Genomic DNA, 115,343 nt, shown 5'->3' with positions numbered 1-115,343 from the left:
CTACCACGAGACCCGCGCCGACGACCTGGTGATCAAGTCCATCCGCGAGCTGCTGCGGCGCAACCCCGGCCTCGACCCGGCGAAGGTCGACGAGGTCGCCGTCGCGGCCACCACCCAGATCGGCGACCAGGGGCTGACCCTCGGCCGTACCGCCGGCATCCTCGCCGGACTACCCACCACCGTGCCCGGCTTCTCGATCGACCGCATGTGCGCGGGTGCGATGACCGCGGTGACCACCACCGCCGGCGGCATCGCCTTCGGCGCGTACGACGTGGTGCTGGCCGGCGGCGTGGAGCACATGGGCCGGCACCCGATGGGCGAGGGCGTGGACCCCAACCCGCGGTTCGTCTCCGAGAAGCTGGTCGACGAGTCCGCGATGTTCATGGGCATGACCGCGGAGAACCTGCACGACCGGTTCCCGCGGCTGACCAAGGAGCGCGCCGACGAGTTCGCCGTCCGCAGCCAGGAGAAGGCCGCGAAGGCGTACGCGAACGGGAAGATCCAGCAGGACCTGGTGCCGATCGCGATCCGCCGCACCGACCCGGAGGTCGGGGAGACCGGCTGGGGTCTGGCCACCGCCGACGAGCCGATGCGGCCGGGCACCACCCGGGAGCAGCTCGCCGGGCTGAAGACGCCGTTCCGGCCGCACGGCCGGGTCACCGCGGGCAACGCCGCCGGGCTCAACGACGGCGCCACCGCTTCCCTGCTCGCCGCCGAGGACGTCGCCCGCGAGCTGGACCTGCCGGTGAAGATGCGCCTGGTGTCGTACGCCTTCGCAGGCGTGGAGCCGGAGGTGATGGGCATCGGCCCGATCCCGGCCACCGAGAAGGCGCTCGCCAAGGCGGGCCTGGGCATCGACGACATCGGCCTGTTCGAGGTGAACGAGGCTTTCGCGGTGCAGGTGCTGTCCCTGCTGGACCACTACGGCATCGCCGACGACGACCCGCGGGTCAACCAGTACGGCGGCGCCATCGCCTACGGCCACCCGCTGGCCGCCTCCGGGGTGCGGCTGATGACCCAGCTCGCCCGGCAGTTCGAGGACCAGCCTCAGGTGCGCTACGGCATCACCACCATGTGTGTCGGCTTCGGCATGGGCGGCACGGTCATCTGGGAGAACCCGAACTTCGACGGGAGCGGCAAGTGAGTTCCACCGCAGATCTGCTGAAGGGCGCGGCCGAGCTGTTCCCCGGCGAGGTCGTCACCGACGCCCAGGTGCGCCACATCGACCTGCCGGGGGCGGGCCGGTTCGCGCTGATCACCCTCGACAACGGCTTCGACCACACCAAGCCGACCACGCTCGGCCCGCAGTCGCTGGCGAACCTCGACGCCGCCCTCGACCAGGTCGAGAAGGAGGCCGCGGACGGCGAGATCGTCGGCGTCGGCGTCACCGGCAAGCCGTTCATCTTCGCGGTCGGCGCCGACCTCAAGGGCGTGGAGCTGCTGCGGCGGCACGAGGACGCGCTGGCCATCGGCCGCGGCGGCCACGACGTCTTCAAGCGGTTCCAGTCGCTGGCGGTGCCGACCTTCGCGTACTACAACGGCGCCGCGATGGGCGGCGGCGTCGAGATCGGCCTGCACTGCTCCTACCGCACGGTCTCCGCGTCGGTGCCCGCGTTCTCGCTGCCCGAGGTCTTCCTCGGCCTGGTACCCGGCTGGGGCGGCTGCACCCTGCTGCCGAACCTGATCGGCGCGGACCGCGCGGTGACCGTCATCATCGAGAACTCGCTCAACCAGAACCGCCAGCTCAAGGGCGCCCAGGTGCACCAACTCGGCATCGCCGACGCGCTGTTCGAGGCCGCGGACTTCCTGGAGCAGTCGCTGGCCTGGACCGCGGCGGTGCTCAAGGGCGAGCTGGAGGTGGTCCGCACCGAGGTCGACCGCGGCGAGGCGTGGGACCAGGCGGTGGCCCGCGGCCGGTTCATCGCGGACGGCAAGGTGCACGGCGCCGCCCCGGCCGCGTACCGGGCGCTGGACATCATCGCCGCGGCGAAACACGGCGATCTGCGCAAGGGCTTCGAGGCCGAGGACACCGCGCTCGCCGACCTGATCATGGGCGGCGAACTGCGGGCCGGCATCTACGCCTTCAACCTGGTGCAGAAGCGCGGCAAGCGCCCGGTCGGCGCCCCCGACAAGTCGCTGGCCCGCCCGGTGACCAAGGTCGGCGTGGTCGGCGCGGGCCTGATGGCCTCCCAGCTCGCCCTGCTCTTCGTCCGCCGTCTCGAGGTGCCGGTCGTGCTGACCGACATCGACCAGGCGCGGATCGACAAGGGCGTGGGGTACGTCCACGGCGAGGTCGACAAGCTGCTCGGCAAGGGCCGCATCGGCCAGGACCAGGCGAACCGGCTGAAGGCCCTGGTCACCGGCCACCTCGACAAGGCGACCGCGTTCGGCGACGCGGACTTCGTGATCGAGGCCGTCTTCGAGGAGATGGGCGTCAAGCAGCAGGTCTTCGCCGAACTGGAGGCCGTGGTCCGGCCGGACACGATCCTGGCGACCAACACCTCCTCGCTGTCGGTCTCGGAGATGGCCGCGAAACTGGAGCACCCGGAGCGGGTGGTCGGCTTCCACTTCTTCAACCCGGTCGCGGTGCTGCCGCTGCTGGAGATCGTCCGGGGCGAGGGCACCGACGACGCGTCGCTGGCCACCGCCTTCGCGGTGGCGAAGAAGCTGAAGAAGACCGCGGTGCTGGTCAAGGACGCACCCGCGTTCGTGGTCAACCGCATCCTGACCCGCTTCATGGGCGAGATCCAGAACATCATCGACGAGGGCACCCCGGTGGCGGTCGCGGAGAAGGCGATCGAGCCGCTCGGGTTGCCGATGTCGCCGCTGGTGCTGCTGGAGCTGGTCGGCCCGGCGATCGGCCTGCACGTCTCCGAGACGCTGCACGGCGCCTTCCCGGACCGCTTCACGGTCTCGGAGAACCTCGCGGCCGTGGTCAAGGCCGGCAAGCGCGGCTTCTACGTCTACGACTCGGGCGCGCCCGAGCTGGACCCGGAGGTCGCGGCGCTGCTGAAGCAGGGCGACTCCGTGCTCAGCGAGGAGCAGGTGCGCGCGCGGGTGCTGGACGCGGTCGCGCAGGAGATCGGGCTGATGCTGGCGGACGGTGTCGTGGCCGAGGCGCAGGATGTCGACCTCTGCCTGATCACGGGCGCCGGCTGGCCCTTCCACCTCGGCGGGATCACCCCCTACCTCGACCGCGAGGGCGTCTCCGAGCGGGTGAACGGCAAGCCGTTCCTCGCCCCGGGCGTCGCGAGCGTCCCCGCGTAGCAGACCCCCATGACGAACGTGCCCGGCCCCTCGACGGGGGACCGGGCACGTTCGTTGCCACGGCGAGGGTCGAGGCCGTCGGGCAAGCCGGGTGGTCGCCGCACCCTGACCAGCCGCACACCCCGACCAGCCGCGGACGCGGGCGCGTCCCGCACGCGCACCTCACCGCGCGCGGCCGGACGCGCTCAGGACGTGAGCAGTGCCACCGTCAAGTCGCGGATCAGCGCCTTGCGTTCGTACTCGTCGAGCTGGCCGAGACCGCGCTCGGAGATCCCGCGCAGCGTCTCCCCCACCGCGCCCAGCACGTCGTCGAGCGCTGCCTTGCGGCGCTTCGCGTCGACCGCCGCGACCCGGGCACGGCGCATCGCGGCGGCCAGTTCGGGCGCGTAGTCGATCCGGACCGGGGTGGCCGAGAAGACCTTGACGCCCACCGCGCGGACCTCGGCCGCGATCAGCCGGGTCAGGTCGTCGGCGACGCGCTCGCACTCCCGCAGCGTGGGGCGCTCGCCGCGGAAGTCGTCCACCGGGTACCGGGCGGCGACACGGGCGACGGCGGCCTCGACCGCCTCGCGCAGGAACCGGCCGTGGTCGCGGACCGCGTAGACGGCTCTGGCGGTGTCCCGCACCCGCCACACCAGCAGCAGTTCGACCCGCAGCGGGGTGCCGTGGGCGTCCACGGCGTCGATCGGGCGGCTGCGCCAGTGCCGCAGCGTCACATCGACAGGGCGGCGGTGCAGCAGCGGGCTGATCCACAGCAGCCCGGTGCCGCGTACGGTCCCCCGGTACGACCCGCAGCGGCTGAGCACGCGGACGGTGCCGGGGCGGCCGCGGGCCAGCCCGGACAGCGCCAGCAGCACGATGGCGGCGAGCGGGACCAGGCCCGCCCACAGCGGCCCGCCGGCCCCCGTGCGGGGCGAGCGTGGCAGCAACGGCCCGTCGAGCCAGGAGGGCAGGGCGCCGGCCCGCCACAGCAGCGCCGCCGCGGCGCAGGCGGCGGCCAGCGCGGTGAGGACCGCGACCCAGCCGGGCAGGCACGGCCCGGGCCGCTCCACGAAGGTGTCCGGGAGCGCGCGGCGGGCGTGCTCGCAGCCGCCCGGCGCCTCTCGGTCCGGCGCCTCTCGGTCCGGCGCGTCCTCGCGGGCCTGCCAGGGCACGGCGTTGGCGGGCAGCGCCATCGTCGGGGCGGTGTCCGAGGTCCGGGCGGTGCCCGCGGTCGGGGTACGGGGCCGGGCCCGCGCGGGCGGCGGCGGGTCGCTCGGGCCGGGGGCGGGGAAAGCGCTCGGCGCGGTCACGTGAACAGTCGCCTCCAGGTCTCGGGGCCGGGTCGGCCGTCCGCGTCACGCCTCGACCAGCCCAGGGCGCGCTGGAACGCCTCCACATTGCGCCGGTCGGCCTCGGACCAGGTACGGCTGGGGCCGACCCGGTAGTGCGTGCCGAAGCCCTTGGCGACCAGGCGGGTGCCCAGGGCCAGCACGTCGGCGCTGCTGCGGCCGGGGCGGAAGGCGCCCTGGCCCGGGTAGGGCGGCGGCGAGGCCGGGCCCGGGTCGGGCGCACCGCCGCCGACGGCATGCGCGGCGGTCGTACCGGCCGTGGTGGCGCCGGTCGTGGTCGCGGTGGTCGCGGGCCCGGTCGTCCCGGTCGTGGCGGTCACAACGGGCGCCGTCGTCGTGGTCGTGGCCGTCACGGTCGTCCCGGTCGCGCTCGTCGTGGCCGCGGCCTGCGTGCCGCTCGGCGCCTTCTTCGCGGGCGGGCCGCCGATGTCCTTGCCGCGGTGGTCGGTGAGGTACTTCCACGTGGTGGGTCCTGGCAGGCCGTCCGCGTCCGCGCCGGTCCAGCCCTGGGCGCGCTGGAAGGCCGCGGTGGCCCGGGCGTCGGCCTGTCCCCACTTCGGCCCGGGGCCCACCCGGTAGTAGCCGCGCCCGCCGCGGCCGACGAGCATCCTGCCCAGCCGGGTGACGGACGCGTTGTTCGCCCCCGGGCCGAACGCCCCGCGCCCCGGGAAGGCGGCGCCGGACCCCGGGGGCCCGCTCGTGGCGGCCAGGTACTTGTCCCGGTAGGGCACGTACTTCGCGGAGTTCGACCAGTACGCGTACGGGATGCTCCGCACCCGGGTGCCGGGCTTCGTCTGTTCGTACCCGGTGTACTCGGTGCGGGCGTGGTCGACCCAGCCGCCGAAGAGCACGACATGCGAACCCTTGACCGGGTCGGCCGCGTTGTCGAAGAGCAGGACGTCGCCGGGCCGGAGCCGGGCCTTGGTGATCCGCACCGCGTAGCGGGCGAGATCGCCGGTCCAGGCGTTGGTGTTCAGCCCCCAGGCCATCGACACGAAGCCCGAGCAGTCCTGCCGGTAGCCGTCCTTCCAGTACGACGTCATGCTGTACGGCACCTTCGCGGACACCCAGGTCTCGGCCCGCTCCAGGATCTGCGCGCGGGTGAGCGCCATGGGCGCAGCGGCGGCGGTGCTTGTCGTGGTGACGGTACTTGTCGTGGTGACGGTACTTGTCGTGGTGGCCGCTGCGGGGGCCGCGTATACGGTGGCGCCGCCCAGCGCGGTGCCGACGGCGGCGGCCGCGACGACCGCCCGCGCCGCGCTCCCGACGGGGGCGGCGCTGTCACGGGCCGCCGAAGCGGCCAGTCTGCGGCGCGCGCAGTCCTCGCAGCCGCAGCTCGGCAGGGGCTCGACGTCCTCGAAGACCGGTATGGACACGCGCACCACTCCTCCGCGATCAGGCGTCACATGCCTACATGCCTTCATTACCCGATTTCGCCTGAAAGTTGGCAAAGCGGGAAAGCTGTTTGACCGAAGGTGTGAATCGTCGTGATCGCGGGGAGCTCCCCACCGGAGCCGAACTCACCGGAAAGCGCGGGGAGAACACCGGGCGACGCGGGGAAACGACACGAGCCGCCGGGCGTTGGACGCCGGGCGGCTCGTGTCGGGCGGTGCGCGGGTGCGGGTCGCGCCGGACGGCGCGGTGCCCGACGGAGTGTCAGCTCAGGGTCGGTGAGGCACTCGGGGTGGCCTGCACGGCGATCACGCGCTTGGTCTCCTTGTTCACCATGGAGCGCAGCTTGTCCGGGGTGAGCGAGGTGCGGACGTTCTTGACCTGCTTGCCGTTGATCTCCAGCGCGGGCAGCTGGCCGAGACCGGAGCGGGCGAAGTCGGCCTGCGACTTGATCACCCAGCCCTTGTGGTCGCCCTGCTCGATGCACGGCTCGAAGTTGGCCATCTTGATCTTCTTGGCCTTGTGGGCGAGCGTCTTGATCAGCTTCTCGTTGCCGAGGTCGTGGCTGTGCGGGTCCGGCTGGTGGTCCCAGATCTCCTGCACGAACTGCGTGAAGCGGCCCTGGTCCTGCGCGCAGGCGGCCGCGTTGGCGGCGTACTGCGAGCTCTTGCCGCCGTACGTCGCGTCCGAGGAGGTGACGAGCTGGTAGTGGATCTGGACCTGGCCGGTGGTGAGCATCTGGCGCAGGACCGCTTCGTACTCCTCGGCGAACGCCTTGGAGTCGGGGCTGCGCAGGTCCTCGTAGATGGTGACGGTGACCGGGATGGCCGGGCGCACCGCCACCTGGAGGTTGGGGCCGCTGCTGGCGCTGGGGCTCGGGCTCGCGGTGCTGCTCAGGCTCACCGGGCCGGTCGGCACCACCGCGGGCCCGACCGCGCCGGTCGGGGCCGACACCTTGTCGTCCTTGGAGGCGCGCACGTGCGCGCCGATCAGCGCGGAGCCGCCGAAGACCACGACCACCGCCATGATGCCGACCGCATAGGGCCGCACCTTGGCGAGCGGGCCCTTCCGCTTCTTCTTCGCCGGCGCCGCCGCACCGCCGCTTTTGCCGGGTCCCTTGGACTCCGTCATGACTACGCCACCTCGATCGTCCCGCACTGCTCTCGCGCATTTCTACCACCGGTCCGGCCCACCCCGGAAAACGGGTGGCCCGGCGGTCGGTTGCCCCGGCGGCCGGGGCTCCGGCGGTCGGCGGCGCGGACTCGGGTCGGTCGGCACGGCGGGGCCCGGGCGGGGCCCGGGGCGGTCAGTCGCGCCGGGCGAGCCTGCTGTGGCTGCGGCCGTACCCGAAGTAGATCGCGAAGCCGACCAGCATCCAGCCGGCGAACCTCAGCCAGGTCTCCACGCTGAGGTTGATCATCAGCCACAGCGACGCGCACACCGACAGCACCGGCAGCACCGGCACCCAGGGGGCCCGGAAGGCGCGCGGCAGCTCAGGACGGGTGCGCCGCAGCACGATCACGCCGATGGCGACGACGATGAACGCGAAGAGCGTGCCGATGTTCACCATCTCCTCCAGTTCCCCGACGGTGAAGAGCCCGGCGATCAGCGCGACGATCACGCCGAGCAGCACCGTGGTGCGGTACGGGGTGCCGAAGCGCGGGTGGACCCGGGAGAAGGCGCGCGGCAGCAGGCCGTCCCGGCTCATCGCGAAGAACACCCGGGTCTGGCCCAGCAGCAGGATCATCACCACCGAGGTCAGGCCGACCGCGGCGCCGAAGCTGATCAGGCCGGACCAGAAGGGCGCGCCGACCGCCTTGAACGCGCTGGCCAGCGGGGCGCTGGTGTCCAGCTCCGAGTACTTCTGCATGCCGGTGACCACCAGCGACACCGCGACGTAGAGCACGGTGCACACCACCAGCGAGCCGAAGATGCCGCGCGGCATGTCCCGCTGCGGGTGGCGGGTCTCCTCGGCGGCGGTGGCCACGATGTCGAAGCCGATGAAGGCGAAGAAGACCACCGCGGCGCCGGAGAAGATCCCCATCACGCCGAAGGACGACGGGGTGAAGCCGAACATGACCTGCACCAGCGGCGCGTGCAGGTCCGAGCCGCCGCTGGTGTTCGCCTTGGACGGCGGCAGGAACGGCGAGTAGTTGCTGCCGGTGATGAAGAACAGCCCGGCGAAGATCACCAGCAGCACCACGGTCACCTTGACCGCGACCACCAGGCCGGTGATCCGCGCCGACAGCTTCATGCCGGCCATCACGATGGCGGTGAGCACCAGCACCAGGCCAGCCGCGAGGATGTCGAAGCCGTAGTGGCCGCTGGAGTGGCTGAGCTGCTGCGGCACGGTGATGCCCACGTTCGACAGCAGGTTCCGCACGTATCCCGACCAGCCGCCGGCCACCACGCCCGCGCCGAGCGCCAGTTCCAGCACCAGGTCCCAGCCGATGATCCAGGCCGGCAGCTCCCCGATCGAGGCGTAGCTGAAGGTGTACGCGGACCCGGCCACCGGCACGGTGGAGGCGAACTCGGCGTAGCAGAGGGCGGCGAGGCCGCAGACCACGGCGGAGGCGATGAAGGCGAGGGCGATGGCCGGGCCGGCGTACTGCTTGGCGACCGAGCCGGTCACCACGAAGATGCCGGTGCCGACGATGACGCCGACCCCGTAGACGATCAGGTCGAGCGCCGACAGCTCCTTCCGCAGTCCGTGCTCGGGGTCCTCGGTGTCCGCGATGGACTCCTCGATCGTCTTGGCACGGAACACCCCTTGCCGCCGCGTCGTCGCCTCACGCGTGCCGGAGTCCACGAGCGCACCTCCATCGGATCGTCGCACCGCCCCGGTCGGTCCCGAGGCGGTGCTCGTTACTCCACTCCGGTGGATCGCCTCACCCGTAAAGGCGCGCCTAAGCGTCCCTCCACGGTGCAGGGGGTCCACCCCTGCGGGTGAACCCCCTGCATGTGTCGCGGCGCGCCCGCGCGGCGGCTCGCGTCCCGGCCCGGCCGGTGTACGGCGGCCCTGGGCCGGCGTACGGGCCCGGGCCGGGGTACGGCCGCGGGCGGTCAGTCCTGGCTGACCTCGTCGGCCGCGTCGGCCGTGGCGACCGCGCCCGGGCTGTCCGCCTCGTCGGCGAACCGTCCGTCGATGGTGGCGACCACCCCGGTCACCTGGCGGGCGATGTCCGGCGCGGTGAGCCCGATGGCGGCCAGCACGTCCTTGCGGGAGCCGTGCGCCAGGAACCGCGGCGGAATGCCGAAGTCCCGCAGCGGCACGTCCACTTCGGCGTCGCGCAGCGCCTGGGCGACGGCCGAGCCGACGCCGCCGACCCGGCCGTTGTCCTCGACGGTGACGACCACCCGGTGCCGGGCGGCCAGCGCCGGCAGCTCGGGGTCGACCGGCTTCACCCAGCGCGGGTCGACCACGGTCGTCGTGATGCCCTGCGCGTCCAGCAGCGAGGCGATCTCCAGGCACATCGGGGCGAGCGCGCCGACCGAGACCAGCAGCACGTCCGGGCGCTTGGTCCCCTCGGCGGGGGCGCGCAGCAGGTCCATGCCCCCGATCCGGCCGACCGCGGCGACCGCGGGGCCGACCGCGCCCTTGGAGTAGCGCACCACGGTCGGCGCGTCGTCCACCTCGACCGCCTCGCGCAACTGCGCGCGGACCTGGTCGGCGTCGCGCGGCGCGGCGATCCGCAGGCCGGGCACGACCTGGAGGATGGACATGTCCCACATACCGTTGTGCGAGGCGCCGTCGCTGCCGGTGACGCCGGCCCGGTCCAGCACGAAGGTGACGCCGCACTTGTGCAGCGCGACGTCCATCAGCACCTGGTCGAAGGCGCGGTTGAGGAAGGTGGCGTAGACCGCGAAGACCGGGTGCAGGCCGCCGGTGGCCAGGCCGGCCGCGGAGGTCGCGGCGTGCTGCTCGGCGATGCCGACGTCGTAGACCCGCTCGGGGAACGCCTTGGCGAACTTCGTCAGGCCCACCGGGTGCAGCATCGCCGCGGTGATCGCGACGATGTCCTCGCGCTCCTTGCCGAGTTCGAGCATCTCGTCGCCGAAGACCGAGGTCCAGTCGGCGCCGCCGGCCGCGACCGGCAGCCCGGTGTCGGGGTGGATCGGGCCGATGCCGTGGAAGCGGTCGGTCTCGTCGCGCTCGGCCGGGGTGTAGCCGCGGCCCTTCTCGGTGATGCAGTGCACGATGACCGGGCCGCGGAAGCGCTTGGCGCGCTGGAGCGCGGACTCCACCGCGTCGATGTCGTGGCCGTCGATCGGGCCGAGGTACTTCAGGCCCAGGTCCTCGAACATGCCCTGCGGGGTGACGAAGTCCTTCAGGCCCTTCTTCGCGCCGTGCAGCGTCTCGTAGAGCGGCTTGCCGATCAGCGGGGTGCGCTCCAGCACCTCCTTGGTGCGGGCGAGGAACTGTTCGTACCCGTCGGTGGTGCGCAGGGTGGCGAGGTGGTTGGCCAGGCCGCCGATGGTCGGCGAGTACGACCACTCGTTGTCGTTGACCACGATGACCAGCGGGCGGTGCTTGGCGGCGGCGATGTTGTTCAGCGCCTCCCAGGCCATGCCGCCGGTGAGCGCGCCGTCACCGATCACGGCGACCACCCGGTCGTCGCGGTCGAGCAGCTCGTTCGCCTTCGCGAGGCCGTCGGCCCAGCCGAGCACGGTGGAGGCGTGGCTGTTCTCGATCACGTCGTGCTCGGACTCGGCGCGCGAGGGGTACCCGGACAGGCCGCCGGTGCTCTTGAGCTTCGCGAAGTCCTGACGGCCGGTGAGCAGCTTGTGCACGTACGCCTGGTGGCCGGTGTCGAAGAGGACGCGGTCGGCGGGCGAGTGGAAGACCCGGTGCAGCGCGATGGTCAGCTCGACCACGCCGAGGTTCGGGCCGAGGTGGCCGCCGGTCTTGGAGACCGCGTCGACGAGGAAGTCCCTGATCTCCTCGGCGAGTTCCACCAGTTGCTGCGGGCTGAGCCGGTCGAGGTCGCGGGGTCCGTTGATACGGGTCAGCAGTGCCACCCGTGCCTCCTCTTCCTAGCGCGCACTTGTCCGTCGCGGCGGGCCGATCTGGCCATTCAGCGAGTCTAATGTTCCGGATACCGGAGCGTCCGCCGACCCGTGCGAGATATGTCACCGGCTGTGTTCCGGCCGGTACCCGCGCAGGCGCGCCCGCACGGCCGTACGACCGCCGTACGGCCGTACGGCGAAGCGCCGGGTGCGCCCGGACTGTGGGTCCGGGCGCACCCGGCGCGGGTGCCTCGTGGTGGTGCGGCCGGTGGCTAGGCGCGGCCGGACGTCCGCTGTGTCCTGCGGGACACCGAGTCGATGATCACCGCGGCGAGCAGCACCGCGGCCGTGATCATGTACTGGATCGAGGTGTCCATGTTCAGCAGGTTGAGGCCCGTCTGGATGGACTCGATGACCAGGCCACCGATCAGGGCCGACCACACGCTGCCCCGGCCGCCGAAGAGGCTGGTGCCGCCGATGACCGCGGCCGCGATCGCCAGCATCAGGACGTTGCCCGTACCGGCCTGGGTGTTCGCGGTCTCGATCTGGCCGGCGAGGAACAGGCCGCCCAGCGCGGCGAAGCCGCCGGCGATGGCGAACACCGCGATCTGGATCGCGGGCACGTTGATGCCGGCCCGGCGGGACGCCTCGAGGCTGCCGCCGAGCGCGAAGACCTTGCGGCCGAAGGTGGTGCGCCGGACCACGAAGTCGGATATCACCAGGACGACCAGGAACAGCACCAGGGCGTTCGGCACACCGCGGGAGTTGTTCAGCACGATCGCGACACCGTAGGCGACGATCGCCAGCAGCACCGTGCGCATCACGACCTCGCTGGTGGCCCGGTAGGGCACGCCGGCCTTGCGGCGGCGGCCCTGGTCGACCAGTGCGGTGCCGAGGAACAGCGCGACACCGACGGTGGCCAGGATGTAGGCGCCGGCGATGCTGGAGTTCATGAAGAACGAGGTCTGGTCCATGTAGTGGATCGGACCCTTGTCGGCGATCGAGATGCTGCCGGTCTTGCGCAGCAGCCACAGCATGAAGCCGTTCCAGCCGAGGAAGCCGGCCAGGGTGACCACGAACGCCGGCACACCGATCTTGGCCAGGAAGAACCCGTGGAAGGCGCCGATGAGGACGCCGATCACGACCACCAGCAGCGCCGCCAACCACAGGTTCATGCCGTGGGTGGTGGTGAACGTGGCGAAGATCGCCGCGGACAGCCCGCTGACCGAGGCGACCGACAGGTCGATCTCACCGAGCAGCAGCACGAACACCAGGCCGATGGAGAGCAGTCCGGCCCCGGCCAGGTAGTAGCCGATGTTGGTGAGGTTGTCCGCGCTCAGGAACCGGCTGTTCGCGAGCTGGAAGACGACGAAGATGATGATCAGCGCCGCGATGACGGGCATCGAGCCCAGCTCGCCGCCCTTGACCCGGCGCTTGAACTCGGTGATGTAGCCGGCGAAGCCCTGCTCACGGACGAGCAGCCGGGGGTCGACCGCCACCACGGCGGGCGGCGGTACCTCGTCGATGGGCGCGCCGCCCTTCGAGGTGTCAACGGTGGTCTTGTCGCTGCTCACTTGGCCGCCTCCGCGTTGCGCGTCTGCCGACGGGTCACGGCGTTGTCCGTGGCACCGGTGATCGCGGCGATGATCTGTTCGTTCGTCGTGCCCTTGACCGGGAACGAGCCGTTGTTCCGGCCGAGCCGGAGCACGTGCACGGTGTCGGCCACGGCGGTCACGTCGGCCATGTTGTGGCTGATCAGAATGACGCCGAGGCCGCGCTCGCGCAGCCGCTCGACCAGGTCGAGCACCTGGGCGGTCTGTTCGACACCGAGGGCGGCGGTCGGTTCGTCGAGGATGACGACCTTCGGCTCGCCGATCAGCGCGCGGGCGATCGCGACGACCTGTCGCTGACCGCCGGAGAGGCTGGCGATCGGGATGCGCACGCTGGGGATGCGGATCGAGAGGGTGTTGAGCAGCTCGCGGGAGCGCTGCTCCATGGTGACCTCGTCGAGGCTGCCGAAACGCAGCAGCTCGCGACCGAGGAAGAGGTTGCCGACAACGTCGAGGTTGTCGCACAGCGCGAGGTCCTGGTAGACGGTGGCCACACCGAGTTGCTGGGCATCGTGCGGGCGGTTGATGGTGACGCCCTTGCCCTCCCACTCGATGACGCCGTCGTCGATGGGGTGGACCCCGGCGATCGTCTTGACCAAAGTGGATTTACCGGCACCGTTGTCGCCCACCAGGGCGACCACTTCTCCGGCATGGACCTCCAACTCGACATCGGTGAGGGCCTGAACCGCACCGAATCGCTTGGAGACTCCGCGCAACGCCAACACGGGCGTAGCGGACACGTGAACCATCTCCTTCGCCGCCTGACCGGCGGGGATGCCGCGTACTGGAACGTCAGCCGCGGTGTGTGTGCCGCGAAGCACACGATGACAACGTTAACGGGGAAGAGGTGGAACCCCGCCCCCGCGGAAGAACCCCGCGAGCGTTTCCGTCCGGCGCCCCGCCCCGGCAGCGGGGTGGTTGATGTGGGGCGGGGCGCCGGACAGGCTCACGGGAGGCGGTGCCGTCAGCCCACGGCGATGCCGGCCGACTTGCAGGCCGTGACGAACTCCGCAGAGCACAGGTCGGAGATCTTGTACAGACCGTCCTTCACCACCGTGCTGTTGATGTTGGCCTTGGTCACCGAGGTGGCCGTGATCAGGTGCGACGGAATGGTCTGGCCCGACCCGCTCTTGGCGGTGGTGTCGGTGATCGACTTCCAGTCCTTGCCGTTGATCATGTCGACCGCGATCTCGGCGGTGGCGTCGGCCTCAGGCTTGTAGGGCTTGTAGATGGTGGAGGTCTGAGTACCCACCAGAATCCGCTGCAGGCCCGTCAGTTCGGCGTCCTGGCCGGTCAGCGGCGGGTTGATGTGGTTGGCCTTGAGCGCGGTGACGATACCGCCGGCCATCGTGTCGTTGGCCGAGTAGACGCCCGCGATGTTCTTCGCGCCGATCGAGGTGATCGCCGCGGTCATCTTCTTGTTGGCCTCGGTGTCCTTCCACAGACCGGTCTGCTCGTAGGCGATGTTGACCTTGCCGTCGAGCGCCCTGTGCGCGCCGGCCTTGAACATCGCGGCGTTCGGGTCGGACGGGTCGCCGTTGATCATGACGATCTTGGAGGTCGGCTTGGCGTTGGCGCCCATGGCGGTCAGCAGCGCCTGGCCCTGCAGCTCGCCGATCTTCTCGTTGTCGTACGAGACGTACGCGGAGATCGGGCCCTGGGCGAGGCGGTCGTACGCGATGACCTTGATGCCCTTCTTGACCGCCTGCTCGACCGAGGACTGGATCGCCACCGAGTCCTGCGGGTCGAGGATGAGCACCTTGACACCCTTGGTGATCATCGTGTTGACCTGCTGCGCCTGCGTCGACGGGTCACCGGCGGCGTTGTCGTAGCTGACCTTGCAATCGGAGCACAGCTCCTTGATCTTCTTCTCCATCAACGGCTTGTCGAAGGAGCCGTACCGCGCGGTGACGGTGTCCGGAAGGAGGATGCCGATCGACTTGGCGTCGCCGCCCTTGCCGCTGCTGCCGCCCGCCTTGCCGCACGCGGCCATGGTGAGCGCCATCGACACAGCCGCCGTGCCGATGACGATCCGACGCGTCATTGCGTTCATCTGAGGTTGCCTCCCTGACAGGGCCGCAACACTGCGGCCGAGGTGGTCGTGAGTCAACTCCGGCTGACACGTGTCGTCAAGAAGTAAACACTTAACGAGATGGCAACGGCGCGTTTCGTTAGCTGTGTGAACGCTCCGTTATGCCGAAAAGGCGGGTGTATCAACGGGTGTGTTCCCGTCGAGAAGCGTGGAATCGCCCATCTCGCTCAGAACCAGGGCAAGCGCGCCCAGAACCTCGGCCCGCGCGCCGAGCGCGCCGGGCATCACCGACAGCCGCTGGGCCGCGCTCGGAATGGCGTATCGCGACACCGACTCGCGGATCGGGCCGAGCACCAACTCCCCCGCCTCCGCCAGGTCCCCGCCCAGCACGACCCTGCTGGGGTTGAGGAGGTTGCACAGACTCGCCACGCCCATGCCGATGTGCCGCCCGACGTCGCCGATCACCCGGCGGCATCCCGGGTCCCCCTCCCGTCCCAATTGCACCATTTTGGGAATGGTGAGGTTCTCCCCGTGACTGCCTCGCAGCAGTTCCAGCACGTAGCGCGCCGCGGTGAAGGTCTCCAGGCAGCCGCGGTTGCCGCAGCGGCACACCGGACCTGACTCGTCGAGGGTGATGTGGCCGATCTCCCCGGCGGTGCCGCCCGGGCCGCGGTAGATCCGCCCGTCCACCACCAGGCCGGCGCCGACACCGCTGGCCACCTTGATGTACGCCAGGTCCTTGACCCCGCGGCCGCCGCCCCACACCAACTCGCCCAGGGCGCCGAGGTTGGCGTCGTTGTCCACCTGGACCGGGACGCCGAGCCGGTCGGTCAGCTCCTGCCGCGGGTTGATGCCGCTCCAGCCGGGCAGGATCGCGGTGGACCCGAGCGTGCCGGTCTCCATGTCGATCGGCCCGGGCACGCCGAGGCCCACCCCGAGCACCTTGTCCCGGTCGATCCCGGTGGACTCCACCAGCCGCGCCACCAACTGCTCGGCCCGGTCGAAGCCCTGGGACGCCGAGGCGTCCACGTCGATCGGCTCGGACTGCTCGGCGAGCACCTGGTGGGCGAGGTTGCCGACCGCGACCCGCAGGTGCGAGTGGCCGAAGTCGACGCCGACCACGATGCCCGCGTCCCCGGACAGCGCCACGCTGCGCGCCCGCCGACCGCCCGAGGAGGTCGGCGTGACCTGCACCGTCCCGTTGTCCCGCAACTCGCGCACGATGTTGGACACCGTCGCCGCCGACAGACCGGTCGTGCGCGCGATCTCCGCCTGGGTGAGCGAGCCGGCCAGCCGGACGGCTCGCACCACGCGCTCCAGGTTGGCCCGGTGCAGCGATGACTGCGATCCCGGTGTCTCCACGACATCCACTCCTGCCCGGCAGCCGGAGCGGTTCCGGCTGCCCGCACGGGACGAGGCCCGGGTACCGGCGTCAGAGCTGCCACACCAGTGAGACCCCGTCGTCTACAACATGTGAACTCTAAGTTGAGTGTTAGGGGTGATGTCCCGTCAAGGGGGAGAACCACACCGTTACGCGAACCGCCCCGTACGCCGACCAGCGGCTCCGCATGCTCGCGGAGCCGCTGGGGACAGCGTAAGGGGTGTACCGAGCCGGGCGGAGGGCCTATTTCACGGCACCCGCGGTCAGGCCCGCCTGCACCTGGCGCTGGAAGATGATGTAGATCGCCAGCACCGGCAGCATCGCGATCGACAGGCCGGCGAACAGGCCCGACCAGTCGCCCTGGTAGCCCTGCTGCACGGACAGGTCGGCCAGACCCTGCGTGAGCACCCATTTGTCGGTGTTGCCCTGGTTGAGCACCAGGGGCAGCAGATACTGGTTCCACTGCCCGAGCACGTTGAAGATCCCGATGCTGATGATGCCCGGCTTGGCCATCGGCACCATGATCTGGAAGAACGTGCGGGTGTGGCTCGCCCCGTCGACCAGTGCCGCCTCCGCCACCGAGGTCGGCAGCGTTCTGAAGAACGACGTCATGAAGAAGACGGTGAACGGCAGCGAGTAGGCGATGTAGACCAGGATCAGGCCGGGCAGCGTGTTCAGGATGCCCAGGTTCTTCGTCACGAAGAACAGCGGCACCAGCACCATCACGACCGGGAAGGCCATGCCCCCGACGAACAGGAAGTAGATGAAGCGGTTGCCGAAGAACTCGAATCGGGCCAGTACATAAGCGGCCATCGAACCGAACAGCATGGTGCCGACGGTCGAGAAGCCCACCACGATCACCGTGTTGATGAAGTAGCGGCTCATGTGCGCCTTGGTCCAGGCGCGCGACCAGCTGTCCACGTGCGGGTGCAGCGGCAGCGACCAGGGGTGCGAAAGGATGTCGCCCGAGGTCTTGAACGAGCTCCACAGCGCCCACAGCAGCGGTACCGCCACCATCAGCGCCCACACGGCCAGGAAGCCGTGGCTGAAGACGTTCAGCACCACTCCCTCACCGCGCCAGCGGTGTTTGGCCGCCGCGTCGGGCGCGGGCTTCTGGATCACCTGGTTCGGGTTCTTGTCCGCCGGACCGGGCGCGTCTTCGAAAATCTCTGTGGTCATCGCGGCACCCCTAGAACTCGATGCGCTCGCGGCGGTTCAGCCGCAGCGTCAGGACGGCGAACAGCAGCGTCACGATCAGCATCGCGACACCCATCGCGGCCGCCATGCCGTACTGGCTGTTGTCGCGGAATGCCGTCTTGTACAGCAGCAGCGGCACCACGTCGGTGGTCTCGCTCGGCCCGCCGTTGTTGACCGACATCAGCTGGACGAAGGCGAAGCCGTCCATGGCGATGATGCCCATGTAGACCCAGCCGGTGGCCACCGTGTCGCGCAGCAGCGGCAGCGTGACCCGGAAGAAGGTGACATAGCGGTTGGCGCCGTCCAGCAGCGCCGCCTCGTAGATCTCACCGGGGATCGAAGCCATGCCGGCGGAGAAGAGCACCACGTAGAAGCCGACGTTCGCCCAGACCATCACCGCCATGATGCAGGCGAGCGCGATGTTCGGGTCGCCCAGCCAGGACTGCTGGAGCGAGGTGAGGCCCACGTCGCCCAGCAGCGAGTTGAGCAGGCCGTTGTCCGGGTCGGGGTTGTAGATCTGCTCCCACAGCACCGCGATCACCGTGACCGACAGCACCTGCGGGAAGAAGTAGACGATCTTGTAGAAACCCGCGCCCCGAACGCCGACGACCGACGCGCTGCCTTTACGCCGCCGGCCGCCGACATTGAGCATGAAGGCGAAGAAGAGTCCCAGCGCGAGCGTCACGATCGGCACGATCAGCAGCATCAGGACGTTGTGCCACAGTGCCTTCCAGAAGAGGTTGTTGTGGATGATCTTCTGGTAGTTGTCCAGCCCGATGTAGTGCTTCTCGGGGGTCAACCCGCTCCAGTCCGTCAACGAGATCTGGAAGTCCTGGACGAAGGGCGAGATCACAAGGACCGCGTACAACGCCACAGGAATTGCCAGAAACCCGATGATGAACCGGTACTTGCCGTGTCGCATAGTGCCGGTCGCTCTCGTCTCAGCCGTCAGGGAATGTTCGGGTCACACGTGCTTGAACTTGGGCACGGACGAGTCGGCCTTGGTGGCGTCCGCGGCCTTCTGCGCGCCTTCGATCCACTTCTTGGCGTCGATCTTGCCGGTCAGCAGCTGGAGCGTCAGGTTGCCCAGGGTCTCCTGGTTGAGCTTGACGTACCAGTCCTGGAGCCGCGAGTTGAGCACGTTCGGCCCGGCGGCCGTCAGCGCCTTGGACGCGGAGGCCAGGCCCGGGGTCAGGGTCAGGCCCTCCGAGGCGCCGGTGATGCAGGTCAGCGACTTCGTGGTGTTGGTGAAGTTGTCGGTCTGCTTCTTGCTGATCATGATCCGCAGCAGTTCCATGCCGCCGACCGGGTTCTTGCCGTTGGCGGCGACGATGTACGGCTCGCCGGCCGCGGCGTAGACGGTGCCGAACGGCAGCTTGTCGGACGTGCCGGAGCCGACCAGCGCGCCGACGGCCAGGTCGAAGTCCTTCGGCATGGTCGGAGCGGCCTCGTTCTCCACCCACGAGCCGTCCGCCACTATGGCGGCCTTGCCCTTGGTCCAGGCGGTCTGCATCTGGATGTGGGTCATGCCCTCGGAGCCGGGCATGAAGTACTTCTTCGCCGCGACCTCCTCGTAGTACCCGATGACCTGCTTGACGGCGTCCACCTGCCAGGCGCCGTCCTCGAGGTCGTCGATGGCGTTGAGGACGTCCTTGCCGCCGATCTTGCCGATCTGGGCGAGCAGGTCGAAGTGGACGTAGTACGGGTACTTGCCCGGGTAGGTGAAGAGGGAGATGTTCTCCTTCTTCGCCTTGGCGCCCAGGGCCAGCGCCTGGTCGAAGGTCTGCGGGTACTCCCAGCCCTTGTCCTGGAAGAGCTTGTTGGAGTACCAGCCGCCGTAGACGGTGAACGCGTAGTTGAACGCGTACATCGCCTGGGTGCCGAACTGGCCCTGCTCGACGGTGCCGGCGATCAGGACGTCGCGGACCTTCTTGCTCGGGTCGTCGATGGTGGGGGCGTCCAGCAGCGGGGTGAGGTCCTGGAGCTTGCTCTCCTTGGCCAGGGCCGCGGTGTCGAGGTTGTCGGCGCCGGAGTTGTCCATGATGTCCGGCGGGGTGTTGCTGGCGAAGCGCGGCTGGAGCTTCGGGCCCAGGCCCTGCGTGCCGGTGTGCTTGACCTTGATGCCGTACTCGGAGTTGTAGACCGTCTCCGCGGCCTTGACGTACGAGTCGCCGAAGCCGCCCTTGAAGATGAACGCCTCCAGCGGCGTTCCCTTCTTCACGCCGAGCGGGTTGTTCGCCGTCTTCGCACCGGTGGGGTCCGCCTTCGGCTTGTCGCTGCCGCCTCCGCTGGAGGCGCAGGCCGACAGCAGCGAGGCGGACGGGACGGCCACCACGCCGATGGCGACGGCCCGCTTGATGGCATCGCGGCGGTTGATCTCGGAGCCCATGCTCAAGTCCTCAGCCTTCTTCCAGGACTCATGCGGTGCAGCGGAATCCGCCGACGACCGCGAACAGTTGAAGCGTGAGTGATGCAGTGCATCCAGTGAGGCGAGGAACGATAGCCGACGGCCGTGTTGGCCACCCTGTCAGCACCCCCCGCGCGCCCCCGCGCTCAGCGGGTTCCCGGACGCCGACAGGTATAGTCCACTTGACTCGGGCAGGGCAAGATCGAATGAGAGTTTGGCCACCAAGCTTTCCCGAGTTGAGACCTGTCCGAAACGTGGGATGTTCGCCCAGCCGAAAGCTCGGACCCGTGTTGTATTCAGTTCCCAACGGCTCTCCCGGTTCGGTGCGTTCAAGTAGTGAACCGGGTGGAAGCGCCCAGCGGCGGGCGACCTGCCGGGAAACGCGGACGGGCCGCACCCCCGGGTGACAGGGGTGCGGCCCGTCCGGCCGACAGTGGTGCTTCGGACGTGTTACGCCCGGGTCATCGGCTCACTTGCGCAGCAGCGAGCGCAGGACGTACTGCATGATGCCGCCGTTGCGGTAGTAGTCGGCCTCTCCGGGGGTGTCGATCCGCACCACCGCGTCGAACTCGACGCCGGTGTCGGTGCTGACCTTGACCGTACGCGGGGTGGTGCCGTCGTTGAGCGCGGTCACCCCGGCGAAGGAGAAGGTCTCCTCGCCGGTCAGGCCCAGGGTCTGCGCGGACTCGCCCTCGGGGTACTGCAGCGGCAGCACACCCATGCCGATCAGGTTGGAGCGGTGGATGCGCTCGTAGGACTCGGCAATGACGGCCTTCACGCCCAGCAGCGCGGTGCCCTTGGCGGCCCAGTCACGGGACGAGCCGGAGCCGTACTCCTTGCCGGCCAGCACGACCAGCGGGGTGCCCTGCTCGATGTAGTGGCGCGAGGCGTCGTAGATGAACGCGACCGGCCCGCCGTCCTGGGTGAAGTCGCGGGTGAAACCGCCCTCCGTGCCCGGGGCGATCTGGTTGCGCAGCCGGATGTTGGCGAAGGTGCCACGAATCATGACCTCGTGGTTGCCGCGACGCGAGCCGTAGCTGTTGAAGTCGCGGCGCTGCACGCCGTGCTCGGTGAGGTACTGGCCGGCCGGGGTGTCGGCCTTGATGGCGCCGGCCGGCGAGATGTGGTCGGTGGTGACGGAGTCGCCGAGTTTGGCCAGCACCCGCGCGCCGGAGATGTCGGTGACCGGCTCCGGCTCGGTGCCCATGCCCTCGAAGTACGGGGGCTTGCGCACGTAGGTGGACTGCGGGTCCCACTCGAAGGTGTTGCCGGTGGGGATCGGCAGCGCCTGCCACTGCGCGTCGCCGGCGAAGACGTCCTGGTAGGACTCGGTGAACATGTCCTGGCCGATCGCGGAGGCGACCACGTCGTTCACCTCGGCCTCGCTCGGCCAGATGTCCGCCAGGTACACCGGCTTGCCCTCGGTGTCGGTGCCCAGCACGTCCCTGGTGATGTCCACCTTCATCGAGCCGGCGATGGCGTACGCGACGACCAGCGGCGGGGAGGCGAGGTAGTTCATCTTGACGTCCGGGTTGATCCGGCCCTCGAAGTTGCGGTTGCCGGAGAGCACCGCGGCCACCGCGAGGTCGGCCTCGTTGACCGCCTTGGAGACCTCCTCGGGCAGCGGTCCCGAGTTGCCGATGCAGGTGGTGCAGCCGTACCCGACCAGGTTGAAGCCGAGCTTGTCCAGGTACGGGGTGAGGTGCGCCTTGTCGAAGTAGTCGGTGACGACCTTCGAACCCGGGGCGAGGGTGGTCTTCACCCACGGCTTGCGGGTCAGGCCCTTCTCGACGGCCTTCTTGGCCACCAGGGCGGCGGCCACCATCACGTACGGGTTCGAGGTGTTGGTGCACGAGGTGATCGCGGCGACGGTGACGGCGCCGTGGTCGATCTCGTAGGTGTCGCCCTCGGGGGTGGTCACCAGGGTCGGCTTGGTGGGCACGCCGTTGTGGGTGGCCGGGGAGTCGGAGGCCGGGAAGGACTCCTTGCCCGCCTCCTCGTCGTCGGTGACGTAGTTGCGCACGTCGCGGGCGAACTGCTGCGCGGAGTTGGCCAGCACGATGCGGTCCTGCGGGCGCTTGGGCCCGGCGATGGACGGCACCACCGTGGACAGGTCCAGCTCCAGCTTCTCGGAGTAGTCCGGCTCGGCGGCCGGGTCCAGCCACAGGCCCTGCTCCTTGGCGTACGCCTCGACCAGCGCGACCTGCTGGGCCGAGCGGCCGGTGAGCTTGAGGTAGCTCAGTGTCTCGGCGTCGATCGGGAAGATCGCCGCGGTGGAGCCGAACTCCGGCGACATGTTGCCGATGGTGGCGCGGTTGGCCAGCGACGTGGCGGCGACGCCCTCGCCGTAGAACTCGACGAACTTGCCGACCACGCCGTGCTTGCGCAGCATCTCGGTGATGGTGAGCACCAGGTCGGTGGCGGTGGTGCCGGCCGGCAGCTCGCCGGTGAGCTTGAAACCGACCACCCGCGGGATCAGCATGGACACCGGCTGGCCGAGCATCGCGGCCTCGGCCTCGATGCCGCCGACGCCCCAGCCGAGCACGCCCAGGCCGTTGACCATGGTGGTGTGGGAGTCGGTGCCGACCAGGGTGTCGGGGTACGCCTGGCCGCCGCGGACCATGACGGTGCGGGCCAGGTGCTCGATGTTCACCTGGTGGACGATGCCGGTGCCGGGCGGGACCACCTTGAACTCGTCGAACGCGGTCTGGCCCCAGCGCAGGAACTGGTACCGCTCCTTGTTCCGGCCGTACTCCAACTCGACGTTCTGCGCGAAGGACTCCGGGGTGCCGAAGCGGTCGGCGATCACCGAGTGGTCGATGACCAGCTCGGCCGGGGCGAGCGGGTTGATCTTCGCCGGGTCGCCGCCCAGCTCCTTGACCGCCTCGCGCATGGTCGCGAGGTCCACCACGCACGGCACGCCGGTGAAGTCCTGCATGATCACGCGGGCCGGCGTGAACTGGATCTCCTGGCTCGGCTGGGCCTGCGAGTCCCATCCGCCGACCGCCCGGATGTGGTCGGCGGTGATGTTCGCGCCGTCCTCGGTGCGCAGCAGGTTCTCCAGCAGCACCTTCAGGCTGTACGGCAGCCGGGCCGAGCCCTCCACCTTGTCCAGCCGGAAGATCTCATACGATTCGTCGCCCACCTGCAAGCTGCTGCGGGCGTCGAAGCTGTTCGCCGACACGACAGTCTCCTTCATGCATGTTCTCGCGCGTACCACCGCATTGCTGGCGTCCCGACGGCACGCCTCGGCAGATATCTCGATGTCGAGATAACTCTAGTACACCACCTCGATTCGGGTACCCCCGGCCCGCCGCGTGATGCGCTGCCCCCATCGAAGCCCGCCTCGACTCCCCCGGCGACCGGGAGGTGGAACCGAATCCGGATGGGCGCCGTCTGTGCGGGTGAGGGGTACCCGCACGGCCGCGCCCCGGATGGCAGGCACCGGCGCCGGCGTTACGGTGAGGACGGGCCGCGACACCGGCCGAGTCGGCCGCGTACCAGTGCCGCAACGGATGTCCCCGACTCGCCACGAATGGCCTAACCCGCGTTGCTCTATCTCATATGTGAGATAGCCTGGTCGACATGACCGACGATTACCTCGCACGCATCGGCAGGCTCATCCGAGACGCCCGTCAACATCGAGGCTGGACACAGGCGCAACTCGCGGAAGCGCTCGGCACCAGCCAGAGCGCCGTCAACCGGATCGAGCGCGGCAACCAGAACATCAGCCTTGAGATGATCGCCAGAATCGGCGAGGCGCTGGACAGCGAGATCGTGTCCCTCGGTTACGCCGGCCCGATGCACCTCAGAGTGGTCGGGGGGCGCCGGCTGTCCGGCGCCATAGACGTCAAGACGAGTAAGAACGCGTGCGTCGCGCTGCTCTGCGCCACGCTGCTGAACGCCGGCCGGACCACGCTGCGCCGGGTGGCGCGGATCGAGGAGGTCTACCGCATCCTCGAGGTGCTGGGCAGCATCGGCGTGCGCACCCGCTGGATCAACGACGGCAACGACCTGGAGATCGTGCCGCCGGCCGAGCTGGACCTGGCCGCGATGGACACCGACGCCGCCCGCCGCACCCGCAGCGTCATCATGTTCCTCGGCCCGTTGCTGCACCGCACCGACCGCTTCCGCATCCCGTACGCGGGCGGCTGCGACCTGGGCACCCGCACCGTGCAGCCGCACATGAACGCGCTGCGCCACTTCGGCCTGGACATCACCGCGACCGACGGCACGTACCACGCCGAGGTGGACCGCGGCATCACCCCGAAGCGGGCGATCGTGCTGACCGAGCGCGGCGACACCGTGACCGAGAACGCGCTGCTGGCCGCGGCCCGTTACGAGGGCGTGACCGTCATCCGCAACGCCAGCTCCAACTACATGGTCCAGGACCTGTGCTTCTTCCTGGAGGAGCTGGGCGTGCAGGTGGAGGGCATCGGCACCACCACGCTCACCGTGCACGGCGTCGCCGAGATCGACCGCGACGTGGACTACGCGCCCTCCGAGGACCCGGTCGAGGCGATGAGCCTGCTGGCCGCGGCGGTCGTCACCGAGTCCGAACTGACCATCCGCCGGGTGCCGATCGAGTTCATGGAGATCGAACTCGCGGTGCTGGAGGAGATGGGGCTGGACCACGAACTCACCCCCGAGTACCGCGCGGACAACGGCCGCACCCGGCTGGTGGACCTCACCGTCCGCCCCTCCAAGCTGAGTTCGCCGATCGACAAGATCCACCCGATGCCGTTCCCCGGGCTCAACATCGACAACGTGCCGTTCTTCGCGGCCATCGCCGCCACCGCCCAGGGCTCCACGCTGATCCACGACTGGGTCTACGACAACCGGGCCATCTACCTCACCGAACTGACCCGGCTGGGCGCCCAGGTCAAACTCCTCGACCCGCACCGGGTGCTGGTCGAGGGCCCGACCCGCTGGCGCGCCGCCGAGATGATGTGCCCGCCCGCGCTGCGCCCCGCGGTGGTGGTGCTGCTGGCGATGATGGCCGCCGAGGGCACCTCGGTGCTGCGCAACGTCTATGTCATCAACCGCGGTTACGAGGACCTCGCCGAGCGGCTGAACACGATCGGCGCGCAGATCGAGATCTTCCGCGACATCTGACCCACGCATGCCGCCGGACCCCTCTGACCCGGTGTTTAGCGGGTCAGAGGGGGCCCGGCGGCATCTGAGGGACTTCTCTGGGACTTTGGGCCGGCGGGTGGGCTACGAGCCATGCTCCACAGGCACAGGCTCTGCCGACCGGCGGCAGCTACGCGAGGGTCTGTGCGGTGAGTGGTGTAACTCCCGAGCTGGAAGCGACAGTTGATGACTGACGTGACGAGTGGCACCGGGGGGAGCACCCCGACGTCGCCCGGGCCAGGGCGCACTAAACCGGACGGACGCGGGGCGGTTGAGCGGTGGGAGAACGGCGGGGAGCCGCCTACTGCAGCGCCAGCTCCTCGCTGACCTGCCAGTACGTGACCTCGGAGCTGTTGTCGAGGCCGAGACCGGAGCCGGAGGCGGGCGCGGTGACCGTGACGTGGCCGTCCGTGCCGCCGCCGCTGCGGTCGGCCAGGGTGACGTTGAGGGTCTTGGTGCGGTGGGTGGGCTTCTCGGAGAGGTAGATCGCCGCGTACGCGGTGTGGCCGGGAGCCAGCTCCACCACGGCCTGCGGGACGGTGTCCTTGTTGACCGGCAGGTTCTTGCCCGCGACCGGGTCGGAGACGAAGGGCGCGTTGTAGGCCGCGCACTCCTTGCTTCCGGTGTTGGTGAGCGTGAGCAGGATGGAGGGGATGGTGCCGCCGGTCTCCTCGAGCTTGATGCTCGACGAGTCGAGGGTGCAGTCGTCGTCTCCGGAGGCCGAGGAACCGGACGAGCCCGAGGACCCCGAGGAGCCGGACGAGCCCGAGCCGCCGGACGTCGAGGTGCCCGAAGCGTCCTTGGTGGCGGCGGGGGTGGCGGTCACCCCAGCCGAGCCGTCGGAGGACGTGGCCGCCGGGGCGGAGGAGGTGGACGGGCTGGACGTCGCACCCCCCGCGGCGGAGCTGGCGGGCGATGACGCCGAGCCGTCACCGCCGCCACCGCACGCGGTGAGGGCGAGTGCCAGGGCGGCCGTTCCGAGGGCGGCGGAAGCGGAGGTGGCGAATCGGACAGAGCGCATGGCTGGTGATCCCGTCGTGTGTGGACATCTGGAGCGCGGCGGCGGCGCCGGTCGCGCTGGAAAACAGGACGTCCCGAGCAGACGGTTCGCCCCCCACCAAAGGGGCGGCCGGGGCCGCCTCTTCGCGGTGACCAACAGTAGGCGGAATTAGGAAACCGCAGGTGACGCGGCCGTCCGGCCTCCGTAGCGATCTTGTAACGGGCGAGCCGGGAACGCGCAGGAGGAACCACCGGACATGGCACGGCGCCGTGCTGACGCGCGCGGGCGGACACCGGGCTCTGTTCCGTAGTCGGTGGTGACGGTCGGTGGCAGTCATTGAGCTTCTTCGGTGTGGCCACCGATCGGGTGATGGTTCGTGAGCCGCAACGGGCGAGGCCCCCGGGCTGTTGATCGAGATGTCTGACGTCTCCATCACGCTGCTCGGGGGCCTCGTTGGTCGGTCTATCCTGCCGCACTCGACCTGCCTCATGCGCTCGTGGAGTGGGTGACCATGCTGATCGTCACCCGCGAGGGTGACCGGCGCTGCAAGCTCCGCCCGTCGCATCGCGCGATGGTGGCGCTGATCTATCTGCGCGAGCGCATCACTCTGGCGAAGATCGCTGCTGGGTTCGGGATCAGCGAATCCACCGCCCACGCCTACACCAGCACGGTCATCGCTCTGCTCGCGAAACGGCCGCCGGGCCTGCTGAAGGTCCTGCGCGAGACCGATCCCGAGCTCGTCCTGCTCGACGGCACCCTCGCCGAATGCGACCGGGTCGGCGACGGACGGGCCGACTACTCGGCCAAGCACCGCCGACACAGGGTGAACGTCCAGGTCGCCACCGACCCGGAAGGCCGGCTGCGGTGGCTCTCACCCGCACTGCCGGGCCGAGCCCACGACCTGACCGCCGCCCGCACCCACCGCATCATCCGCAGTTGCGAACACCAAGGCGTCCCCATCCTGGCCGACCTCGCCTACCAGGGCGCCGGCCCCCGGCTGACCACCGGCATCAAACGCAGGCCCCTGCAGGAACCCACCCCCACCGAGAAGACCCTCAACCGCGCCCCGGCCGCAGCACGGGCACCCGTCGAACGCGGCATCGCCCGCCTGAAGTCCTGGCGGATCTTCCGCCGATCCCGGTGCAGCCCCAACCGCATGACGCCAATCGCCAAGGCCGTCCTCACCCTGGAGCGGCAACACTGAAGAAGCTCACTGGTCAGAGGGCCGTTCACGGTCGACCATCAGCCCAGACCGCTGTCGGAACCGCACGTCGGACCGCATGCGTTCGCCAACTGGCGTTCTCACCATGCCCCTTGTGACCTGCGGTGATCTGGAAAACGCACACGGCGTCGAGGTCATCCTGGCTTCCCCCGGTCAGGATGGACATCGGCCCCGTCCTCCACCCCGACGACGCCATCACCAGCGAAGGCTCCGCCCCTCGCACGGAGCCGAAAGAGCGGCCAAGCCCCTTGGCGTCTCCCTGGGACGCCTCTGGGACTTCCGGCCGCGTCAAGGGGCATGACCGTGGAACAACTGAAGGTCCTTCCATGCAGGTCAGTGCCCCACAGCCAACCATCGGGGCAGGTCGAAGAACCGCCTGGTCTCTTCCGCGACATCTGACCCGCGCATGCCGCCGCGCCCCGTCCTCGACCCGCATGTGAGCGGGCCGGGGGCGGGGTGCCGTACGGACGTGTTGCGCGGAGGCGGGGAGAGGGCTCGGCTCGTCGGGCCAGGGGTCGCGCTCTAGGGACGCGGGAAGAGGGGGACGCCGGTCAGGGTGGTGACGATCAGGTGGGCGACCGGGGCCGCGTGGGCGGTGAGGTAGAAGTGGCCGCCCGGGAAGGTGACCAGGTCGAAGGCGGACGTGGTGTGCTCCTGCCAGGCGGCGGCCTCCTCGGCGGTCACCTTCGGGTCGTCGGCGCCGGTCAGCACGGTGATCGGGCAGTCCAGGAGCGGCTCGGGGGCGGAGCGGTGACTCTCCACGATGCGGTAGTCGGCGCGGATCGCCGGCAGCACCATCCGTACGAGTTCCTCGTCGGCGAAGACCCGGGAGTCCGTGCCGCTCAGCGCGCGGACCTCGCGCAACAGGCCGTCGTCGTCGAGGAGGTGGGCGCGTTCGGGCCGCTGCCGGGAGGGTGCGCGGCGGCCCGAGACGAACAGCGCGGCCGGCGCCCGCCCCGCGGCCCGCAGCCCGCGGGCCACCTCGAAGCCGAGGACCGCGCCGAGGCTGTGCCCGAAGACGGCCAGCGGCCGGTCCGTCCACGGCAGCAGCGCGGCCACCACGTCGCGGGCCAGCGCGTCCATGCTCGGCGCGAACGGTTCGCCGCGGCGGTCCTGGCGGCCCGGGTACTGGACCGCGAGCACCTCCACCTCGTCGCCCAGCAGGTCGGGCAGCTCCGCGAAGAAACTGGCCGAACCGCCGGCGTGCGGAAGGCAGACCAGGCGTACCGGGGCGTCCGGGCGGGGCCGGAAGCAGCGCACCCACAGGCTGCCGCGCGGGTCGCCGCTCATGCCGCCCTCGGGCGGTCGTAGCGGTGGAAGCCGTGGCCCGTCTTGCGGCCCAACCGGCCCTCCTCGATCAGCCGGTCCAGCAGCGGCGGCACCGCGTGCCGGGGGTCCCCGGTGCCGTTCTCCATGCTGCGCGCCACGGCGGCGATGACGTCGAGGCCGATCAGGTCGAGGACGGTGAGCGGGCCCATGGGGTGCCCGCAGCCGAGGGTCATGCCGCGGTCGATGTCCTCGGCCGTGGCGACGCCGGACTCGTACATGCGCACGGCGGCCATGAGGTACGGGATCAGCAGCGCGTTGACGACGAAGCCGCTGCGGTCCTCGGCGCGCACGATCTGCTTGCCGAGCACGCCGGTGACCAGCGCCTCGGCGCGCTCGGCGGTGCGGTCGGTGGTGTACGGGGAGCGGATGACCTCCACCAGCGGCATGGTCGGCACCGGGTTGAAGAAGTGCAGGCCGATCACGTCGCCGGGGCGGCCGCTGGCCTCGCCGAGGTCGGTGATGGACAGGGAGGAGGTGGTGGAGGCGAGGACCGCCGCGGAGTCCTCGACGGTCTTCGCCAGCAGGGCGAACAGCCGCAGCTTGGTCTCCCGCTCCTCCGGCACCGCCTCGACGACGAACTCCCGGTCGGCGAACGCGTCCGGATCGCCGCCGAACACCGCGCGGCGCTCGGCGTCCGCGCGTCCCGCGTCGTCGATACGGCCCTTGGCGTGCGCCCGGTCGAGCAGGCCGAGGACGCGGCCGCGGGCGCGGTCGGCGGAGGCCGCGCCGGAACCCAGGACCCGCACGTCGAGGCCGGCCCGCAGGCACTCGGCGGCGATGCCGGCGCCCATGGTGCCGCCGCCGACCACGCCTATCCGACGGGCGCTCATGCCGCGCTCCGCAGCGCGGGCGCCGACCAGCGCAGCAGGCCGGCGGCCACCGCCATGCCGGCGCCGAACCCGGCGAGCAGCACCAGGTCGCCGGGGCGCAGCGCGCCGGAGCGGTTGGCCTCGTCCAGGGCGATGGCGACGGAGGCGCTGCCGGTGTTGCCGGAGTGGTCCAGCGGCAGGTGGGTGGCCGCGCCGGACAGCCCGCAGGCGTCGACGAGTTCGGCGACCATCATGCCGTTGGCCTGGTGGGGCACGAAGTGGTCGATGTCGGCCGCCTTGTGGTCGCAGCGCTCCAGCATTCGGCATCTCGGTGTTCGTGGTCAAGCGTGGCGGCACGGTCGTCACCTGCGGCTCCAGCACCGGCTACGCGCACCAGTTCGACAACCGCTACCTGTGGATGCGGCTCAAGCGCGTCATCGGCAGCCATGTCGCCAACCTGCAGGAACAGGTCGAGTGCGCCCGCCTGTTCACGCTCGGCGGGGTCGTGCCGGCGCTGTCCTCCGTGTTCCCGCTCGACGAGATCGGCGAGGCGACCCGGCTGGTGCAGCTGAACCGGCACATCGGCAAGGTCGGCGTGCTCTGCCTCGCCCCCTCGCCCGGCCTCGGCGTCACCGCGCCCGAACTGCGGGCCCGGATCGGCGCGGAGGCGCTGAACCCGCTGCGGGAGTTCGCCGCCCACCCGTCGACTGCGATTGACTGACTGGCCGTCACCATCGCGCTACCGAGAGGAAGTTTCCATGACCGACTCCGTATCGACCGTCCCCGTCCCCGAGGCCGTCGGCAAGCTGTACGACCGGCTCACGCTCACCGCGCTCGACGACGGCACGTTCAACCCCAACATCCACATCGGCTTCTGGGACACCCCGGACTCCGAGGCCACCTTGGAGGAGGCGGTCGACCGGCTCACCGACGTGCTGACCGAGCGGCTGGCGGTCGACGAGTCCTCCAGCGTCCTCGACGTGGGCTGCGGTGTCGGCGGCCCGGGACTGCGGGTGGCGCGGCGGACGGGGGCCCGGGTCACCGGGATCAGCATCAGCCAGGAGCAGGTGAAGACGGCCAACCGGCTGGCCGAGGAGGCCGGGCTCGCCGACCGGGCCGCGTTCACGCACGGCGACGCCATGAAACTCCCCTTCGCGGACGGGTCGTTCGACGCCGTGATGGCCCTGGAGTCGATCATCCACATGCCCGACCGGCAGCAGGTGCTCACCGAGGCGGCCCGGGTGCTGCGGCCGGGCGGGCGGCTGGTGCTGACCGACATCTTCGAGCGGGCGCCGCGCAAGGAGGTGCCGCACCCGTCGATCCAGAAGTTCTGCCGCAACTTCATGGTGACCCTTGCCGACGCCGACGACTACGTCGGCCTGCTGCACCGTTCGGGCCTGCGGCTGCGCGGGCTGCTGGACATCACCGAGCACACCCAGCAGCGCACCTTCCAGGAACTGTCCCGGCCGGCCGCCGGCGGGGAGCGCCCCGAGGCGCTCGGCCAGACCAACCTGCCGGATCTGTTCCAGCCGTCCGACATGCTGGGCGTGGACGAGTTCGGCTGCCTGCTGGTGGCGGCGGTGCGCCCCTGAGGCGACCGCCCCGCGGCCGGCCGCCGCGCCCTCCCGGCGCCCCCGCCCCGCGGGGTACGGCGGAAACGCCCCTCGCCCGGCCTCCGAGCGGGGACCGGGCGAGAGGCGCGGGCGGATTGGGGGTGCTACGGGTAGGTGCGGCCCGCGAAGCGCCGGGCGAAGCCGTCGCCGACGTCGGCCGTCACGGTGTAGTCGTACTGGCCGTCGGAGGCCGGTGCGAGGGTGACCGTCTTGGAGCCGCCGGCCGGGACGGAGGCGGACGTGGCGCCGCTTCCGGAGTAGCCGTTGGCGCCGACGGTGAACTGCACGGCGACGGTGCCACCGTTGGTCAAGGTCAGCACCAGGGAGCGCGGCGCGGACGGGGCTATCGACAGCGCCGCCTCCGGGTGGCCCTTGGTGGTGTCGCTCCAGGTCCGCACGTCGCCCTGGAAGCCGCGCAGGTAGCCGTCGGGGCCGTGCAGGTCGAAGTCGTACGGCCCGCCGCCGTAGGTCTGGGCGCTGAAGTAGTCCGAGATGTTCCCGCCCGCGGGCAGCGTGTACTGCCAACTGCCGTAGGTGCGGTGGTTGACGGCGTAGGCGGAGAACGCACCACCTAGGGCGCCCGTGCCGACCGTCTTGAACCAGATCCACCCGGTCGAGGTGTCGGTCCACGACGTGGTGTCGAAGAAGTAGTCGATCCGGCGGGCCAGCCGGGTGCCCTGTTCCTGGACGGGTGCCACCGGCGTGGCCGGCGGCGCGGCGTCGGGCAGCGAGTTCTCCGCGTCGCAGGCGGCGACGAGCGCCTTGGTGTCCGGGAGCGACGGGAAGGAGGTGTTGGCTGTGGTGAAGTCGAAGGCCGACATCAGGTCGCCGCAGACCAGACGGCGCCACGCGGAGATGTTCGTCTCCTTCACGCCCGTCCAGTTCTCCAGGAAGCGCAGCGGCGAGGTGTGGTCGGCGACCTGGGAGTTGACGTAACCGCCGCGGCTCCAGGGCGAGATGATGATCATCGGCACCCGCGGGCCGAGGCCGATCGGCGCCCCGCCGACGAACTCGTCGGCCGTCCCCGACGGCGGCACCGGCGGCGCCACGTGGTCGAAGAAGCCGTCGTTCTCGTCGAAGTTGAGGAAGACCACCGTCTTCGCCCACACCGCCGGATTCGCGGCGAGCGCCTGGAGGACGTACTGCGAGGTGTAGTCGGCGCCGTAGGCCGGCGGGTAGTCGGGGTGCTCCGACTGGCTGGCCGGGGCGACGATCCAGCTCACCGAGGGCAGCGTGCCGGCGGCCACGTCCGAGGCGAAAGCGCCGGCGGTACGGCGCTGCATGCCGTTGACGTACAGCGGGGAGGTGGTGGCCGCCTGCTGGAAGCTCTTGAACCACGCGAGCGGGTTGTCGTCGTAGTTGTCCTGCTGCTGGTAGACCCGCCAGGAGATGCCGGCCGCCTGGAGCCGCTCGGCGTAGGTCGTCCAGCTATAGCCCTTCTCGGAGTTGTCGGTGACCGGGCCGCCCTTGGTGCCCGCCGGGTCGATGGTGCCGGACCACTGGTAGAGCCGGTTGGGGTTGGTCGGGCCCTGCACCGAGCAGAAGTACTGGTCGCAGACGGTGAACGCCTCCGCGAGGGCGTACTGGAACGGGATGTCGGCGCGCTGGTAGTACCCCATGGAGTACGCGCTCTTGGCCGGGACCCAGTTGTTGTACAGGCCGTTGTTCCACGCGTTGTGGGTGCCGGACCAGCCGTGGTCGAGGTCGACCACCCGCTGCGCGTCGGTCGTCGAGGTGTCCAGGTGCCAGGGCAGCACCAGGTTGCCGCCGGAGGGGCCCGAACTGGTCTGGTGGAGGACGTCGGAGTTGTTCGGGAAGCGCAGGCGCGAGCGGTCGGCGTATCCGCGTACGCCCTTGAGCGAGCCGAAGTAGTGGTCGAAGGACCGGTTCTCCTGCATGAAGATCACCACGTGCTCGACGTCGTCGAGTGTGCCGGCGGTCGGCGACGCGGCCATCGCCTGCTGCATACCGGCAGGCAGCGCGGCGGCGAGGGATGTGCCGGCAGCTGCGCCGAGGAACGTACGGCGGGTCAGAGGCGTCACAGCTTCTCCTCAGTCGTGTGGGGGCCGTAGGAGCGTGTCGAGGCCCGGTGACGGCGCCTCGAAGGGATACCTGCCCGGGAGTGAACAAGTCGTCAAGTTTGGACCAGACCCGTTATCCCTTTGTGACTTTCCGCCGGACGATGCCGGCGCCAACCGCGGCGAACCCCGCCGCATCGGGTCAACCCGACGCGGCGGGGCGGGAGTTCGCGGGGCCAGGGCTCAGCTGCTGTGGGAGACGGTGAGCCCGTAGAAGGCGACGCGCGCGCCGTTGGTGGTGCTGTCGGAGGAGGACTGGTTGTAGGAACCGGCCTTGAAGTACTGCTTGTAGGCGTCGAAGGACGACGCGATGGCGTAGTGCGTGGTGCTGCCGTTGACCGTCAGGTCGATGGTGTCGCCGCCGGAGACGGCGATCGTGTAGCTCCAGGTCTTGCCGATCGACACGTGGCCGACGGTGTGCGTGGTCTGGCCGCCGGACGGCGAGTTCTCCACGCCGGCCACGATGTCGCCGTTCGCGTGGTAGTAGAGCTCGATCAGCGGCTTGGTGGACGAGCCGCCGCTGCCGAGGTGGATCTGGCCGACGCAGACGTTCGACGTCACGGAGACCACGCGCAGCGTCGCGTTGAGCTGGTGGCTGCCGCCGAGCGACCAGTCCGCGGCGCTGCCGTTGGAGTTCATCTCGCGCAACTCGGAGCGGGCGTAGTTGGAGTTGGGCGTGGTGACGCCCTTCTCCGGGGCCCAGAAGGTCATCGCGCCGTCGCGGGTGTCGGTGTAGAAGTACGAGTCCTGGAAGCCGTCATCGCCCTGGAGCTGGGAGGAGGGGATGGTGGTCGGCGAGCCCGGGGAGCCTACGGGCTCCTGCAACTCCCAGACCGACAGGTTGAAGTTGCCGCCGGGCGCCTTGGTGGGGGACGCGGCGCTCGCACTGGTGGTGCCGAGGAGCCCGAGAGTCGCGGCGACGCCCATGGCGGTCGCCGCGACGAGGAGCTTGGAGCGGATTCTCATGTGGGGGGAACCTTCCGTGCTCGTTGTTCAGTTACGTGAACTAGGTCTAGTCCTTTGGACGTTCACTTGGATAGCACGGGCAGAGCGGGCCGTCAATGACCCTGTATGGGACTGGAGTTCATGTCGCTGAACGTCAACTCCATTGCGTGCGGCGGGATCGGGACGAGCGGCACGGGTACGGGCGGATCGGCACGGGCGGGCGCGAACGAGCGGCACGGGTACGGGCGGATCGGCACGGAGGGGGTGCCGGCGGTGCGGCGGCGGGCCGGCCGCTACAGACCCGTCACCGAACTCGACGCCGTGAGCTCGTAGACGAGGGTGATCTCGCGCCGTTCGCCCGGGCCGAGGGCCAGCGCATAGCGGACGATGCCCTCGTCGTCGGGCTCGTCGGGCGCGGGTGACGAGGACTCGGCCCGCACCCGTACCTCGACCGCCGAGACCTCCGACACCGGGACGCGCTCGCGGATCACCAGCTCCTGCGCGCCGCCGCCGTACGGTGCGTCGAGCCGGGACACGAACAGCCGGACCTGACGGGTGATCACCGTCCGCTGGTTGATGGCGGCCAGCCCCGCGGTGTCGCGGGTCTCCTCGACCTGGCGGACCACCCGGAAGGTGTCCTCGCTGCCGAACGCCAGCCGGACCTGGGCGCGGACGCCGGTGAACGCCAGTTCGCCGCGGCCGACGAAGCCGCTGCCCCGTACCAGGTCCACCGGTCCGGCGAGCAGCACATGGCCGGCCGCGTTGGTGAAGTGCGCGGTCGTCACCAGCAGCGGTGACAGCTCGGGGGCGCAGGTGCGCTCCGCGCGGCAGGGCGCGGTGAAGGAGGACAGGTGCACGCGGTGCGGCCGCCCGTCGGAGGGGACGTCGACCGGGTGCGGGGCGGCCAGCGTACGTACCGCGCCGCCGTCGTCGAGCCCCGGCAGCCGTGCGGCCCCGGCTCCGCTCCCGCCCGCGGCACCGGTCCCGGGTGCGCCCGCGTCGCCGGCCGAGTCGTCGCCGACCGTACGGATCTCCTCCTCCCGGAGGTTCACCTCCACGGTGCGCCGCTCCTCCGCCGAGCGCTCCCGCAGCGTGAGCACGTCCTCGGTGAGGGCCGGCGGGTTCGCGGCGAGGGTGGGCCGCGCGGTGGACAGCGACAGCGCGACGTCGTGCCAGTCCTCGCCGGTGGCCTGCCACACGAACGCGTCGGTCTCCAGCCGCACGGAGTCCCGGTCCGCGCCGAGCGTCGCCCGGTAGGCGGGCCGCCACAGCGCGCACGGGACGAGGTGCGTGACACGTACCTCCGCCGGGCCGGCGCCCTCCGCCTCCACGACGAGTTCGACGTGCGCGGTCAGCACCTGCGGTTCGCTTTCGGTGGCCGCCAACGCCGCCCGGGCCTCGCCCAGTTCCTCGCCGATGTCGTGCAACCGGCGGCGCAGCCGGTGCAGTTCGCCAATGCGGGTCTCGGCCTCCTGGTCCACCCGGTCCAGCCGGTCGGCCCAGCGCTCCGGGTCGGCGGAGCCCGCGCCCGCACCCTGCACGATGTCACGGTGCAGATCGGTCCTGGCCTGGTCGATCACGGCGAGCGCGTTCTCCTGACGCTGCTTCAGCTGCCGCGCGTCGTACAGCTCCCGTTCCAGTTCGTGGACGTCGCGGCGCAACTGCGAGGCGTCGCGGCCGGGTTCGCCGGGCGGAGCGGGCGTGTACGCGCGGACCACGCGGGCGTCCACGACGCGGGCGGCGGGGGCGAGTGCGACGGGGGCGGGCTCACCGTCCTCCTGTTCGCCGTCCGCGGGTTCGCCGTCCGCCGGGCGGGCGGAGAGGTCCGCGCGCAGCGAGCGGTCGACGGCGAGCGGCGTGACCGGGCCGACCCGCAGCCGCTGCACACCGGCGACGAGCGGCACGGTGCCGGTGCGTTCGACCTGGGCGCGGTCCTCCAGGCAGGTCACCGCGGTGATGGGCAGGTGGAGCAGGTCCCGCTGAGCGGCGGCGTCCGAACCGGCGTCGGCAGGAGCTGAGTCCGGGGCGGCCGGGGACTCCCGGGCGAACGAGGAGTTCCGGGTGGACGGGAAGTCCGTCGCGGGGGAAGGGTCCTGGGCGGCAGACATGGTTCAGTTCCTCCGGTTTCCGCCGACGACCGACTTCCCCACCGGCAGCCGGATCTCGAACCCTCCGGTGAGGGTCGCGGTCCGCCCCGGCTCCAGCGTGACCCGCCACACCCGGGCCCCGGCGACGTAGGTCCCCTCCTGGCCGTCCAGTGGCGCGCCGGGGTCGGTCCAGCGCGGCTCGGCCCGACGCTCCTCGATGCGTACGTCCTTGTCGGCCGAGGTCGGTATGCGCTCGCGCACCTCCACGAGCGCCGGGTACGGCAGCCGGTTGGCGACCTCCACCTCCACGGTGTGGTCGAGCACGGTGGTGCCGCCGCGCAGCCCGGCGGTCGACTCGCGCATGTGGGCCCGCCGCGCCACCTGGACGCTTTCGGCCACCCCGAGGCCGACCGCCTGCCGCTGCCCCGGGGCGAGGGTCGGCAGGGCCGCGGTGCGCACGAAGTCGCCGTCGACCATGACGTCGGCGGGGCCGGCGAGCAGCGGGTGCGCGGAGGTGTTCGTGACCAGGACCGTGCCGAACACGGCGGTGTCCTGGGCCGGGACGCAGACGTACTCGAACTCGGTACGGACCGGGATCTCGCTCACTGGCACCGTGTGCCACTGGCCGTCCGCCTCGACGTCGGCCGGTGCCGCGGTGTCGAAGCGGTAGTCGAACGAGCCGGCCGACAGCCGGACGTCGACCGCGTGCGCGGGGCGGGCCAGTCGCGCCACGGCCGCGGCCCGGCGGCGGTACTCCGTGACGACCGCGTCCGTGCCCTCACCGGCGGTGCGCAACGTGCCGCGGCCCTCGGGCGCCTGCGGGCCGGCCATCACCAGGCTTGCGTAGTCGAGGAGTTCGGCGGCGGGGGCGAGGTGGGCACGCGGCGCGGGCTGCGGCGGTAGGGCCGGCAGCGGTGCGGTCGGCAGCGGCGTGGCCCCGGGGGCGGGTCCCAGTTCCGCGGAGACCTTGGGCCGGCGGGCGGCGCCGCGGTGCCGGGGCTGCGCGGACGGGGGCGCCGGCGCGGGCGGCGCGGACCCGGAGAACGAGCGGGTGACCTCGGCCGCGCCTCCGTAGCCGAAGTCGGCCTCCTCCTGCGCCGCGCCGTGGCCCTCGCCCAGCGGCCCGAAGGACGGGGACCGGGTCAGGGCGCTTCCTGGCGCGGGCGGCGCGATGGGGGCGGAGGCCAATGCGTAACCCGCCGCCGGAAGTTGCGGGTGGCGCGCGTCCTCGGCCGCCTTCGCGGTGTCGTAGCCGGTGAACAACTCGTCGAGGCCGGGCGGGGGTTCGCGCCAGCCAGGGCCGGCGGGCTCCTGCTGGCTGCGGCCGATCCGCAGGCTGCGCAGCTCCGGCAGGTCGGCGCGGCGCAGCAGGTCGGCGGTGGACAGGCCGAGCCGTACGCCGGTCCAGTCCTCGCCGGTCCGCTGGGCGACGCAGGCGCGCAGCACGAGGGTGCCGGCGCCGCTGCCGCCGTCCAGGCGCAGTTGGTAGACGGGGGCCCAGGTGGCGCCGGGTACGTGGTACTCCAGTTCCACCTCGGCTGCTGCGAAGGGGTCGGCGGCGTCATCGGAGGGGTCGCTACCGTCATCGGAGAGGTCGGCGTCGTCGGAGGAGTCGGAGCCGTCGACGGTGACGGTGCCGTCGGCCGGGCCCGCGCTGTCGGACACCAGGGTCACCACCGCGTACACGGACGGCTCCACCCGGTCGGCGAGCAGCGCGCCGGACGACTCGTTCAGCTGGTGCCTGAGGACGTCGGCGTCGTGCTCGGCCTGCTCCAACTCGTCCTCGGTGGCGCGCAGTCGGGTGTGCAGCACGGCCAGCCGCGCGTCGACGAACCCGGCCAGCGCGAGGATGGACTCCACGGGCGCCCAGCGGGGCGGGTCGCCGCGTCGGGTCTGGGGCGGTTCGGCCCGGAACCCGGCGACCTCCTCGATCTCGCCCGCCAGCCGCTCGCGCCGGTCCCGCAGCCTCGCCAGCCGGTCCTCGGCGTCCTCCAGGTCCAGCCGCAGCCCCGGGGCCTCCTCGCCGCGCCGCAGCGTGGCCGCGACATCGACGCGGATGTCCGCCACCCGCAGCCCGGGCGGCCCCGACACCACGCTCCCGCGCAGCGAGCCCGCGCTCAAGGTCGGCGGCAGGCCGCCGATCCGGACCCGGACCGTACCGTCGTCGCCGCCGGCCACGGATTCGGGTGCGGCCATGGACGCCGGCTCAGCCGCGGTCACGGCCGTAGGCAGGACGACCGAGGCTCGGCGCGTGCACACCGCGCCCTCGGCGTGCACCACGACCGCTGTCAGCACGGACCGCGCCTCTCCCGGCCCGCTCCCGCTGTCCGCGGTGCTGGTCGGCGCGCTCTCGCCGTTCTCCATGCCTCCCCCTGCCGGCCGGCGTGCTTCCGGTCACGGGGACCGGAACTCGTCCGTACCCTAGCCGAGTTCGGCCGGGCGCTCGCAGGCGCCGGGCTCAGGCGAGGCTGGCGACCAGGATCGCCTTGATGGTGTGCATGCGGTTCTCGGCCTGGTCGAAGACGACGGACCGCTCGGACTCGAAGACCTCGTCGGAGACCTCGAGGTAGTCCAGGCCGTGCCGTTCGTGGATCTCACGGCCGACGGTGGTGCCGAGGTCGTGGAGCGCGGGCAGGCAGTGCAGGAAGGTGGCCTGCGGATTGCCGGTGGCCCGCATCACGTCGGCGGTGACGGCGTACGGGGAGAGCAGCCGGATGCGCTCGTCCCAGACCTCCTTGGGCTCGCCCATCGACACCCACACGTCGGTGTGCACGTGGTCGGCGCCGCGGACGCCCTCCTCGACGCTCTCGGTGAGGGTGATCCGTGCCCCGGTCCGCGCCGCCAACTCGCGGGCCTGCGCGACCACGTCGGCCTGCGGCCACATCGCCTCGGGCGCGGCGATCCGTACGTCCATGCCGAGCAGCGCGCCGGTGACCAGCAGCGAGTTGCCCATGTTGTAGCGGGCGTCGCCGAGGTAGGCGTAGGAGATCTCGGACAGCGGCTTGGGGTTGTGCTCGGTCATGGTGAGGACGTCGGCGAGCATCTGGGTGGGGTGCCACTCGTCGGTGAGGCCGTTCCACACCGGCACTCCGGCGTGCGCGGCCAGTTCCTCGATGGCGGTCTGGGCGTGCCCGCGGTACTGGATGCCGTCGAACATCCGGCCCAGCACCCGGGCGGTGTCCTTGATCGACTCCTTGTGGCCGATCTGCGAGCCGGACGGGTCGAGGTAGGTGGTGCCGGCGCCCTGGTCGGCGGCGGCGACCTCGAAGGCGCTGCGGGTACGGGTGGACGTCTTCTCGAAGACCAGCGCGATGTTCCGCCCGCGCAGCCGCTGCACCTCGGCGCCCGCCTTCTTGGCCGCCTTCAGCTCCGCCGCCAGCTCCACGAGGTGGCGGAACTCCTCCGGAGTGAAGTCCAGCTCCTTGAGGAAGTGCCGGCCCTTGAGGTCGACGGCCATGCGGAACTCCTAGCGTGCGGCGTCATCGAATACTGGAACCCTATACGATGATCGGCATTCTTATACAGCCCCCTGGAATGGGCCGCTGGTCACACCGCGTCGCGCTCGATCGGGCAGGTCATGCAGCGCGGCCCTCCCCTGCCCCGGCCCAGTTCGCTGCCGGGGATCTCGATCACCTCGATGCCGCGCTTGCGCAGGAACGTGTTGGTGGTCGCGTTCCGCTCGTAGGCCACCACGACGCCCGGTTCCACCGCCAGGACGTTGCAGCCGTCGTCCCACTGCTCGCGTTCGGCGGCGTGCACGTCCTGGGTGGCGGTGAGCACGGTGATCGCGTCGAGCCCGAGGGCAGCGGCGATCGCCCGGTGCATGTGCTCGGGCGCGTGGTCGGTGACCTTCAGCTCGCCCTCCTCCGCGCCCGGCTCGATGGTGTACGACCGGAGCATCCCCAGGCCCGCGTACTGGGTGAAGGTGTCGCCGTCGACCATGGTCATCACCGTGTCCAGGTGCATGAACGCCCGCCCCTTCGGCATGTCCAGCGCCACGATGGTGCGGGCCGACCCGGCCTCGAACAGCCCGCGCGCCAGCATCTCGACGGCCTGCGGGGTGGTGCGCTCGCTCATCCCGATCAGTACCGCGCCACGGCCGATCACCAGCACGTCGCCGCCCTCGATCGTCGACGGGTACGCGTTCTGGCCCTCGGACCAGACGTGGAAGCCGCCGCCGGCGAAGAGCGGGTGGTACCGGTAGATCGCCTCGAAGTGCACGGTCTCGCGCTGCCGGGCCGGCCAGCGCATCGCGTTGATGCTCACCCCGTCGTAGACCCAGGCGGAGGTGTCGCGGGTGAACAGGTGGTTGGGCAGCGGGTTGAGCAGGAAGTCGTCCAGGTCCATGGCGTGGAACCGGACCGAGACCGGCTCGGCGAACCGCTCCAGGAACTCCCGTTTCGTCATGCCCCCGACCAGCGCCTCGGTCAGGTCCGGGGCCGGCAACTCGTCGAACGCCGCTCGCAGGTGCCCGGTGGCCAGCGGGCCGTACTCCTTCTCGTCGAAGACCCGGTCCAGGACGAGCCGCTTCGCCGCCGGCACCTCCAGCGACTCGCACAGCAGGTCGCCGAAGAGGTGGACCTGCACGCCGCGGTCGCGCAGCACGTCGGCGAACCCGTCGTGCTCGGCCCTGGCCCGTCGGACCCACAGGAGGTCATCGAAGAGCAGCGCGTCCTTGTTGGTCGGGGTCAGACGCTTCAGTTCGAGATCGGGGCGGTGCAGGATGACGCGGCGCAGCCGCCCGGTCTCGGAGTCGACGTGGAAGCCGTTGTCCGCCATGGAAGCCATGGAAGAAGAGCTTCCCACGTCGGGGACGGCTCAACACGGCAGCGCGCCCGTTGTGCCGGGCGGGTGGTGTGCCGGGTCCGGGGGGTGGTCGGCGCTGGGGGTGACGGGCACGGTCGGTGCCGTACGACGGGCGGTGCCGTACCGCGGTGTGCGGCACGGCACCGTACGCGTACGGCCCGACGGGGGCGGACGGGTTCACCGCCCCGGGTTCACAGCCGCGGGTCGACCGGCTCGGACTCCAGCGCGAGCACCGCGAAGACCGCTTCGTGCACCCGCCACAGCGGCTCACCGGTGGCGAGCCGGTCCAGCGCCTCCAGGCCGAGGGCGTACTCGCGCAGGGCGAGGGACCGCTTGTGGCCGAGCGAACGACCGCGCAGCCGGGCCAGGTGCTCGGGGCGGGTGTACTCCGGACCGTAGATGATCCGGAGGTACTCCCGGCCGCGGCACTTCACCCCGGGCTGCACCAGCCGGCCGGACTCGGTGCGTACCAGTGCGGCCAGCGGCTTGACCACCATGCCCTCGCCGCCCGCCTCGGTCATCTCCAGCCACCACCGCACTCCGGCGGCCACCGACTGCTCGTCGCCGGTGTCGACGTGCAGCCTGCGGGTGGGCTGCAGCAGGCCGCTGGTGTCGGCCTCGACCAGGCGGTCGATGAGGGCGAGCTGCCGGTCGTGCGGCACGTCCGCGAGGCTGCGGTCCTGGACGGCGAGCAGCTGGAACGGTGCCAGCCGCACCCCGTCGAGCCCGTCGGTGCTCCAGCAGTAGCGGCGGTACGCCTCGGTGAACGCGGCCGCGTCGGCGGCCCGCTCACCCTGCCGGGACAGCAGCGTGGAGACGTCGGTGCCACGCTTGGCCGCCGCCTCCAGCGCGGCGAGGGCGGCGGGGAAGGCGGCACCGGACGCGGCGCCCACCGCGGCGTACTGCTTGCGCAGCAGACCGGACGCCTTCAGCGACCACGGCAGCAACTCGGCGTCGAGCAGCAGCCAGTCGGTGCCCAGCTCCTCCCACAGCCCGGCGGCGGTGACGGCCGCGCGCAGCCGGGCCAGCACCTCCTCGGTGACGGCCGGGTCGTCGAAGAAGGGCCGGCCGGTGCGGGTGTGCACGGCGCCGGTGACCCCGGGTGCGGTCACGCCGAAGCGGTCCCTGGCGGTGGCCTCGTCGCGGCAGACCAGGGCGACCGCGCGCGAGCCCATGTGCTTCTCCTCGCAGACGACCTGTGCGACGCCGTCGTCCCGGTAGGCGGCGAACGCCTCGGCCGGGTGCTCCAGGTAGCCCTCCTGGGTGGACGTGGCGCACGGCGACATGGTCGGCGGCAGATAGCCGAGCAGGCGCGGGTCGACCGCGAAGCGGCTCATCACCTCCAGGGCCGCGGCCGCGTTCTCCTCCCGGACGGCGAGCCGGCCCATCCGGGCAGTCTCGACGGTACGGCGGCCGGCGACGTCGGCGAGGTCGAGCGGACGGCCGTCCTTCGCGCCGGGCGCGGGCGTGGCCAGCGGCTTCACCGGCTCGTACCAGACCTGCTCGGCCGGCACGTCGACGATCTCCCGCTCCGGCCAGCGCAGCGCGGTCATCCGGCCGCCGAAGACGGCGCCTGTGTCGAGGCACAGGGTGTTGTTGATCCACGACGTGGTCGGCACGGGGGTGTGGCCGTAGACGACGGCGGCGCGGCCGCGGTAGTCCTCGGCCCACGGGTAGCGCACGGGCAGGCCGAACTCGTCGGTCTCGCCGGTGGTGTCGCCGTACAGGGCGTGCGAGCGGACCCGGCCGGAGGTGCGGCCGTGGTACTTCTCGGGCAGCCCGGCGTGGCAGACCACCAACTTGCCCCCGTCCAGCACGTAGTGGCTGACCAGGCCCTCGACGAAGGTCTTCACCTTCGCGCGGAACTCGGGGTCGCGCTCGTCCTCCCGCTCGAACTGCTCGATGGTCTCGGCGAGGCCGTGGGTGTGCTGCACGTTGCGGCCCTTGAGGTAGCGGCCGAGCTTGTTCTCGTGGTTGCCCGGCACGCACAGGGCGGTGCCCGCCTCGACCATGCCCATCACGCGGCGCAGCACGCCCGGGCTGTCCGGGCCCCGGTCGACCAGGTCGCCGACGAACACGGCGGTGCGGCCCTCGGGGTGGGTGCCGTCGCGGTAACCGAGCTTCGCCAGCAGCGTCTCCAGCTCCGAGCTGCATCCGTGCACGTCGCCGACGATGTCGAAGGGGCCGGTGAGGTGGGTCAGGTCGTTGTACCGGCGCTCGGTGACCACCCGCGCGGTGTCCACCTCTTCGGTGCCGCGCAGGATGTGGACCTTGCGGAAACCCTCGCGCTCCAGGCCGCGCAGCGATCGGCGCAGCTCGCGCGTGTGGCGCTGGATGACGTGGCGGGGCATCCCCGCGCGGTCCGGGCGGGTCGCGTTGCGATCGGCGCACACCCGCTCCGGGACGTCCAGCACGATCGCGATCGGCAGCACGTCGTGCTCGCGGGCCAGCGCGATCAGCTGGCGGCGTGCCTCGATCTGCACGCTGGTCGCGTCGATCACGGTGCGGCGCCCCGCCGCGAGCCGCTTGCCCGCGATGTAGTGCAGTACGTCGAACGCGTCGCGCGTCACGCTCTGGTCGTTCTCGTCGTCGCCGACCAGGCCGCGGCAGAAGTCCGACGAGATCACCTCGGTCGGCTTGAAGTGCCGCGCGGCGAACGTGGACTTGCCCGAACCGGTGGCCCCGATCAGCACGACCAGCGAAAGGTCGGTGACGGCCAGCTCGCGCGGCGGCTTCACCGCGTCCGGCGCGGCCGCGGAAGCCGGTACGTCCTGGATCTGCGGGGTCCCCGGGGTGTCCGGGGTGTCCGGGGTGTCCGGGTTCCTACGGTGCTCGGTCATGCGACGGCCTCCTTCTCGTCCTTGTTGTCCTGGTCCTGCTTACGGTCCTGCTCGCGGCCCTGCTTACGGTCTTCACCGGTCCCGGCGCCGTGTTCCGCGTCGGGGCCTCCGGCGAGAGCGAAGACGGCCATCTGCGTGGGCGCCCCCACCTCGGGGTCGTCCGGCCCGACCGGCACGAACCGCACCTGGTAGCCGTACTGCTCCGCCACCCCGTCCGCCCACGCACCGAACTGCGCCCGCGTCCACTCGAACCGGTGGTCCGCGTGCCGCACATGCCCGGCCGGCAGCGACTCCCACCGCACGTTGTACTCGACGTTCGGCGTCGTCACGACCACCGTCCGCGGCCGAGCCGCCCCGAACACGGCGTACTCCAGTGCCGGCAGCCGCGGCAGGTCCAGGTGCTCGACCACCTCGCTGAGCGCCGCCGCGTCGTAGCCCATCAGCCGCGCGTCGGTGTACGCCAGCGATCCCTGGAGCAGCGCGACCCGCCCCGCCTGCCGCTCCCCCATCCGGTCCAGCCGCAACCGGCGCGCCGCGATGTCCAGCGCCCGCACCGACACGTCCACACCCACGATCTCGGTGAACCGCACCTCCTTCAGCAGCGCCGCCACCAACTGCCCCTGCCCGCAGCCCAGGTCCAGCACCCGCGCCGCGCCCGCCCCACGCAACTCGGCGAGGATCGCCTCCCTGCGCTGCACCGCCAGCGGCGCCGGCCGCTCCGCCACCTCCTCCGGCACCTCCGGCTCCACCGCGTTGTCGATCTCCTCCACCTCGATGTCATCGGCGTCGGCCAGCCGCACCAGCTCCAGCCGCTCCATCGCCTGCCGCGTCAGCGACCAGCGCCGGGAGAGGTAGCGGCTGGTGATCAACTTCTGCTCCGGGTGCCGCGGCAGCCACCCCTCGCCGAACCTCAGCAGCTTGTCCACCTCGTCCGCCGACACCCAGTAGTGCTTGGCGTCGTCCAGCACCGGCAGCAGCACATACAGGTGCCGCAACGCGTCGGCCAGCCGCAACTCCCCTTCCAACGTCAGTGCCACATACCGCGACTCGCCCCACTCCGGGAACCTCGCGTCCAGCGGGATCGGCTCGGCCGCCACCCGCCATCCCAGCGGCCCGAACAGCTTCGCCACCAGCTCCGGCCCACCCCGCGCGGGCAGCACGGGCACCTCGACCCGCAGCGGCATCGGCGCCGCCGCCCGCTCCGGATGCGTCCGGCACTCCCCGCGCAGCGCGCTGGAGAACACCGTCCGCAACGCCACGGCCAGCAACGACGACGCGGCATACGGCCGGTCGTTCACATACTGGGCGAGCGCGGCATCGGGCGCGCCACCGCGACCTCGGCCCTTCCCGCGCCGCACCAGCGCGGGCGAATCCACCTCCAGCAGCAACGCCGCGGTGGTCGACTCGGCGGTCGCCTCGGGGTAGAACACATGCGCCTCGCCGTACGCCGTCGAGAACGCCTGTGCCTTGTCCGGATGCTTGTGAAGCAAGAACCCCAGGTCAGTGGCCGGAACTTCGGTGCTGCCGGTGGCAGTGATCGTCATGAACACGTATCCGAGTATCGACGGCCGGGCTCCCGGCCGACACCGGATTACCGACCGCCCGCGCTTGGCTGCCCCAGACCGCCCATCCCGGGACGGCCTGCCACGGGACCGCCTGGCCGCTTCCCGAACCACCGCCCGCCGAAGCCGCCCGCCGGCTCAGCCGCCGCCCCGCAACTCCGCCGCGACACCGGCGATCCCGGCCGGGCCCACCCGACAGCAGCCGCCGACCAACCGCGCGCCCGCCTGCCGCCACCCGGCCACCAGCCCCGGATCGAACACCGAACCCCCCACCCAGCGCCGCCCTTCGGCGTCCCACTGCTCACCGCTGTTGGGATAGGCCACCACCGGCTTGCCCGAGACTTCCGCGGCCAACCGCACCGCATCCGTCACCTCGCCCGGGGCGCAGCAGTTGACGCCCACCGCGACCACCTCGTCCCGGCCCGCCGCCAGCGCGAAGGCATCCTCCAACCGCTGCCCGGCCCGTGTCCGGCCGCCCTCGATCGTGTACGACAGCCACACCGGTACCCCGGTGCCCTCGGCCGCCCTCAGCATCGCCTCCCCTTCGTCGACATCCGGCACCGTCTCCAACGCGAGGACATCCGGCTCCGCCGCCGCCAGCGCCTCGATCCGCAGTCGATGGAACCTCTCCAACTCCCGCACGCTCAGCCCGTACCGCCCGCGGTACTCGCTCCCGTCCGCCAGCATCGCGCCGTACGGTCCGACCGACGCCGCCACCCGCACCCCGAGCCGGCCCGCTACCGCCCGCCGGGCCAACTCGACGCTGCGGCGCAGGAGTCGTGTCGCCTCCACGCGGCCGACACCGCGCTGCGCGAACCCTTCGTACGTCGCCTGATAGCTGGCCGTGGTGAGCACCTGGGCGCCCGCTTCCAGGTATGCGGTGTGGGCCGCGAGGATCTGCTCGGGCTCGTCCGCCAGGAGCCGCGCCGTCCACAGCGGGTCCGCCAGGTCGCAGCCCTGGTCCGCGAGCTGGTTGGACAACCCGCCGTCCAGTACCAGCGCCCCTTCGTCCGGCACGACCGGCCTTCCTCCGATCGCCTCACCTCCCTTCTCCGTTGCTTCTGCGGTGCGCTCTTCTCCGGCGGCCGGTCCGCCCGGCCCGCGGGCGGGGCCGGGCTCCGCCGCGGGCACGGGCGGCGTCACCGCGCCGTCATCCGACCTGCGACTGGACCTGCGCGGAGATCAGCTCCAGGTGGTCCAGGTCCTTCAGGTCGAGAACCTGGAGGTAGAACCGAGTGGCGCCCGTCTCGGCATACCGCCCGATCTTGTCGACGACCTCGGCAGGCGATCCGGCCAGCCCGTTGGCCTTCAGATCGTCCACCTCCCGGCCGATCGCCGCCGCCCGCCGGCTCACCTCGGCGTCGTCCTTGCCGACCGCGACGACCAGAGCGTTGGACAGGACGATGTCGTCCGCCGCCCGACCGGCCGACCGCGCCGCCTCCCGCACCCGCTCGAACTGCTTGCCGCTGTCCTCGACCGACGCGAACGGCACGTTGAACTCCGCCGCGTAGCGCGCCGCCAGCTCCGGCGTGCGCTTGACACCCATCCCGCCGATGATCACCGGAAGCGACGGCTGCGCGGGCTTGGCCAGCGCCGGCGAGTCCTTGAGCTGGTAGAACTTGCCGTCGAAGTCGAAGGTCTGCCCCGCAGGTGTCCCCCACAGTCCGGTGATGACGGCCAGCTGCTCCTCCAGCCTGCCGAACTTCTCCTTCGGGAAGGGGATTCCGTACGCGGTGTGCTCCGCCTCGAACCACCCCGCGCCGAGCCCGAACTCGACGCGGCCGCCCGACATCTGGTCGACCTGCGCCACCTGGATGGCCAGCACACCGGGCAGCCGGAAGGTGCCCGCGGTCATCAGCGTGCCGAGCTTGATCCGGCTGGTCTCCCGCGCGAGGCCGGCCAGTGTGATCCACGCGTCCGTGGGTCCGGGCAGACCGTCCCCGCCCATCGTCAGGTAGTGGTCGGAACGGAAGAAGGCGTCGAAGCCCAGGTCCTCGGTGGCCTTGGCGACGGCCAGCAGCGTGTCGTAGCTCGCCCCTTGCTGGGGCTCGGTGAAGATACGTAGATCCATTCCTCCATCCTGCATCAGGTGCGGGGCCGACCGCGTCACCCCGAATCGGCGCGCGCCAGCACTTGCGCTCGGTCCTTGGCCTCGTCCACCGCGTCCAGCGCTTCGACGCACTCCCAGTAGGTCTTCTCGTCGCAGGCGGAGGAGATGAGCTCGACCAGGGCGAGCCCGATCTCACCGAGGAGAGCCCGCAGCGCCCGCAGTGTGCCGGGCGGCTCACGGACCGTGCTCAACCGGGCGGCCCGGGGCGGCCCGACCCGCGTGGCCGAGACCACCGGCGCGGGCCCGGCCCGCGACACCGTACGCCCCGGATCGCGCGCCGCCCCAAGCTCGCCTGGTCGGCCACCCTCCGCCTCTCGCCCCCACACCTCCGCCAGCAGCCGTCCGATCGCCTCCGTCAGCTCATACGCCTGCCATGCCTCGGCGATGACGTCGTCCGGCTGCGGATCGCGGCCCATCGCCCGTTCCGCCTCCGCTACAAGCCGTGCCGCATCCATCTTCTCCACCCTCCGCGTCAGCGCGGCGACTCGGTGCCGCCGTTCTCATGTCACCCAGAGTGACACGGCGCGAGCGGTCAGAAAGGGGCGGATTCGAAGCTGTGGATAACTCTCCGATTGTGGATAACTCGATCACTCTTTCGAGGGATGGTCGTGCCCGGAAACCCCGTCCTCGGCCGGTCCAGGCACGGGAAACCGCACTTCGTTGCGGTCGATCTTCGCGGCGAGCGCGGCCAGCACGTCGATGTCGAGGACCGCGCAGAACTGCAGCAGATACGCCAGTACGTCCGCCACCTCGTCCCGTACCCGGTCCGCGGCATCGTCCCCGTCCATCACCGCCACCGACTGCTCCGGGGTCAACCACTGGAAGATCTCCAGCAGTTCCGAGGCTTCGACGCTCAGCGCGGCGGCGAGGTTCTTCGGGGTGTGGAACGGCTCCCAGCGGCGCACGGCCGCGAAGTCCACGAGGCGTTGCTGCAGTTCGGCGAGATCGTGTGTGTCCGTCACTCGGACTGGTCTACCTCATCTTCGCCCTCGGCCGCGGCGGGGAGCGGTTCACCGTGCGCGCAGGTACAAGGGGGGTGCGGGGAGCCGGCGACACCGGGTTCGCCGCGGGCGGGCGGCACGGAGCCCGCTTGTGGCGTGGGCGCGGGGACTGGTGTGGGGCCGGTGCGGGGCGCGGGCGAGCGCGTGGGGCCGGTACGGGGCGCCGGTACGGCGGCCGTCGAGGACGGGCCTGCCGACGAGGGCGGGCCCGTCTGTACGGGTGGACCTGTCGGTAGAGGTGGACCTGCTTGTACAGGCGGCCCGGCCGGTGCGGGATCGGGCGGCGCCGGCTGCGCGAACGCGGCATCGAACCACGCCGGTTCCGCGTGCCCGGGCACGTCGTCGACGGATTCGGTGTAGACGTAGTCGGCGCGATCGAAGCCGCGGTGGTCGGGGGCCTCATATTCGGAGTCGTCGAATTCGGAGTCGTCGTACGCCAGGCCGCCGTACCCGAAGTCGTCGTATCCCGCCTGGTCGAACGGCGCTTCACCGTAAGGAGAGGCTCCGGACGCCGGCCGCGCGAAGGGGGCATCCGGGGAAACCGCACCGCTCGGGGCGGGTTGGACCGGTCCTCGCTCGTCGTCGACGGCCTCAGCCCAGGGGTCCCGCGCCACAGCATTCCCCGTCGTCGGCTCAGCCCTCGCCGATGCGCCGTCGGAGGCACCGTCTCCCTCCCCCGCGAACCCGCCCGCGTCCTGCCGTTCGACTCCTCCCGGTCCGGACGCGCACGGCCTCTCCGCCCCGCCCACCGCCGACTCATCACCCGGGTCCGGGTCCTCGGCATCGCCCGCTCCCCGCCCGGCGCCGGCACCGCCGACGTCATCCACCGCACCGGCCACACCGTCTTCATCAACCGAGCCGGTCGCACCGGCCGCGGACACCCCATCGCCTGAGAGCTCCGCATCCACCGAACCCGTCGCACCAGCAGAGCTCACCACGTCCCCGGCACCGGCGGCTCCCGTCAGGTCCGCCACGTCCGCCGCCTCGGCCACGTCCGCCATGCCCCCAGCTTCCGCCGCATCCGCCACGTCTCCCCCAGCCTCGGAGCCTGACGCACCCGCAGAGTCCCCCACGCCCTCGGGCCTCGCCCCGCCCCCAGCGCCCGCGCTCTCCCCGCCGCGCTGCTCCTCGCCCTCCCCCGCCCTCTCCTTCTTCTTCATCAACTTCGTCACCTTCGACCCCGCTCCGAGCACCGTGAGCGCGACCCCGCCCGCCGTGTCGATCCCCTCCGCGTACGCCGGGTCCTGCACGGTGCACAGCAACCTGATGTGGCCCCGCGCGGCGGCGATCCCCGCCAGCCGGAGCAGTTCCCGGGCCTGCCGCCGGTCGACACCGACGTCGAGCCCGTCGGCCACCACGGTCAGCACCTGCCCGGCCGGCAGATGCTCGGTACTGGTGTCGACGTCCAGCACACCGGGTCCGGTCAGCAGCACCAACGCCATCGCCAGAAAACGCAGTTCCCCGTCGCCGAGCCGGTCGACCGGGACCATACCGAGCGCGCCGCGGTCGACCGCGGCGATCACCGCCTCGACCAGCGGCTCCCGGCCGTCGCCCGCCATCAGCGCGGGCAGCGCGGTCAGGCCGCGCACCGGCCCGCTGCACACGTCGCGTACCGCGCCGACCAGCATCCCGTGCCGGATGCTGCACTCGTGCTCGGTCCTGGCCAGCACCGCGGACAGGTTGTCGCACGAACCGCGCAGCCGCCCGTCGCCGACCCGGACGGGGCCGCGCATCAACTCCGGCCGCGGCGCGATCGGGAAGACCCCGCGCAGCGCGACCACGAGCTGCTCGGCCGCGGACAGCACCAGCCGCTGCCCCTCCGTACGCCCGGAGACCCGCAACGGCAGCAACGACGTGGCCAGCCGGTCGTCGGGAAGGGGCGCGCGGGTGACCGCGACGGCGCCGGCGGTGTGCCAGGCGGCCTGCACGGACGGCCGGGTCGGGTCACGCAGGGCGGTGGTCAGAAGGGTCTCGCCCGAGCCGGTGAGCCGTTCGCCGACGATCCGCAGGGTGGGTTCGACCTGGACGGCCAGGTCGAGGCGGACCGGGCCGAGCGGCCCACTGGTGGTGCAGCCGATCCGGAAGCCGCGCCGCCCCTGCGCATCGGCCCTCGCGCCCTGCGGCACGCATGCCGCCGCTCCCCCGCGCACGAACGACCGGCCGGTGCCGGACACCGCGAACACCTCCTGCAGATCTGCTCCGGACGCGAGCCGGCCGAGCACGGCCAGACCTTCGAGGACGCTCGACTTGCCCGTGCCGCTGGCCCCGGCGAGGAGTGTGAGCGGTTCGAGCGGGAAAGTGGCGCCGCGATGTGACTTGAAGGCCGACAGCCGGAGTTCGGTGACGATCGGGCGCTGCGGGCTGCTGCTCATGGCCGCGAAGTTAACGACCGTCGATCGTGCCGAACCGTTCCAGCGTACGTTTCGTCCCTCGAAAGAGGGACATCCGGCATAACCCGCATGGATTCAGGAGAAACAGACCTACAGCGGATCGAATCGCGGCGGTGCCCGAATCACCACCGGCCCGAGCCGCACCCCCACACACACGCATCACCCCTCTTTACGCGCCCGCGCGCGCCCGCCCGCCGCGGCCCACCACCACTACCTTTACGGAGGTGACGAAACCCAGTACCAGTACGCCACGTTCACCGAAGAGCGCGGGTCCCGCGGCCACCGCAGACATCGCGGAACCGCCCGCCACCAGCTATGTCGCACTTCTGCGCGGCATCAATGTCGGGGGCCACTCACGAGTCCCCATGGAGACACTGCGCGGCCTGCTCACCGACATGGGCGGCACCGCGGTGCGCACCTACCTGCAAAGCGGCAACGCCGTCTTCACCCACGGAAAGGAGGAGGAACCGCAGCGCCTGGCAGCGGAGTTGGAGCAACGCATCGCCGACGAGCTGGGGCTGACCATCGCGTGCCTGGTCCGGACGGGGACGGACCTGCGACGCGTGGTCGACGCCAACCCGTTCGCGATGGAGGGTGTGAACGGCTCGCGGTTCGTGGTCGTCTTCTTGTCCGGGCCCCCGCCCCGGGACAAGTTGGCGGCCCTGGACCCGGCCGTCTACGCCCCCGACGAGTTCCGGGCCGGTGAGCGGGAGATCTACGCCCACTTCCCGGACTCGATCCGCAACTCCAAGCTGGCCGCCCGCTTCTCCGACCGCTGGCTGGGTCTGACCGCGACCTCGCGCAACTGGAACACGGTCGTCAAACTCCTGGAGCTGAGCGGTGCGTGAGCGGGCACCCCGGGTGGACCGGAGCGCCCGCGGCACCTCTCGGCGCGGACCGGCAGAGCCGACCGCTCGCCGGGCTGTCGTCCGGGCTGTCGACCGCGCTATCCGCCGGCCTGCCCCATCCCCTCGGCGAACCACCGGGTGAGGCTGGTCGGGTGGGTGATGGCCGTGCCCACGACGACCGCGAAAGCACCCGCGTCCAGGGCGGCTTGGGCCTGCGCGGGAGTGTGGATACGCCCCTCGGCCAGCACCGGGACGGACAGCGCCGCACTGAGCCGGGCGACGAGGTCGAGGTCGGGACCCTGCGGATGGGGAGCTCCGCCGACGTGACCGGACAGGGTGGTGCCGACCACATCGGCACCGAGGGCGGCCGCCTCGATGCCCTCCTCGTAGCTGGAGACATCGGCCATGAGGAGCCGGCCGACCTGGTGTACGGCGGTGACGGTCTGCTCCAACGTCTCGCCGCCGGGCCGCGGACGGAAAGTCGCGTCCACGGCCACGATGTCCGCGCCGGTCGCCGCGACTTCGCGGGCATGCCGCGCAGTCGGGGTGATGTAGACCCCTGAAGTGCCGTTCTTCCAGAGGCCGATCAGCGGGACGTCGGTCACCGCGCGGATGGCACGCAGGTCGTCGAGACCCTGGGCGCGGATGCCGGCCGCACCGCCTTCCAGTACGGCGAGCGACATCTGACGCATGATCAGCGGGTCCCGCAGCGGCTCCCCCGGGTACGCCTGGCAGGAGACGATCAGCCGTCCGCGCAGCCGTTCCAGGATTCCGGCACGGGCCTGACCCGTCCGGTAGGTGCTGCCGGTGCCGGCTCCGGCGGTCGCCGCGGCCCCACCGGTGGCTGCGAGCCCCCCGGGTCCCTCGGCGCTCCCGGCGCTCCCGGGCGCAGGGGCGGGACGGTCGTGCCCGCTCATGCCAGCACCTCCCGCCCGAGGAACGCGGCACCGTACAGCGCCGCGTCGTCGCCGAGCGCACCCGCGCGCACCGGGGTGCCGGCCACCGCGGGTAGCAGGTGGGCGGCCACGGTCTCCCGGAGCGTGTCCCACCAGACGGGGCCGGAGCGGCTGACGCCGCCGCCGAGGATGACGAGGTCGGGGGCGAGGACGTTGACGAGACCGCCGATGGCCTCGCCGAGCGCGGTGGCGCCGGTGCGCAGGACGGTCCGGGCGGTCGGATCTCCTTCCTCCGCGAGGGAGTTGATCCGCGGAAGGGTCGCGTCCGATGCGGCGGCGAGTTGCCGGTAGGCGGCCGTCATCGCGGGTCCGGAGGCGGCGGCCTCGGCGTGGCCGTGGCCGCCGCAGGGGCAGGGCAGCCCGGCCGCGGCCGGGACCGGCAGGTGGCCGGCCTCACCGGCCGCGCCGCCGGCGCCGTGGTGGACGCGGCCGTCGACGAGGAGGCAACCGCCCACCCCGGTGCCGACGGTGAGCAGCAGGACGCAGCCGTGGCCGGCGGCGAGGCCGAGCCAGTGTTCGCCGAGCGCGTGGGCGTTGACGTCGTTGTCCACCGCGACGGGGACCTGGAGCCGGGTGGCGAGCAGCCCGCGCAGGTCGGTGCCGCCCCAGCCGGGCAGTGCGGAGGTGGCCGACCGGACCCGGCCGGTGTGCGGGTCGATGACGCCCGCGCTGCCGACGCCGACCGCCGCCACCGGCCGGCCCAGCTGGGCCACCGCCCGGGCCGCCGCGTCGAGGACGGCGGCGGGGCCCTGGGCGGCGGGGGTGGCGAGGGAGGTGCGTTCCAGCAGCGTGCCCTCGGGGGTGATCAGGGCGGCGGCCGTCTTGGTGCCGCCGATGTCCACCCCGGCGAGCAGCGTCATCGCAGCCCCGCCTGTTCGAGGATGGCGGTGATGCGGTCGGTCTCCTCGGCGGTCAGCGGGCGCATCGGCGGGCTGACGGTGTTCGCGGAGATCACCCCGAGGACGGCGAGCGCGGTCTTGAACGCGCCGAGCCCGGCGGCCGTTCCGGAGGCGGAGGCCGGGTCGGCCACGGCGACGATCTCGAAGAGCCGGGCCAGCCGGTCCTGTTCGGCCCGGGCGGTGGCCCAGTCGCCGCGCGCGGCGGCGTCGTGCAGCCGCCGGTAGCCGTGCGGGTCGACGTTGCCCAGGCCCGGGACCGAGCCGTCGGCGCCGCCCAGCAGCATCGCGTCGACGACGACCTCGTGCCCGGTGAGCAGCGCGAAGCCGGACTGGTCGCGCAGGTCGAGGGCGAGCTGACGGAAGGACACGTCGTCGCCGCTGGAGTCCTTCACACCCGAGAGGACGCCGTCGGCCGCGAGGGTGCGGACCAGTTCGCGGGAGAGCTTGCTGTGCACGCACACCGGTATGTCGTAGGCGAGCACAGGCAGTTCGCTGGCCGCGGCGATCTGCCGGAAGTGCCGGTCGATCTCGGTGGGGTGGGTGCGGGTGTAGAAGGGGGCGGTCGCGACGATCGCCGAGACACCCTTCGCGGTCGCGCTCCTGGCGCGCTCGATCACCTTGTTGGTGGTGGTCTCGATGGCGCCGGCCAGCACCGGGACCTGCCCGGCCGCGGTCTTGACCACCACGTCGAGGACGATGTCCTGCTGGTCGTCGGTCAGGTAGGCGACCTCGCCCGAGCTGCCCAGCGCGAACAGCGCGTCGACACCACCGTCGATGAGGTGCCGGACCACGCGTTCCAACGACACGGTGTCCACCGTGCCGTCAGCGGCGAGCGGGGTGACGACGGGCGGGATGACCCCCGAGAAGGGGGTGGTGCGGGGCTTCACGAACTGCTCCTTGTAGCGGGCCGCGTGGCGGTGGCCGCCGGTGCGGGGATCTGGGGGTGTACGCAGTGCCAGCGGTGCGAGCCGTCCGCGGTCGGCGCCGGGAAGACGTCGGCGCAGGCGTCGTCCGCCTTCCAGCAGCGGGTACGGAACGGGCAACCGCTCGGCGGGCGGGTGGCGGAGGGGACGGGACCGTTCAGCACGATCCGCTCGGTGGTCTCCAGCAGGCTGGGCGTGGCGGAGAAGAGCGACTCGGTGTACGGGTGGGCCGGTTTCTTGGAGACCTGCTCCGCCGGGCCCTCCTCGACGATGCGGCCGAGGTAGAGCACGGCCAGCCGGTCGGACAGGTGCCGGACGGTCTGGATGTCGTGCGAGATGAAGACCATGCCGAGGCCGAGTTCGGCGCGCAGGTCCATCAGCAGGTTGAGCACCTGGGCACGTACGGACACGTCCAAGGCGCTGGTCGGTTCGTCGGCGACGATCAGCTCGGGGCCCAGGGCCAGTGCCCTGGCGATGGCCACGCGCTGGCGCTGCCCGCCGGAGAGCCGACCGGGCAACGCGTGCAGGGTGTGGCTGGGCAGCCCGACCAGGTCGAGGAGTTCGACGACCCGGCGCTCCCTGTCGCGTACCGTGCCGCGCCGGTGCACGTCCAGCGGGTCGCGCAGGATGCGGCCCACCGGCATGCGCGGGTTCAGCGCGGTCGAGGCGTCCTGGAAGACCACCCCGACCGACGATCCGAACTCGGTGCGCCGCCGGGCGGCGGGCATGTCCCACAGGTCCTCGCCGCGGAAGAGCACCCGGCCCTCGGTGGGCCGCTGCAGTCCGATCAGGACGCGGGCCAGCGTGGACTTCCCGCAGCCGGACTCGCCGACCAGGCCGACGATCTCACCGCGCTCCACGGTCAGTTCGGCTGCGGTGAGCGCGTGCACGGCGTCGTGCTTGAACAGGCCGCCGCCCCGGGCCCGGTGCCGGACGTGGACGTCTTCGAGCCGGATCATCGTCCGCTCCTTTGCAGCAGTACGGGTTCCGCCGGGTGGTGGCAGGCGAAGCCGTGCCGTCCCGCCTCGCCGCCGGGTTCCTCGTCCGCGCCAGGCCGTCCGCCGAGCCCGGGCGCCTGGGTGCGGCACAGTTCCGTCGCCGCCTCGCAGCGGGACGCGAACCGGCAGCCGGCGCCGAAGTACTGCGGCGCCGGGACCACACCGTGCACCTGGTGCAGCCGGGCCGCGCCCGACTCCAGCGAGGTGACCGAGCCGAGCAGCCCGCGGGTGTAGTGGTGGGCGGGGTCGGTGAGCAGCGCGCGGGTGTCGCCGGTCTCGGCGACCTGCCCCGCGTACATCACCGCGACCCGGTGGGCGAGCCCGCTGACCAGGGCCAGGTCGTGGGAGACCAGGATCATCGCGAAGCCGAGCTCGTCCCTGAGCCGGACCAGCAGTTCGACGATCTGGGCCTGCACGGTCACGTCGAGCGCGGTGGTCGGCTCGTCGGCGATGAGCAGCCGGGGGCTGCGGGACAGCGCCATCGCGATCAGCACCCGCTGGCGCTGTCCGCCGGACAGCTCGTGCGGGTAGCTGCGCAGGGTGCGCTCGGGGGACAGCCCGACCAGTTCGAGGAGTTCGGCCGGAGTACGGGTGCCGCCGCGCGAGGTGAGCTGGCGCAACTGGCGGCCGACCAGCACCGACGGGTTGAGCGAGGACATGGCGTCCTGGTACACCATCGCGATCTCGCTGCCGGCGAGCGCGCGGCGCTGCCGGGGGGCGAGGCCGAGCAGGTCCTGGCCGCGGTACTCGATGGTTCCGCTCGCCTCGGCGTTGCGGGCCAGCAGGCCCATCACGGCGAGGCTGGTGATGCTCTTGCCGCAGCCGGACTCCCCCACCAGGCCGAGGGTCTCGCCCTCGCGGACGGTCAGCGAGATGCCGTCGACGACGGGGACGTCGCCGTAGCGGTCGGGGAAGCGGATCGACAGGTCTCGGACGGTCAGCAGGTCGGGGGCGTCGGCCGGGACCGGCCGGATCACCGGCGGATGGGCGGTCATGCGTTCGGCGAGCAGGACGAGGCTGCGCTCGACGTCGGCACGGTCGTCGTACGCCCCGCCCTTCGCCGCGGGTGCGGTGCCCGACTCGGACACCCCGCCCTTCGCCGGCCCGCCCGCCGCACCCGCCGCACCCGCCGCACCCGCCACGGACCCCACCGGCTCCGCCGACACCTCCACCGATGCCTGCGACGCGTCGCCCCCCGCAGCCACCGCCGTCGCCACCGGCTCCACCCGTGCGGCGCCCGGCGACGCGGACGCGTCGGTCAGCCCCTCGGACAGGATGTTCAGCGCCAGCACGGTGATCAGCAGCACCAGCCCGGGGAAGAACGTGGCCCACCAGCCGCCGGAGAGCAGGATCTGCCGGCCGTAGGAGAGCACGTTGCCCCAACTCGGCTCGGGGTCCTGCACACCGGCGCCGATGAAGGAGAGGCTCGCCTCGAAGATGATCGCCTCGGCGACCAGGACCGTGGCGAACACCATGACGGGCGCGGCGCAGTTGACGGCCACGTGCCGCAGCACGATGTACGCGCGCCGGGCGCCGATGACCTTCTCCGCGGCGACGTAGTCCTCGCCGTACTGCGCGAGCACGTTGGCGCGCACCACCCGGGCGAGCGAGGGCACGTAGACGAACGCGATGGTGAAGATCAGGACCGGCACGCTGGAGCCGAAGACGGTGACCAGCACCGCGGCCAGCGCGATCGGCGGGAAGGACATGACGACGTCCAGCACCCGCATGACCGTCTCGTCGCCCCACTTGGGCGAGGTGGCGGCCAGCGAGCCGAGGATCGCGCCGACCACGACGGCCACCGCCGTCGAGCCCAGGCCGATGACCAGGGAGTAGCGGGAGCCGTAGACGACCCGGGCGAAGATGTCGCGGCCGACCCGGTCGGTGCCGAACCAGTGGTGGACGCTCGGCGCCTGGACCGGGATGCCGGTGGTCAGCGGGTTGTCCGCGATGAAGGACGCGAACACCGCGGCGAGCGCCACGACGAGCAGGACGACCAGCGAGATCCGCGAGGCCAGGGGCAGCGCGCGGAAGCGGATGCCCGGGCGGGAGAGTTTGGCCACGATGCGTTGGGGGCCAGTGAACAGGAACATCTCACACCGTCCTGATGCGCGGGTTGACCAGCAGGTAGAGCAGGTCGACGACGACGTTGACGACCAGGAAGGCGAGCGCGATCGTCAGGACGGTGCCCTGCACCAGGGCGACGTCGCCACCGGTGACGCCCTCCAGGATGAGCTTGCCCATGCCCGGAAGGTCGAAGATCGTCTCGATCACGACCGCGCCGCTGAGCAGGTAGCCGACCTTGACGCCCAGCACGGTGAGCGGCGTGACCAGTGCGTTGCGCAGCACGGAGCGGATGACCAGCGTCGGTGGCAGGCCGTTGCCGGTGGCCGTGCGCACGTAGTCGCGGTCGAGTTCGGTGACCATCGAGGTGCGGATGAGCCGGGCCAGCGAGGCCGCGACCGGGACCGCGAGCGAGATCGACGGCAGCGTCATGCAGCGCAGCCAGCCGGTGAAGGAGTCGCCCGGGTTGACGTATCCGCCGGTCGGGAACCACGAACTGTCCAGGGCGAACCGCTGGATCAGCAGCACGCCCAGCCAGAAGGAGGGCACCGCGACACCGGCCATCGACACCACGCGGAAGACGTGGTCGGGCCAGCGGTCCCGGTACACCGCGCCGATCACGCCGAGCAGGACCGCGAGCACGATCGCGATCAGCAGCCCCAGCAGCGTCAGTTGCAAGGTGAGCGGGAACGCGACGGCGATGCGGTGCGCGACCGGCTGGCTCGGCGGCACCGTCACGCCGAGGTTGCCGTGCAGCAGTTGCACGATGAAGTGGTAGTAACGGACGGGCAGCGGGTCGTTGAGCCCGTTCGCCTGGGCGAACGCCGCGCGGGCCGCGGCGGTCGAGTTCTCCCCCAGCGCGTTGTAGGCGGGGTCCGCGGGAGAGAACTGGAGCACGACGAAGACCAGCAGGGTGATGCCGAGGATCATCGCCGGCATGATCGCCACGCGGCGCAGCGCGAGCCGGAGGAAAGCGAACATCGGGTGTTCCTAGCGGTAGGTCCTGGACGACTGGTGGTGCGGGCCGGCGACTGGCGGGACAGGCGCCGGCCCGGCGGTTCAGGCCGGGGACACACCGAGGAACGACAGGCCCGTGGTCGGCACGGGGCTGAACCCGGTCAGGGCGTGCCCGTTCCACGCGGTGGGCAGCTTGCGGTGCAGGATCGGGTAGAGCGGCACCTGGTCGGCGACGATGTCGGTGACCTGGGACCACAGGGCGGCGCGCGCCTTCGCGTCGTCGCTGCGGGCGGCCTGGTCCAGCAGCGAGACGACCTGCTTGCCCTTGGCGGTGCCCGACCAGTGGTAGCGGGTCTCGGGCCAGGTGCCGACGTAGAACCAGCGCATGAGCAGGTCGACGTCGTTGCCGAACACCGACGGGTCGCCGGGCGCGACCAGCAGGTCGTAGTCGCCCGTGTCGATCTTCGCGTACTGGGCCGAGGACTGACCGATGCTCAGGGTGGTCTTGATGCCGGCCGAGTCCCAACTCTCCTTCACCAGCGGCGCGATGTCCTGCACCCAGGAGGTGTCGGTGGTCAGCACGGTGACCTTCAGGCCGCTGACGCCGGCGGCCTTCAGCAGCGCCTTGGCCTTGGCCGGGTCGTGGCCGTAGACGGTACTGGCCTTGACGTAGTCGGGGTGGCTGGGCTGGAGGTAGCCGCTGGCCGGGGTGGCCTGGCCGGACATCGCGGTGGCGATGATCTTCTCGGTGTCCAGCGCGTAGTGCAGGGCCTGGCGCACCCGCGGGTCGTCGAACGGCTTCTTCCGGCAGTTGAACATCAGGAAGAGGTTGCCGAAGGACGAGGCCGACTCGACGGTCGACTTGCGCTTCAGGCCGGCCATGTCGATGTACGGCACGTCCTCGATGGCCTCGACCCGGCCGGACTCCATCGCGCTGACCCGCGCGGAGGCGTCGGAGAGCAGGTTCCATGTCATCGTCGCGGCCTTGGCCGGGTAACGTCCGTTGTACTTGGCGTACTTCTTGAAGACGATCTTGTCCTCACGGGTCGCCGACACCAGCGAGTACGGGCCCGAGCCGACCGGCTTGGCGTCGAACGCCTTCTCGTCGGCCTGCACGATCTTCTTCGGCACGACCTTGACGACCGATATCCGGGAGGGGAAGAGCGCGAACGGGTACTTCAGCTTGAACTCGACCGTGTGCGCGTCCACCGCGCGGGCGGAGTCGAGGAACGGCAGGAACTGCGCCATCAGGGACGCGTTCTTCGGGTCCAGGATGCGCTGGACGCTGAAGACGACGTCGTCCGAGGTGACGGCGGAGCCGTCGTGGAAGGTCGCGCCCTCGCGCAGGGTGGCGCGGTACGTCGTCGCGTCGACCTTGGCCGGCATCGCGGTGGCCAGCGCCGGGCGGGCCGACAGGGTGACCGGGTTGAGGTCCACCAGCCCCTCGAAGACGTGCCAGTTGGCCGCGACCGGGGTGGCGCCGGAGGAGGTCATCGGGTCGAACCCGGTGGACAGGGCGTACGAGATACCCGCAGTGATCGTGTTGCCGGCCGTTCCGCCGCCGGAACCGGAACCGCTGTCCGTGGTCGAGGAGGGTCCGCCGCACGCGGCGAGGGTGCCGGTGAAGGCGGCGGCCGCGCCGACCGCACCGGAATACCGCAGGAAAGCACGGCGATCGACTCTGGCGGGTGTCCGTCGAGAAGACACAGGAACCTCCGGAACAGGAAGGAATGGACGGTGACGAGGCTGGACGCCGGGGTGTCTGCCGAACGGATCTTCGGTGAGGGTAGGCCGAACGTCGAGAACACTCTGCGCAACATACGACATCAGATGTCTGATGCCTGGTAGGGTGGACCGTAGTCGTCAGGACGAGAGGGGTCAAGGGGTGGACGCAAGTCGTAACTCCGGCAACGGGCGGGGCCGCCGCCTGCTGATGCACGAGGTCAGCGAAGGCATCAAACGCTACATCTTGGACAATGGGCTCCGTCCGGGCGACCTCCTGCCCACCGAGAACGAGCTCTGCGAGGCACTGGACGCGAGCCGGTCCAGCGTCCGCGAGGCCGTCAAGACCCTGGACGTCCTCGACATCGTGGAGGTCCGCCGAGGCCACGGCACCTACGTGGGACGGCTCGGGCTGTCCGCGCTGGTGGAGAGCCTCACGTTCCGTGGCCTGCTCGACCGCGACGACGACATGCAGCTCATGCTGGAACTGGCCGACATGCGCGAGCTGTTCGAGCGCGGCATGGCCGACCGGATCGTGGCCGCGCTCGACGCCGCCGAGGTGGAGACCCTCGACACCCTGGTCGACGACATGGAGGCGTCCGGCAGCGGCGACGGCACCGGCTTCGTCGAGGCCGACCGTGCCTTCCACGCCCTCCTGGTCGCCCCGCTGGGCAACGAACTGATCGGGCAGCTCTCCGCCGCGTTCTGGGACGTCTACATCATCGTCGCCCCGCACCTGAACGGGATCAGCCGGGCCGACGAGGTCGAGACGGTGCACCACCACCGCCGGATCGTCGAGGCCGCCCGCGCCCGGGACGCGGCGGCCTTCGCGGCGGCCGTCTCCGACCACTACGCGCCGGTGCGTCGCCGGATCGCCGATGCGCGCTCCGCCGGGCCGCAGGACGACGGCGCCGGGGCAGAGGCCGGACCGGACGCCGGAACAGGGGCCGCGGCCGGCGCCGGGACCCGCGCGGGGAAGCGCGGCAAGGGCGGCGACGGCGGCAGGTCCGCAGGTCGGGAGACCGCCGTCATCGCACCCCGCCGGGTGGGGCGCCGCCTTGACGCCGCCGGGGACTCCGCCTAGATTCCCGCCGGAGAGGGACATCAGACATCAGATGTCCCGCCCTGCCCCTGCGAGGAGCCCGGCGTGCCCCTGACCGACCTCACCCTGGCGGAATGCCTGGAGTACCGCGCCGAGCAGCCCGCGCCCGCCGGCTTCGACGCGTTCTGGACCCGCACCCTCGAAGAGGCCGCGCGGGCCGCACGGCCACCGCGGTTCGACGCCGTCGACGCCGGACTGCCCGCGATCCGCGTGAGCGATGTCACCTTCACCGGATATGACGGCGAACCGGTCCGCGGCTGGCTGCGGCTGCCCGCCGCCCCGGCCGGACCGCTCGGCTGCGTCGTGGAGTTCCTCGGCTACGGCCGCGGCCGCGGACTGCCGCACGAGAACCTGACCTGGGCCGCGGCCGGCTACGCCCACCTGGTCATGGACACCCGCGGCCAGGGCTGGTCGGCGGCGCCCGGCGCGACCCCCGACGGCGGCGGCACCGGGCACGGTCCCGTGCCCGGCTTCCTCACCCGCGGCACGGGCCGGCTGGACGACCACTACTACCGGCGGCTGTTCACCGACGCGGCCCGCTGCGTGGAAGCCGCCCGCAGCCACCCGGAGATCGACCCCGACCGGATCGTGGTCACCGGCTTCAGCCAGGGCGGCGGCATCGCGCTGGCCGTGGCGGGCCTGGTGCCGGGACTCGCCGGGGTCATGGCCGACGTCCCCTTCCTGTGCCACATCCGGCGCGGCGCCGAACGCGCCGCCCTGCCGCCGTACACCGAGATCGCCTCCTACCTCGCCCTGCACCGGGAGCGCGCCGAGGAACTCTTCGCCGAACTCGACCACTTCGACGGCCTGCACTTCGCGCCCCGCGCCACCGCCCCGGCCCTGTTCTCGGTGGCGATGATGGACCAGATCTGCCCGCCGTCCACCTGCATAGCGGCCTACCACGCGTACGCCGGCCCGAAGGAGTTGGCGGTCTACCACTTCAACGGGCACGAGGGCGGCGGGGAGTTCCACCGGGCCCGGCAACTGGTGTGGGTCCGGGAGCGGCTGGGGCCTGGCCCTGCCGCTCCCGAACCGCGTGCTCTCGCTTCCGAGCCTCCCGAGCCGGCCGCCGGAAGCGCTCACGCAGCGGCCGTCAGTGGTCCTGCTTCGCCCAGTCGAGGGTGAAGTCGGAGTAGACGATGCCGCCGGTGTCGCCGATCTCGTAGAGGTCGGCGGCCGCGCCGCTGCCCAGGACGGCGAGCGTCGAGTAGCCCGCGTCCCCGGACTTGACCAGGGCCTGGTAGGGCCAACTCGCCCCGTCGTCCTGGCTGACCCGCACCGTCAGCTCCGAACGGCTGCTCGCCGAGGCGTTGTTGCTCGCCAGGGTGACCGGGGTGGTGAGCGGGGACCCGGTCGGGCCCACCTGGGTCGGCTTGAGGTAGGAGATCTCGTCGGCGTTGCAACCCGGGTCGACCAGACCGGAGTTCCAGGCCGGGCCGAAGTCACTGGCCACGTCGGTCGCACCGGCCGGCGAGGCGTCGCCGGCGGTGGCGTACCAGCGGTTGCCGCCGCTGTTCGAGCGGAGGTTCTGCACCACCTTGCCGTCGCCGCGCTGGATGACCTTGCTCTCGTTGACGCCGGTCGCGGCCGCGGGGCCGGCGTGCCAGGTGGCGCCGTGGTCGTCGGAGTAGATGTCGGCGGCGTGGTCGGCGCCGTCCTCCCGGTAGACGATCGGCTGCACCAGGCGACCGCTCGCCAGCTGGATGCCGTGCCCCGACGAGGCGAACATGCCCGCCCAACTCACGCTCTTCACCTGCGGGTTGAGGTCGACCGGAGCGCTCCAGGTCAGACCGTCGTCGGTCGAGGTGATATAGCGGATGTGCATGGCGGTGGTGTCGGTCGCCGAGTTGGAGCCGGCCGCGGAACCGTAGTAGCCCACCCCGGGGGCGGGCGAGTAGTTGTCGAAGAGGTAGACCGTGCCGTGCGGGCCCGCGGTCCGGTCGACCAGCAGGCTCGCGTCGCCGTAGCCCTCGCTGGTGGTCGGCGCGTGCAGCACCACCTTCGGCGTGGACCAGGTCGCGCCGCCGTCGGTGCTGCGCCGCATGACCGTCTGGATGTTGTTGGTGCCGCCGCCGAGGTCGGAGTTGCCGTCCACCCGGGCGTCGGCCATCGCCAGGACCGTGCCGGAGTTCGTGACCGCCATCGCGGGGATACGGACCGAGGCCACGGTGCCGGTGTACGTCTCATACGTCGAGCCGTCGGCGGACAGCCGGTTGAGCCCCTCGATCGGGGTCGTCGTGCTGAAGAGCGTCTGCGCGTTCATCCCCGGCGTGCCGGCCGCCAGGCCGCAGGTCGCGGCGCCCGACTCGGTACGGCTGAAGCCGCTCGCCGTCGTCGTGGTGAACGAGTAAGGCGTGCCGTTCGGCACCGTCCACAGCAGCGTGGCGTCCGAAGCGCCGGCCGCGACCGTCCGCGTCCAAGCGCTGCCGCTGCGGCCGGGCCAGGCGACGGTGAACACCTGCGCGGCGGCGGAGTGGTTGACCAGCGTCATCCGCAGCACATGGGTGGCGGGCTGCGAACCGTCCGTGGTGCGCGGGCAGTCCAGGCTGACCTGCGCCCCCAGGGCCGTACTGCAGTCGAGCGTGCCGGCCACGGTGGTGTCCAGGCCCTGCGGGGTGGTGACGTGGAAGGAGTACGCGGTGCCGCCGGGCTTGGTGAAGAACAGGTCGGTGCGGTCGCCCGCGGCGACCGAGGGCGTCCAACTGCCGTACCCGCTCCACGTCACGGTGAACGTGGTCGCCGACGCGGTCGGGTTGAGCAACTCCAACCGGATTCTGCTGCTGTTGCAGTCCTGGCTGCCCACCGCCGACTGGGTTCCGGTGGCGGCGCTGCCGGGCGCCGCGGTGGCCAACGGCGCCACCAGGGCGGCCAGTACGGCGACCAGCAGCAGCAACAGCCGTTGTGGCGACGCCTTCCGGTGCGCGGTCCGCGCCGGCCGCTCCTTCCGGCGCGGCGGACGGATGCGCGGGGATCTTTCGGTCACAGCGGGCTCCTCGGGGGGTGGGGGTGCTGGATCGACGGACGGCCGGTGCACGGCGCCGGAACAGCGCGAACTCCCGGACAACATCTGATAACTGATGAACGACATCAGATGTCGGTTGTCCGGGACCCTACGAGTGAGGTGGTGCCCCGTCAAGAGGACCGGGCAGCAAGGACTTCCGCGCGGGCACGGCGCGCGCGGCAGGCAGATCCACGGATCGGGAGCCCGCGGGAGCCCGGCGTCAAGCCGTGCGAGACGCCGACCGGTCGCCGCAACACGCGGGAACCAAAGGGGAGTTGGCGCCGTGGACTCCCCCGGCCGTACGGCGCGGCTCGCCGGTCCGGCGCTCATCCCTCGCGTGAGGGATCTCGTGTTCAGGCAGGCGAAGGCCGCGACGCCGCGAGGACCACGGAGATCGTGAGCACCCTGCGGGGTCGCTGTCGCTCTGCGGCAGGCCGAGCTTGAGGAACACGTTGCCGATGTGCTTGCGCCCCCGCGCCGCTCCGGGCCTCGCCCGGCGTCCGAGCCCGCGCGACCCGCGGGTCAGGAGGTCTTCGCGGTCGGGCCCAGGATCGCCACGCACTCCATGTGGTGGGTGAACGGGAAGAGGTCGAAGGCCAGCAGCCGCAACGGGCGGTAGCCCTCCTCGGCGAACCACGCCAGGTCCCGGGCCAGGGCCGCGGGGTCGCACGCGACATAGGCAATACGGCGGGCGTCGAGCGAGGCGATCTGCCGGACAGTGGCATGGCCGGCACCGGCCCGCGGCGGGTCGAGGACCACGAGGTCGGCCTCGGTGATGCCGGTACGGGGCAGCACCTGCTCGACCTTGCCGTGCTCGATCCTGACCCGGTCGAGGTCCTGGAGGTTGTGCCGGGCGTCCTCGACCGCACGCTTGGCGGACTCGACGCCGAGCACCGCGCCGCGCTCCCCGACACGTTCGGCGAGCGCTCCCGCGAAGAGGCCGACCCCGCAGTACAGGTCGAGCGCCATGTCGCCCTTGCGCGGCATCAGGCCCTGCATGACGGCCTCGACCAGGACGTCGGCGGCCTTCGGGTGCACCTGCCAGAAACCGCCGTCGCCGACCCGCCAGGTGCGGCCGGCGGCGCGCTCGCGGACGAACGGGCGGCCGTGCACGCGGTGCACGGCGTGGTCCCGCTCGCCGATGCGCTGGACGGACACCGGCTTGTCGAGTTCGACGATCGGCAGCCGGCCGCCGGGCCGCGGGGTGAGCACGACCTGGCGGTCGTGGGAGCCGGTGGCGGCGATCGCCTCGACGGTGGCGATCTGCGGCCAGTTGCGGTCCTCGACGCCGAGTTCGCTGACCCCGGGCGCGGCGATCAGGCAGTGGTCGATCACCTCGACGTCGTGCGAGCGGTGCTTGCGCAGCCCGGCCCGCCCCTCGGCGTCGATCGCGTACTGCACGCGGGTGCGCCAGGCGGGCACGGCGGGGGCGCCGGCGTCCAGGTCGGCCTGGCTCACCTTGTCGCCGGGCGCGGGCGCGACGGTGCCGTCCCAGCCTGCTTCCTCGGGGGTGAGGCCGGCCAGCCGGGCGAGCTGTTCGGTGAGTACGGCGGCCTTGAGCCGTCGCTGGGCGCCGGGGGTGGCGTGCTGCCAGTCGCAGCCGCCGCAGCGGCCCGGTCCCGAGAACGGGCAGGGCGGCTCGACACGGTCCTTGCCGGGCTCCAGGACGCGTACGGCGTCGGCGCGCAGGAAGCGGGAGTCCTGGTCGCCCTCGGTGACGCGGGCCACGACCCGCTCACCGGGCAGGGCGTGCCGGACGAAGAGCACCTGTCCGGCCTCGGTGCGGGCCACGCAGTGGCCGCCGTGTGCGACCGGCCCGACCTCGACCTCGAACTCGTGGCCGACCAGCGAGGGGGCGGAATCGGTCTGCATGGCGGCGCTGCTCCTGGGGTGGACGGCGAGGCGGGTCGCCGGTCTGGTCGGCGGGGGGACGGCGACCGCCCAGTCTACGTGCGCGCCCACCCGCCGCTGACCGCCCGCGACCGACGGACCGCGACGACCGACCGATCTACCGCGACCGACCGCCCGCGACCGACCGCCCGCGACCGCCTGCCCGCCCGCCCACGACCGACCGACCGAACCCAGCCGACCACCCGGGCCGCCCACCCGCGGCCGTCGTCGGGCCGCCGGCTACTTCTGCCCGCTCCCCGGGGTGGTGTGCTCGCGGTGGTCGGACCGCGGCGGCCCGACCGGACCGCGGCGGATGGAACCGGGCGCGCTCCAGTCCGCACGGCGGCGGGCACGCGCGCGGGCCGCCTCCGAGGAGTCGAGCTGCCAGGGCACGGAGGTCACCATGACGCCGGGGCTGAACAGCAGCCGGCCCTTGAGCCGCAGCGCGCTCTGGTTGTGCAGCAGGTGCTCGTACCAGTGGCCGACGACGTACTCGGGAATGTAGACGCTGACCACGTCGCGGGGGCTGTCGCGGCGCAGGCCCTTGACGTAGTCGATGATCGGGCGGGTGATCTCGCGGTAGGGCGAGTCGAGGACCTTCAGCGGCACATCGATCCCGTGGCTCTGCCACTCGGCCTGCAGCGCCTTGGTGTCCTGGGGGTCGACGTTGATGCTGAGGGCTTCGAGGCTGTCGGAGCGCATCAACTTGGCGTAGGACAGGGCGCGCAGGGTGGGCTTGTGCAGCTTGGAGACCAGCACGATGGAGTGCACCCGGGACGGGCGGACGTAGTCGTCGCCGGGCTCGTCGTCGGCGGCGATCTCCTCGGCGACGCGGGTGTAGTGCCGGCGGATCGCGGTCATGGTGGCGAAGAAGATCACCATGCCGAGCACCGCGACCCAGGCCCCGTGGGTGAACTTGGTGAGCAGCACGATCACCAGCACCAGGCCGGTGAGGAAGGCGCCGAAGGTGTTGATCGCGCGGGAGCGGTGCATGTGGCGGCGCTTGGCCGGGTCGGTCTCGGTGCGCAGATGGCGGTTCCAGTGCCGCACCATGCCGGTCTGGCTGAGCGTGAAGGAGACGAAGACGCCGACGATGTAGAGCTGGATGAGCCGGGTGGAGTTCGCGCCGTAGATGTAGACCAGCACGGCGGCGAAGCCGGCCAGCAGCACGATGCCGTTGGAGAAGGCGAGCCGGTCGCCGCGGGTGTGCAGTTGCCGGGGCAGGTAGCGGTCCTGCGCGAGGATCGAGCCGAGCACCGGGAAGCCGTTGTAGGCGGTGTTCGCGGCGAGGAAGAGCACCAGCGCGGTGACCGCGGCCAGGAAGATGAACGGGATCGAGTTGTGCCCGAAGACCGCCTCGGCGACCTGCGCGATCACCGGGTCCTGGGTGTAGTGGCTGCCGAGCGGCTTGCCGTGGTTGAGCAGGTCGGTGGCCGGGTTCTGGGCCATCCGCACGTGGGTGTTCATCGCCAGCGCGATGATCCCGCAGAACATCGTGACCGCCAGCAGGCCCATGGCCGCCAGCGTGGTGGCGGCGTTCTTCGACTTGGGCTTCCGGAAGGCCGGCACGCCGTTGCTGATCGCCTCGACACCGGTGAGCGCCGCACATCCGGAGGAGAAGGCCCGCAACAGCAGGAAGACCAGAGCGAATCCGCCGAGGCCCGGTGACTCGGCGTGGATCGTGTAGTGCGCGGTCGGCGCGTTCATGTCGTGTCCGGTGGCGATCTTGAAGATGCCCCAGGCGATCATGCAGAAGACGCCGAAGACGAAGGCGTAGGTCGGGATCGCGAAGATCGTGCCCGACTCCCGTACCCCGCGCAGGTTCATCAGCATCAGCACCACGATCATGCCGACGGCGCCGAGCACCTTGTGGGTGACGAAGAACGGCACCGCGGAGCCCAGGTTCTCGATGCCGGACGAGACCGACACCGCGACGGTGAGCACGTAGTCGACCATCAGCGCGCTGGCGACGGTGAGACCCGCCTTCGGCCCCAGGTTGGTGGTGGCGACCTCGTAGTCGCCGCCGCCGGAGGGGTAGGCGTGCACGTTCTGCCGGTAGGAGGCGACCACGGTGAACATCAGCACCACCACCGCGACCGCGATCCACGGGCTGAAGTGGTAGGAGGAGATGCCGGCGATCGAAAGGACCAGCAGCACCTCACCGGGCGCGTAGGCGACCGAGGAGAGCGGGTCGGAGGCGAAGACGGGGAGCGCGAGCCGCTTGGGCAGCAGCGTCTCGCCCAGCCTGTCGCTGCGCAACGCCCGGCCGATCAGAATCCGTTTCGGCAGGTCGGTCAGTTTGGACACCCCGCGATGTTAAGGGATGGGCATGCCACCCGTGCGCCCGAGTACCGGACCGAGTGTGAAGAACCTGCGCCCCCGCTCCCACGGAACTTCTACGCCACCCCGCGCGTGTGGAGCTTGAGCCCCCGGTCTGAGAGTCTTGGACCAACTTTTACGACGACGGCTCCTGGTTTCACGGTCCTAGTCGCATCAGTCGGACTCAGCAGTCGTCAGACTCAGTCGTCAAATGTTGGCAGCCGGAAGGACGGTCGTGCACGTCGTGATTATGGGATGCGGGCGAGTGGGTTCAGCTCTCGCGCACTCCCTCGAACAGCATGGTCATACGGTCGCGGTGATCGACCAGGACCCGACGGCGTTCCGCCGCCTCGGCTCCGGGTTCGGCGGGCGCCGGGTGACCGGAGTCGGGTTCGACCAGGACACGCTGCGTGAGGCCGGTATCGAGGAGGCGGGCGCCTTCGCGGCCGTGAGCAGCGGCGACAACTCCAACATCATCGCGGCCCGGGTGGCCCGCGAGATGTTCGGCATCGAGAACGTGGCAGCGCGGATCTACGACCCCAAGCGTGCCGAGGTCTACCAGCGCCTGGGCATCCCGACGGTGGCCACCGTGCGGTGGACCGCCGACCAGATGCTGCGCCGGCTGCTCCCGTCGGGCGCGGAGCCGCTGTGGCGCGACCCCAGCGGCGGGGTGCAGCTCGCCGAGGTGCACACGTCCGCCGCCTGGATCGGCCACAAGGTGAGCCGGCTCCAGGACGAGACCGGCGTCCGTGTGGCGTTCCTCACCCGGCTCGGCGAGGCCATGCTCCCGACCTCGCAGACGGTGCTCCAGGAAGGCGACCTCGTGCACGTCATGATGCGCACCGACGGTGTCGCCGACGTCGAGGCCGCGTTCGCCAAGGGGCCCGAGGAGGCGCAGTCATGAGGGTCGCCATCGCCGGGGCCGGCGCGGTCGGCCGCTCCATCGCCGGAGAGCTGCTGGAGAACGGCCACGAGGTGCTGCTGGTCGACAAGAACCCGACGTCCATCTCGGTGGAGCGGGTCCCGCAGGCGGAGTGGCTGCTCGCCGACGCCTGCGAGATCACCTCGCTCGACGAGGCCGCGCTGCAGCGCTGCAACGTGGTGATCGCCGCCACCGGCGACGACAAGGTGAACCTGGTCGTGTCGCTGCTGGCCAAGACCGAGTACGGCGTCCCGCGGGTCGTCGCGCGCGTCAACAACCCGAAGAACGAGTGGCTGTTCAACGAGTCCTGGGGCGTCGACGTCGCGGTCTCCACACCGCGCCTGATGTCGGCGCTGGTCGAGGAGGCGGTGAGCGTCGGCGACCTGGTCCGGCTGCTGCGATTCAGCCAGGGTGACGCGAACCTCGTGGAGTTGACGCTGCCCGAGGAGGCCGCGCTCGTCGGCACCCGGGTCGGTGACGTGGAGTGGCCGACCGACACCTCGCTGGTGACGATCATCCGCGGCAACCGGGTGCTCACGCCGTCCAAGGACGACGCCCTGGAGGCCGGCGACGAGCTGCTGTTCGTGGCGGCGCCGCACCGCGAGGAGCAGTTGGAGGACCTGCTGTCGGTCCAGGAAGGCTCCGCCGAGGAGTAGCCGGGACCGGACCGCGGGCGTAGACCCGCGGACACGCACAGGGGCCCCGGCCACCTTTGGTGGTCGGGGCTCTGTGCACGTGCGGTGCTCGGCCGTGTCGCCGGCGGTCGGGCGGTCCGGCGGTCAGGACGACGCGGACGCCTGGCGCTCCTTCTCGGCCTTCTCCGCCTTCTCGGCCTTTTCCGCCGCCTCCATCTCCGCGATCACGTCGATCGGCGGCGGCGCCTTCACCAGGAAGATCCAGGTCAGGTAGACCGACAGCAGGAACGGCGGGATGCCGAGCGCGACCTTGACCCAGCCGAGCTGGGTGGCGTTCCCCCACCAGTAGAGCGGGAAGAGGATCGCGGACTTGGCGAGCAGGATCAGCCCCCACGCCCAGCTCGCCTTGGTGTACGCGCGCAGCCGGCCCGGGTTGCGGGTGCGCCAGGAGAGGTTCTCCTTGAAGATCGGCCCGAGGATCAGACCGAGCAGCGGCACCTTGGCGGCGGCGGTGAGGATGTAGGCGAGCGCGAGGCCGAGGGTGTAGAGCATGCCCGGCAGGTAGAAGTTCTTCGCGTTGCCCGACACCATCGCGAAGACCGCGCCGAAGGCGACCCCGAACACGCCGCTGAAGGCGTGCTTGAGGGTGTCGCGCTTGAGCAGCCGGGCCACGCCCATCACCACGGACAGCGCGAGCGAGGCGATCGCGGAACTCTTGAGGTCGTGGTTGACCGTGTAGATCGCCACGAAGACCAGCCCGGGCACGGTGGTCTCCACCATGCCGCGCACCCCGCCGAACGCCTCGAAGAGCGCCGCCTCGGTGACCGCGCGGGCCGCCTCCTCGGTGCCCTGCGCTCCGCCGTCGGCTCCGCCCGCCCCGTCGAGCCGCTGGGACCCGCCGGAGCCGTCCGGAGCCACCGGATCGGCGCCCACCGTCTGATCCGTGTTGTCGATCGACGTCACCTGGTTACTCCTGTCCGACCGGACGCAGTTCGTACTTGGGGTTGAACAGCACCGGACGGCCTCGGTTCATGGAGATCCGGCCGGACGCGATGATCATGCGCCCGGGTTCTATGCCGACGATGCTGCGGCGCCCCAGCCACACCACGTCGAGTGCGGCCGAACCGTCGAACAGCTCGGCTTCCAGTGCGGGCACGCCGGCCCGAGGACGGAGCGTGACCGTACGCAGCGTACCGGTCACGGACACGATCTGTCGGTCGGAGCAGTCGCAGATCCGTGTGCAGCCGACCGCGAGGGCGTCCTGTTGCAGTTCCTCGGAGTGCAGTTCCTCCTGGGAGGAGGACAACCGGTCGAGCATGCGACGGAAGCGACCCGCGGGTCGGTCGGAACGGATGGCACCACTCATAAGGCCAAGGGTACCGGGATGCCCGCGCGGGACCAGAGGCCCGACGCAGGGGCGCGAGCGGCCGTCCCGGGGCCCGCCGGCGCCCGTCCCGCCCCTGCCCCAGCTGCCGTGGCTGCGGCTACGGCTACGGCTACGGCTACGGCTGCTCCGCGTCGACGATCCGCCCGTCCCGCAGCTCCAGCACCCGGTCGGCCAGCGCCAGCAGCTGCGTGTCGTGGGTGGCGACCAGCGCGGTCACGCCCTCGCTGCGCACCACCGCGCGCAACAGCTCCATCACCGCCAGTCCGGTGTCCGCGTCGAGCTGGCCGGTCGGCTCGTCGGCGATCAGCAGCACCGGGCGGTTGGCGAGCGCGCGGGCGATCGCCACCCGCTGCTGCTGGCCGCCGGACATCTCCCCCGGCCGCTGGGCGGCGTGGTCGGCGAGGCCGACCAGGGCGAGCAGCAGCTCGACCCGCTCCTCGCGCTCGCGCGCCGGGGCCTTGCGCAGCCGCATCGGCACGCCGACGTTCTCGGCGGCGGTCAGGATCGGGATGAGCCCGAAGGACTGGAAGACGAAGCCGATCCGGTCCCGGCGCAGCGCGAGCAGGTCGTCGTCGCCGAGCCCGGCGAGGTCGGTGCCGTCCAGGCTGATCCGGCCGCCGTCCGGGCTGTCCAGGCCGCCCACCAGGTTGAGGATCGTGGTCTTCCCGGACCCGGAACGGCCCTTGAGGGCGACCAGTTCGCCGCGCGGCACCCGGAAGGACACCCCGCGCAGGGCGGCCACCGCGGTGTCACCGGAGCCGTAGGTGCGGCGCAGGTCCTCGACGACGACCATGTCGCCGCCGTCCGGCCCCTCGGCGATCGCCGTTGCCGTACCCGCCTGGTTGGCGGACTGCTCGCTCATGTCTCTTCCTCCCCCGTGCCGGCCCGTCTCCCGGCCGTGCCGGGCCGCGCCGTCATCATCCCCGGCCGTCGCGTATCCGTACGGTACGCCGCGGGCGCCCGGAAACCAGCCGGTCGCCGGATAACGATCGCGGCGGCGGCGCGCAGGCGGGACCCGGAACGCAGCGACCCGGCCGTCGAACCTGCCGACGACCGGGTGGATGCGGGTGCTTGACGCGGCGAACGCCGAACCGTGCCTGCCCGCAAGGAGGTTGTGCGACCGGAGCGGGCAACGGCGGGCGGCGGTCGGGCCGCGACGGCTCAGTGCAGCTCGGTGATCTCCGGGCCGCGCCGCATCGGGTCGATACCGTCACCGAACTTCGACTGCTCGCTCTGCTCGGGCGTGGCGCCGTCGGGCACCATCTGCGCGTCGTTCGGGAGCTTCAGCACGATCGGGTCGCGGGGCGCCATCGGTGCCTCGCCGCGCAGCACCACGGTGTCGCGGAAGACCGACTCCAGCACGCCGGCGGCGGCGGGCTGCACCGCGCCCTGGCCGGAGATGACCCCGCGCAGGAACCAGCGCGGGCCGTCGCAGCCGATGAAGCGCACGAGCTGCACCCCGTTGGTGCCGTCGGGCAGTTGCACGGGCACCTGCGCGCGCAGCTCCCAGCCGAGCGGGCCCTCGACCTCGTCGACGATGCCGCCCTGCTGGGTGATGCCCGACGCGATCTCCTCGCGCACCTCGCCCCAGATGCCCTCGGACTTCGGGGCGGCGAACGCCTGGAGCTGGACGGCGCTGTCCCGCAGCACCACGGTCGCGGCGACGATGGACTCGCCGGCCACCTCGACCCGCAGCTCCATGCCCTCGACACCGGGCACGAACAGGCCACCGAGGTCCACCCGGCCCTCGCCGGGCTCCTGGACCTCGCTCACGTCCCACGGGCCGTCGGGCCGCGGGGCGGGCGGAAGGTTGTAGTCGGACGACTCCTCGGAGTCGTCCGGCTCCGCGGTGTCCTCGGCCGAGTCCTCCGGGCCTTCGGCCTCGTCGAGCTCGTCGATGGCGTCTTCGCGCTCCTTGCGACGACGGAACACGGTCACTGTCCTTCCCGGTCGCTGAGGACCGATGCGTATCCGTTGCTGGACGTGCCCGCCGACGGTGTCTGCACCGCGGCGTGACCCCCCGTGGAGCCGAAGCCCCCCGCGGCCCTGGCAGATCCCGGCAGTTCCGCGACCTCGTGGAAGCGGACCCGCTCGACCTGCTGGACGACCAGTTGGGCGACCCGGTCGCCCGGCTCGAACCTGACGGTCTCGCGCGGGTCGAGATTGACCACGATCACCTTGATCTCCCCACGGTACCCGGCGTCGACCGTTCCCGGGGCATTCACCATCGTCACCCCGCACCGCGCGGCAAGGCCGGAGCGGGGGTGGACGAAGGCCGCGTAGCCGTCCGGCAGCGCGAGGGAGATGCCGGTGGGCAGCACCGTCCGCTCGCCGGGCGCCAGTTCGGCGGCCTCGGTGGTGATCAGGTCGACGCCCGCGTCGCCGGGATGCGCGTACGCGGGGACCGGCACCGACTCGTCGAGCCGGCGCAGCAGCACGTCCACCGGCGGCCTGCTCATGGGTTCACCTCGAAAGCGCGGGCGACCTTCACCTGGTCGGGGTCGGACATCGCGGCCTGGATCTCGTCGGCGCGGCCGTTGCTGGTGAAGTGGTCGATCTTCACCTCGATGAACAGGGCGTCGGCGCGGACCGCCACCGGGCCGTCCGGGCCGCCGATCCGGCCCTCGGCGCTGCTGTAGATCTTGCGGCCGTCCACCGCGGTGCAGCGCGCGGACAGATGCAGGGTCGCCCCGACCGGGACCGGCCGGACGAAGTCCGACTCCAGCCGCCCGGTCACCGCGATGACCCGCAGCAGCCAGCTCAGCGAGCCCAGCGTCTCGTCCAGCGCGGTGGCCAGCACCCCGCCGTGCGCGAGGCCGGGCGCGCCCTGGTGGGCGGGCTGGACGGTGAACTCCGCGGTGACGCTGACGCCTTCACCGGCCCGGGCCGCCAGGCGCAGGCCGTACGGCTGGGATTCGCCGCAGCCGAAGCACTGGTCGTAGTGCGCGCCGAGCAGTTCGCCGGGCGCGGGCGCCTCGGGATGGCGTACGGGCGCGACGGCACCGGGCGGCGGCGCCAGGCTCGGTCGGCCCGCGTTGGGGGGTGTTGTGGCTGCACTCACGCCGCAGACCTTATCGCGCGAAGGTGTGGGCGCCCCTGTCCGACCGTGCCACCCGCGAAGGGGCGCCGGGAGGTGCTCCCCGGCGAAGCCGGCGGCCGGGACACGCGGGGGCAGGTGAAGGTACGCGGAGGCGCGGTCTCGGGCTTTCCCGGGAGCCGTGAGGACGGCACCCCCACCGCGCCCGCGCACCCGGCCCCGCGGGCACAGACGGGCATGGCACGCTTATGCCATGCCCGCTTCGCAGCCTTACGACGAACGCCTCACCGTGCCGCGCTCCTGGTGGTTCATGGCCATCGGCGCGGGCGTCGGCCTGGCCTTGGTCTTCGTCCCCTTCGGCCTGCTCCCGATGCTCGGCGGCCTGGTCACGGGCGGGGCGCTGGCCATGATGACGGTCAGCTCCTACGGGTCCGCGCGCATCCGCGTGGTGGCCGGTTCGCTGGTCGCGGGCAAGGCGCGCATCCCGCTGGAGGCGCTGGGCGACGCCCTGGTGCTGGACCCGGCGGAGGCGGTGGCCTGGCGGTCGTACAAGGCGGACCCGCGGGCCTTCATGCTGCTGCGGTCCTACGTGCCGACCGCGGTGAAGGTGGAAGTGACCGATCCGGCGGACCCGACGCCGTACGTCTACCTGTCGACCCGCTCGCCGCAGCGGCTGGCCGAGGCGCTGGGCGCCCTCAGGACGGCCGACCAGGCGAGCTAGGGGTTTCCCCGCCCGGTGCGGGGGACTCGGCCCGCGCAGCCCCGCGTGCGGGCCCGCGGGGCCTAAAGCCCGGAGGGGCCGGGGAGTTCGGGCGGCGGGGTGCGGCCGGACAGGCCGGGCTCCTCGGCGTCGCCGTCGATCTTTGAGGTCGCGGAGGTCCCGGCGGTCGCGGAGCTTTCCACGAGCAGTGGCCAGGGCAACTGGTGCGCGCGCAGGTCCTTGCGGACCCGCCCGGCGAGTTTGCGGGTGTCGCGCCGGTTCATCACCGCGCCGACGGCGGCGCCGATCATGAACGGGGTCAGCGCGGGCATGTGTCTGAGGCTGCGGCGCAGGAGCCGCTGGCGCATCTCCCGCTTCATGCTGGTGCCGAGCGCCACGTTGAGGGTCGACAGCTTCAGCGCGTCGATGCCGCGCTGCTCGGTCCAGGACCACAGGTAGGCGGTGGCGCGCTCCCTGACGTTGCCGGGCACCCGCAGGCCGTAGACCTCGTGCAGTTCGGCGATGAGTTTGTACTCGACGGCGGCCACGCCCAGGGTCTCGGTGGCCAGTTCGGTGGGCATGGCGGGCGGGACCGGCAGCATGGCGGCCGCGCCCACACCGGCGCCGACCGTCATGGTGCCCTTCACGGCGGCGGAGATCAGCCGGTCGGCGATCTCGTCGGGGCCGAGCCCGGGGAACTGGGCGCGCAGCGTGCCGAGATCGCGCACGGGGATGCGCGGAGCGGTCTCCAGCAGCCGCTCGGCGACGGACCCCGCGCCGGCCTTGGCCAGCCGCCCGCTCGCGCGGGCACCGCCGCCGACGCCCCGGGTGACCCCGCGGGCGGTCGCGGCCGCGAGCGAGGCCGCACGGCCCCGCTCGACGTTCCTACGCTCATCCGGTGAGCCGGTCACGGCGCCGGCCGGTCAGGCCGCGCAGTCGCGGCAGATGGGGTTTCCGTTCTTCTCGGCAGCGAGCTGGCTCCTGTGGTGGACCAGGAAGCAGCTCATGCAGGTGAATTCGTCCGCCTGGCGGGGCAGCACACGGACCGACAGCTCCTCGTTGGAGAGGTCGGCGCCGGGCAGCTCCAGGGACTCGGCCTGGTCGAACTCGTCAACGTCGACCGCGGAGGTCGACTTCTCGTTCCGCCGTGCCTTCAGTTCCTCGATGCTGTCCTCATTGACGTCATCGTCGGTCTTGCGTGGGGTGTCGTAATCCGTAGCCATTTCGCTCTCCCCCTGTGGGTGTCTGTGGTGTCTCCAGCGCCGTAACGCGCGGGAGGCCGGACTTGTGCCCGACCCGAGGCGGAGATTTTGCCTCACATCAAGGCCTGTTACTCAATCGACACCCGAGGACGCCCCCGAAGAGGTGAGTGCAAGGGTGGCCGATCATGGTCCGTGGCGGTCCGAAAGTCATCCGCCATGGATGCCTCTCCGTGTACTTCCCGTGATCATGACCTGCGGAAACATGGAATTTACGGTCGTTTCTCCCCGATCCGCGATCACCGAGCGTACACACTGTGAGAGAGCCGTGTGCAATCGATCACAGGTGTGCGCCGAGCGCACCAGAAGTGCCGATTACTCGCAAAGCGAACAGCGTCCCGGTCGGCGCGGCGAGTCGGGCTCGGCCGGGCGTGACGCGGTTCACAGCCTGTCACAGGAGTTCACCGGGTCTCACATCGGGATCGCGACCCGCATGACCAGGCCGCCTCCCTCGCGCGGCTCGGCGGTGATCACCCCGCCGTGCGCTCTGGCGACCGAGCGGGCGATGGACAGCCCGAGCCCGACGCCCTTGTCGCTGCCGGTGCGCTCGGTGCGCAGCCGGCGGAAGGGTTCGAACATGTTGTCCACCTCGTAAGCGGGAACGACCGGTCCGGTGTTCGCCACCACCAGGAGTGCCTGGCCATGCTCCGCGCTGGTGGTCACATCGACCCAGCCGTCCGCCGGCACGTTGTAGCGCACGGCGTTCTGCACCAGGTTCAGCGCGATCCGCTCCAGCAGCACTCCGTTGCCCTGGACGACCGCGGGGGCCAGCGACTCGCGCAGGGCCACGCCCTTCGCCTCCGCCTCCCCACGGGTCTGCTCCAGGGCTCTGGAGGCCGCCTCGGCGAGGTCGACGGCCTTGCGGTCCACGATCTCGTTCTCGCTGCGGGCGAGCAGCAGCAGGCCCTCCACGAGCTGCTCGCTGCGCTCGTTGGTGGACAGCAGGGTCTTGCCGAGCTGCTGGAGGTCCGGCGAGGCGTCCGGGTCGGCGAGCTGCACCTCCAGCAGGGTGCGGTTGATCGCCAGCGGGGTGCGCAGTTCGTGCGAGGCGTTCGCGACGAAGCGGCGCTGGGCGGTGAAGGACCGCTCCAGCCGCTCCAGCATCTCGTCGAAGGTGTCGGCCAGCTCCTTCAGCTCGTCGTCCGGGCCGTCCAGCTCGATCCGCCCGGTCAGGTCCGAACCGGCCACCCCGCGGGCGGCGCGGGTGATCCGGCCCAGCGGCGCCAGCACCCGTCCGGCCATCACGTAGCCGAAGGCGAAGGCGACCACCGCCAGGCCGATGAGGGCCAGCAGCGAGCGCTTGAGCAGCGTGTTGAGCGCGATGTCCCGCTGGTGCTGCATGCAGGAGCTGATCATCTGGTGGAGCTGTTCGCTGGTGGTGCTCTGGTCGACCGTGATGCAGCTGCCGGGGGTCACGTTGATCGTGGCGATCTGGAAGGGCAGCTGGGAGCCCTTGCTGATGGCCTGGGCGGCCAGCAGGTAGATGATCCACAGCAGCACGACACCGGCGATCAGGAACATCCCGCCGTAGAGCACGGTGAGGCGTATCCGGATCGTGGGCCGCAGCCAGGGCGGCGGGGACTCGGCGGGCGGCGGGTCCCAGGCCGGGCGCGGAGGGGTGGACGGCCGGGCCGGCGGCGGGCTCGCGGGGGTCTGGGAGGACAGGTGGGCCATGGCGGTCAGATCCGGTAGCCGGAGCCGGGCACCGTGACGATCACCGGCGGCTCGCCGAGCTTGCGGCGCAGCGTCATCACGGTGACCCGCACCACGTTGGTGAACGGGTCGGTGTTCTCGTCCCACGCCTTCTCCAGCAGCTGCTCGGCGGAGACCACCGAGCCCTCGCTGCGCATCAGGACCTCCAGGACGGCGAACTCCTTGGGCGCCAGGTGGACCTCCTTGCCGTCGCGGAACGCCTCCCGGCGGTTGGGGTCCAACCGGATGCCGGAGCGCTCCAGCACCGGCGGCAGGGCGGCCGTCGTACGGCGTCCGAGCGCGCGCACCCGGGCGGTCAGCTCGGTGAAGGCGAAGGGCTTGGGCAGGTAGTCGTCGGCGCCCAGTTCCAGGCCCTCGACCCGGTCGCTGACGTCGCCCGCGGCGGTGAGCATGAGCACCCGCATGGGCAGGCCGAGGCTGACCACCTGGCGGCACACCTCGTCGCCGTGCACCACCGGCAGGTCGCGGTCGAGCACCACCACGTCGTAGTCGTTGACGCCGATGCGCTCCAGGGCGGCACCGCCGTCGTAGACCACGTCGACGGCCATGGCTTCGCGGCGCAGGCCGGTGGCAACCGCATCGGCGAGCAGTTGCTCGTCCTCGACGACCAGTACGCGCAAGGCGCTGTTCCTTCCGTGAGCTGTGGGAATCCACCTCCATCCTGCACCGGACCCCCGTAAATCGGCGGTAAGGGGAACGCCCGTGGTCCGAGGGGCGGTACGCCGAGGACCGGAGAACGGGACGTCGGGGGCCGCCGGAATTTCCTTCGGGTCGGTGAGGTTTCCCGCTCGGGCGGGGTGGGGAGGACGGCTTTACACCCACCCACCACGCCTTGTCCCGCGCTTCCCGCGCGAGGACAGCGGGCTTGACACTCGCGTGTCAACGGAGACGACGAGGGGGCGCACAATGGACGCGTTCACGAATGGAATCCTCCAGCGCATACACAGCACGGAGTCCGATCTGCGCCGGGCCCGCGAAACCGGGGACGACTTCCTCGCCGATGTCGAAGAGGGCGAACTGGACGATCTGCGCCGCCTCGCCGCGGAGCACGGGGTGGACGTACGGCCCAAGGTCGCCTGAACCTCCGGCCCCCAAAGCCGCACGCCCCGGCCACCACGAAGGTGCCGGGGCGTTCGCATGCCGCGAGGAGGCCGGCAGGCGGCCCGCTGCGGACCGCCGGCCGGGTCGGTGGGGCCGGTTCAGTCGTGCCAGGCGCCCAGCTCGTCCAGGCGGCGCTGGAGCGGTTCGAAGAGGCCGGGCGGCGCGGCCAGGGTGAGCTCACCGGAGGGCGCCTCGCCCGGGCGGCCGCCGGTGAGGGCGCCGGCCTCGCGGGCGAAGAGGTCCCCGGCGGCGAGGTCCCACGGGTTCAGGCCGCGCTCGTAGTACGCGTCCAGGCGGCCGCAGCCGACGTCGGCCAGGTCGATCGCCGCCGAGCCGCCGCGCCGGATGTCGCGGACCTGCGGCAGCAGCCCCTTGATCACCTCGGCCATCGCGACCCGGCGCTCGCGCAGGTAGCTGAAACCGGTGGCGACGAGCGCGTGCTCGAAGTCCGGGGCGGGGCGGCAGTGCGCCCGGACGCCCTCGACGTAGGCGCCGCCGCCGAGCACCGCCTGGTAGGTCTCGCGGCGCATCGGGGCCGCCACGACGCCGACCACCGTCTCGCCGTCCCGTTCCGCGGCGATGCTCACCGACCAGGAGGGCAGGCCGTAGAGGTAGTTCACGGTGCCGTCCAGCGGGTCGATCACCCAGCGCACGCCGCTGGTGCCCTCGCTGCTCGCGCCCTCCTCGCCGAGGAAGCCGTCCTCGGGGCGCAGCCGCCCGATGTAGGCGGTGATCAGCTTCTCGGCGGCGATGTCCATCTCGGTCACGACGTCGATCGGGCTGGACTTGGTGGCGGCCACGCCCAGGTCGGCGGGGCGGCCGTCACGCAGCAGGGCGCCGGCCCTGCGGGCGGCCTCCAGGGCGATGCCCAGGAGTTCGGCGTCCTCGCCGGTGGCGGCGGGGCCGGCCGGGCCGGTGGCGGGCGGCTGGTCCGGGCCGGCCGGGCCGTTGGCGGGTGTGCTCATCTGTTCCGGTCTCCTCAGTCGGTTCCTGCGGCGGCGGGCCGCGACGGCTGCCGGCCGGCGGCCGGGCAGCAGCCCGCGGGGCACACGTCATGGCTCGGGCCCAGCGCGCCGAGCGCGCAGCGGGCCGGGGCCGGACCGCGCTCGGTCGCGGCGCGCTCCAGCACCAGGTCGCGCACGGCGGCGGCGAACCGCGGATCGGCGCCCACCGTGGCGGCGCGGGCGACCGGCAGTCCGAGCTCCGCGGCCTTGGCCGCCGCCTCGGTGTCGAGGTCGTACTTGACCTCCATGTGGTCGGAGACGAAGCCGATGGGCACCATGACCACCGCGGGGGCGCCGTCGGCGTGCTCGCGCTCCAGGTGGTCGCAGATGTCCGGCTCCAGCCAGGGGATGTGCGGGGCGCCGCTGCGGGACTGGTAGACGAGCTGCCACGGGCGGTCCACGCCGGTGGCCGCGCGGACCCGCTCGGCCACCTGCCGGGCGGTGTCGAGGTGCTGGGCGACGTACGCGCCGCCGTCGCCGTGGCCCTCGACGGGGCCGGAGGTGTCGGCCGCGGCGGTCGGGATGGAGTGCGTGGTGAAGGCCAGGCGGGCGCCGCCGCGCACCTCCTCGGGCAGTTCGGCGAGCGCGGCGAGCGTGTGGTCGGTCATCGGCCCGACGAAGCCGGGGTGGTTGAAGTAGTGCCGCAGCTTGTCGACCCGCAGCGCGGGGCGGCCCTCCTCGGCGAGCACCGCGAGCGAGGCGGCCAGGTTCTCCCGGTACTGGCGGCAGCCGGAGTAGGAGGCGTAGGCGCTGGTGGCCAGCACCAGCACCCGGCGGTGCCCGGCGTCGGCGATCTCGCGCAGCGTGTCCGTCAGATAGGGCGCCCAGTTCCGGTTGCCCCAGTACACCGGCAGTTCCAGGCCGTGGTCGGCGAACTCCTTGCGGAGCGCGTCCAGCAGCTCGCGGTTCTGCGCGTTGATCGGACTGACCCCGCCGAACAGGAAGTAGTGCTTGCCGACCTCCTTCAGCCGCTCGCGCGGGATGCCGCGGCCCCGGGTGACGTTCTCCAGGAACGGCACCACGTCGTCCGGTCCCTCCGGTCCGCCGAAGGAGAGCAGCAGCAGGGCGTCGTACGGGCCGGCGTCCGGCGGCTCCGGTCGGGCGGTTCGGTCCGGCGCGGCGAGCGGGTCACGCTGATCAGGCATGCCTCCGATCCTGCCACTTCGGTCCGACGTCCCCGGCGCCCGGCTCCGGCGGAAAACGACTTGCCCCGGTCCGTAAGCTGTACTCGCCAGCCATGTTCCTTACGCGGGACCCCGATCCGTCCTGCCCGTGCCGACGGCGACGACGCCGGGGAGCTCCACGTGACCAGCCCTTACCGAGCGATCTACCGGACCCCGGGCGCGGTGGCCTTCAGCCTGGCCGGACTGGTCGGCCGGATGCCGTTGTCGATGCTGGGCATCGGCATAGTGACGATGGTCTCCCAGGTGACCGGGCGGTACGGCCTGGCGGGCGCGCTGTCGGCGACGCTGGCGCTGTCCGGCGCGGCGAGCGGCCCGCGCATCTCCCGCATGGTGGACCGGTACGGACAGCGGCGGGTGCTGCGCCCGGTCTGCGCGGTGAGCGTGGTGTCGGTGGCCGGGCTGCTGGCGTGCGTCCGGGCCGGGGCGCCGGACTGGGCGTACTTCGTGTGCGTGCTGGGTGCCGGGACCACCCCGAGCACCGGCGCCATGGTGCGGGCCCGCTGGTCGGAGATCCTGCGCGGCACCCCGGAGAAACTGCACACCGCGTACTCGGTCGAGGCGGTGGTGGACGAGATCGTCTTCATCGTCGGCCCCATCCTGTCGGTGGGGCTGAGCACCGGCTGGTTCGCCGAGGCCGGGCCGCTGCTGGCGGCGGTGTTCCTGGCCGTCGGGGTGCTGGCGCTGACCGCGCTGCGGGGCACCGAGCCGGTTCCGCACGCGGACGCGCACCAGTCCGGCGGGTCGGTGCTGGCCGCGCCGGGGCTGGCGGTGCTGGTCGGGGTCTTCGTGGGCACCGGTGCGATGTTCGGCGCGGTGGAGGTGGTCACGGTCGCGTTCGCCGACGAGCGCGGCCACAAGGCGCTGGCCAGTGTGGTGCTGGCGACGTACGCGCTCGGTTCGTGCGTCGCCGGGCTGGTGTTCGGGCTGAGCCGGCCGCGCGGGACGATCGCCGGGCGGTTCCGGCTGGGCATCGCGCTGATGGCGGTGAGTATGATCCCGCCACTACTGGTCGGGAACTTGTGGTTCCTGGCCTTGGCGCTGTTCTTCTCCGGCCTGACCATCGCCCCCACGATGGTGAACGCCATGGGCCTGGTCGAACAGCTGGTACCCCGGGGGCGGTTGACCGAGGGCATCACGTGGACCAGCACGGGTCTCGCGGTCGGCGTCGCCGCCGGTGCCGCGCTCGCCGGTCGGGTGATCGACGCGCACGGCGCCTCGGCCGCCTTCTGGGTGTGCACCTTCGCCGCGGTCTTCGCGGCGGCGGTGGCGTTCCTCGGCTATCGCCGGCTGCGGCCGGCACCGGATCGGGAGGAGCAGGACCACGATGAGCCGGACCGGAGCAGCACCCGCGGCCACGAGCAGCACGACGGCACCCGCGAAGGCGAGGGAGTGGCGTAACTGGGCGGGCAACGTCTCGGCGCGGCCCGGGCGGGTCGCCGCGCCCGCGTCCGTGGACGAACTGGCCGCGGCGATACGGAAGGCCGCCGCGGACGGGCTGCGGGTGAAGGCGGTCGGCTCCGGCCACTCCTTCACCGCGGCGGCGGCCACCGACGGGCTGCTGGTGCGGCCCGAGGGGCTCACCGCGATCAGGTCGATCGACGCGGCGGCCGGCACCGTCACCGTGGAGGCCGGGGTCCAACTGCGGCAGCTCAACGCGGCGCTGGCCGCGGCGGGCCTGTCGCTGCGGAACATGGGCGACATCATGGAGCAGACGGTGGCCGGCGCCACCAGCACCGGCACGCACGGCACCGGTCGCGACTCCGCCTCGATCGCCGCGCAGATCGTCGCGCTCGACCTGGTGACCGCCGACGGGTCGGTGCTGACCTGCTCGGCCGAGCAGAACCCCGAGGTGTTCGCCGCCGCCCGGCTCGGGCTGGGCGCGCTCGGCGTGGTCAGCACCCTCACCTTCGCGGTGGAGCCGCTGTTCCTGCTCACCGCGCGGGAGGAGCCGATGACCTTCGACCGGGTGACCGCGGACTTCGACCGGCTCGTCGCGGAGAACGAGCACTTCGAGTTCTACTGGTTCCCGCACACCGAGGGCTGCAACACCAAGCGCAACAACCGCAGTACGGGCCCGGCCGCGCCGGTGCCCGCGGTGCGCGGCTGGATCGACGACGAACTGCTCTCCAACGGCGTCTTCCAGGCCGCGTGCGCGCTCGGCAGGGTGGCGCCGTCGGCGATCCCGGGGATCGCGAAGCTCTCCAGCCGCGCGCTGTCCGCCCGGACGTACACCGACATCGCGTACAAGGTCTTCACCAGCCCGCGCCGGGTGCGGTTCGTGGAGATGGAGTACGCGGTGCCGCGGGAGGCCGCGGTGCAGGTGCTGCGGGAGTTGAAGGCCACCGTGGAGCGGTCCGACCTGCGGATCAGCTTCCCGGTGGAGGTGCGGGTGGCGCCGGCCGACGACATCGCGCTGTCCACGGCGTCCGGCCGGGACAGCGCCTACGTGGCGGTGCACATGTACCGGGGCAGCCGCTACCAGGAGTACTTCACCGCGGTCGAGCGGATCATGACGGCGGCGGGCGGGCGGCCGCACTGGGGCAAGATGCACACCCGCGACGCGGAGTACCTGCGGGCGGCCTACCCGCGCTTCGAGGAGTTCACCGCGCTGCGCGACCGGCTCGACCCCGAGCGGCTGTTCGGGAACGACTACCTGCGGCGGGTGCTGGGTTCGTAGCCGGGCGCGAGGTTGCCGGCCGGGCGAGGTCGTCGGGCGGGCGTGAGGTTGCCGCCGGATGCCAGGTCGCCGGCCGGTGACGGGGCCGGTGGCCGGGCGCCGCGTCGGCAGTCAGGTGACGGCGACTTCGTGGACTACGTCCTCTTTTGGGTGATGCGTGGAACCCCCGGATGTGAGCCGGGTCACCCAACTCCCGCCCCCCGCACGACATTCGACGGCGCGGCAGCCGCCCCGCGGTGGCCCGAATGGAGTACCGTGACGAATCCTGGCTTCCGGCGCCCGGCCGGTCGCCAAGGAAACCGTGAACGGGAGTCGGGGGGCGCTCGTCCCGGGGTGCCGCAGTTGGTCACGCTGGGTGGCCAATCGACTACCGTCCCATAACGGCGTGTCACCATCTTGTCCCGACACGCCGGGTAACTCCGCAAGGTTGTGGCACGCTGCACCCGGGCAGGCCACACTCGTTCAACGGGAGCAGCGACGCACGTGACGTCGGCAGGCACCACCCGGGAGGTAACCGTGCCCGAACTGCGGGTCGTGGCCGTCAGCAACGACGGCACCCGACTGGTGCTCAAAGCTGCCGACAGCACGGAGTACACCCTCCCGATCGACGAGCGGCTGCGCGCCGCCGTGCGCAACGACCGGGCCCGGCTCGGCCAGATCGAGATCGAGGTCGAGAGCCATCTGCGGCCCCGGGACATCCAGGCGCGGATACGTGCCGGTGCCTCGGCCGAGGAGGTCGCCCAGCTCGGCGGCATCCCGGTGGAGCGGGTCCGGCGGTTCGAGGGGCCGGTGCTGGCCGAGCGGGCCTTCATGGCCGAGCGGGCCAGGAAGACCCCGGTCCGCCGCCAGGGCGAGACCACCGGGCCGCAGTTGGGCGAGGCGGTCGCCGAACGCCTGCTGCTGCGCGGCGCGGAGAAGGACACCGTGCTGTGGGACTCCTGGCGCCGCGACGACGGCACCTGGGAGGTGCTGCTGGTCTACCGGGTGGCCGGTGAGCCGCACTCGGCGAGTTGGACCTACGACCCGCCGCGCCGCCTGGTGCAGGCGGTCGACGACGAGGCCCGCGCGCTGATCGGCGAGACCACGCAGACCCAGGGCCAGGAGCCGAGCTTCCCGTTCGTGCCCCGGATCGCCCGGCTGCCCAGGGACCGGCCGCTGGACCGCCCCGGCACGGAACGCCCGGAGCGGCCCGACCGCCAGGACCGGGAGGCGCGCGCCGAGGAGCAGCCGGAGGAGCGCGACTCGCTCACCAGCCTGCTGGAAGCGGTGCCGAGCTTCCGTGGCGACATGGTCGTGCCCGCTCCGCCGGCCCCGCCGGACGCCGCTCCGGCGGCGGAAGTGCCGCAGGAGGAGCCGGAGGAGGCCGCACCCGCGGCCAGCGCCGGTGCGGGCTCCGCCTACGCCGACGTGCTGATGCCGCGCGCGGTGGCCGGCCACCGCGACCGCCTGAAGGGCACCACCGACCGCCAGGCCGAGGCGGACGGCGTCCGCCCGGGACGGCGTGCCACGGTGCCCAGTTGGGACGAGATCGTCTTCGGCAGCCGCCGCAAGAAGCAGGAGTAGCGACTGCGCGCGGACAGGAGTAGCCCGACCTCGTCAGGGGAATCGGGACACTGACCGGGAGCCGACGGCCGTAAGGGGCAGCCACTTGGGTGGCTGCCCCTTACGCGTGGCTCCGGGCGGCGGGTCAGCCCGGCTGCTCGCCCGTCGCCACCGGCCGGGACGGGTCTGCGCCCCACTCGCTCCAGGAGCCCACGTACAGCGCCGCGGGAACGCCCGCGGCGGCCAGCGCGAGGATCTGGTGGGCGGCGGACACGCCGGACCCGCAGTAGACGCCCACCTCGGCTTCGGGCGTCGCGCCCAGGGCGGCGAAGCGGGCGGCGAGTTCGGCGGGGGTGCGGAAAAGGCCGTCGGCGGTGACGTTGTCCGTCGTGGGCGCGCTGACCGCGCCCGGGATGTGGCCGGCGACCGGGTCGATCGGCTCGGTCTCACCGCGGTAGCGCTCCCCCGCGCGGGCGTCCAGCAGCAGCCCGCGGCGGGCCAGTTCGGCGGCGCCGGCCGCGTCGAGCACCGGCAGCGCGCCGGGGTGAGGCACGAAGTCGCCGTCGCCCGGCGCCGGTTCCTCGGTGCTCAGCGGCAGCCCCGCCGCCTTCCACGCCGCCAGCCCGCCGTCCAGCACCCTGACCCGCTCGTGGCCCGCCCAGCGCAGCAACCACCAGGCCCGGGCCGGGCCCCAGCCGTTCCAGTCGTCGTAGAGCACCACGTCGGTGTCCGCGCCGACCCCCGCCGCGCGCATCGCCGCGCCGAACACCTCGGTGTCGGGCAGCGGATGGCGCCCGCCCGGCCCGGGCGGGCCGGCCAGCGCGGTGTCCAGGTCGAGGTACCGGGCACCGGGGATGTGGCCGGCGGCGTACTCGCCGTGCCCGGGCGGCCCGCCCATCTTGTAGCGGACGTCGAGCACGGCGGTCGAGGCGGGCGCCGCGGCCAGTTCGGCCGCGGTGATGATGGGTTCCATGGCACCCATTGTGGGTGGTCACCCACGATCGCGTCAGCGCGGCCGGCCGCGGCGCACGGCCGACCGCAGCGCCTGGCCGTGAGCGGGCGCCTGGCCGCGAGCGCGGGCTCGTGGCCGGGCCGCTACGCGGGCTCCTCCTGCGGTGCGCCCGGTGCGGCGGACAGCAGTTGGGGCGCGTCGGCCAGGACCAGGCCCGCGGCGCCGCGGACCTCCGCGCCGTCGCCCAGTCCTCCGGTGACGATCTCGACGCTCTCCACCGCCGACGGCAGCGTGTGCCGCCGCACCCCGGACCGCATCGGTTCGAGGATGTCCTCGCCCGCGCCCGCCAGGTCCCCGCCGACCACGATCAGGCGGGGGTTGAGGAGGGTGACCAGCGTGGACAGCGCGCGGCCGACGGCGTCCCCGGCGTCGCGCACCGCGCGCAGCGCCCCGGTGTTGCGCTGCTCGATCAGCGCGGGCAGGTCGCGGGGGACGACGTGTTGGCCCCAGCTGTCGGAGAGGAGGCGGGCGATGGCGACGGGGCTGGCGACGGTCTCCAGGCAGCCGCGGTTGCCGCAGCGGCAGATCAGGCCGTCCGCGGTGAGCGGCAGGTGCCCGATCTCGCCGGCCAGGCCCCGCGCACCGAGCAGCAGCTTCCCGTTGCTGACGATGCCCGCCCCGATCCCCGCGGAGAGCCGGACGTAGACCATGTCGCTCGCGTGCCGCCCCGCGCCGTACATCCGCTCCGCCAGCGCGCCCGCGTTGGCGTCATTGGTCACCCGCACCGGCAACGACGTCCGCCGCCGCAACTCGTCCGTCAACCGCATCCCCACCCACCCGGGCATGATGCCCTCCGCCCCCAGCGCCCCACTGCCCTTCTCCACCGGCGACGCGATCCCCGCACCGATCCCCAGCACCCGCTCCCGGCCCACCCCGGTCTCCTGCAACGCCCGCCCGACCAGCACCGCCACCAGGTCCAGCGTCTCCTCAGGAGCCCGGTCCACCTCCTTGGCCACCCAGTGCTCCCACAACACCGCCCCGAACAAGTCGCACAGGATCACCCGGACATGCTGATGCCCGATGTCCGCACCGATCGCATACCCCGCGGTCGGCACCAACGACAACGACTGCGCAGGACGCCCGGTACGCCGCGGCTCCGGCTCCTCCGGACCCTCGTCCTCCGTCACCAGACCCACCGCGATCAGATCCGCGATCAACGACGAAACCGTGGCCCTGGACAACCCGGTGACCCGCACCAGTTCCGGACGACTGCTGCGCACGGAGGTGTGCAGGGCCTCCAGGACCCGTAGCCTTCCTACCTCGCGCAGGTTGACTGGAGTTTCGATCATGACCCCCAGGGGTGTGGACGAGCGGTCCACCGCACCGTGCCTTCTTGGGGTTCCTCCCGTCAAGAGCCTTGACTTATGACAAAGTTCAGGCAGAAACTCGCAAACTGTTCCATCCGGCGCGCGGAGTTTCAGTCGATGCCGGAAGAACAACGATGGAGACGGGCCGCCAGGAGGAGCCACCTTGACGTCAACACCCCCGCCGCCCACGGACGCGGCGGCAGCCGCGCCCGGCTTGCGCGTAGGCATGGTCGGGCACGCCTTCATGGGCGCGGCCCACTCGCACGCCTGGCGCACCGCGGGCCGCTTCTTCGACCTGCCGCGCCGGGTCGAGATGGCGGCCGTCTGCGGGCGCGACGCCGAGTCCGTCCGCGCGTCCGCCGAGCGGTACGGCTGGGAGTCGTACGAGACCGACTGGCGCGTGCTCGTGGCGCGTCCGGACATCGATGTCGTGGACATCTGCACGCCCGGCGACAGCCACGCCGAGATCGCGCTGGCGGCGCTCGCCGCGGGCAAGCACGTGCTGTGCGAGAAGCCGCTGGCCAACTCGGTCGAGGAGGCCGAGGAGATGGCCGTGGCGGCGGAGGAGGCCCGGGCGGCCGGGGTGCGCTCCATGGTCGCCTTCAACTACCGCCGGGTGCCCGCGCTGGCGCTGGCCCGGCAGCTCGTCGCGGACGGCCGGCTGGGCCGTATCCACCAGGTGCGGGCGCAGTACCTCCAGGACTGGCTGGTGGACCCGGAGTTCCCGCTCGCCTGGCGGCTGCGCAAGGACCGGGCCGGGTCGGGCGCGCTCGGCGACCTGGGCGCGCACAGCATCGACGCGGCGCAGTACCTGACCGGGCAGCGGATCTCCTCGGTGGGCGCGCTGCTGGAGACGTTCGTGGCCGAGCGGCCGCTGCCGGCCAGCTCCAGCGGCCTGTCCGGCACCGCCTCCAGCGAGCGCGGCGCGGTGACCGTGGACGACGCGGCGGTGTTCACCGCCCGGTTCGAGGGCGGCGCGATCGGCGTGTTCGAGGCGACCCGGTTCGCCACCGGGCACAAGAACGCGATGCGGATCGAGATCAGCGGCTCGCTGGGCAGCCTCGCCTTCGACGCCGAGTCGATGAACGAACTGGCCTTCCACGACCGCACCGAGGACGCCGCCACCGCGGGCTTCCGCAAGCTGCTGGTGACCGAGCCGACCCACCCGTACATGGCCGCCTGGTGGCCGCCGGGCCATCTGATCGGCTACGAGCACTCCTTCACCCACCAGGTGCGGGACTTCGTCACGGCGGTGGCCGAGGGGACCGACCCGCGGCCGTCGTTCGCCGACGGGCTCCAGGTGCAGCGGGTGCTGGCGGCCGTGGAGTCCAGCGCCGCGGCACTGGGCGTGCACATCCCGGTCGCGTCCTGACCCGCGCCGCCCCCGCACCGGCTTCACGAACGTCACGACTCCCACGACCCTCACGACCGACCGCAGGAGGACCCACGCCATGGCCCGACCCGTCACCCTCTTCACCGGCCAGTTCGCCGACCTGCCGTTCACCGAGGTGTGCCGGCTCGCCTCCGAGTGGGGCTACGACGGCCTGGAGATCGCCTGCTGGGGCGACCACTTCGACGTGGAGGCGGCGCTGAGCGACGACTCCTACCTGCCGCGGCTGCGCGACACCCTGGAGAAGCACGGGCTGCGCAGCTGGACGATCTCCTGCCACCTCACCGGGCAGGCGGTGTGCGACCACCCGATCGACGAGCGGCACAAGGGCATCCTGCCGGCCCGGATCTGGGGCGACGGCGAGCCCGAGGGCGTGCGGCAGCGCGCCGCCGAGGAGATCAAGAACACCGCGCGGGCCGCCGCGGCCTTCGGGGTCAAGACCGTGGTGGGCTTCACCGGTTCGTCGATCTGGCACACCGTGGCGATGTTCCCGCCGGTCCCGCCGGAGATGATCGACCGCGGCTACCAGGACTTCGCCGACCGCTGGAACCCGATCCTCGACGTCTTCGACGAGGTCGGGGTGCGCTTCGCCCACGAGGTGCACCCGAGCGAGATCGCCTACGACTACTGGTCCACGGTCCGCACCCTGGAGGCGATCGGCCACCGCCCGGCGTTCGGGCTGAACTTCGACCCGAGCCACTTCGTGTGGCAGGACCTCGACCCGGTCGGTTTCCTCTACGACTTCAAGGACCGCATCTACCACGTGGACTGCAAGGAGTCGGTCAAGCAGCTGAACGGGCGAAACGGCCGGCTCGGCTCGCACCTGCCGTGGGGCGACCCGCGGCGCGGCTGGGACTTCGTCTCCACCGGCCACGGCGACGTGCCGTGGGAACCGGTCTTCCGGATGCTCAACAGCATCGGCTACGACGGCCCGATCTCGGTGGAGTGGGAGGACGCCGGGATGGACCGCCTGCTGGGCGCCCCGCAGGCGCTCGCGCACGTCAGGGCGCTGGCCGCGATCGAGCCGCCGGAGTCGTCCTTCGACTCGGCGTTCAGCTCGTCGTCCTGACCCCGCGGGCAACCCGAGTACCGGTGCGCCTGCCGCCGTCCTGGTCAGGGGGACGGCGACAGGCGCACCCAGCCGTCAGTGGACGAACACCTTCAGCAGGCGCGACCCGTGGGCGGGCAGGGTCGCTGAGACGCCGCCCTGCTCGACGCCCAGATTCTGGTGCGTCCACAGATCGCGGACCCGGCCGCGCCGGCCGTGGGCTCCCAGGTCGCTCCAGTCGGCGGTGACCTGCGCGGGGCTGTCGGCGAGGTTGAACAGCGCCACCGTGTAGCTGCCGTCGCCGTTCCTGCTGAACCACACCTGCTGCGGCGTCGCCTGCGACACCGGCCGGGCAGGGTGCCCGGCCCGGTCCACCGCGAGCACCTCGTCGTTGGTCAGCGCCTTGAGGTCGTCCGGGTCGAGCTTGGTGAGGTCCGTGCCGAGCAGCAGCGGCGCGGCGGAGATCGCCCACAGGGTCATCGTGGTCTGGCGCTCGTCGGGCGTGAGGCCGTCGTCGGCGCCGTTGCCGAGCTCCAGGGAGTCCAGGTCGTTCCAGCCCCCGCGGCTGCCGTAGGGCACCCACGCGGGTTCGTCGGTGAACCGCTTGAGCACGTGCGGCCAGTCGGTCAGCCCGACCGTCGTGCAGTGGTAGCACTCGATGTCGCCGTCGATCCGCCAACCGTTGCTGTTGGCCTTCCAGAAGTCGGCGTCGGCGATGCTGAGCGAGTTGGACAGCTCCAGATCGATCGAGCGGCCGGTGTGCTGGATCGCCTGGTGCCAGGCCGCCATGTCAGGCCGCTGGTCGCCGGGGACGAGGCCGCCGCCCGGGCCGACGAAGTCCATCTTGATGTAGTCCACGCCCCAGGACGCGAGGAGGTTCGCGTAGCCCTGGACGTACTCCTGCGCGCCCGGCTTGCTGAAGTCGATCCGCCAGGAGTCGTCGTGGGTGTTGCCGGGCTGCGTGGTGTCCGCGATGTCGGCGAGGTGGTACGGCGTGCCCTCGATCGGCAGGTTCGCGGCGACGGCCGCCTTGGGGATGCCGGGCGTGAGGTAGATGCCGAACTTCAGGCCGAGGCGGTGCAGGTACGAGGCGACGGCGGGGATGCCGTCGGGGAAACTCGTGGTGTTCCAGGCCCAGCGGCCGTAGGCGTCGAGGTGGTCCGACCAGCCGGCGTCGATGTTGACGTAGTGATAACCGTGCGCCTGCAGGCCGCTGGTGTGCATGGCCAGGCCCTGCGCCTCGATGTTCTGCGCGGTGGGCTTGCTGCGGATGAAGCTCCAACTGCTCCAGCCCATCGGCGGGACGGCGGCGGTGCGGACGGCCGGCGGGTGGGCGGCGGCGGCATCCGTCGCGCCGCTCGCCGGGGCGGCGAGCAGCGTTCCGGTGCCCGCCAGGATCAGGGCCAGCGCGGGGATCAGGTGACGATTCGTCAGACGCATCGTGCGGCTCCTCGGGACTCAGGTCACTGAATCGGGTTCACGGTGGTGAACAGGATCGGTGATACACCCCCGCCGTGCACGCGTCAACAGATTGATCCGATGACTACCCCTCACCGAGCAAGTATGGAAGGACCTCTGCGCACCTCCTTGACGTAGAACCCGCGCCGCCTTAGCGTCCCGCTGCAAATAGATCCGATGAGTGTGTGCATACATGAACTCCACTCAGATACTCAGGAGGCGTTATGCAGGACAAGGGCGGGGTGTCCCGCCGCAGGGTGCTGGGCGGTGCGCTGGCGGGTGCCGCGGTGGGCGCCGGGGTCAGCGCCGGGGTGAGCGGAACCGCGGCAGCGGCGGAACCGGCGACCGCGACCGGGCCTGCGGACGCGCCCGGTCCGGCCGCCGCCGCGGGACTGTCCGTCGACGCGCACGGCGACCGGCCCTGGACCGAGATCCTCGCCGACTCCGACCTGGTCTGGCAGAAGATGCCCGCCACCTGGGAGGAGGGACCGTTCCTCGGCAACGGCTTCCTGGGCTCCGGCATCTACGCGGAACCGGGCGCGAACGCGATCCGCTTCAACGTCCAGCACAGCGAAGTGCAGGACCACCGGCCCGAGTTCGGCTCCGTCTTCGGCCTGGCCCGGCTGCCCATCGGGTACTTCACGCTGGAGCCGGTCGGCACCGTCACCGCCGTCGACTGGCGGCTCGACCTGTGGAACAGCGAGCTGTCCGGCACGGTCACCACCACCGCGGGCACGCTGCGGCTGCGGGCGATCGTCCACAACTCCCGTTCGGTACTGGCCGTCGAGGTGACACCGTCCACGGGGGAGCGCGACCTCGTCTGGACGTTCCACCCCGCCGACGCCATCAGCCCGCGGGCCGCCTTCAAACCGCTGCCCGACGGCTACACCGGCAACCCGCCCGCCGTCGTGGGCGACCACGGCACGGAGCGGGCCGCGGTGCAGTCCCTGCTCTCCGGCGGCCAGCACGTCACCGCGTGGCGGGAGGTCCGACGCGGCCAGGCCCGCACCCTGTACGCGGCCGTCGCGCACTCCTTCCCCGGTACGAGCGCCACCCAGGCGGCGCTGCGCAGCGTGCGCGAGACGGCGCCGCTGCCGATGTCCGCGCTCACCGCGGATCACCGGGCGTGGTGGCACGCCTACTACCGCAAGAGCTTCCTGTCCGTCCCGGACGCGCGGTTGCAGAGCTTCTACTGGATACAGCTGTACAAGGTCGCCTCGGCCGCGCGCCGCGACGCCCCGGTGATGGCGACCACCGGCCCCTGGCTGGAGCCGACGCCGTGGCCCGCGTCCTGGTGGAACCTCAACGTGCAGCTGGAGTACTGGCTCATCCACGGCTCCAACCACCTCGAACTGGACGGGCTGACCCGCTCGTTGAGCGAGTTCCGGGAGAACGTCAAGGCGCAGACCGCGCCCGCCTACCGCTCCGACTCCCTGGTCATCGCCCGCTCCAACGACATCACCCTCAGCCACGGCCTGGACAGCGGCCCCGGCGGCACCGGTGGCGGCATCCCGGGGCAGGACCCGCCCACACCCGAGATCGGCAACCTCACCTGGGCGCTGCACAACGTGTGGCTCTCCTACCGTCACACGATGGACGAGTCGATCCTCAGCGACGTCGTCTTCCCGCTGCTGCGCAAGTCGGTCAACTACTACCTGCACTTCCTGGAGCCCGGCAGCGACGGCCGGCTGCACCTGCCGAAGACCTTCTCGCCGGAGTACGGCGTGGACACCCCCGACACCAACTTCGACCTGGCACTGATCCGTTGGGGCTGCACCACGCTGCTGGAGTCCGCGCAGACCCTCGGCATCGACGACCCGCTGGCGCCGCGCTGGCGCGAGGTGCTGCTGCGGCTCGTGCCGCCGCCCGTCGACGCCGACGGCTTCATGATCGGCGCCGGGCAGCCGTTCGCGATGTCGCACCGGCACTACTCGCACATGCTGTCGGTCTACCCGCTGTACCTCGTCAACTGGGAGCAGCCGGAGAACCGGGACCTGATCAGGACCTCGGTCGACCACTGGATCAGCTTCACCGGCGCGCTCCAGGGCTACAGCTACACCGGCGCGGCCTCCTTCTCCGCCCAGATGCTCGACGGCGACGCGGCGGCCGGGTACCTCTCCGACCTGCTGCGGCTCTACGTCCAGCCCAACACCCTCTACAAGGAGTCGGGGCCGGTCATCGAGACGCCGCTGTCGGCCGCGCAGTCCCTGCACGACATGCTCTGCCAGAGCTGGGGCGGCGTCATCCGGCTCTTCCCGGCGGTCCCTTCGACCTGGAAGGACGTCGCGCTGCACGACTTCCGCACCCAGGGCGCCTTCCTGCTCAGCGCCTCCCGCCAGGGCGGCACCACCCGCTGGGCCCGGCTGCGCAGCGAGGCGGGGGCGCCCTGCGTGCTGCGCACCGACATCGCCGGCCCGCTGGAGGTGAGCGACGGCGCCGGCCGCGCGCTGCCGTACACCGACCTCGGCGGCGGCACCCTGCGGATCGAGCTGGCCCGCGGCCAGGAGGCGTGGGTCAACCCGCGCGGCACCCGCCCCTCGACCGGCCTCGCCCCGGTCCCCGCCAACGCCCCCGCCCCGCGCTGGGGCCTGCCGGCGTGATCGCCCCGCGCGGCGCGGACAAGGCGCCGTCGCACTCCCCGCTCCCGACCCGAAGGACGATGACCGTGCTCAGAAGAAGACTGTGGCCGATACTCGCCGCCACCGCGGTGGCGATCGGCGGCATCGCCGCCACCGGCCCGGCGGCCGACGCCGCTCCCCCCTCCCAAGACGTCTACGTCGCGCCGTACGGCAACGACCACGCCGCGGGCGACGCGCGCCACCCCGTGCGCACCCTGGCGCGCGCCCAGGACCTCGTCCGGCAGCGGGACCACCACCTGGCCGCGGATCTGACCGTCCATCTGGTCGACGGCACCTACCGGTTGGACCATCCGCTCACGCTCGACTCGCGCGACTCCGGGTCAGGCGGCCACCAGGTGGTCTGGCAGGGCAGCGGCAAGGCCGTGATCAGCGGCGGCAAGCAGGTCACCGGCTGGCACCAGGTCACGGGGCACAGCGGCCTGTGGGCCGCCCCGGCACCCCGCGGGCTCTCCGACACCCGGCAGCTGTACGTCGACGGCGTGCGCGCCACCCGCGCCGCCGGCCAGGTCCCGGTCACCCTCACCAAGACCGCCACCGGCTACACCGCCGCAAGTGACACCCTCGCGAAGTGGCCCGACATCGCCGGCGCCGAGTTCGTCTACACCAGCGGCGAGACGCTGTGGAACATGGTGCGCGACGGCCTCGGCCAGTGGACGCAGCCGCGCTGCGACGTCGCCTCGGCGTCCGGCACGACCGTCACCATGGTCCAGCCGTGCTGGGACAACTCCAACAAGCGGGTGGAGTTCCCGGACATCCCCGGCCGCACCGTCAGCATGGTGGGGCCCGGCGCGCTCACCAACGGCGCCCACGTGACGTACATGGAGAACGCCAGGGAACTCCTGGACACCCCGGGCGAGTGGTACCTCGACCGCGCCGCGCACACCGTCTACTACATGCCGCGCAAGGGCGAGGACCTGCCCCGCGCCGACGTGGAGGCGCCCGCGCTGGAGAAGCTCGTCGACGGGCGGGGCACCGCCGCCGCGCCGCTGCACGACGTGGCCTTCCGCGGCCTGCAGTTCTCCTACGCCACCTGGCTGACCCCCTCCTCCCCGGAGGGCTTCTCCGAGATCCAGGCCGGCTACACCATCTCGGGCCCGACCGGCTACGCCACCGAGGGCCTGTGCGGCTTCCAGGCCGGCGGGCAGTGCCCGTTCGGCGCCTGGACCAAGGAGCCCGGCAACGTGGCGATCGACCACGGCCGCGACCTCGACTTCAGCGACGACGCGTTCGTCCATCTCGGCGCGGCCGGGCTGGAGTTGGGCGACGGCACGCAGCACACCACCGTGCGCGGCAGCGTCTTCACCGACATCTCGGGCAACGGCGTGGAGGTCGGCGGCGTGGACCAGGCGCTGCCCACCGACGACGCCGACGTCACCCGCGACGTCCAGCTGACGGACAACCATCTCTACGCCCTGCCAAGGGAGTTCACCGGCGGTGTGCCCATCGTCAACGGCTACACGCAGCACGACCTGATCTCCCACAACCAGATCGACCACGTCGGCTACTCCGGGATCTCGATGGGCTGGGGCGGCTGGCCGGACAAGATCGGCTCGCCCGCCACGCCCAACGACAGCCACGACAACACCGTCAGCGACAACCTCATCACCGACTACATGCAGGGCCTCGACGACGGCGGCGGCATCTACACCCAGGGCCTGACCGGCAGTTCGATGGCCACCGGCGAGAAGGTCACCGGCAACGTCATCCACACGCAGTTCGGCCTCGGCAAGAGCGTCTACACCGACAACGGCTGCACCTACGAGACCGTGTCGGGGAACGTGCTCTACGGCGCGTCGTACGCCAACGTCGCCAGCACCCACGTGGACTACCGCGACACCCTCCACAACAACGACCCGACCCTCATCTCCGGCAACTGGTGGGAGCAGGGTGACGCCGACGGCAGCAACAAGGGCGTGGTGACGCAGGGCAACCACCTGATCGCCTCGGCGTCCGACGCCCCCGCCGGCGTGGTCGCCGACGCGGGCCTGGAGCCCGCCTACCGCAGCGTCCTCGCACGGCGGTTCGCCCCGGTGTCGGTGCCGGTGGCGCCGACCCGGGTCGCGACGGCCGTCGGTGCGTCCGGCACGCTGTACACCGCCTTCAACCCCACCTGGGCGGACGGCGGTTCGGCGCTGCTGGGGTACCGGGTGACGGCCGCGGACCCCGCCGGGCACACGGCGGCGACCGCCTTCGTCTCCGCCGCCGACTTCGCCGCCACGGCGCTGGTCCGGCTCACCGGCCTCACCGACGGCGTCGCCTACACCGTGACGGTCACGGCGGTGAACTCCCATGGCGACAGCGCGCCTTCGCTGCCCTCGGCGCCGCTGGCCCCGAAGGCCGCCACCGTGCCGGCCGCGGCTCCGACCGGACTCAAGCTGAAGGCCCAGGCCACCGCCGCGACCCTGGACTGGACGCCCCCGACCGTCGTCGGCGACTCCCCCGTCATCGGCTACCGGATCACGGTCACCGACCCCTCGGGCAGCCGCACGGTCGACGTGGCCGGCCGGGACGTGCTGGTCACCCAGCCGTCGGCGCACGCGATGTTCCGCGTGCTCGGCGATCTGACGCCCGGCACGCCGTACACGGTCGGCGTCGCCGCCGTCACCGGCGCGGGCACCGGCCCGGCCGCGACGGTCACCGGCACGACCCCGGCCGCGTAGGCCAGAGCGGATACCGAGCCGGCCGGACGGGCCCCACGCCCCGTCCGGCCGGCTCACCGCTTCACCGGGTCACTGCGTCGCCGTGTACACGTAGATCTCGTGCACGGACAGGTAGTTCCCGGCGGCCTTGGTGTTGACGACCTTGAAGTACCGGACGTCCACCGGGCCGAAGTTCAGCGTCATCACGCCGCCCGAGGTGTACGGAGCGGTGTCGGCAAGGCTGAGCACCGTGGTCCAGGTGGAGTCGTCCGTGGAGACCAGCAGGTCGGCGGCGCTGGGTACGTCGCCGCTGGAGGCCGACGCGTCCCACACGATCTTGTCGATGGTGTGTGACGCGCCCAGGTCGAGGCCGTAGTACATGCCGGGCTGGCGGGCCGCGGTGCTGGTCCAGCGGGTGCTGGGGTTGCGGTCGTAGGCGTTGGCGGGGGTGCCGGTGGCCGGGTTGGTGAAGCCCTTCCAGCCGTCGGTGGGCAGTTCGCCCGAGCCGGCGCCCGCGGCGAAGGCGGTGCCGACGTTCGCGGCCAGCAGCGCGGCCAGGCCGACCTGCGTGGGCAGGGCGTTCTTGTCCGGCCACAGCAACTGGTCGACGATCACCGACCCCTGGCCCGCGGCCGTCTGCCACAGCGCGCTGCCGGCGGTGAAGCCGAGCGTGCTGTGCGCCGCCTTCCCGTACTTGGTCTGCTCGTTGCCCGCGCTGAACAGGCTCCAGGCGACCGCCCGGGTGTCCACCGCGCTGGTGCCGCCCTTGGCCTGCACGGTGTACGCCACCAAGGGCGCGCCCGCGCCCGGCCAGTCCAGGTCGGCGTTGCTGACGCCGGTGGTCAGGGCGGAGTTTCCGGTGGTCACGGCGCCGTGCACGTGGTCGGCGTCCACGGCGGTGAGCTTGGCGCCGGACGGCAGGAACGGCGCGACCGACGCCCAGGTGTCCGGGGTGGCACCGCTGATCCACAGGGTGCCGCCCTGGCCGGTCCACGCGGTGACCGCGGAGGCGGCGGCCTTGAGCGACGCCAGCGGCGCCTCGTTGCCTGGCGAGGCGTCCACCAGCAGGATGTCCAGCGCCGCGAGCGCGTCGGCGTCGACCGTGCCGAGCACCGTCAGATCGGCGGCGGCGGCCTTGAGGGTGACCGCGGCCGCGCTCTTGTCGTCGGCGGCGAGCACCCCGAACCGCCCGGTGGCCGCGGCCGGTTGGGCGACGTACCCGAGCAGGTTGCGCAGCAGCGCGGCCGCGATCGGCTCGGCGGCCTGCGCGGCCACCACCGGGTACTGGCAGATCAGGTAGCGGCCCTTGCCGAACCTGGTCTCGGCGAGCGCGGTGGCGGCCAGCGCGGACCCGGCGTCGGCGAGCGAGAGCAGGCTGCCGAAGCGCGGCTTGAGCAGCACGGTGGACACCACGGTCTCGTCGGCGGTCTGCCACCAGCGCAGGTCGTCGGCGCCGATGCCGGCCAGCACCGGGTGGTGCGGCGCGGCGACATGGGTGACGGTCTGCGGGCTGCTCGTGCTGAACTGCGGCCACGGCAGGATCTGCGGGAACGCTCTCTGCGCCAGCACCAGCACCTGTCCGCCGGCGGCGACGAACGCGGTGACCCTCTTGCCCGCGTCGGTGTCGGCGGCCGGTTCGGCGCCCTCGGCGACCACCAGCACCTCGCCGGAGGAGGGGTCGGGCAGCGTGCCGAAGTCGGCGACGCCGCGGGCCGTCACCCCCAGCGCGGTCAGCGCCTTGGTGGTGGCGGCACCCGAAGTCCCCTCCAGCACCGCCGCCTTGAGCGGGGTGCCGAGCTTGCCCGCGGGGGCCGGGTACAAGGTCAGCGCGATGTCGTCGGTGAACGTCCCGTCGCCCGAGACCGTGATCCGCAAGGTGGCCGCGGTGGCCTTCTTGACCTTGGGCAGCGCGAGCTTCGCGGTCACGCTGCCGCGGTCGGTGGCCGCGACCGTCACCTTCGCCGAGCCCTTGCCGGTCGGGATGCCCTTGCCGCTCAGCGTCCAGCCGACCGTCAACTTCACCTTTCCGGCGGTGTCGTTGCAGACCATCAGGTCCTTCGCCAGGGTGCTGCCGCCGAAGTAGTGGGTGCGGTAGTCCAGCGCGAGCGCGGCGACGGGCTGGAAGACCCGCACCACGGAGCCGTGGATGGGGTTCGGCCGCCAGTCGGGCAGGCCCTTCTGGAAGCCGGGGTTGAGGGTCGCCGCGAACGGCCCGACCCGCTTCAGCCGCGGCCCCGACCCGCTCGGATCGGGCTTCGGCACCGACGTGCCGTCGAACGGCAGCGGCTGCATGCCGTACCAGACCGTGTTCCACGGCGAGATCGCGGTGATGCCCGCGTACCGGAAGCCCTCGATCTGGGCGCGGACGGTCAGCGCGTGCGCCGACCAGAACCCGTCCAGGTCCGCGTAGGCCGCCGGGCCGCCGAGCGCGCTGACGTCGGACGGGTTGGCGTAGTACATCGAGCTGAACTCGCTGATCAGGAACGGCTTCTTGCGGTCCCACTCGTCGCCGCGCGGCTGGCCGACGGCCAGCACCCGGCCGGACTCGGGGATCGTGGTGTTCTTGGTGGTGATCTCCACCGGGTAGTGGGTGCTGCGCAGGTCGCCGGCGCCCTGCGGGTCGCCGTCGCCCTCGAAGTAGACCGGGCGGGAGGTGTCCTCGGCGAGCACCGGCGGCTTGAGCGCGGCGACCTGCGGCACGTAGCTCTGGCCGAAGGCGGCCAGCATCTCGTTCTCCGCGCTCCAGGCGATGATCGAGGGGTGGTTGCGGTCGCGGACCACCCGGTCCTTCAGGTGGGTGGCGCAGTTGGCCCAGAAGTCGTCGGCGCCCATCGCGTAGTTGCCCGAGGAGCCGTAGATGCCGGACTCGCCGACGATCATCATGCCGAGCTCGTCGGCCACGTCGTAGTAGACCGGCGGGTACGGCATGGCGTGCAGGCGCATGTAGTTGACGCCCGCGGCCATCGCCATCCGCATCCACATCTCGGCGTAGGCGCGGCTGTTCTGGACGGAGCCCATGTAGTGCCAGGAGTCGCCGCGCAGCAACTGCGGTTCGCCGTTGAGCAGCAGCGCCGGGCCGTCGACGGTGACCTCGCGGAAGCCGAACCGCTGGGTGGTCGAGTCGAGCACCGGGCCGGTGCCGGAGGCGCGGATGTCGACCCGCAGCTCGTACAGGTGCGGGTCGGCCGGGTTCCACAGCCGGGGCTTGCTCCAGCCGGCGGACTCCTCGACGGCGGCGGTGCCGCTGGCCGGCACGGTGACCTGGCGGCTGAGCCGCAGCACCTGGCGGGCGCCGTCCCACACCGTGTGGTCCACCCGGACGGTGGCGTCGGCGGTGGAGTCGTTGCGCAGGACGGTGGTGGCGGTGAGCTTCTTGTCCGTGACCGAGGTGACGATCCCGGTGTCGGCGGTGGAGACGGGGTTGCGGGCCAGCAGCCACACGTCCTGCCAGATCCCGGCCGCCTCCTGGCCCCACCAGGAACCCCCCGGGAAGTGGTAGCCGTCGGACTGCCGGGCCGCCCCGGGTGAACGCACCAGCAGGTGAACGGTGTTGCTGCCGCCGAAGACGGCGTGGTCGGTGACGTCGGCCTCGAACGGCAGCAGCCCGTCCTGGTGGTGGGCGACCTGGGCGCCGTTGAACCAGACGGTCGCCTCGAAGTTGACCGCCTCGAAGCGCAGCACGATCCGCTGCCCCTTGGCCGCCGCCGGTATGCGGACGGTCCGCCGGTACCAGGCGGTGTCCACCGTGTTCCAGTCGTCGGGGGTCTCGAAGAGGTCGTAGGCGTCCCAACCGGTGGCGAACGGCCCGGCCGCCATGTTCCATTCGGCCGGCACCGGGATGTCGGCCCAGCCGGAGTCGGCCGGCGGGTAGGCGGCGCCCGCCGCTGCGGGCAGGAAGTCCCAGGTGCCGTTGAGCGACTGGAGCACCTGGGCGCCGCCGGTCCTGGGCGCGGCGAAACCGCCGTCGCCCGGAGTGGCCGCCTGGGCGGCGCCGATCCGCTGGAGGCCGACCGCGGCGGCGGTGGCGGCACCGAGGGTGAGCAGCTGGCGGCGGGTCGGCACCAGGGCCGAACCGCGCTGTTCATGCTGGTTGTTCATGGTTCCTTCCATGGGCGCCCAGGGGCGGGCGCCGGCATGAGGGCATGGGGACATGAGGACTTGAGGGCGTGGGGGCACGCGGGCGGGGGCACGCGCGCGTCAAGGGGCACGCGCGCCCACAGGCGTACGCGGGTGTGCGAGGCGTGCGCGGGGGGCCGGTCCCGACAGGCGGCCGGCCCCCCGCGCCGGCGGGTCAGCCGCCGATGGCCACGGAGAAGACGTGCATCGCCAACTGGTTGTTGGTCGCCGTCTGGCTCACGTCGGGCAGGGTGATGGCCTGCACGGTCTTGCCGGGTTGCAGGTTCACCGTCGCGGCGTACGTGTGCACGGGCTGCTGCGACTGCCCTCCGCCGTTGTTGAGGTACGGCAGGCTGGCGGCGATGTCGCTGCCCTGGGAGGCGGTCTTCGACCACCAGTCCGCGAGTGCCAGCGCGTACGTCTGGGTGGTGCCGTCGGTGTAGAGGATGGTGCCGCTGCCGGACGAGCTGCCGAAGGCGCTCGAACCGACGAAGCCGAGCTTGGTACCGCTGCCGCTGATCTCGATCGCCTGGCCGCCGGCCACCACGTTGTCGGGGGCGCCGGTGCCCGCGGCGGCGGGCCACGGGAAGCTCACCCCGTCGTGGTCGGTGCTCTTGCCGGGAGTCCAGCCGGCCGCCACCAGGGCGTCGCTGGAGTAGCTGGCGCCCCCGCCGTCGAAGCTGGCCGCCTTGGTGTTGTCGTCGCTGCTGATCCCGATGTTGTTGTCGGCCGCGGTCAGCGAGGCGTACGGCACGGTGACCGGTGTCTGCGCGGTGTGGTCGCCGCCGGGCGTGCCGACGGTGGCGTCCAGGGTGAAGGACGCCGGGTCGGTGCCGGCCGGGATGCTCACCGACCAGGTGGTGGTGGCCTTCTGGCCCGGGCCGACCTGGTCGAAGGTGGCCGGGGTGGTCGCGGTGGCGGTCCAGCCGTCGGGCGCCTTGAGCCCGACGGTGATGCCGCTGACCGCGGCGGCGCTGCCGTTGGTGTAGATGGTGGTCGCGGTCAGCGTGCTGCCGGCCGCGGCGATCGGCACCGCTTGGAGCGTCAGCGAGTTGCGCACCACGATAGGGGCGGACCCGGTGACCCCGCCGACCTTCGCGGAGATGGTGGCGACCCCGTCGGCGACCGCGTGCACGGTGCCGTTCCTGTCGACGGTGGCGACCTTCGGGTCACTGCTGCGGTAGCTGACGCCCGCGTGCTTCAGGTCCACGAAGGACTGGTCGTTGTTGACCGCCTCCACCACGTCGTCCGCGGTGATGGACGTGTCGCGCTGCTCCTTGGAGTGGTCGGTGTCGTCCTTGATCCACTGGTTCTTGCCGGTCAGACTGAAGGTGTCGCCCGCGTTGTAGACGACGTTCTCCGGCTGCACCGTGACGGTCTGCACCTTCGGGGTGAGCCGTCCGCTGATCCGCACGTTCGCGGTGCCGGCGGCGTGCGCGGAGTCCGCGGCGACCTGGAACTGGTAGGGACCGTTGTAGACCGTCTGCCGGGAGTTCTTCGCGTCCCAGCTCGACAGGTCGGCGGCCTTGACGGAGATCGTCAGGTGCTGGCTCTGACCGGGCTGGAGGACGCCGGTCTTGGCGAAGCCGGCCAGCCGCTTCTTCGGCAGCTGGACGCCCTTGACCGTGAACGGCGTGGCGGCGTAGAGCTGGGCGACCGTCGCGCCGGCGGTCCTGCCGGTGTTCTTGACGTCGACGCCGATCTTCACCGAGCCGTCCGGGGTGATCTGCGTGTGGTCGGCGGTGACGTGCGAGTAGGAGAAGGAGCTGTAGCTCAGGCCGTACCCGAAGGGGTAGGTCGGGGTGCCGGTGAAGTACTGGTAGGTGCGGCCGAGTCCGCCGGTCTCACCGGGGGTCAGGCCGTAGTCGGACTTGTCCGGGAGCTGCGAGTCGTCCTTGTACCAGGTGAAGTTGAGGTGCCCGGCGGGGTTCTGCTTGCCGAAGAGCACGTCGGCGAGCGCGGCGCCCTGGGACTGGCCGTTGAAGCCGCTGAAGACGATCGAGGAGACCTTGCCCTGCTCGTCGTCGATCTTCACCGGGCCGTCGGACTGGATGACCAGCGCCAGCTTCTTGTTGCCGAGCGCGGCGGTCTGGTCGATCAGCGAGTCGTAGTTGCCGGGCATGTCGAGGTTGGTGCGGTCCTTGCCCTCGTCGGCGTTGTCCTTGTTGGTGCCGACGAAGAGCACGACCAGGTCGGCGGACTGGATGTCGGCCTTGGTCTGGTCGCTGAGGGTCGCGGCGGCGGTGGCCGTCGAGGAACTGCCGGCCGCGTCGAAGACCACGTCGGCGCCCGGGTTGGCGGCCTTCACCTCGTCGGTGATGCCCTGCACCGGGCTGGTGGTGTGGTCCGGCTCGCCGGAGTACAGGCCCAGCGTCGTGGTGTTCGCCATGTCGCCGAGGATGACGATCTTCTTCGCCTTCGCCGGGTCGACCGGCAGCAGCGGGCTGGTGCCGGTGGCGGGCGCGGAGTTCTTCAGCAGCACCAGCGAGTTGTCGGCGACCTTGGTGGCCAGCGCCTGGTGGGCCGGGCTCTCGATCTGGTCCTTGGTGATGGAGGTGTACTTCACGCTGCCGGCCGGGTCGAACTCGCCGCTCTCCATGCGGACGGTGAAGACCTTCACCAGCGCGTTGTCGATGACGCCCTCGCTCAGCGCGCCGGCCTCGATGGCCTGCTCGATGTTGGCGGTGGTGGCCTCGTCGCCGGTGCAGTTCAGGTCGGTGCCGGCCCGCAGGGAGTACGCCTGGCCGCCGGCCTGGCCGGACATGGTCTTGCCGGTGGCGGTCTGGGTCCAGGTCGGGTTGTCCGGGTCGTGGTCGGTGGTCCAGCCGGGCGGCGCCCAGTCGTGGCCGCCGGGGAACTGCTTCCAGTTGGTGCCGACCGCGCCGCAGTCGGAGGTGATGTAGCCGTCGAACCCGTAGGTGCGCTGGGCGAGTTCGTTGGTGGTGTAGGTGTCCGACGTGGACGGGGTGCCGTTGATCGCGTTGTACGACGTCATCAGGCCGGCGACGTGCGCGTCCTCGATCAGGTCGCGGAACTGGGCGGTGTAGTAGTCGCGCAGGTCCGTGTCGTTGACGTCGGAGCTGATCCCGGTGCGGTTGTCCTCGACGTTGTTGAGCGCGTAGTGCTTGGCGGTGGCGGCGACCTTGAGGTAGCCGGTCTGCGAGGTACCGTCCGGGTTGTTGCCCTCGTAGCCGTCGATGAACTGGCCGGCCATCTGCCCGACGAAGTACGGGTCCTCGCCGAACGCCTCGTCCGTGCGGCCCCAGCGCGGGTCCCGGTCGAGGTTGACCGTCGGCGCCCAGTACGTCAGCGAACCGTAGTCGTCCGCCGACGGGCCGAGGTTGTTCTGACCGGTGCCGAAGAGCGACTTGTCGACGAACCCGCGGGCCTCGTCGGAGATCGCGGTGCTCTCCTGGTACATCAGGCTCTTGTCCCAGGACATGGACGAGGCGAAGTTGGTGGGGAAGCTTGTGGAGTGGACGCCACCCTGGGCCCCGCCGTTGTTCTGGTCGGCGCCGAGGCTGTTGACGCCGTGCTGCCCCTCGCTCCAGTACGTGTACTGCTGCACCCCCAGCCGCGGTATCGCCGGGCCGCTGTTGGTGCTGAGCTGCTGCACCTTCTCCTGGAGCGTCATCCGCGACACCAGGTCGGCGGCCCGCTCCTGGAAGGAGTAGTGCGTGTCCAGGTAGATCGGCGTGCTCGCGGCCGCATGCGGGGCCTGTGCCACGGCGGTGCCGCCGTAGGTGGCACTCAGCCCCACCGCGCACGCCATCGCGCACACCGCGGCCAGGCCTGCGCGCCGACGCCTTCGCTTGTCCATCCTGCCTCCGTCGTCCGGGGAGTGTCATCAAGCGTGATCAAGCGGAACACCCAGGCCGGCTACGGCCCTTGCGACGAACTTTGGTGCAAGTCCGAAGAAAGTCCGGGCCTTGCGTTCTCAATGCGGCAGTTTGTTGCCCGATTTGACGTCTAGTCAAGGGTTCTGACCGGACAGGATGGCATTGTTTTGACTGATGACGACGAAACCACGATGAACGGGTTCCGCCCGGCGGCGGGCACCGCACCCGGACGGCCGGCTTCCGGCCGGGCGCCGGACGTCCCTACGCCCGGGCGCGGGTGCGCAGCCGCGGGGTGAAGGTGGCGTGGAAGATCGTGGACGCGGCGCCCACCGCGGCGGCCTCGGCGCTGAGCACGGACGGCTCGACCTCGACCCGGCGCAGCCGGCGCGCGGTCGGGAAGTCGTTGACCACCCGGTGGATCTCGTCGAGGTAGAAACCGGCGGTGTCCTCGGTGAAGAACGGCCCGCCCAGCACGATCAGGTCGATGTCGAGCAGGTCGACCAGGCCCAGGGCGCCGCGGCCGACCGCGCCGGCCACCTCCCGCAGCGCGGCGGTGGCCGCCGCGTCGCCGGCCGCCGCGGCCCGCCCGACCTCGCGGTACGCCGCGGTGCTGCCGGCGGCCGCGCCGGAGGCGGGGAAGCCGTGCCGGGCGGCGAACTCCGGTACGGAACCGGGCGGGTTGCACTCCGGCACCATCTCCGGCCGCCCGTCGGGACCGGTGCGACCGAGCGATATCGCGCACAGCTGGCCGAACTCCCCCGCGTTGGCGCTCACTCCGCGGTAGAGGTCGCCGTTGAGGTAGAGGCCGGAGCCGACCCCGGTGCCGAGGTACAGGTAGGCGAAGTCGCGGGCCCTGCGGTCGCGGCCGATCCAGCGCTCGCCGGCCGCCGCGGCCAGCGAGTCCTTCTCGATGATCACCGGGCAGGGGAAGTGGTCCTTGAGCAGGTACAGCAGCGGGATGTCGTTCCACGCCGACAGCAGCGGCGGGCCCAGCACCGTACCGGAGGCGATGTCCACCGGGCCCGGCACCGCCACGCCGATGCCGAGGAAGCCCTCCTCCGGCACCGAGCCCTGCGCCTTCTCCAGCGCCTCGCGCCCCAACGCGACGACCTGCGCGACGAATTCGGTCGGGTCGGTGTCCGCGCCGACCGGCCGGGTGCAGGTGCAGACGATCGCACCGTCGAGGTCGATCACCACGGCGGTCAGCACCTCGGGGTCGATGTGCAGGCCGAGCGCGTGCGCGGCGGTGCCGCACAGCCGGACCGGGGTGCGCGGCTTGCCCGAGGTGGCCCGGCGCTGCGCGTCCTCCACGAGGATGCCGCGGTCGATCAGCGAACGGGCGATCCGCGAGACGGACTGCTGGGTCAGGCCGGTGCGGTGCGCGATCTCGCCGCGGGTGATGGTGCCCGACAGCCGCACCGACTCGATCACCACGCACTCGTTGAACGAGCCGAGGTCGATCTGGTTCACCCCGCTGGAGGCGATCGGCTCCGCCGGGGCGGCCGCGCTCGAAGAGGCCGCCGTGGCCGCCGCGTTGGCGGGGGACGGCCCGGTGGAGGGCGCGGCCTGCGCCGGCGGTACGGGCGCGCTGCTGCGCAGATGGCCGGCGACGTTCTCGCGCAGCCACCGTACGGGGGTGCCGCCGCGGCCGAGTTCCGCGACCAGGTCGAGGTAGACGCGGCGCGAGGACTCGGGGTGGCTGGTGCTGTCCAGCGCGGCCATGGCGCGCAGGAAGCTGCGCCAGGAGGCGTTGGCGGGCAGCCGGTGCGAGGTCACCCCGCCGATCGCGGCCCCGGCCGGAACGGCGTCGGCGGGCGCGGCGTCGGCGGGCGCGGAGTCCCACAAGGTCACCGCGTGCAGGGCGATGTCGGGGTGGTGGGCGGTGGCCTCGGCGAGGTAGCCGGCGAGTTCCGGGTCGTGGTCGGCGCCGGTGCGGGGCCCCTCCGCGAGCGTCCCGCCCGGGTGTGTCCCGCCTGAATGCGTCCCGCCTGACGTTGACCCGCCCGGGTGGAGCGCGTCCATCGCGCCGGCTAGCCCGGACAGCACGTCCTCGCCGAGCACCGTGGCGACGGCGGCCGACGGCGGCACGTCCGGGCGGGTACCGGCCAGCAGGACCGCGCGGCGGTCGTCCACGTAGACGCCCATCACCCAGATGTCGGCGCCGGGCAGCGGCGGGCGGGCGGGGACCCGCGGGCCGCGGGTGATGTCGCCGCCCACCGCCCAGCGGCGCCGGATCGAGGCCACCGTGGCGTGCGACAGGCCCAGTTCGCGGGCGATCGCCCGGCTCGCGCCGGAGCCGCCGGGAGCCAGCAGCGCCCGGGCGACGACCTCGGCCTCGTCCACGGTGGCCGGGCGGCCGGTGCGCGGGCGCTGCTCCAGCCCGGCGAGGCCGGCGCTCTGCCAGCGGTGCCGCCAGGTGCCCACGGTCTGCCGGGACACGCCCAGCCGCCGCGCGATCTCGGCGTCCCGCAGTCCCTCGATCGCGAGCAGCACCACCCGCGCGCGCACCGCCAGGGGGCCGCCGCCGCGAGCCCACTCGCGCAGCACCGCCACCGGTCCGCTCTCCTGCACCACGTCGAGGTCAGCCACGGCGCACCTGCGCCGGCATGTCGCCGCGGTACGCCGCCGGCGCGGTTGCCGCGCACGTCGAGCCGGGCGGTGGCGGGCCGCTCGGCCGCCGCCACCGGGTGGCGCGTCTCGGCTGCGTGGCGCGGCGCGGCGGAACGGCGGGCGTGGGGGGCGGGGTTGCGTCAGGCACGGTGCCGGTCCTTGGGCGTGATGCGGAGGGTGAGGATCTGGAACGGGCGCAAGGTGAGCGGGTCGGCGGGGGAAAGGGCGGCGAGCGGCGCTTCGAGCAGGTCGGTCTCCGTCAGGGCGGCGACCGGGAAGCCCGCGGTGAGGGTGGTGCGCGCGCGGCCGCCGCGCGACTCGTAGAGCCGGACCACGACGTCGCCGCCGCGGTCGTCGGCGAGCTTGACCGTCTCGATGAGCACGTCGGGGTGGTCGACGGCGACCAGCGGCAGGTCGGCCACCGGCTCGGGGGTGTCGGGCCCGGTGCGCAGCGGGAGGTTGAGCGCGTAGCCCTCGGTGATCGCGTCCGCCACGGAGGCGCCCGGCCGCAGGGTGTGCCGGAAGCGCTGGACTCCCCGGTCGGCGTGCGGGTCGGGGCTGTGCGGGGCGCGCAGCAGGGTGCTGCGCACCACCGTGGTGGTGCCGCCGTCGGGCCGGGTGTGGCGGGTGGTGTCGTAGCCGTAGGTCGCGTCGGAGGCCAGCGCCACGCCCCAGCCGTGCTCGCCGACGTGCAGCCAGCGGTGGGCGGCGGCCTCGCGGCAGGCCGCGTCGGAGCCGGTGTTCTCGTGGGTGGGCCGGGTGACGTGCCCGAACTGGGTCTCGGCGCTGGTGTGTTCGGCATGCACGTCCAGCGGCCAGGCGGCCTTGAGCATGGTGTCCTGCTCCCGCCAGTCGATCTCGGTGTCGATGGTGAGGGCATGGCTGCCGGCGCCGAGGCCGAGGTGCTGGACGACGGTGGAGCGGCCGGTGCCGCGCACCACCCGGACGGTCGCCAGCAGCGGTCCGGCGTCGAGCAGTTCGACCGACTCGGCGGTGTCGAGGTCGCGCCCGCCGCGCGGGTCGAGGCGCAGCGCGCTCCAGTCGGCGGGCTCGTCGCGGTGGAGCTGGAGCAGGTTGCCGGCCGCGCCGGGCGCGATGGCCTCCCGGCCGGTGCCCGACTCGACGGCCGAGCGCACCAGTCCGTCCCGGTCCACCACGATCCGCAGCAGGCCGTTGTCCAGGACGTGGCCACCGTCGGCGAGGGCTTCGACGGTGACCCGCGGCAGGTCGCCGAGCGGCAGTCCGGCCCGGCCGGCGCCGAGGGCGGGCGCCTGCGCGAGGACGGCGGTGCGGCCGTCGGCGAGCTGCTGCCCACCGGGCAGCGGGCGGGCGTCCGGGCCGAGCACGACGACCTCGCGGCGCTCGCGCGGGCCGGAGTTGAGCACCCCGGTGCCGTCCGGGTCGGTGCCCGGGCCGCCGGTCGCCCGCCGGATCAGCCGCTCCAGCCGGCGCTGCACGTCGCGGTGGGTCTGCTCGGCCTCTTCGTGCACCCAGGCGATGGAGGTGCCGGGCAGGATGTCGTGGCACTGCTGGAGCAGCACCTGCCGCCACAGCCGCTCCAACTCGGCGTAGGGGTACGGAATCCCGTGCCGTACGGCGGCGGTCGCCGACCACAGCTCGGCCTCGTGCAGCAGGGCCTCGCTGCGGCGGTTGCCGCGCTTGGTGCGGGCCTGGCTGGTGTACGCGCCGCGGTGTGCGGCGAGGTCGAGTTCGCCGCGCCAGACCGGTGCCTGCGGGTACTCCTGCTCGGCGGCGCGGAAGAACGCGGCGGGGGTGCTCAGCGTGACGCGGGGGGCGCCTTCGAGGTCGGCGAAGCGGCGGGCCCGCTCCAGCATGGCCCGGTCGGGGCCGCCGTCGCCGCGGCCGAAGGGCAGCAACGAGCTGCCGGCGGCGCCGAGTTCGGCGAAGGACGCGACGGTGCCGGTGAGTTCGGGCCCGGTCAGGCTGGTGCCCTCGGCGGCGCCCGGCACGAGGTGGGTGAACAGGCGGGTGCCGTCGATGCCCTCCCAGCGGAAGGTGTGGTGCGGGGGCGCGGCGGCCAGGCCCGGTTCGGGGCGGCGGGCGGCCACCCAGCGGGCCCCGGCCAGCGCGGCGAGTTGCGGGAAGGCGGCGGAGGCGCCGGAGACGTCGGGCAGCCAGACCCCGTCGCCGTCCACGCCGAGTTCGTCGCGGAAGAAGCGCCGGCCGTGCACGAACTGGCGGGCCAGCGCCTCCCCGCCGGGAAGTTCGGCGTCGGCCTCGACCCACATGCCGCCGGCCGGCACCCAGTTGCCGTCCGCGACGGCCTTGCGTATCCGCTCGAAGACGTGCGGGTGGTGCTCCTTCATCCAGGCGTAGTGCTGCGCGGAGGACGCGGCGACGACCAGTCCCGGGTACTCCTCGGTGAGCGCGGCCATGGTGCTGAAGGTGCGGGCGCACTTGCGGACCGTCTCGCGCACCGGCCACAGCCAGGCGGAGTCGATGTGCGCGTGGCCGACCGCGGCGAAGGTGTGCGCGGAGTCGTGCGCGTGCCGGCTCAACGCCGGGGCGAGCACCGTACGGGCGCGGCCCGCGGTGCGCGCGACGGCGCGCGGGTCGACCGCGTCCACGGCGGCTTCGAGGGCGGCGCGGATCTCGTGCTTGCGGGGCAGCGCGTCGGGCAGCGCGCGCATCAGGCCGTCCAGCGCCTCGAAGTCGTGGATCAGCTGCCAGACGTCCTCGTCGCGGACCGCGATGTCGGCGCGGCGCAGCCGGTACAGCGGGGTGTCGCCGGCGGTGGCCGGGTCGCCATAGCGGCTGCCGGCGCCGCTGCCGCCCTCGATCTGCGGGTTGGCGGCGGCCTCGACCAGCAGGCGCACCGGCTCGCCGCCGACCGCGCTGACCGCCACCGGCACGGCCGGCAGGTGCGGGTGGAGTCCTTGCAGCGGCAGGCCCCGCTCGTCGTGCACGAGCCCTTCGGCGCGGCCGCCGTCGGGGTCGGAGCCGAGGTCGACGAGGGCCTCGACCCGGCGGCCCGCCCAGCGCTCGGGCACGGTGGCGTGCACCCGGAACCAGGTGGTGGCCCAGGGCTTGCCCCAGGGCTCGCCGACCGCGAACGGGGTGTACTCGGCGCGCAGCGCCACATCCGCCGGAACCGGCTCGCCCGGGATGTGCCAGGCGCCGATGTCCATGGGCAGCCGCTGCGGATACAGCGCTGGGCGCAGCTTCTCGGTGAGGAACGCGGCTATCCGCTCCTCGCCCGAGGCGATCCGGTCATGCATGGGCAGCCTTTCTGTCCAGCGGGTTCCCGCTATGTAAAACCATGTGTGTTATCAAGTCAACGCCTCTCACGAATTCAGCTTTCTTGCAGGTCGTGACCTGCGAGAACGTAATTGTCAGGCTATTTCCAGGTCATTGCGACCCCGATCCGGAAGATAATTCGCCTGACAATGCGGACGGCAAAAGGCGGCGGGCGCGATCCCTGGTGGCCGCGCCCGCCGCCCCGCCGCTGCGCTACGCGACCGGCGCGGGCCGCTCGCAGCTGCTGGCCACCGGCAGCGCCTGGCCGGCGTGCGCGGAGTCCAGCAGGGTGAGCATCACGTCCAGGACGTGCTCGGCGAGTTCGGCCGACGCCAGGTGCGGGCGGCCGTCCGCGACCGCGTCGGCGAGGTCGGCGAGCCCGGTGCCGCGCCCGGCGCCCCGGTAGCCGGCCGACACCGGCAGCGGCTGCCAGGAGCCGCCCGCCGCGAAGAGTTCGACCGGCCCGTCGAAGCCGTTCGGGTCGGGCACCGACAGCGACCCGGCGGTGCCGTGCACCTCGATCCGCGGCAGGTGCGCGGCGTGGATGTCGAAGCTCATCACGAGCGTGGACAGCGCCCCGCCGGCGTGCTCGAGCACCCCGGTGACGTGGGTGTCCACCTCGACCGCGAAGCGCTCCCCGGCCCGCGGACCGCTGCCGATCTCGCGCTCGGCGCGCGGCGTGGACGCGGCGCCGGTGACCTTGACCACCGGGCCGAGCAGGTGCACCAGCGCGGACAGGTAGTACGGGCCCATGTCGAGCAACGGGCCGCCGCCGGGCCGGTAGTAGAACTCCGGGTCCGGGTGCCACGCCTCGTGGCCGGCGGTGGTCATGAACGCGGTCGCCGCGACCGGGCGGCCGATCAGCCCGTCGTCGACGGCCTTGCGGGCGGTCTGGGTGCCGGTGCCGAGCACCGTGTCGGGCGCGCTGCCGACCCGGACCCCCGCCGCCCGCGCGGCGGCCAGGATCGCGGCGGCCTCCTCACGGGTGGTGGCCAGCGGCTTCTCGCCGTAGACGTGCTTGCCCGCGGCGATCGCGGCGAGCGCGACCTCGGCGTGCACGGCGGGGATGGTCAGGTTGAGCACCGCGTCCACGTCGTCGCGCGCGACGAGTTCGGCGACGCTGCCGGCCACCTGCGCGCCGGAGCGCTCGGCGGCCTCGCCGGCCCGGTCGGCGTCCAGGTCCGTGACGGCGGTCAGCCGCAGCGTGTCCAGCTTCGCGATGGTGTCCAGGTACTGGCCGCTGATCTTGCCCGCACCGACCATGCCGACCCTCAGCGGCTCGCCCACAGCAGTCCCCTCTCGGTGAGTGCCCGCACCTCGGGCACGTCGAAGTCGTCGGCCTTGTGGCCGATGGCGTTGACGAAGACCCGGCCGGCGCCCTGCTGCCGGGTCCAGACGGTCGGCATCACGACCGGGTGGTCGCGTTCCTCGCCGGCCGGGAAGACGGTGGTGGCCAGCACGTCGATGTCCGGGTCGGTGGAGACCCAGTACTGCTCGGTGTGCACGGCGAAGTCGCCGAGCCCGGCGAGCAGCGGGTGGTCGGCGCGCTCCGGCACGAGGTGCACGGTGTAGTCCACGAACCCGTGCGGGTGGTGCAGGAACTGGCCGCCGGTCAGGAAGTGGTAGTCGACGTCGCCGCGGAAGGAGTCGACGATCCCGCCGTGCCAGCCGGCGAAGCCGGTGCCGGCCCGGACCGCCGCGACCAGGCCCTTGGTCTGCTCGGCGGTGATCTCGCCCATGGTCCAGCACTGCACCACCAGGTCGGTGGCGGCCAGCCGCTCGGCGTCGGCGTAGACCTCCAGCGACTCGGCCGTGTCGACCTGGAAGCCGCTGTCCTTCAGGAACGGCACGAACAGGTCGCTGATCTGGACGGGTGAGTGGCCCTCCCAGCCGCCTCTGACCACCAGGGCCCTGCGGTGCGGACGGTTCGGATCGGTCACGGGCGTTGCACGCTCCCATCGGTGTTGCGCAGCAGGGCCCACCGGTCGTGGGCCAAGGGTTCCGGCACGGGATGCCGGGCGGCCGCGGCCTCGTCGAAGTCGACGCCGTGGCCGGGGGTTTCGTGGGGCACCAGGCCGCCGGCGGTGGCGGTGACGGTGCCCGGGTAGACCTCGTGGACGGGCGGCTTGAAGACCGCGGCCTCCTGCACGCCGAAGGCGTGGCTGGAGATGTCCATGGCCAGCGTGGCGGCCTGGGCGATCGGGCTGACGTCGGCCGGGCCGTGCGGCGCCAGCCGCACCCCGCGCAGTTCGCACAGCACGGCGATCTTGCGGGCCGGGGTCAGCCCGCCCAGGGTGGGCACCCTGATCCGGGCGAAGTCGATGTCGGGACCGTCGCCGCCGGCGATCAGGTCGGCGAACTGGGCCGGGTCGTGAAACAGTTCGCCGACCGCCAGCGGCACCGGCGAGACGTCGTGCAGCCGCTTGAAGTGCCCGGCGTCCTCCGGCGCGAGCAGGTCCTCCACGAAGTACAGCCGGGCGTCCTCCACCCGCCGCAGGAACTCCCTGGCCTGCCGCGGGTCGAGCCGCTCGTGCACGTCGTGCAGGAGTTCCACGTCGTCGCCGACGCGTTCGCGCACCTGGCGCAGCACCTCCGGCACGTAGCGCAGGTAGCCGGCGCCGTCCCAGGGCGCGCGCCGGGTGCGCACCGCCTCCGGGTCGGTGCCGCCGCCGTGCGCGCCGTAGGTGTCGGCGCCGGGCACCGCGGCCTGGATGCGCACATGCCGGTAGCCGCGCTCGCGGGCGGCCTGCACCTTGTCGGCCAGCTCGGCCGCGTCCAGGCCGTCGACGTGGGTGTACGCCTCGGCGAAGGCGCGGACCTTGCCGCCGAACAGCGAGTACAGCGGGGCGCCCAGCCGCTTGGCCTTCAGGTCCCACAGCGCGACGTCGATGCCGCCGAGCGCGTTGCCGTTGATCGAACCGCCGCGCCAGTAGGCGCTGTTGAGCAGCAGGCGGTGGATGTCGTCGATGTCGTCGGGGTCCCGGCCGACCAGCAGCGGGGCGAGGTAGTCGTCGAGCACCGAGCGCACCGCGAGGGTGCGCTGCGGATCGCTCGCGCAGCCCAGCCCGTACAGGCCCGGGTCGTTGGTCTCGATACGGACGATGAGGTGAGGACAGCCGTGGGGGGCGGTCAGGAACGTGCGGACGGCCGTGATGCGGATCTTGGCACCGCGCTCGTCGACCCAGGGTGCGGGGGCGAGCGGAGCGGGGCCGGCATCAGGCAAAGCCATGCGAACTCCCACGTGCAGGAAGGCGGTTCGGTCAGCGCGAAGCCGTCGCCGACCGGTCCGGGACAGCAGCGTGTGCTATCCCTTGGAGGGGCGACGACGTCACGCACGGAACGTACAGATAACAGAATGCCGTACCGACTACCGAACGTACGAAAGCCGGTCCGAGTTTGTCAAGAGGTCTGACAAACTCGGACCGGCTGGTGCGCAACGGGCCACGGCGGCAGGGCGGTTGGGCCGGGGCGGGGGCGTCCCGACAGGGCCGGGCGCGCGGCGACGACGGCAGCTACGGAGCGAGCCGCGGATCGGGGCCCGGCCGGCTCCCGGGCCCGGCCCTCACTGCTGGCCGAGCCGTTTGAGCAGCGTGCTCAGCGAGTGCGCCGCCTCGGTGACGGCCTGCGCGATCTCCTCCATCCGCGCGTCGTCCATCCGGCTCTTGGGCGCCGAGCAGCTGATCGCGTCCTCGCCCTGGCCGCTGCCGAGCGCGACCGCGACGCAGCGGATGTCGACGGAGTTCTCGCCGTCGTCCATCGCCCAGCCGCGCAGCCTGGCCTCGCCGAGCTGCGCCAGGAGTTCGTCGGGGTCCACCACGGTGTCGGGCGTCAACCGCTCCAGCGGCCAGGCCAGCCGGCGCTGCACCTCGGCGGGGTCGTACTGCGCGAGCACCGCCTTGCCGAGGCCGGTGGCGTGCGCCGGCAGCCGGCGGCCGACCGCGGAGTACATCCTCAAGGCGTGCCGGGACTCGCGTTTGGCCAGGTAGACGACGTGCGTGCCGTCGAGCCTGCCCAGGTGGACGGACTCGCCGGTCTCCTCCGCGAGCGCGTCGAGCACCGGCCCGGCCAGGCTCGTGACGTCGTCGCCCTCCAGGTACGCGGTCCCGGTCAACAGGGCTTTCAGGCCCAGGCTGTAGCGGGTCCCCGACGGGTCGAGATCCACCCATCTGCGGGCCTGCATGGTGCGCAGGATCGCGTGCAGGCTGCTCTTGGGCACGGCCATCGCCGCGGCCATCTCGGCCAGCGACATCCGGGCGCCGTCGGCGCCGAGCAGTTCGAGCACCTCGAGCACCCGCGCCGCGGACTTGACCTCTTCAGGTTTGCGTTCGGGCCCGCGCCCGCGCGCTGTTGCTGCCACCGATTCCACCGATCCTCCGCTCCCCGCGCTCCCCTGCGCCGACACCTGACGGCCCCTGGGTGCACACCCAATCGCAACGCACGCCTTGACGCTATATCAAACACCACCGTAAGTTCAGGGACTCCAACGTCATTCGGTCTTCTGAACGATCGAACCCTAGGCAGGGGCTATGCGGATACCATTTGTCGGACCTGTTGCAGGATCTGTGACGAGAAACAGCACCAAGAACCGCCGGACCCGATTCGCCGCAGCGGCCGTCGTGACGGTCATGTCGCTGGCGC

At 72.0% G+C, this 115,343-nt stretch carries 81 protein-coding genes and 3 pseudogenes (2 of these 84 cut by a window edge); 21 read left to right on the top strand and 63 right to left on the bottom strand.

Going from position 1 to position 115,343, the window contains the following annotated elements; genetic code table 11:
• On the top strand, positions 1-1,144 hold the 3' portion of the coding sequence (locus OG370_RS32175) for a thiolase family protein (RefSeq protein ID WP_328470456.1). It extends 77 nt beyond the left edge of the window; the window shows 1,144 of its 1,221 coding nt (coding positions 78-1,221); its start codon lies off the left edge, out of view; its stop codon occupies positions 1,142-1,144.
• Complete coding sequence (locus OG370_RS32170) at positions 1,141-3,267, top strand: 3-hydroxyacyl-CoA dehydrogenase NAD-binding domain-containing protein (RefSeq protein WP_328470454.1); 2,127 nt, start codon at positions 1,141-1,143, stop codon at positions 3,265-3,267. The genes OG370_RS32175 and OG370_RS32170 overlap by 4 nt, the downstream gene beginning before the upstream one ends.
• A gap of 185 nt (positions 3,268-3,452) precedes the next feature.
• Here OG370_RS32170 and OG370_RS32165 read toward each other — a convergent pair whose 3' ends face one another.
• The 13 genes from OG370_RS32165 to acnA all read right to left on the bottom strand — a co-directional run bounded on the left by OG370_RS32165 (position 3,453) and on the right by acnA (position 22,808).
• Positions 3,453-4,559, bottom strand: coding sequence for an SPFH domain-containing protein (locus tag OG370_RS32165; RefSeq protein ID WP_328470452.1), 1,107 nt, complete (start codon positions 4,557-4,559; stop codon positions 3,453-3,455).
• Positions 4,556-5,974 (bottom strand): peptidoglycan-binding protein, encoded by a 1,419-nt coding sequence (locus OG370_RS32160; RefSeq protein WP_328470450.1) that lies wholly within the window; start codon positions 5,972-5,974, stop codon positions 4,556-4,558. Before OG370_RS32160 ends, OG370_RS32165 begins: the two co-directional genes overlap by 4 nt.
• Positions 5,975-6,254: 280 nt before the next feature.
• Positions 6,255-7,121, bottom strand: coding sequence for a DsbA family protein (locus OG370_RS32155; protein WP_328470448.1), 867 nt, complete (start codon positions 7,119-7,121; stop codon positions 6,255-6,257).
• 175 nt (positions 7,122-7,296) lie between these two features.
• Entirely contained in the window at positions 7,297-8,799 is a 1,503-nt protein-coding gene (locus OG370_RS32150; protein WP_328470446.1) for an amino acid permease, read from the bottom strand.
• A gap of 254 nt (positions 8,800-9,053) precedes the next feature.
• A complete protein-coding gene (gene dxs, locus OG370_RS32145) occupies positions 9,054-11,009 on the bottom strand; it encodes a 1-deoxy-D-xylulose-5-phosphate synthase (protein ID WP_328470444.1) in 1,956 nt (651 codons plus the stop codon).
• 260 nt (positions 11,010-11,269) lie between these two features.
• Complete coding sequence (locus tag OG370_RS32140) at positions 11,270-12,571, bottom strand: sugar ABC transporter permease (protein ID WP_443060784.1); 1,302 nt, start codon at positions 12,569-12,571, stop codon at positions 11,270-11,272.
• Positions 12,568-13,356, bottom strand: coding sequence for an ATP-binding cassette domain-containing protein (locus tag OG370_RS32135; RefSeq protein ID WP_328470442.1), 789 nt, complete (start codon positions 13,354-13,356; stop codon positions 12,568-12,570). The genes OG370_RS32140 and OG370_RS32135 overlap by 4 nt, the downstream gene beginning before the upstream one ends.
• A gap of 215 nt (positions 13,357-13,571) precedes the next feature.
• Positions 13,572-14,660 (bottom strand): sugar ABC transporter substrate-binding protein, encoded by a 1,089-nt coding sequence (locus tag OG370_RS32130; protein ID WP_328470440.1) that lies wholly within the window; start codon positions 14,658-14,660, stop codon positions 13,572-13,574.
• A 138-nt stretch (positions 14,661-14,798) separates the two neighbouring features.
• Positions 14,799-16,001 carry an ROK family transcriptional regulator gene (locus OG370_RS32125; RefSeq protein ID WP_328470439.1) on the bottom strand — a complete coding sequence of 401 codons (1,203 nt, stop codon included), beginning with the start codon at positions 15,999-16,001 and terminating at the stop codon, positions 14,799-14,801.
• A 262-nt stretch (positions 16,002-16,263) separates the two neighbouring features.
• Positions 16,264-17,199, bottom strand: coding sequence for a carbohydrate ABC transporter permease (locus tag OG370_RS32120; protein WP_328470437.1), 936 nt, complete (start codon positions 17,197-17,199; stop codon positions 16,264-16,266).
• A gap of 10 nt (positions 17,200-17,209) precedes the next feature.
• Positions 17,210-18,139, bottom strand: a complete 930-nt coding sequence (locus tag OG370_RS32115) for a carbohydrate ABC transporter permease (RefSeq protein WP_328470435.1) — start codon at positions 18,137-18,139, stop codon at positions 17,210-17,212.
• Between the two features lie 42 nt (positions 18,140-18,181).
• Positions 18,182-19,606, bottom strand: coding sequence for an N-acetylglucosamine/diacetylchitobiose ABC transporter substrate-binding protein (gene ngcE / locus OG370_RS32110; RefSeq protein ID WP_328470433.1), 1,425 nt, complete (start codon positions 19,604-19,606; stop codon positions 18,182-18,184).
• 487 nt (positions 19,607-20,093) lie between these two features.
• Positions 20,094-22,808, bottom strand: coding sequence for an aconitate hydratase AcnA (acnA, locus tag OG370_RS32105; RefSeq protein WP_328470431.1), 2,715 nt, complete (start codon positions 22,806-22,808; stop codon positions 20,094-20,096).
• Between the two features lie 401 nt (positions 22,809-23,209).
• Between acnA and OG370_RS32100 the strand changes: the two genes are divergently transcribed.
• Positions 23,210-24,739 (top strand): UDP-N-acetylglucosamine 1-carboxyvinyltransferase, encoded by a 1,530-nt coding sequence (locus tag OG370_RS32100; RefSeq protein ID WP_328470429.1) that lies wholly within the window; start codon positions 23,210-23,212, stop codon positions 24,737-24,739.
• 319 nt (positions 24,740-25,058) lie between these two features.
• On the opposite strand, the gene OG370_RS32095 is transcribed toward OG370_RS32100, so the two are convergent.
• Complete coding sequence (locus OG370_RS32095; protein ID WP_328470427.1) at positions 25,059-25,778, bottom strand: DUF4232 domain-containing protein; 720 nt, start codon at positions 25,776-25,778, stop codon at positions 25,059-25,061.
• A 490-nt stretch (positions 25,779-26,268) separates the two neighbouring features.
• On the opposite strand from OG370_RS32095, the gene OG370_RS32090 reads away from it, so the two are divergent.
• Positions 26,269-26,961 carry a transposase family protein gene (locus tag OG370_RS32090; RefSeq protein ID WP_328470425.1) on the top strand — a complete coding sequence of 231 codons (693 nt, stop codon included), beginning with the start codon at positions 26,269-26,271 and terminating at the stop codon, positions 26,959-26,961.
• A 540-nt stretch (positions 26,962-27,501) separates the two neighbouring features.
• Here the strand turns inward: OG370_RS32090 and OG370_RS32085 are convergent.
• From OG370_RS32085 to OG370_RS32075, 3 genes are read right to left on the bottom strand one after another with little or no spacing between them, the layout of a single operon-like run.
• Complete coding sequence (locus tag OG370_RS32085) at positions 27,502-28,269, bottom strand: thioesterase II family protein (RefSeq protein WP_328470423.1); 768 nt, start codon at positions 28,267-28,269, stop codon at positions 27,502-27,504.
• Positions 28,266-29,138, bottom strand: coding sequence for a 3-hydroxybutyryl-CoA dehydrogenase (locus tag OG370_RS32080; protein ID WP_328470421.1), 873 nt, complete (start codon positions 29,136-29,138; stop codon positions 28,266-28,268). The genes OG370_RS32085 and OG370_RS32080 overlap by 4 nt, the downstream gene beginning before the upstream one ends.
• Positions 29,135-29,437 carry a 3-oxoacyl-[acyl-carrier-protein] synthase III C-terminal domain-containing protein gene (locus OG370_RS32075; RefSeq protein ID WP_328470419.1) on the bottom strand — a complete coding sequence of 101 codons (303 nt, stop codon included), beginning with the start codon at positions 29,435-29,437 and terminating at the stop codon, positions 29,135-29,137. The genes OG370_RS32080 and OG370_RS32075 overlap by 4 nt, the downstream gene beginning before the upstream one ends.
• Between OG370_RS32075 and OG370_RS32070 the strand changes: the two are divergent.
• Together OG370_RS32070 and OG370_RS32065 are read left to right on the top strand one after the other, a co-directional pair.
• A pseudogene (locus OG370_RS32070) lies at positions 29,437-29,838 on the top strand (zinc-binding dehydrogenase); the annotation flags it as partial. The gene OG370_RS32075 and the pseudogene OG370_RS32070 overlap by 1 nt on opposite strands.
• 37 nt (positions 29,839-29,875) lie before the next feature.
• The gene (locus OG370_RS32065) at positions 29,876-30,709 is read left to right on the top strand and encodes an SAM-dependent methyltransferase (protein WP_328470417.1); all 834 of its coding nucleotides are present in this window, start codon (positions 29,876-29,878) and stop codon (positions 30,707-30,709) included.
• Between the two features lie 125 nt (positions 30,710-30,834).
• Here the strand turns inward: OG370_RS32065 and OG370_RS32060 are convergent, their stop codons facing one another.
• From OG370_RS32060 to OG370_RS32000, 13 genes and pseudogenes are all read right to left on the bottom strand, one after another.
• Positions 30,835-32,772: a phosphocholine-specific phospholipase C gene (locus OG370_RS32060; RefSeq protein WP_328470415.1), complete on the bottom strand. Its 1,938-nt coding sequence runs from the start codon at positions 32,770-32,772 to the stop codon at positions 30,835-30,837.
• Between the two features lie 219 nt (positions 32,773-32,991).
• Positions 32,992-33,774: a polysaccharide lyase family 7 protein gene (locus OG370_RS32055; protein ID WP_443060783.1), complete on the bottom strand. Its 783-nt coding sequence runs from the start codon at positions 33,772-33,774 to the stop codon at positions 32,992-32,994.
• Between the two features lie 272 nt (positions 33,775-34,046).
• Complete coding sequence (locus tag OG370_RS32050; protein WP_328470413.1) at positions 34,047-35,861, bottom strand: DUF4139 domain-containing protein; 1,815 nt, start codon at positions 35,859-35,861, stop codon at positions 34,047-34,049.
• 3 nt (positions 35,862-35,864) lie between these two features.
• The gene (locus OG370_RS32045; RefSeq protein ID WP_328470411.1) at positions 35,865-38,204 is read right to left on the bottom strand and encodes a DUF4139 domain-containing protein; all 2,340 of its coding nucleotides are present in this window, start codon (positions 38,202-38,204) and stop codon (positions 35,865-35,867) included.
• A gap of 94 nt (positions 38,205-38,298) precedes the next feature.
• A complete protein-coding gene (argF, locus tag OG370_RS32040) occupies positions 38,299-39,297 on the bottom strand; it encodes an ornithine carbamoyltransferase (protein ID WP_328470409.1) in 999 nt (332 codons plus the stop codon).
• 89 nt (positions 39,298-39,386) lie between these two features.
• Positions 39,387-40,619, bottom strand: a complete 1,233-nt coding sequence (locus OG370_RS32035; protein ID WP_328474620.1) for an arginine deiminase — start codon at positions 40,617-40,619, stop codon at positions 39,387-39,389.
• Between the two features lie 218 nt (positions 40,620-40,837).
• A complete protein-coding gene (locus OG370_RS32030; RefSeq protein ID WP_328470407.1) occupies positions 40,838-43,486 on the bottom strand; it encodes a polynucleotide kinase-phosphatase in 2,649 nt (882 codons plus the stop codon).
• Positions 43,483-45,036, bottom strand: coding sequence for a 3' terminal RNA ribose 2'-O-methyltransferase Hen1 (locus OG370_RS32025; RefSeq protein ID WP_328470405.1), 1,554 nt, complete (start codon positions 45,034-45,036; stop codon positions 43,483-43,485). Before OG370_RS32025 ends, OG370_RS32030 begins: the two co-directional genes overlap by 4 nt.
• A 150-nt stretch (positions 45,037-45,186) precedes the next feature.
• Positions 45,187-46,065 carry a homocysteine S-methyltransferase gene (gene mmuM, locus OG370_RS32020; RefSeq protein ID WP_328470403.1) on the bottom strand — a complete coding sequence of 293 codons (879 nt, stop codon included), beginning with the start codon at positions 46,063-46,065 and terminating at the stop codon, positions 45,187-45,189.
• A 133-nt stretch (positions 46,066-46,198) separates the two neighbouring features.
• The gene (locus OG370_RS32015; protein ID WP_328470401.1) at positions 46,199-47,119 is read right to left on the bottom strand and encodes an LLM class F420-dependent oxidoreductase; all 921 of its coding nucleotides are present in this window, start codon (positions 47,117-47,119) and stop codon (positions 46,199-46,201) included.
• A 35-nt stretch (positions 47,120-47,154) separates the two neighbouring features.
• On the bottom strand, positions 47,155-47,613 hold the full coding sequence (locus OG370_RS32010) for a DUF6099 family protein (RefSeq protein ID WP_328470399.1): 459 nt from the start codon (positions 47,611-47,613) through the stop codon (positions 47,155-47,157).
• Positions 47,614-47,745: 132 nt separating this feature from the next.
• Positions 47,746-48,120, bottom strand: a complete 375-nt coding sequence (locus tag OG370_RS32005; protein ID WP_328470397.1) for a nucleotide pyrophosphohydrolase — start codon at positions 48,118-48,120, stop codon at positions 47,746-47,748.
• 1,223 nt (positions 48,121-49,343) lie between these two features.
• A pseudogene (locus OG370_RS32000) lies at positions 49,344-50,531 on the bottom strand (AAA family ATPase); the annotation flags it as partial.
• A gap of 308 nt (positions 50,532-50,839) precedes the next feature.
• On the opposite strand from OG370_RS32000, the gene OG370_RS31995 reads away from it, so the two are divergent.
• Positions 50,840-51,397 carry a DUF1697 domain-containing protein gene (locus OG370_RS31995; RefSeq protein ID WP_328474618.1) on the top strand — a complete coding sequence of 186 codons (558 nt, stop codon included), beginning with the start codon at positions 50,840-50,842 and terminating at the stop codon, positions 51,395-51,397.
• Between the two features lie 98 nt (positions 51,398-51,495).
• Here OG370_RS31995 and OG370_RS31990 read toward each other — a convergent pair whose 3' ends face one another.
• The 7 genes from OG370_RS31990 to OG370_RS31960 form a co-directional block, all read right to left on the bottom strand.
• Positions 51,496-52,314 (bottom strand): N-acetylmannosamine-6-phosphate 2-epimerase, encoded by an 819-nt coding sequence (locus OG370_RS31990; RefSeq protein ID WP_328470395.1) that lies wholly within the window; start codon positions 52,312-52,314, stop codon positions 51,496-51,498.
• Positions 52,311-53,213, bottom strand: a complete 903-nt coding sequence (locus tag OG370_RS31985) for an ROK family protein (RefSeq protein WP_328470393.1) — start codon at positions 53,211-53,213, stop codon at positions 52,311-52,313. The genes OG370_RS31990 and OG370_RS31985 overlap by 4 nt, the downstream gene beginning before the upstream one ends.
• A complete protein-coding gene (locus OG370_RS31980; protein WP_328470391.1) occupies positions 53,210-54,139 on the bottom strand; it encodes a dihydrodipicolinate synthase family protein in 930 nt (309 codons plus the stop codon). The genes OG370_RS31985 and OG370_RS31980 overlap by 4 nt, the downstream gene beginning before the upstream one ends.
• Positions 54,136-55,134, bottom strand: coding sequence for an ABC transporter ATP-binding protein (locus OG370_RS31975; protein WP_328470389.1), 999 nt, complete (start codon positions 55,132-55,134; stop codon positions 54,136-54,138). The genes OG370_RS31980 and OG370_RS31975 overlap by 4 nt, the downstream gene beginning before the upstream one ends.
• Positions 55,131-57,266: a dipeptide/oligopeptide/nickel ABC transporter permease/ATP-binding protein gene (locus OG370_RS31970; protein ID WP_328470387.1), complete on the bottom strand. Its 2,136-nt coding sequence runs from the start codon at positions 57,264-57,266 to the stop codon at positions 55,131-55,133. Before OG370_RS31970 ends, OG370_RS31975 begins: the two co-directional genes overlap by 4 nt.
• A 1-nt stretch (position 57,267) precedes the next feature.
• Positions 57,268-58,218, bottom strand: coding sequence for an ABC transporter permease (locus OG370_RS31965; protein WP_328470385.1), 951 nt, complete (start codon positions 58,216-58,218; stop codon positions 57,268-57,270).
• A gap of 78 nt (positions 58,219-58,296) precedes the next feature.
• The gene (locus tag OG370_RS31960; RefSeq protein ID WP_328470383.1) at positions 58,297-59,901 is read right to left on the bottom strand and encodes an ABC transporter substrate-binding protein; all 1,605 of its coding nucleotides are present in this window, start codon (positions 59,899-59,901) and stop codon (positions 58,297-58,299) included.
• 226 nt (positions 59,902-60,127) lie between these two features.
• Here OG370_RS31960 and OG370_RS31955 point away from each other — a divergent pair.
• A pseudogene (locus OG370_RS31955) lies at positions 60,128-60,811 on the top strand (FadR/GntR family transcriptional regulator); the annotation flags it as partial.
• A 252-nt stretch (positions 60,812-61,063) separates the two neighbouring features.
• Positions 61,064-62,143, top strand: coding sequence for an acetylxylan esterase (locus tag OG370_RS31950; RefSeq protein ID WP_328470381.1), 1,080 nt, complete (start codon positions 61,064-61,066; stop codon positions 62,141-62,143).
• On the opposite strand, the gene OG370_RS31945 is transcribed toward OG370_RS31950, so the two are convergent.
• The 3 genes from OG370_RS31945 to OG370_RS31935 form a co-directional block, all read right to left on the bottom strand.
• Positions 62,112-64,001 (bottom strand): exo-alpha-sialidase, encoded by a 1,890-nt coding sequence (locus OG370_RS31945; RefSeq protein WP_328470379.1) that lies wholly within the window; start codon positions 63,999-64,001, stop codon positions 62,112-62,114. The genes OG370_RS31950 and OG370_RS31945 overlap by 32 nt on opposite strands.
• A 540-nt stretch (positions 64,002-64,541) precedes the next feature.
• Positions 64,542-65,891 (bottom strand): class I SAM-dependent RNA methyltransferase, encoded by a 1,350-nt coding sequence (locus tag OG370_RS31940; protein ID WP_328470377.1) that lies wholly within the window; start codon positions 65,889-65,891, stop codon positions 64,542-64,544.
• A 258-nt stretch (positions 65,892-66,149) separates the two neighbouring features.
• Positions 66,150-68,216 carry an APC family permease gene (locus OG370_RS31935; protein WP_328470375.1) on the bottom strand — a complete coding sequence of 689 codons (2,067 nt, stop codon included), beginning with the start codon at positions 68,214-68,216 and terminating at the stop codon, positions 66,150-66,152.
• Between the two features lie 247 nt (positions 68,217-68,463).
• Here OG370_RS31935 and OG370_RS31930 point away from each other — a divergent pair, with 247 nt between their 5' ends.
• A complete protein-coding gene (locus tag OG370_RS31930) occupies positions 68,464-69,132 on the top strand; it encodes a potassium channel family protein (protein WP_328470373.1) in 669 nt (222 codons plus the stop codon).
• Positions 69,129-69,806, top strand: coding sequence for a potassium channel family protein (locus OG370_RS31925; RefSeq protein WP_328470371.1), 678 nt, complete (start codon positions 69,129-69,131; stop codon positions 69,804-69,806). Before OG370_RS31930 ends, OG370_RS31925 begins: the two co-directional genes overlap by 4 nt.
• A 123-nt stretch (positions 69,807-69,929) precedes the next feature.
• Here OG370_RS31925 and OG370_RS31920 read toward each other — a convergent pair whose 3' ends face one another.
• From OG370_RS31920 to OG370_RS31895, 6 genes are all read right to left on the bottom strand, one after another.
• Positions 69,930-70,748, bottom strand: coding sequence for a DUF3159 domain-containing protein (locus tag OG370_RS31920; protein ID WP_328470369.1), 819 nt, complete (start codon positions 70,746-70,748; stop codon positions 69,930-69,932).
• A 4-nt stretch (positions 70,749-70,752) separates the two neighbouring features.
• Positions 70,753-71,151, bottom strand: a complete 399-nt coding sequence (locus tag OG370_RS31915; protein WP_328470367.1) for an OB-fold nucleic acid binding domain-containing protein — start codon at positions 71,149-71,151, stop codon at positions 70,753-70,755.
• A 136-nt stretch (positions 71,152-71,287) separates the two neighbouring features.
• Positions 71,288-72,034, bottom strand: a complete 747-nt coding sequence (locus OG370_RS31910; RefSeq protein ID WP_328470365.1) for an ABC transporter ATP-binding protein — start codon at positions 72,032-72,034, stop codon at positions 71,288-71,290.
• A 299-nt stretch (positions 72,035-72,333) separates the two neighbouring features.
• Complete coding sequence (locus OG370_RS31905) at positions 72,334-73,104, bottom strand: DUF3710 domain-containing protein (protein ID WP_328470363.1); 771 nt, start codon at positions 73,102-73,104, stop codon at positions 72,334-72,336.
• Between the two features lie 2 nt (positions 73,105-73,106).
• Complete coding sequence (dut, locus tag OG370_RS31900) at positions 73,107-73,631, bottom strand: dUTP diphosphatase (protein WP_328470361.1); 525 nt, start codon at positions 73,629-73,631, stop codon at positions 73,107-73,109.
• Positions 73,628-74,233, bottom strand: a complete 606-nt coding sequence (locus OG370_RS31895; RefSeq protein WP_328470359.1) for a PaaI family thioesterase — start codon at positions 74,231-74,233, stop codon at positions 73,628-73,630. Before OG370_RS31895 ends, dut begins: the two co-directional genes overlap by 4 nt.
• A gap of 229 nt (positions 74,234-74,462) precedes the next feature.
• Here OG370_RS31895 and OG370_RS31890 point away from each other — a divergent pair, with 229 nt between their 5' ends.
• Entirely contained in the window at positions 74,463-74,930 is a 468-nt protein-coding gene (locus OG370_RS31890; protein WP_328470357.1) for a DUF3093 domain-containing protein, read from the top strand.
• Between the two features lie 62 nt (positions 74,931-74,992).
• Here OG370_RS31890 and OG370_RS31885 read toward each other — a convergent pair whose 3' ends face one another.
• The 4 genes from OG370_RS31885 to OG370_RS31870 form a co-directional block, all read right to left on the bottom strand.
• Positions 74,993-75,820 carry a hypothetical protein gene (locus OG370_RS31885; RefSeq protein ID WP_328470355.1) on the bottom strand — a complete coding sequence of 276 codons (828 nt, stop codon included), beginning with the start codon at positions 75,818-75,820 and terminating at the stop codon, positions 74,993-74,995.
• A gap of 12 nt (positions 75,821-75,832) precedes the next feature.
• A complete protein-coding gene (locus tag OG370_RS31880; protein ID WP_103884889.1) occupies positions 75,833-76,132 on the bottom strand; it encodes a DUF4193 domain-containing protein in 300 nt (99 codons plus the stop codon).
• 447 nt (positions 76,133-76,579) lie between these two features.
• Positions 76,580-77,842 (bottom strand): sensor histidine kinase, encoded by a 1,263-nt coding sequence (locus tag OG370_RS31875; protein WP_328470353.1) that lies wholly within the window; start codon positions 77,840-77,842, stop codon positions 76,580-76,582.
• 5 nt (positions 77,843-77,847) lie between these two features.
• Positions 77,848-78,501 carry a response regulator transcription factor gene (locus tag OG370_RS31870; RefSeq protein ID WP_328470351.1) on the bottom strand — a complete coding sequence of 218 codons (654 nt, stop codon included), beginning with the start codon at positions 78,499-78,501 and terminating at the stop codon, positions 77,848-77,850.
• Positions 78,502-78,787: 286 nt separating this feature from the next.
• Here OG370_RS31870 and OG370_RS31865 point away from each other — a divergent pair, with 286 nt between their 5' ends.
• A complete protein-coding gene (locus OG370_RS31865; RefSeq protein ID WP_328470349.1) occupies positions 78,788-78,961 on the top strand; it encodes a hypothetical protein in 174 nt (57 codons plus the stop codon).
• A 119-nt stretch (positions 78,962-79,080) separates the two neighbouring features.
• Here OG370_RS31865 and OG370_RS31860 read toward each other — a convergent pair whose 3' ends face one another.
• Both OG370_RS31860 and OG370_RS31855 read right to left on the bottom strand, forming a co-directional pair.
• Positions 79,081-79,947: an inositol monophosphatase family protein gene (locus OG370_RS31860; protein ID WP_328470347.1), complete on the bottom strand. Its 867-nt coding sequence runs from the start codon at positions 79,945-79,947 to the stop codon at positions 79,081-79,083.
• 14 nt (positions 79,948-79,961) lie between these two features.
• Entirely contained in the window at positions 79,962-81,131 is a 1,170-nt protein-coding gene (locus OG370_RS31855; protein ID WP_328470345.1) for a ferrochelatase, read from the bottom strand.
• A gap of 159 nt (positions 81,132-81,290) precedes the next feature.
• Here OG370_RS31855 and OG370_RS31850 point away from each other — a divergent pair, with 159 nt between their 5' ends.
• The 3 genes from OG370_RS31850 to sepH all read left to right on the top strand — a co-directional run bounded on the left by OG370_RS31850 (position 81,291) and on the right by sepH (position 85,410).
• On the top strand, positions 81,291-82,568 hold the full coding sequence (locus OG370_RS31850; protein ID WP_328470343.1) for an MFS transporter: 1,278 nt from the start codon (positions 81,291-81,293) through the stop codon (positions 82,566-82,568).
• Positions 82,495-83,847 (top strand): D-arabinono-1,4-lactone oxidase, encoded by a 1,353-nt coding sequence (locus tag OG370_RS31845; protein ID WP_328470341.1) that lies wholly within the window; start codon positions 82,495-82,497, stop codon positions 83,845-83,847. The genes OG370_RS31850 and OG370_RS31845 overlap by 74 nt, the downstream gene beginning before the upstream one ends.
• Before the next feature lie 483 nt (positions 83,848-84,330).
• Positions 84,331-85,410 (top strand): septation protein SepH, encoded by a 1,080-nt coding sequence (gene sepH / locus OG370_RS31840; RefSeq protein WP_328470339.1) that lies wholly within the window; start codon positions 84,331-84,333, stop codon positions 85,408-85,410.
• A 124-nt stretch (positions 85,411-85,534) separates the two neighbouring features.
• Here the strand turns inward: sepH and OG370_RS31835 are convergent, their stop codons facing one another.
• On the bottom strand, positions 85,535-86,362 hold the full coding sequence (locus OG370_RS31835; protein WP_328470337.1) for a sulfurtransferase: 828 nt from the start codon (positions 86,360-86,362) through the stop codon (positions 85,535-85,537).
• A 122-nt stretch (positions 86,363-86,484) separates the two neighbouring features.
• Positions 86,485-87,690, bottom strand: coding sequence for an ROK family transcriptional regulator (locus OG370_RS31830; protein WP_328470335.1), 1,206 nt, complete (start codon positions 87,688-87,690; stop codon positions 86,485-86,487).
• Positions 87,691-87,934: 244 nt separating this feature from the next.
• On the opposite strand from OG370_RS31830, the gene OG370_RS31825 reads away from it, so the two are divergent.
• Entirely contained in the window at positions 87,935-89,080 is a 1,146-nt protein-coding gene (locus OG370_RS31825) for a Gfo/Idh/MocA family protein (RefSeq protein WP_328474616.1), read from the top strand.
• A 79-nt stretch (positions 89,081-89,159) separates the two neighbouring features.
• Positions 89,160-90,167: a sugar phosphate isomerase/epimerase family protein gene (locus tag OG370_RS31820; RefSeq protein ID WP_328470333.1), complete on the top strand. Its 1,008-nt coding sequence runs from the start codon at positions 89,160-89,162 to the stop codon at positions 90,165-90,167.
• A 75-nt stretch (positions 90,168-90,242) separates the two neighbouring features.
• On the opposite strand, the gene OG370_RS31815 is transcribed toward OG370_RS31820, so the two are convergent.
• On the bottom strand, positions 90,243-91,586 hold the full coding sequence (locus tag OG370_RS31815) for a glycoside hydrolase family 27 protein (RefSeq protein ID WP_328470331.1): 1,344 nt from the start codon (positions 91,584-91,586) through the stop codon (positions 90,243-90,245).
• Between the two features lie 242 nt (positions 91,587-91,828).
• On the opposite strand from OG370_RS31815, the gene OG370_RS31810 reads away from it, so the two are divergent.
• Positions 91,829-94,204, top strand: coding sequence for a glycosyl hydrolase family 95 catalytic domain-containing protein (locus tag OG370_RS31810; protein WP_328470329.1), 2,376 nt, complete (start codon positions 91,829-91,831; stop codon positions 94,202-94,204).
• 59 nt (positions 94,205-94,263) lie between these two features.
• Positions 94,264-96,903 (top strand): fibronectin type III domain-containing protein, encoded by a 2,640-nt coding sequence (locus OG370_RS31805; protein WP_443060782.1) that lies wholly within the window; start codon positions 94,264-94,266, stop codon positions 96,901-96,903.
• A gap of 69 nt (positions 96,904-96,972) precedes the next feature.
• On the opposite strand, the gene OG370_RS31800 is transcribed toward OG370_RS31805, so the two are convergent.
• The 8 genes from OG370_RS31800 to OG370_RS31765 form a co-directional block, all read right to left on the bottom strand.
• Positions 96,973-100,980: a glycoside hydrolase family 2 protein gene (locus tag OG370_RS31800; protein WP_328470325.1), complete on the bottom strand. Its 4,008-nt coding sequence runs from the start codon at positions 100,978-100,980 to the stop codon at positions 96,973-96,975.
• A gap of 193 nt (positions 100,981-101,173) precedes the next feature.
• Positions 101,174-104,818, bottom strand: coding sequence for a glycoside hydrolase family 3 C-terminal domain-containing protein (locus OG370_RS31795; RefSeq protein ID WP_328470323.1), 3,645 nt, complete (start codon positions 104,816-104,818; stop codon positions 101,174-101,176).
• 280 nt (positions 104,819-105,098) lie between these two features.
• Positions 105,099-107,426 carry an ROK family protein gene (locus OG370_RS31790; protein WP_328470321.1) on the bottom strand — a complete coding sequence of 776 codons (2,328 nt, stop codon included), beginning with the start codon at positions 107,424-107,426 and terminating at the stop codon, positions 105,099-105,101.
• Positions 107,427-107,587: 161 nt separating this feature from the next.
• Complete coding sequence (locus OG370_RS31785; protein ID WP_328470319.1) at positions 107,588-110,686, bottom strand: alpha-mannosidase; 3,099 nt, start codon at positions 110,684-110,686, stop codon at positions 107,588-107,590.
• A 232-nt stretch (positions 110,687-110,918) separates the two neighbouring features.
• Positions 110,919-111,992, bottom strand: a complete 1,074-nt coding sequence (locus OG370_RS31780) for a Gfo/Idh/MocA family protein (RefSeq protein ID WP_328470317.1) — start codon at positions 111,990-111,992, stop codon at positions 110,919-110,921.
• On the bottom strand, positions 111,977-112,645 hold the full coding sequence (locus OG370_RS31775) for a ThuA domain-containing protein (RefSeq protein ID WP_328470315.1): 669 nt from the start codon (positions 112,643-112,645) through the stop codon (positions 111,977-111,979). Before OG370_RS31775 ends, OG370_RS31780 begins: the two co-directional genes overlap by 16 nt.
• On the bottom strand, positions 112,642-113,934 hold the full coding sequence (locus OG370_RS31770) for an enolase C-terminal domain-like protein (protein WP_328470313.1): 1,293 nt from the start codon (positions 113,932-113,934) through the stop codon (positions 112,642-112,644). The genes OG370_RS31775 and OG370_RS31770 overlap by 4 nt, the downstream gene beginning before the upstream one ends.
• Positions 113,935-114,267: 333 nt before the next feature.
• Positions 114,268-115,062 (bottom strand): IclR family transcriptional regulator, encoded by a 795-nt coding sequence (locus OG370_RS31765; RefSeq protein ID WP_328470311.1) that lies wholly within the window; start codon positions 115,060-115,062, stop codon positions 114,268-114,270.
• A 205-nt stretch (positions 115,063-115,267) separates the two neighbouring features.
• On the opposite strand from OG370_RS31765, the gene OG370_RS31760 reads away from it, so the two are divergent.
• Positions 115,268-115,343 carry the beginning of an ABC transporter substrate-binding protein gene (locus OG370_RS31760; protein ID WP_328470309.1) on the top strand. 1,316 nt of this gene lie beyond the right edge of the window, so the window shows 76 of its 1,392 coding nt (coding positions 1-76); its start codon is at positions 115,268-115,270; its stop codon lies off the right edge, out of view.

Origin of the sequence: Streptomyces sp. NBC_00448, assembly GCF_036014115.1 — a bacterium.
GTDB lineage: Bacteria > Actinomycetota > Actinomycetes > Streptomycetales > Streptomycetaceae > Actinacidiphila.
Note: the sequence above shows the minus strand (reverse complement) of the source record. Positions and strands in the feature narration are given on the sequence as shown.

Excerpts from the sequence above, each read along its gene's own strand:
- OG370_RS31975 (WP_328470389.1), bottom strand. The coding sequence starts at position 55,134 with ATGATCCGGCTCGAAGACGTCCACGTCCGGCACCGGGCCCGGGGCGGC.
- OG370_RS31875 (WP_328470353.1), bottom strand. The coding sequence starts at position 77,842 with ATGGCCCACCTGTCCTCCCAGACCCCCGCGAGCCCGCCGCCGGCCCGG.
- OG370_RS31925 (WP_328470371.1), top strand. The coding sequence starts at position 69,129 with ATGAGGGTCGCCATCGCCGGGGCCGGCGCGGTCGGCCGCTCCATCGCC.
- ngcE (WP_328470433.1), bottom strand. The coding sequence starts at position 19,606 with ATGGGCTCCGAGATCAACCGCCGCGATGCCATCAAGCGGGCCGTCGCC.
- OG370_RS31800 (WP_328470325.1), bottom strand. The coding sequence starts at position 100,980 with ATGAACAACCAGCATGAACAGCGCGGTTCGGCCCTGGTGCCGACCCGC.
- OG370_RS32055 (WP_443060783.1), bottom strand. The coding sequence starts at position 33,774 with ATGAGAATCCGCTCCAAGCTCCTCGTCGCGGCGACCGCCATGGGCGTC.
- OG370_RS32065 (WP_328470417.1), top strand. The coding sequence starts at position 29,876 with ATGACCGACTCCGTATCGACCGTCCCCGTCCCCGAGGCCGTCGGCAAG.
- dut (WP_328470361.1), bottom strand. The coding sequence starts at position 73,631 with ATGAGCAGGCCGCCGGTGGACGTGCTGCTGCGCCGGCTCGACGAGTCG.
- OG370_RS31795 (WP_328470323.1), bottom strand. The coding sequence starts at position 104,818 with ATGGACAAGCGAAGGCGTCGGCGCGCAGGCCTGGCCGCGGTGTGCGCG.
- OG370_RS31835 (WP_328470337.1), bottom strand. The coding sequence starts at position 86,362 with ATGGAACCCATCATCACCGCGGCCGAACTGGCCGCGGCGCCCGCCTCG.
- OG370_RS32155 (WP_328470448.1), bottom strand. The coding sequence starts at position 7,121 with ATGACGGAGTCCAAGGGACCCGGCAAAAGCGGCGGTGCGGCGGCGCCG.
- OG370_RS31990 (WP_328470395.1), bottom strand. The coding sequence starts at position 52,314 with ATGAGCGGGCACGACCGTCCCGCCCCTGCGCCCGGGAGCGCCGGGAGC.
- OG370_RS32045 (WP_328470411.1), bottom strand. The coding sequence starts at position 38,204 with ATGGAGAACGGCGAGAGCGCGCCGACCAGCACCGCGGACAGCGGGAGC.
- OG370_RS31805 (WP_443060782.1), top strand. The coding sequence starts at position 94,264 with ATGACCGTGCTCAGAAGAAGACTGTGGCCGATACTCGCCGCCACCGCG.
- OG370_RS31815 (WP_328470331.1), bottom strand. The coding sequence starts at position 91,586 with ATGCGTCTGACGAATCGTCACCTGATCCCCGCGCTGGCCCTGATCCTG.
- OG370_RS31820 (WP_328470333.1), top strand. The coding sequence starts at position 89,160 with ATGGCCCGACCCGTCACCCTCTTCACCGGCCAGTTCGCCGACCTGCCG.
- argF (WP_328470409.1), bottom strand. The coding sequence starts at position 39,297 with ATGGCCGTCGACCTCAAGGGCCGGCACTTCCTCAAGGAGCTGGACTTC.
- OG370_RS32010 (WP_328470399.1), bottom strand. The coding sequence starts at position 47,613 with ATGGATGCGGCACGGCTTGTAGCGGAGGCGGAACGGGCGATGGGCCGC.
- OG370_RS31970 (WP_328470387.1), bottom strand. The coding sequence starts at position 57,266 with ATGTTCCTGTTCACTGGCCCCCAACGCATCGTGGCCAAACTCTCCCGC.
- OG370_RS32030 (WP_328470407.1), bottom strand. The coding sequence starts at position 43,486 with ATGACCGAGCACCGTAGGAACCCGGACACCCCGGACACCCCGGACACC.
- OG370_RS31860 (WP_328470347.1), bottom strand. The coding sequence starts at position 79,947 with ATGAGCACACCCGCCAACGGCCCGGCCGGCCCGGACCAGCCGCCCGCC.
- OG370_RS31770 (WP_328470313.1), bottom strand. The coding sequence starts at position 113,934 with ATGGCTTTGCCTGATGCCGGCCCCGCTCCGCTCGCCCCCGCACCCTGG.
- OG370_RS31940 (WP_328470377.1), bottom strand. The coding sequence starts at position 65,891 with ATGCAGACCGATTCCGCCCCCTCGCTGGTCGGCCACGAGTTCGAGGTC.
- OG370_RS31845 (WP_328470341.1), top strand. The coding sequence starts at position 82,495 with ATGAGCCGGACCGGAGCAGCACCCGCGGCCACGAGCAGCACGACGGCA.
- OG370_RS32035 (WP_328474620.1), bottom strand. The coding sequence starts at position 40,619 with ATGGCGGACAACGGCTTCCACGTCGACTCCGAGACCGGGCGGCTGCGC.
- OG370_RS32120 (WP_328470437.1), bottom strand. The coding sequence starts at position 17,199 with ATGACCACAGAGATTTTCGAAGACGCGCCCGGTCCGGCGGACAAGAAC.
- OG370_RS32115 (WP_328470435.1), bottom strand. The coding sequence starts at position 18,139 with ATGCGACACGGCAAGTACCGGTTCATCATCGGGTTTCTGGCAATTCCT.
- OG370_RS32050 (WP_328470413.1), bottom strand. The coding sequence starts at position 35,861 with ATGTCTGCCGCCCAGGACCCTTCCCCCGCGACGGACTTCCCGTCCACC.
- OG370_RS31855 (WP_328470345.1), bottom strand. The coding sequence starts at position 81,131 with ATGCCTGATCAGCGTGACCCGCTCGCCGCGCCGGACCGAACCGCCCGA.
- OG370_RS31825 (WP_328474616.1), top strand. The coding sequence starts at position 87,935 with ATGGTCGGGCACGCCTTCATGGGCGCGGCCCACTCGCACGCCTGGCGC.
- OG370_RS32090 (WP_328470425.1), top strand. The coding sequence starts at position 26,269 with ATGCTGATCGTCACCCGCGAGGGTGACCGGCGCTGCAAGCTCCGCCCG.
- OG370_RS31880 (WP_103884889.1), bottom strand. The coding sequence starts at position 76,132 with ATGGCTACGGATTACGACACCCCACGCAAGACCGACGATGACGTCAAT.
- OG370_RS32100 (WP_328470429.1), top strand. The coding sequence starts at position 23,210 with ATGACCGACGATTACCTCGCACGCATCGGCAGGCTCATCCGAGACGCC.
- OG370_RS31785 (WP_328470319.1), bottom strand. The coding sequence starts at position 110,686 with ATGCATGACCGGATCGCCTCGGGCGAGGAGCGGATAGCCGCGTTCCTC.
- OG370_RS31865 (WP_328470349.1), top strand. The coding sequence starts at position 78,788 with ATGGACGCGTTCACGAATGGAATCCTCCAGCGCATACACAGCACGGAG.
- OG370_RS32015 (WP_328470401.1), bottom strand. The coding sequence starts at position 47,119 with ATGGATCTACGTATCTTCACCGAGCCCCAGCAAGGGGCGAGCTACGAC.
- OG370_RS31830 (WP_328470335.1), bottom strand. The coding sequence starts at position 87,690 with ATGATCGAAACTCCAGTCAACCTGCGCGAGGTAGGAAGGCTACGGGTC.
- OG370_RS31810 (WP_328470329.1), top strand. The coding sequence starts at position 91,829 with ATGCAGGACAAGGGCGGGGTGTCCCGCCGCAGGGTGCTGGGCGGTGCG.
- OG370_RS32095 (WP_328470427.1), bottom strand. The coding sequence starts at position 25,778 with ATGCGCTCTGTCCGATTCGCCACCTCCGCTTCCGCCGCCCTCGGAACG.
- OG370_RS32135 (WP_328470442.1), bottom strand. The coding sequence starts at position 13,356 with ATGGTTCACGTGTCCGCTACGCCCGTGTTGGCGTTGCGCGGAGTCTCC.
- OG370_RS31965 (WP_328470385.1), bottom strand. The coding sequence starts at position 58,218 with ATGTTCGCTTTCCTCCGGCTCGCGCTGCGCCGCGTGGCGATCATGCCG.
- OG370_RS32075 (WP_328470419.1), bottom strand. The coding sequence starts at position 29,437 with ATGCTGGAGCGCTGCGACCACAAGGCGGCCGACATCGACCACTTCGTG.
- OG370_RS31985 (WP_328470393.1), bottom strand. The coding sequence starts at position 53,213 with ATGACGCTGCTCGCCGGGGTGGACATCGGCGGCACCAAGACGGCCGCC.
- OG370_RS32085 (WP_328470423.1), bottom strand. The coding sequence starts at position 28,269 with ATGAGCGGCGACCCGCGCGGCAGCCTGTGGGTGCGCTGCTTCCGGCCC.
- OG370_RS31915 (WP_328470367.1), bottom strand. The coding sequence starts at position 71,151 with ATGAGTGGTGCCATCCGTTCCGACCGACCCGCGGGTCGCTTCCGTCGC.
- OG370_RS31890 (WP_328470357.1), top strand. The coding sequence starts at position 74,463 with ATGCCCGCTTCGCAGCCTTACGACGAACGCCTCACCGTGCCGCGCTCC.
- OG370_RS32130 (WP_328470440.1), bottom strand. The coding sequence starts at position 14,660 with ATGAACGCAATGACGCGTCGGATCGTCATCGGCACGGCGGCTGTGTCG.
- OG370_RS31910 (WP_328470365.1), bottom strand. The coding sequence starts at position 72,034 with ATGAGCGAGCAGTCCGCCAACCAGGCGGGTACGGCAACGGCGATCGCC.
- OG370_RS32080 (WP_328470421.1), bottom strand. The coding sequence starts at position 29,138 with ATGAGCGCCCGTCGGATAGGCGTGGTCGGCGGCGGCACCATGGGCGCC.